We start from the raw sequence: 115,343 nt of genomic DNA, 5'->3' as shown, positions 1-115,343 counted from the left end.
AAGAAACCGCCAGATACTCAAATTCCCGATGATCCGTTAGAAAAAATAAAAGCAAATATCAAGTACGAATTAAGTCAGGAAGAGCTGAAAAAAGTGCAAACCCTGTTGGCGGTATTCAAGAAAAAAAACATCACTGTAAAAAACACTTTTTATAAGCTGCCTGGTCTTGTAGATAGAAAGTCTTTTAATGGTTTCTTCGATAATGCCGCCGCCTTTTTTGGGCACCTTTCTGAAAACGTCAAAAATACAGGCATGCTGACCAGCATGCTGAATAATAGCAAAAAACATATCCGTAGTTTTGCAGAGCGTAGTCAGGATGAACTCGAATATTTAGCGAGTTTAGATGTAGTGACTTCTTTCTCGTCCATGAATAATAGCAAAGGCGTGCCCACACATGAACAAGTGAAAGCAATACTGGGCTGGCCAGAATGGAAAGACCGGGATGGCGAGTTTAATACGAAGTTGTTCCGATCCTTCTCGTCAATGAATAGTGGCAAAGGCATGCTCAAACATGAACAAGTGAAAGAGGTGCTGGGCTGGCCGGAGTGGAAAGACAAGGATGGCGAGTTCAGTATGGAGCTGTTCCGCTCCTTCTCATCCATGAATAGCAGCAAGGGCATGCTCAAACAAGAGGAAGTGAAAGAGGTGCTGGGCTGGCTGGAATGGAAAGACAAGAATGGCGAGTTCAATATGGAGCTGTTCCGCACCTTCTCGTCTATGAATCATGGTAAAGGCATTCTCAAACAAAAGGAAGTGAAAGAGGTGCTGGGCTGGCTGGAATGGAAAGACAAGAAGGGCGAGTTCAATATGGAGCTGTTCCGCGCCTTCTCGTCTGTGAATAGCAGCAAGGGCATGTTTAAACGTGAAGAAGTGAAAGAGGTGCTGGGTTGGTCGGAATGGAAAGACAGGGCTGGCGAGTTCAGTATGGAGCTGTTCCGCGCCTTCTCATCTATGAATCATGGCAAAGGCATCCTCAAACAAGAGGAAGTGAAAGAGGTGCTGGGCTGGCCGGAATGGAAAGACAAGGATGGCGAGTTCAGCATGGAGCTGTTCCGCGCCTTCTCATCCTTGAACAATGGTAAAGGCATGCTCAAACATGGGCAAGTGAAAGAGGTGCTGAGCTGGCCGGAATGGAAAGACAAGGATGGCGAGTTCAGTATGGAGCTGTTCCGCTCCTTTTCATCCATGAACAATGGCAAAGGCATGCTCAAACATGAGCAAGTGAAAGAGGTGCTGGGCTGGCCGGAATGGAAGGACAAGGATGGCGAGTTCAGTATGGAGCTGTTCCGCGCCTTTTCATCTATGAATCATGGCAAAGGCATCCTCAAACAAGAGGAAGTGAAAGAGGTGCTGGGCTGTCCGGAATGGAAGGACAAGGATGGCGAGTTTAGTATGGAGCTGTTCCGCGCCTTCTCATCCATGAGCAATGGTAAAGGCATGCTCAAACATGGGCAAGTGAAAGAGGTGCTGGGCTGGCCGGAATGGAAAGACAAGGATGGCGAGTTCAGTATGGAGCTGTTCCGCTCCTTTTCATCCATGAACAATGGCAAAGGCATGCTCAAACATGAGCAAGTGAAAGAGGTGCTGGGCTGGCCGGAATGGAAGGACAAGGATGGTGAGTTCAGTTTGGAGCTGCTCCGTTCCTTCTCGTCTATGAATCATTGCAAAGGCATGCTCAAACATGAGCAACTGATACAGGTGCTCGACTGGTTGGAATGGAAAGACGAGGATGGCGAGTTCAGTATGGGACTGTTCCGCGCCTTCTCGTCTATGAATCATGGCAAAGGTATGCTCAAACGTGAGCAAGTGAAAGAGGTGCTCAGCTGGCCGGAATGGAGGGACAAGGATGGCGAGTTCAGTATGGAGCTGTTCCGCTCCTTCTCATCCATGCACGGTGGTAAAGGCATGCTCAAACAAGAGGAAGTGAAAGAGGTGTTGGGCTGGCCGGAATGGAAAGACAAGGATGGCGAGTTTAATATCAAGTTGTTCCGATCCTTCTCGTCCATAAATGGTAGCCAGGGAATACTCAAACACAAGCAAGTGAAAGCGGTGCTGGGCTGGCCGGAATGGAAAGACAAGGATGGCGAGTTCAGCATGGAGTTGTTTCGTTCTTTTTCGTCTATGCACGCCACAAGAGGCATGCCCAAACAAAAGGAAGTGAAAGAGGTACTCGGCTGGCCGGAATGGAAAGACAAGAATGGTGAGTTCAATATGAAGTTGTTCCGCACTTTCTCCTCCTTGAATCATTGCCTGGGCTTACCCAAACATGAGGATGTGAAAAAAGTACTGGGCTGGATACGTTACCATGAGGCACCCAGTCATTGGCTACTGCACATTATGACCAGGCTCTGGGCATCAGCAGGGCTACCTGCCATCAAGATGCTGCAACACCGGGAAACACAACTGAAACAGTTACTGCTTACAGAACTTACCGGAGAACACAGCAACCCGGATAATGAAGGAGATGATAAATACAATCGCCAGATAAAAACAGTCGCTCTTTATCTTTCCACCCCTAAGCCAGACTGGTCGCTAAAATGGGCGGTTTTAAAACAGTTCTGCCAATTGCATAAAGAGGCTAAAACGCTTCTGATGCTCGAATCATTGATAGGGCTTTTATCTTCTTCTGGAGGAAAAAGTGTCAAACGTTACCTTCAGGCTAATCAACTGGATCGGCATTTTTTGTGGCGTCATTCAATGAAAGCCGTGCCTTTGCGCGTGTTAAATAGAGCAATGTTTCTATGTTCTTCCGATCAAGACAGGGAGCGTTTTGTCTTTTTTGTCAAGCGGCTGAAATCATTGCCGGATAAAAGACTATGGGAGCAGTACTCAGCCCTGTTGCAATCATTGTCGGCGGTGCTGAAACTCGACTCTATGCAAAGCTTCTATCTGGAAATCCTGCAACCCTTAACAAAGGATCATCAGTTGCGTTTTCTGGATGCCAGCCATGCCCAGGCTGTATTTGATCTGTTTCCCTCGTTGAGCGCCCTGCAAAAACTCAGCAAAGAACATTCTTCCCATTGGTTAAACAAGCTGCTTGAAGCCTGCCTGCAACTAAAAACCCATGACATTACCAAAGAAGGCATCCAGATATTGTTTGAAGCGCTGCTCAAAACCCATAGTCTTCTACCCTGGGATCACGATATCCCCGATCACTTTTTGTCCGGGATGCAGACGACCGACAACAACTATGTTGAGATACCTGTCTCCGGACTCCCATCAGGAGAACAGTTGGCCCTGAGCTATATCGCTGTGCTCATGAAGAAACTCAATGAAATGTCTTTCACCGTCAAAGGGCAGTGGTTTGAGGTTGAGGTGCCGGGTGATGGAGTTCAAAACTACCGCTTTCCAATGCCGCAGCTGGAAATACAGGATGAAAAAATGGCCATCAGCAACTGGTCAGAGGAACAGTTCAAGACTGTTTTGAAAATCACCGGGATATCTGAACACTATTATTTGACCGCAGATCAATGGCAGAAACTGGATAACGTTCAATCCAGGCAAGCTGAAGCATTTCAGGCAGAGAATGAATTGGAACCACAAAAACAGGCATTTGCCAGTTTATGGTTAAAGCTCAACCAGACAGAAATTTTTGGCAGCGAAACACTGAATTTACTGGAGGAGTACGAGAGCGAAATGGAGCTTATGCATACAGTGACCCTCCTTAAAAAAGCCAAAATTGATACCGATAACTGCATACTGGAAGAATGGCGGCAACGGGCATGCAGCAAAATAGAGCGTTTAAAAAAGCAAGACCCTTTATTATCCGATGTTGATCCTGATGTTTATCAGGGTTGTCAGGAACTGGAGTTGCTTGATGGGTGTGGGAGTATTTTTTAAAAAGACTTGTGTCGTCTGATAAGGCTTCTAAAACGTACTGTCTGCCAACTCCGTTCATGGCAACCCTGCCAGTGCGGTGCTATAAAACCTAGCTCAAACGTGAATCATCAGGCCTAAGCCGGATGACGTACGAATTTTTTCCACTAGCGAATGGATTCACAGAAGCTGATTTTATTAGCCTGGATCTATGAGACGCTCACAACAAAAAAAAGCTGCCTGCTCGATGGTCCGATCACTGCTTGTGCTAGTGACGATGTTGTTTGGGGGTTCGTCGCATGCAATGGAATTAGTCGGCTCAAGTCCGCTACCAGCCTATTTCCTGTATTCCCATAAGTTAGCTGAACCTGAACAGCCCGATTTTCTCCGATGGCATCACAAAACTCTGGCTCCCATGTTTTTAGGCCCTGTAAGTCGCGGGCGTGGGTGCCCATATGTTATCTCAAGTGGTAGTATCTGGCTTTCAGGGGAGATATGCATTCCCACGCCGGAGCGTGGGAACGAGTTGACTTCCATCATTCCCGGCTTCATTCTCGTCATTCCCGCGAAGGCGGGAATCCACACTGACTCACCACCAGAACCTTACTGCCCGGTGCCCCAATGGCCTTGTCATCCCCGAGAAGGCAGATATTCACCGTTGGCGCTGGATTCCCGCCTTCGCGGGAATGACGACCTCAGAGCATCCGAACGAGCTGTTGGAGTTTTGCGACACCCTCCGGAGCGTGGGAACGAGTTGTTGGAGTTTTACGTGCCCCCTGAAGTTCTGGAGAACACTTCCAATGCGTTGATCGCCGGGGGCACCGCCGGTGGAGATGATGGCAATAAGCGACCTGACGGAAACAGCGGGAGTCCTGAACCAGAGCGCCAACCTGACCTTACCCTTATTCCTGATCCTGTCCAAACTTGTCTGCAGCAAAAAAAGCAACTGCTTATAATATTACAAATCAAACGACTATGGGCGATTATGACAGGCCAGACCACGCAGGCCCGGATTTTGTCAGACCGGATCATGGTGATTGAAGCCGATCTTCTTGATCTGGAAAGGTCAGACCCTGGTACGATCCAACCTGGGCTGGTTCAGACATGGATGGCAGAGAATAGTCAGGAACTCAGAGTTTACCGTGAGATGGTTTCTGGCAAATACTCTGGCCGACAGACAGGTAACGGGAAAAAGAATTCATCCTCCCGAACGACCAAAGCAGCAACGACCGCAACAACAGGTCAGACCGGCCAGACAAGGGGACCTGCTGCCCGTAAAAGGGGAACCGGTTCGACAGGCGTCAATGGTCGTGGAGACGATGACCCACTAAACCCCTCAGCCGAGCAGAATACCGGAAATTCGCTTGTCGCATGTTCGAAGTGTGACAAGGCACTGAATTCACAGGAATTAGAACGTGTAGCAAATCAGACAGCAGCTTCAGCGTTGTTGTGCAACAAGTGCCTGTCGGGCATTCAAGGTAACAAAAGGGTAAAACGAATCCGGGAAGAAGCAGAACCGGATTCATCAGAACCCGCTCCGAAAAAAAAGAAGGGCCCGGGTAGAAAGAGAAATAGTTCAACAGCTGTTGCTGAACCACCGGCCAAAAAAAAGAAACCGCCAGACACCCAGATCTCCGATGACCCACTGGAAAAAATAAAAGCAAATATCAAGTACGAATTAAGTCAGGAAGAGCTGGAAAAAGCGCAAACCCTGATAGAGGTATTCAAGGAAAAAAACATCACTGTAAAAAACACTTTTTATAAGCTGCTTGGTTTCTTAGAGAGAAATTCTTTTAATGGCTTTTTCGATAATGCCACCGCTTTTTTTCGGCACCTTTCTGAAAACTTCAAGAATACAGGCATGCTGACCGGCATGCTACATAATAGAAAAAAACATATTCGTACTTTTGCCGAAAGTAGCCAGAGTGAACTCGAATATTTAGCAAGTTTGGATCTCTTGACTTCCTTCTCGTCCATGAATAATAACAAAGGCGTGCCCACATACAAGGAAGTGAAAGCAATCCTGGACTGGCCAGAATGGAAAGATGAGAATGCCGAATTCAATATGGAGCTGTTCCGCGCCTTCTCGTCCATGAATCATGGTCAGGGCCTGCCCAGACATGAGAAAGTGAAAGAGGTGCTGGGCTGGCCGGAATGGCAGGACAAGGATGGCGAGTTCAGCATTGAACTGTTCCGCGCCTTCTCGTCCATGAATGCTGGCAGAGGCATGCTCAAGCATGAGCAAGTGGAAGAGGTGCTGGGCTGGCCGGAATGGCAGGACAAGGATGGCGAATTCAGTATGGAGCTGTTCCGTGCCTTCTCGTCTATGAATCATGGCAAAGGCATGCTCAAACATGAGCAAGTGAAAGAGGTGCTGGGTTGGCCTGAATGGAAAGACAAGAATGACAAGTTCAGTGTGGAGCTGTTCCGCGCCTTCTCGTCTATGAATCATGGCAAAGGCATGCTCAAACATGAACAAGTGGAAGAGGTGCTGGGCTGGCCGGAATGGCAGGACAAGGATGGCGAATTCAATATGGAGCTGTTCCGTGCCTTCTCGTCTATGAACAATAGCAAAGGCATGCTTAAACATGAGCAAGTGAAAGAGGGGCTGAACTGGCCGGAATGGAAAGACAGGTATGGCGAGTTCAGTATGGAGCTGTTCCGCTCCTTCTCATCCATGAATAGTGGCAAAGGCATACTCAAACAAAAGGAAGTGAAAGAGGTGCTGGGCTGGCCGGAATGGAAAGACGAGGATGGCGAGTTCAACATTGAGCTGTTCCGTGCCTTCTCGTCCATGAATAGCAGCAAGGGCATGATTAAACATGAGGAAGTGAAAGAGGTGCTGGGCTGGCCGGAATGGAAAGACAAGGATGGCGAGTTCAGTATGGAGCTGTTCCGCGCCTTCTCGTCTATGAATCACGGCAAAGGCGTGCTCAAACAAAAGGAAGTGGGAGAGGTGCTGGATTGGCCGGAATGGAAAGACAAGGATGGCGAGTTTAATACGAAGTTGTTTCGATCCTTCTCGTCCATGAACAGTAGGCAGGGAATGCTCAAACACAAGCAAGTGAAAGCGGTGCTGGGCTGGCCGGAGTGGAAAGACAAGGATGGTGAGTTCAACATGGAGTTGTTCCGTTCTTTTTCGTCTATGCACGCCACAAGAGGCATGCCCAAACAAAAGGAAGTGAAAGAGGTACTCGGCTGGCTGGAATGGAAACACAAGAATGGTGAGTTCAATATGAAGTTGTTCCGCAATTTCTCGTCCATGAATCATTGCCTGGGCTTACCCAAACATGAGGATGTGAAAAAAGTACTGGGCTGGATACGTTACTGTGAGGCATCCGATCATTGGCTACTGCACATTATGACCAGGCTCTGGACATCAGCAGGGCTACCTGCTATTAGGGTGCTGCAACATCAGGAAACAGAACTGAAACAGTTACTGCTTACAGAACTTACTGGAGGGCATAGCAACCCGGATGATGAAGGAGATGACGAATACAATAGCGATTCAGAGAATAAAGATGACAAATACAATCGCCAGATAAAAACACTCGCTCTTTATCTTTCCACCCCTAAGCCAGACTGGTCGCTAAAATGGACGGTTTTAAAACAGTTCTGCCAATTGCATAAAGAGACTGAAACGCTTCTGATGCTGGAATCATTGATAGGATTTTTATCTTCTTCTGGAGGGAAAAGCGTCAAAAGCTACCTTCAGGCTAATCAACTGGATCGGCATTTTTTATGGCGTCATTCAATGAAAGCCGTGCCTTTGCGCGTGTTAAATAGAGCAATGTTTCTGTTTTCTTCCGATGAAGACAGGGAGCGTTTTGTCTTTTTTGCCAAGCGGCTGAAGTCATTGCCGGATAAAGGACTATGGGAGCAGTACTCAGCCCGGTTGCAACCATTGTCGGCGGTGCTGAAACTCGAATATATGCAAGGGCTCTATCTGGAAATTCTGCAACCCTTAACAAAAGATGATCAGCTGCGTTTTCTGGATACCAGCCATGCCCGGGCTGTATTCAATCTGTTTCCCTCGTTGAGCGCCTTGCAAAAACTCAGCAAAGAGCATTCTACCCATTGGTTAAGCAAGCTGCTTGAAGCCTGCCTGCAACTAAAAAACCATGACATCACCAAAGAAGGCATCCAGATACTGTTCGAAGCGCTGCTCAAAACCCACAGTCTTCTACCCTGGGATAACGATATTCCCGATCACTTTTTGTCCGGGATGCGAACAACCGACAATAACCATGTTGAGATACCTGTCTCCGGACTTATCCCATCAGGAGAACAGTTGGCCCTGAGCTATATCGCTGTGTTGATGCAGAACCTCAATGAGATGTCTTTTACCGTCAAAGGGCAGTGGCTTGAGGTTGAAGTGTCGGGTGATGATGTTCAGACCTATCGCTACCCAATGCCACAGCTGAAAATACACAGTGAAAAAATGGCAATCAGCAACTGGTCAGAAGAACAGTTCAGGACTTTTTTGAAAATCACCGGGATATCTGAACACTATTATTTGACTGCAGATCAATGGCAGAAACTGGATAACGTTCAATCCAGGCAAGCCGAAGCATGTCAGCCAGAGAATGAATTGGAACCAAAAAAACAAGCGTTTGGCAGTTTATGGTTAAAGCTCAACCAGGCAAAAATTTTTGGCACCGAAATACTGCATTTACTGGAGGAGTACGAGAGCGAAATGGAGCTTATGCATACAGTGACCCTCCTTAAAAAAGCCAAAATCGATAGCGATATCCGCACACTGGAAGAATGGCGGCAACGGGCGTGCAGTAAAATAGAACAGTTAAAAAAGCAAGACCCTTTATTATCCGACATTGATCCTGATGTTTATGAGGGTTGTCAGGAACTGGAGCTGCTTGATGGGTGTGGGAGTATTTTCTAAAAAGACTTTTGTCGTCTGGTAAAGCTTCTAAAAACAAACTGTCTGCCAACTCCGTTGATGGCAGGCTCGCCAGTGAGCTGCTATAAAGTTTGCCGCAAACGTCGATCAACAGGCCTGAGCCGGACGACGCACAAACTTTTCCCAATGGCGAATGGATTCACAGATGCTGATTTTTTAAGCCCGGATCTATGAAACGCTCACAAAAAAACAAAGCGGCCTTATCGAGGGTTCGATCACTGCTTCTGCTGGTGTCGATAATATTTGCTGGGCTGCTGCATGCACTGGAATTAGTCGGCTCAAGTCCGCTACCAGCTCATTTCCTGTATTCCAATAAGTTGGCTGAACCTGAACAGCCCGATCCTCTTCGAGGGTGTCACGAGTTGACTCCCGTCATTCCCTCGAAGGCGGGAATCCACACTGACTCACCACCAGAACCGTACTGCCCGGTGCCCCCCTGGCCTTGTCATCCCCGAGAAGGCAGGGATCTACCGTTGGAGCTGGATTCCCGCCTACGCGGGAATGACGACCTCGGAGCGTGGGAACGAGTTGTTGGGCTTTTGCGACAGCCTCCGGAGTGTGGGAACGAGTTGTTGGAGTTTTACGAGCCCCCTGAAGTTCTGGAGAACACTTCTAATGGACTGATCGTCAGGGGCACCGACGGAGGGGGTGATGACGATAAGCCACCTGATGGAAACAGCGGGAGTCCTGACCCAGAACCCCAACCTGACCTTACCCTTGTTCCTGATCCTGTCCAAACTTGTCTGCAGCAAAAAAAGCAACTGCTTCTAATATTACGAATCAAACGACATTGGGCAATTATGACAGGCCAGACCACGCTGGCCCGAATTTTGTCAGACCGGATCATGGTGCTTGAAGCCGATCTTCTTGATCTGGAAAGGTCAGACCCTGACACGATTCAACCGGGGCTGGTTCAGACATGGCTGACAGAGAATGATCAGGAACTCAGAGTTTACCGTGAGATTATTTCTGGCAAATATTCTGGCCGACAGACGGGTAACGGGAAAAAGAACTTATCCTCCCGAACGACCAAAGCGTCAGCGAGTGCGACAACAGGTCAGACCGGCCAGACAAGGGGATCTGCTGCCCGCAACAGGGGAACCGGTTCGGCAGGCGTCAATGGTCGTGGAGGCGATGACCCACTGAAACCCTCAGCTGAGCAGAGTGCCGGACATTCAGTTGTCGCTTGTTCGAAGTGTGACAAGGCATTGAATCCACAGGAATTGGGACGTATAGCAAATCAGACAGCAGCTTCAGCGTTGTTGTGCGACAAGTGCCTGTCGGGCATTCAAGGTAACAAAAGGGTAAGACGAATCCGGGAAGAAGCAGAACCGGATTCATCAGAACCTGCTCCGAAAAAAAAGAAGGGCCCAGGTAGAAAGAGAAATAATTCACAAGCAGCTGCTACTGCACCACCGGCCAAAAAAAAGAAACCGGCAGACACTCAAATTCCCGATGATCCGTTAGAAAATATAAAAGCAAATATCAAGTACGAATTAAGTCAGGAAGAGCTGAAAAAAGTGCAAACCCTGATGGCGGTATTCAAGGAAAAAAACATCACTGTAAAAAACACTTTTTATAAGCTGCTTGGTTTCGTAGATAGAGATTATTTTAATGGCTTCTTCGATAATTCCGCCGCCTTTTTTGGGCACCTTTCTGAAAACTTCAAAAATACCGGCATGCTGACTGGCATGCTGGGTAATACAAGAAAACATATCCGTAGTTTCGCAGAACGTAGCTTGAGTGAACTCGAATATTTAGCAAGTTTGGAAGTATTGAATTCCTTCTCGTCTATGAATAATGGCAATGGCGTGCCCACACATGAACAAGTGAAAGCAATACTGGCCTGGCCAGAATGGAAAGACAGTGATGGCGAGTTTAATACGAAGTTGTTCCGATCCTTCTCGTCAATGAATATTGGCAAAGGCATGCCCAAACATGAACAAGTGAAAGAGGTGCTGGGTTGGCCGGAATGGAAGGACGAGGATGGCGAGTTCAATATGGAGCTTTTCCGCGCCTTCTCGTCTATGAATCATGGCAAAGGCATCCTTAAACATGAGGAAATTAGAGAGATGCTGAGTTGGCCGGAATGGAAAGACAATAATGGCGATTTCAGTATGGAGCTGTTCCGCGCCTTCTCATCTATGAATCATGGCAAAGGCATGCTCAAACAAGAGGAAGTGAAAAAGGTGCTGGGTTGGTCGGAATGGAAAGACAAGGATGGCGAGTTCAGTATGGAGCTGCTCCGCTCCTTCTCATCCATGAACAATAGTAAAGGCATGCTCAAAAAAAAGGAAGTGAAAGAGGTGTTGGGCTGGCCAGAATGGAAAGACAGGGATGGCGAGTTTAATACGAAGTTGTTCCGATCCTTCTCGTCAATGAACAATGGCAAAGGCATGCTCAAATATGAGCAAGTGAAAGAGGTGCTGAGCTGGCCGGAATGGAAAGACAAGGATGGCGAGTTCAATATGGAGCTGTTCCGCTCCTTCTCATCCATGAACAATGGTAAAGGTGTGCTCAAAAAAAAGGAAGTGAAAAAGGTGCTGGGCTGGCCGGAATGGAAGGAAAAGGATGGCGAGTTCAGTATGGAGCTGTTCCGCGCCTTCTCATCAATGAATAGTTGCAAAGGCATGCTCAAACAAGAGCAAGTGAAAGAGGTGCAGGGCTGGCCGGAATGGAAAGACAAGGATGGCGAGTTCAACATTGAGCTGTTCCGCTCCTTCTCATCCATGAATCATGGCAAAGGTATGCTCAAACATGAGCAAGCGAAAGAGGTGCTGGGCTGGCCGGAATGGAAAGGCAAGGATGGCGAGTTCAGTATGGAGCTGTTCCGCGCCTTCTCATCTATGAATCATTGCAAAGGCATCCTCAAACATGAGCAGGTGAAAGAGGTGCAGGGCTGGCCGGAATGGAAAGACAAGGATGGCGAGTTCAGTATGGAGCTGTTCCGCGCCTTCTCATCCATGAACAATGGTAAAGGTGTCCTCAAACATGAGCAAGTGAAAGAGGTGCTGGGCTGGCCGGAATGGAAAGACAAGGATGACGACTTCAGTATGGAGCTGTTCCGCGCCTTCTCGTCGATGAATAGCAGCAAGGGCATGATTAAACATGAGGAAGTGAAAGAGGTGCTGGGCTGGCCGGAATGGAAAGACAAGGATGGCGAGTTCAGTATGGAGCTGTTCCGCGCCTTCTCGTCTATGAATCATGGCAAAGGCATCCTTAAACATGAGGAAGTGAAAGAGGTGCTGGGCTGGCCGGAGTGGAAAGACAAGGATGGCGAGTTCAACATTGAGCTCTTCCGCTCCTTCTCATCCATGAACGGTGGTAAAGGCATGATCAAACATGAGGAAGTGAAAGAGGTGCTGGGCTGGCTGGAATGGAAAGGCAAGGATGGAGAGTTCAGCACGGAGCTGTTCCGCGCCTTTTCGTCTATGAATCATGGTAAAGGTATGCTCAAGCGTGAGCAAGTGAAAGAGGTACTGAGCTGGCCGGAATGGAAAGACAAGTATGGTGAGTTCAGTATGGAAATGTTCCGCGCCTTTTCATCCATGAATCATGGCAAAGGCATCCTCAAACATGAGGAAGTTAGGGAGGTGCTGGGTTGGCCGGAATGGAAAGACAAGGATGGCGAGTTCAGTATGGAGCTGTTCCGCTCCTTCTCATCCATGAGCAATGGTAAAGGCGTGCTCAAAAAAAAGGAAGTGAAAGAAGTGTTGGGCTGGCCGGAATGGAAATACAAGGGTGACGAGCTCAATATAAAGCTCTTCCGCGTTTTCTCGTCCATGAATAACGGCCAAGGCTTGCCCAAACATGAGCCTGTGAAAAAAGTGCTGGACTGGATAGATTGCCGTGGGGCGCCCAATCACAGGCTACTGCAAATCATGTCCAGGCTCTGGGTATCAGAAGGGCTACCTGTTATCAAGATGCTGCAACACTGGGAAACACAACTGAAACAGTTACTGCTTACAGAACTTACCGGAGAACACAGCAACCCGGATAATGAAGGAGATGATAAATACAATCGCCAGATAAAAACAGTCGCTCTTTATCTTTCCACCCCTAAGCCAGACTGGTCGCTAAAATGGACGGTTTTAAAACAGTTCTGCCAATTGCATAAAGAGGCTAAAACGCTTCTGATGCTCGAATCATTGATAGGGCTTTTATCTTCTTCTGGAGGAAAAAGTGTCAAACGTTACCTTCAGGCTAATCAACTGGATCGGCATTTTTTGTGGCGTCATTCAATGAAAGCCGTGCCTTTGCGCGTGTTAAACAGAGCAATCTTTCTGTGTTCTTGCGATGAAGACAGGGAGCGTTTTGTCTTTTTTGTCAAGCGGCTGAAGTCATTGCCGGATAAAAGACTATGGGAGCAGTACTCAGCCCTGTTGCAATCATTGTCGGCGGTGCTGAAACTCGACTCTATGCAAAGCTTCTATCTGGAAATCCTGCAACCCTTAACAAAGGATCATCAGTTGCGTTTTCTGGATGCCAGCCATGCCCGGGCTGTATTCGATCTGTTTCCCTCGTTGAGCGCCCTGCAAAAACTCAGCAAAGAACATTCTTCCCATTGGTTAAAAAAGCTGCTTGAAACCTGCCTGCAACTAAAAACCCATGACATCACCAAAGAAGGCATCCAGATACTGTTCGAAGCGCTGCTCAAAACCCATAGTCTTCTACCCTGGGATCACGATATCCCCGATCACTTTTTGTCCGGGATGCAGACGACCGACAACAACTATGTTGAGATACCTGTCTCCGGACTCCCATCAGGAGAACAGTTGGCCCTGAGCTATATCGCTGTGCTCATGAAGAAACTCAATGAAATGTCTTTCACCGTCAAAGGGCAGTGGTTTGAGGTTGAGGTGCCGGGTGATGGAGTTCAAAACTACCGCTTTCCAATGCCGCAGCTGGAAATACAGGATGAAAAAATGGCCATCAGCAACTGGTCAGAGGAACAGTTCAAGACTGTTTTGAAAATCACCGGGATATCTGAACACTATTATTTGACTGCAGATCAATGGCAGAAACTGGATAACGTTCAATCCAGGCAAGCTGAAGCATGTCAGCCAGAAAATGAATTGGAACCACAAAAACAGGCGTTTGGCAGTTTATGGTTAAAGCTCAACCAGACAGAAATTTTTGGCACCGAAATACTGAATTTACTGGAGGAGTATGAGAGCGAAATGGAGCTTATGCATACAGTGACCCTCCTTAAAAAAGCCAAAATCGATACCGCTACCCACATACTGGAAGCATGGCGGCAACGGGCGTGCAACAAAATAGAACAGTTAAAAAAGCAAGACCCTTTATTATCCGATGTTGCTCCTGATGTTTATCAGGGTTGTCTGGAACTGGAGTTGCTTGATGGGTGTGGGAGTATTTTTTAAAAAGACTTATGTCGTCTGATAAAGCTTCTGAAAACAAACTGTCTGCCAAATCCGTTTATGGCAAGCTCGCCAGTGCGGTGCTATAAAATCTAGCGCAAACGTCAATCATCATGCCTAGTTGGATGACGTACGAATTTTTTCCACTAGCGAATGGATTCACAGAAGCTGATTTTATTAGCCTGGATCTATGAGACGCTCACAACAAAAAAAAGCTGCCTGCTCGATGGTCCGATCACTGCTTGTGCTAGTGACGATGTTGTTTGGGGGTTCGTCGCATGCAATGGAATTAGTCGGCTCAAGCCCGCTACCAGTTCATTTCCTGTATTCCAATAAGTTGGCTGAACCTGAACAGCCCGATTTTCTTCGATGGCATCACAAAACTCTGGCTCCCATGTTTTTAGGCCCTGTAAGTCGCGGGCGTGGGTGCCCATATGTTATCTCAAGTGGTAGTATCTGGCTTTCAGGGGAGATATGCATTCCCACGCCGGAGCGTGGGAACGAGTTGACTTCCATCATTCCCGGCTTCATTCTCGTCATTCCCGGCTTCATTCTCGTCATTCCCGCGAAGGCGGGAATCCACACTGACTCACCACCAGAACCTTACTGCCCGGTGCCCCAATGGCCTTGTCATCCCCGAGAAGGCAGATATTCACCGTTGGCGCTGGATTCCCGCCTTCGCGGGAATGACGACCTCAGAGCATCCGAACGAGCTGTTGGAGTTTTGCGACACCCTCCGGAGCGTGGGAACGAGTTGTTGGAGTTTTACGTGCCCCCTGAAGTTCTGGAGAACACTTCCAATGCGTTGATCGCCGGGGGCAACGCCGGTGGAGATGATGGCAATAAGCGACCTGACGGAAACAGCGGGAGTCCTGAACCAGAGCGCCAACCTGTCCTTACCCTTATTCCTGATCCTGTCCAAACTTGTCTGCAGCAAAAAAAGCAACTACTTGTAATATTACAAATCAAACGACTATGGGCGATTATGGCAGGCCAGACCACCCTGTCCCGGATTTTGTCAGACCGGATCATGGTGATTGAAGCCGATCTTCCTGATCTGGAAAGGCCAGGCTCTGGCATGATTGAACCGGGGCTGATTCAGACATGGGTGGCAGAGAATGATCAGGAACTCAGAGTTTACCGTGAGATGGTTTCTGGCAAATATTCTGGCCGACAGACGGGTAACGGGAAAAAGAATTCATCCTCCCGAACGACCAAAGCAGCAACGACCGCAACAACAGGTCAGACCGGCCAGACAAGCGGATCTGCTGCCCGTAACAGGGGAACCGGTTCGACAAGCGCCAATGGTCGTGGAGGCGATGACCCACAGAAACCCTCAGCTGAGCAGAATACCGGAAATTCGCTTGTCGCATGTTCGAAGTGTGACAAGGCACTGAATTCACAGGAATTAGAACGTGTAGCAAATCAGACAGCAGCTTCAGCGTTGTTGTGCAACAAGTGCCTGTCGGGCATTCAAGGTAACAAAAGGGTAAAACGAATCCGGGAAGAAGCAGAACCGGATTCATCAGAACCCGCTCCGAAAAAAAAGAAGGGCCCGGGTAGAAAGAGAAATAGTTCAACAGCTGTTGCTGAACCACCGGCCAAAAAAAAGAAACCGCCAGACACCCAGATCTCCGATGACCCACTGGAAAAAATAAAAGCAAATATCAAGTACGAATTAAGTCAGGAAGGGCTGGAAAAAGCGCAAACCCTGATAGAGGTATTCAAGGAAAAAAACATCACTGTAAAAAACACTTTTTATAAGCTGCTTGGTTTCGTAGATAGAGATTCTTTTAATGGCTTCTTCGATAATGCCATCGCTTTTTTTGGGCATCTTTCTGAAAACGTCAAAAATACAGGCATGCTGACCGGCATGCTGGGTAATAGCAAAAAACATATCCGTAGTTTTGCCGAAAGTAGCCAGAGTGAACTCGAATATTTAGCAAGTTTGGATCTCTTGACTTCCTTCTCGTCCATGAATAATAACAAAGGCGTGCCCACACACAAGGAAGTGAAAGCAATCCTGGGTTGGCCAGAATGGAAAGATGAGAATGCCGAATTCAATACGGAGCTGTTCCGCGCCTTCTCGTCCATTAATCATGGTCAGGGCCTGCCCAGACATGAGAAAGTCAAAGAGGTGCTGAGCTGGCCCGAATGGAAAAACAGGGATGGTGAGCGCAATATGGAGCTGTTCCGCTCGTTCTCATCCATGAATAGCAGCAAGGGCATGATTAGACATGAGGAAGTGAAAGAGGTGCTGAGCTGGCCGGAATGGAAAGACAAGGATGGCGAGTTCAATATAGAGCAGTTCCGCGCCTTCTCATCCATGAACAGTGGTAAAGGCATGCTCAAACAAGAGGAAGTGAAAGAGGTGCTGGGCTGGCCGGAATGGAAAGACAAGTATGGCGAGTTCAGTATGGAACTGTTCCGTACCTTCTCATCTATGAATCATTGCAAAGGCATCCTTAAACATGAGCAAGTGAAAGAGGTGCTGGGTTGGCCGGAATGGAAAGACAAGGATGGCGAATTCAGTATGGAGCTGCTCCGCGCCTTCTCATCCATGAATCATGGCAAAGGCATGCTCAAACAAAAGGAAGTGAAAGATATGTTGGGTTGGCCTGAATGGAAAGACAAGAATGGTGAGTTCAGTATGGAGCTGCTCCGCGCCTTCTCATCGATGAACAGTGGAAAAGGCATGCTCAAACATGAGGAAGTGAGAGAGGTTCTGGCCTGGTCGGAATGGAAGGACAAGCATGGCGAGTTCAACATTGAGCTGTTCCGCTCCTTCTCATCCATGCACAGTGGTAAAGGCATACTCAAACAAGAGGAAGTGAAAGAGGTGCTGGGCTGGCAGGAATGGAAAGACAAGGATGGCGAGTTCAGTATGGAGCTGTTCCGCTCCTTCTCGTCTATGAACAATGGTAAAGGCGTCCTCAAACATGAGGAAGTGAAAGAGGTGCTGGGCTGGCCGGAATGGAAAGACAAGGATGGCGAGTTCAGTATGGAGCTGTTCCGCTCCTTCACATCCATGAACAATGGTAAAGGCATCCTTAAACATGAGCAAGTGAAAGAGGTGCTGGGCTGGCCGGAATGGAAAGACAAGGATGGCGAATTCAGTATGGAGCTGCTCCGCGCCTTCTCATCCATGAATAGTGGCAAAGGCATGCTCAAACAAAAGGAAGTGAAAGAGGTGCTGGGCTGGCTGGAATGGAAAGACAAGGATGGCAAGTTCAACATTGAGCTGTTCCGCGCCTTCTCGTCCATGAATAGCCGCAAGGGCATGATTAAACATGAGGAAGTGAAAGAGGTGCTGGGCTGGCCGGAATGGAACGACAAGGATGGCGATTTCAGTATGGAGCTGTTCCGCTCTTTCTCATCTATGAGTAGTAGCAAAGGCATGCTTAAACATGAGGAAGTGAGAGAGGTGCTGGGCTGGCCGGAATGGAAGGACAAGTATGGTGAGTTCAATATGGAGCTATTCCGCTCCTTCTCATCCATAAACAATGGTAAAGGCATGCTCAAACAAAAGAAAGTGAAAGAGGTGCTAGGCTGGCCGGAATGGAAACACAGGGATGACCAGTTCAATCTGAAGTTGTTCCGTGCTTTTTCGTCCATGAATAATGGCCAGGGCTTGCCCAAACATGAGCCTGTGAAAAAAGTGCTGGGCTGGATAGGTTACCGGCGGGCACCCAATCATAGTCTGCTGCAAATTATGACCAGGCTGTGGGCATCAACAGGACTACCTGTTACTGAGGTGCTGCAACACCGGGAAACACAACTGAAACAGTGGCTGTTTACAGAATTTACCGGAGAACATAACAACTCGAATAATAAAAGAGATGACCAATACGATAGCGATTCAGAGAATGAAGAGGATGACAAATGCAATCGCCAGATAAAAACAGTCGCTCTTTATCTTTACACCCCTAAGCCAGACTGGTCACTGACATGGACGGTTTTAAAACAGTTCTGCCAATTGCATAAAGAGACTAAAACGGCTCTGATGCTGGAATCATTGATAGGGCTTTTATCTTCTTCCGGAGGGAAAAGTGTCAAACGTTACCTTCAGGCTAATCAACTGGATCGGCATTTTTTGTGGCGTCATTCAATGAAAGCCGTGCCTTTGCGCGTGTTAAACAGAGCAATGTTCCTGTGTTCTTCCGATGAAGACAGGGAGCGTTTTGTCTTTTTTGCCAAGCGGCTGAAGTCATTGCCGGATAAAAGACTATGGGAGCAGTACTCGGCCCGGTTGCAACCCTTGTCAGGAGTGCTGAAATTCGAATATATGCAAGGGCTCTATCTGGAAATCCTGCAACCCTTAACAAAAGATGATCAGCTGCGTTTTCTGGATGCCAGCCATGCCCGGGCTGTATTCGACCTGTTTCCCTCGTTGAGTGCTCTGCAAAAACTCAGCAAAGAGTATTCTTCCCACTGGTTAAAGAAGCTGCTTGAAGCCTGCCTGCAACTAAAAACCCATGACATCACCAAAGAAGGCATCCAGATACTGTTTGAAGCGCTGCTCAAAACCCATAGTCTTCTACCCTGGGATAACGATATTCCCGATCACTTTCTGTCCGGGATGCGAACAAACGACAATAACCATGTTGAGATATCTGTCTCCGGTCTTATCCAAACAGGAGAACAGTTGGCCCTGAGCTATATTGTTGTATTGATGCAGAACCTCAATGAGATGTCTTTTTCCGTCAAAGGGCAATGGCTTGAGGTTGAAGTATCAAGTGGCAGAGTTCAAAACTACCGCTTTCCAATGCCACTTCTGGAAATACAGAATGAAAAAATGGCCATCAGCAACTGGTCAGAAGAGCAGTTCAGGACTGTTTTGAAAATCACCGGGATATCTGAACACTATTATTTGACTGCAGATCAATGGCAGAAACAGGATAACGTTCAATTCAGGCAAGCTGAAGCATGTCAGGTAGAGAATGAATTGGAACCACAAAAACAGGCGTTTGGCAGTTTATGGTTAAAGCTCAACCAGACAGAAGTTTTTGGCAGCGAAATACTGAATTTACTGGAGGAGTACGAGAGCGAAATGGAGCTTATGCATACAGTGACCCTCCTTAAAAAAGCCAAAATCGATACCGCTACCCACATACTGGAAGCATGGCGGCAACGGGCGTGCAACAAAATAGAACAGTTAAAAAAGCAAGACCCTTTATTATCCGATGTTGCTCCTGATGTTTATCAGGGTTGTCTGGAACTGGAGTTGCTTTATGAATGTGGGAGTTTTTTTTAAAAAGACTTTCGTCGTTTGATAAGGCTTCTAAAAACAAACTGTCTGCCAACTCCGTTCATGGCAAGCTTGCCAGTGCGGTGCTATAAAATCTAGCGCAAACGTGAATCATCAGGCCTAAGCCGGATGACGTACGAATTTTTTCCACTAGCGAATGGATTCACACAAGCTGATTTTATTAGCCGGGATCTATGAGACGCTCACAACAAAAAAAAGCTGCCTGCTCGATGGTCCGATCACTGCTTGTGCTAGTGACGATGTTGTTTGGGGGGTCGTCGCATGCAATGGAATTAGTCGGCTCAAGCCCGCTACCAGTTCATTTCCTGTATTCCAATAAGTTGGCTGAACCTGAACAGCCCGATTTTCTTCGATGGCATCACAAAACTCTGGCTCCCATGTTTTTAGGCCCTGTAAGTCGCGGGCGTGGGTGCCCATATGTTATCTCAAGTGGTAGTATCTGGCTTTCAGAGGAGATATGCATTCCCACGCCGGAGCGTGGGAACGAGTTGACTTCCATCATTCCCGGCTTCATTCTCGTCATTCCCGCGAAGGCGGGAATCCACACTGACTCACCACCAGAACCTTACTGCCCGGTGCCCCAATGGCCTTGTCATCCCCGAGAAGGCAGATATTCACCGTTGGCGCTGGATTCCCGCCTACGCGGGAATGACGACCTCGGAGCGTGGGAACGAGTTGTTGGGCTTTTGCGACAGCCTCCGGAGTGTGGGAACGAGTTGTTGGAGTTTTACGAGCCCCCTGAAGTTCTGGAGAACACTTCTAATGGACTGATCGTCAGGGGCACCGACGGAGGAGGTGATGACGATAAGCCACCTGACGGAAACAGTGGGAGTCGTGACCCAGAGCATCAACCTGTCCTTACCCTTATTCCTGATCCTGTCCAAACTTGTCTGCAGCAAAAAAAGCAACTGCTTATAATATTACAAATCAAACGACTATGGACGATTATATCAGGCCAGACCACGCAGGCCCGGATTTTGTCAGACCGGATCATGGTGATTGAAGCCGATCTTCTTGATCTGGAAAGGTCAGACCCTGGCATGATTGAACCGGGGCTGATTCAGACATGGGTGGCAGAGAATGATCAGGAACTCAGAGTTTACCGTGAGATGGTTTCTGGCAAATATTCTGGCCGACAGACGGGTAACGGGAAAAAGAATTCATCCTCCCGAACGACCAAAGCATCAACGACCGCGACAACAGGTCAGACCGGCCAGACAAGCGGATCTGCTGCCCGTAACAGGGGAACCGGTTCGACAAGCGCCAATGGTCGTGGAGGCGATGACCCACAGAAACCCTCAGCTGAGCAGAATACCGGAAATTCGCTTGTCGCATGTTCGAAGTGTGACAAGGCACTGAATTCACAGGAATTAGAACGTGTAGCAAATCAGACAGCAGCTTCAGCGTTGTTGTGCAACAAGTGCCTGTCGGGCATTCAAGGTAACAAAAGGGTAAGACGAATCCGGCAAGAAGCAGAACCGGATTCACCAGAACCTGCTCCGAAAAAAAAGAAGGAGCCAGGTAGAAAGAGAAATAATTCAAAAGCAGCTGCTACTGCACCACCGGCCAAAAAAAAGAAACCGCCAGACACTCAAATTCCCGATGATCCGTTAGAAAAAATAAAAGTAAATATCAAGCACGAATTAAGTCAGGAAGAGCTGAAAAAAGTGCAAACCCTGATGGCGATATTTAAGGAAAAAAACATCACTGCCAAGGACACTTTTTATAAGCTGCTTGGTTTCGTAGATAGAGATTCTTTTAATGGCTTCTTCGATAATGCCATCGCTTTTTTTGGGCATCTTTCTGAAAACGTCAAAAATACAGGCATGCTGACCAGCATGCTGGGTAATAGCAAAAAACATATCCGCAGTTTTGCAGAGCGTAGCCAGGATGAACTCGAATATTTAGTGAGTTTAGATGTAGTGACTTCTTTCTCGTCCATGAATAATGGCAAAGGCGTGCCCACAAATAAGGAAGTGAAAGCAATACTGGGCTGGCCAGAATGGAAAGACAGGGATGGCGAGTTTAATACGAAGTTGTTCCGATCCTTCTCGTCAATGAACAGTGGCAAAGGCTTACTCAAACATGAACAAGTGAAAGATGTGCTGGGCTGGCCGGAGTGGAAAGACAAGGATGGCGAGTTCAGTATGGAGCTGTTCCGCTCCTTCTCGTCTATGAATAGCAGCAAGGGCATGATTAAACATGAGGAAGTCAAAGAGGTGCTGGGCTGGCTGGAATGGAAAGACAAGCATCGCGAGTTCAATATGGAGCTGTTCCGCTCCTTCTCATCCGTGAACAATGGTAAAGGCGTGCCCACACATGAGCAAGTGAAAGAGGTGCTGGGCTGGCCGGAATGGAAAGACAAGGATGGCGAGTTCAACATTGAGCTGTTCCGCGCCTTCTCGTCCATGAATAGCAGCAAGGGCATGATTAAACATGAGGAAGTGAAAGAGGTGCTGGGCTGGCTGGAATGGAAAGACAAGAATGGCGAGTTCAATATGGAGCTGTTCCGCTCCTTCTCATCCATGAACAATGGTAAAGGCGTGTTCAAAAAAAAGGAAGTGAAAGAGGTGCTGGGCTGGCTGGAATGGAAAGACAAGAATGGCGAGTTCAGTATGGAGCTGTTCCGCGCCTTCTCATCCATGAATAGCAGCAAGGGCATGATTAAACATGAGGAAGTGAAAGAGGTGCTGGGCTGGCTGGAATGGAAAGACAAGAATGGCGAGTTCAGTATGGAGCTGTTCCGCGCCTTCTCATCTATGAATCATAGCAAAGGCATGCTCAAACAAAAGGAAGTGAAAGAGGTGCTGGGCTGGCCGGAATGGAAAGACAAGGATGGCGAGTTCAGTATGGAGCTGTTCCGCGCTCTCCCATCTATGAATCATGGCAAAGGCATCGTCAAACATGAGCAAGTGAAAGAGGTGCTGGGTTGGCCGGAATGGAAAGACAGGGATGGCGAGTTTAATACGAAGTTGTTCCGATCCTTCTCGTCAATGAATAGTGGCAAAGGCATGCTCAAACATGAGGAAGTGAAAGAGGTGCTGGCTTGGTCGGAATGGAAAGACAAGGATGGCGAGTTCAGTATGGAGCTGTTCCGCGCCTTCTCATCTATGAATCATTGCAAAGGCATCCTCAAACAAGAGGAAGTGAAAGAGGTGCTCGGCTGGCCGGAATGGAAAGACAAGGATGGCGAGTTCAACATTGAGCTGTTCCGCGCCTTCTCATCCATGAATAGCAGCAGGGGCATGATTAAACATGAGGAAGTGAAAGAGCTGCTGGGCTGGCCGGAATGGAAAGACAAGGATGGCGAGTTCAGTATGGAGCTGTTCCGCGCCTTCTCATCTATGAACGGTGGCAAAGGCATGCTCAAACAAGAGGAAGTGAAAGAGGTGCTGAACTGGCCGGAATGGAAAGACAGGGATAGCGAGTTTAATACGAAGTTGTTCCGGTCCTTCTCGTCAATGAGCAATGGCAAAGGCATGCTCAAACATGAGCAAGTAAAAGAGGTGCTGGGCTGGCCGGAATGGAAGGACAAGGATGGCGAGTTCAATATGGAGCTGTTCCGCGCCTTCTCATCTATGAATCATGGCAAAGGCATCCTCAAACAACAGGAAGTGAAAGAGGTGCTGGGCTGGCCGGAATGGAAGGACAAGGATGGCGAGTTCAGTATGGAGCTGTTCCGCGCCTTCTCATCTATGAATCATGGCAAAGACATCCTCAAACAACAGGAAGTGAAAGAGGTGCTGGGCTGGCCGGAATGGAAAGACAAGGATGGCGAGTTCAACATTGTGCTGTTCCGCGCCTTCTCGTCCATGAATAGCAGCAAGGGATTGATTAAACACGAGGAAGTGAAAGAGGTGCTGGGCTGGCTGGAATGGAAAGACAAGGATGGCGAGTTCAGTATGGAGCTGTTCCGCTCTTTCTCATCCGTGAATAGTAGCAAAGGCATGCTCAAACATGAGGAAGTGAAAGAGGTAATGGGCTGGCCGGAATGGAAAGACAGGGGTGGCGAGTTCAATATGGAGCTGTTCCGCTCCTTCTCGTCTATGAATAGTGGCAAAGGCATGCTCAAACGAGAGGAAGTGAAAGAGGTAATGGGCTGGCCGGAATGGAAAGACAAGGATGGCGAGTTCAATATGGAGCTGTTCCGCGCCTTTTCATCCATGAATAATGGCAGAGGTATGCTCAAACATGAGAAAGTCAAAGAGGTGCTCGGCTGGTCTGAATTGAAACACAAGGGTGGCGAGCTCAATATGAAGCGGTTCCGCATTTTCTCGTCCATGAATCACGGCCGAGGCTTGCCCAAACATGAGCCTGTGAAAAAAGTGCTGGACTGGATAGGTTGCCGGGGGGCGCCCAATCACAGGCTACTGCAAATCATGCCCAGGCTCTGGGCATCAGCAGGGCTACCTGCTATCAAGATGCTGCAACACCGGGAAACACAACTGAAACAGTTACTGCTTACAGAACTTACAGGAGAATGCAGCAATCCGGATAATGAAGGAGATGATAAATACAATCGCCAGATAAAAACAGTCGCTCTTTATCTTTCCACCCCTAAGCCAGACTGGTCGCTAAAATGGACGGTTTTAAAACAGTTCTGCCAATTGCATAAAGAGACTAAAACGGCTCTGATGCTGGAATCATTGATAGGGCTTTTATCTTCTTCCGGAGGGAAAAGTGTCAAACGTTACCTTCAGGCTAATCAACTGGATCGGCATTTTTTGTGGCGTCATTCAATGAAAGCCGTGCCTTTGCGCGTGTTAAACAGAGCAATGTTCCTGTGTTCTTCCGATGAAGACAGGGAGCGTTTTGTCTTTTTTGTCAAGCGGCTGAAGTCATTGCCGGATAAAAGACTATGGGAGCAGTACTCGGCCCGGTTGCAACCCTTGTCAGGAGTGCTGAAATTCGAATATATGCAAGGGCTCTATCTGGAAATCCTGCAACCCTTAACAAAAGATGATCAGCTGCGTTTTCTGGATGCCAGCCATGCCCGGGCTGTATTCGACCTGTTTCCCTCGTTGAGTGCTCTGCAAAAACTCAGCAAAGAGCATTCTTCCCACTGGTTAAAGAAGCTGCTTGAAGCCTGCCTGCAACTAAAAACCCATGACATCACCAAAGAAGGCATCCAGATACTGTTTGAAGCGCTGCTCAAAACCCATAGTCTTCTACCCTGGGATAACGATATTCCCGATCACTTTCTGTCCGGGATGCGAACAAACGACAATAACCATGTTGAGATATCTGTCTCCGGTCTTATCCAAACAGGAGAACAGTTGGCCCTGAGCTATATTGTTGTATTGATGCAGAACCTCAATGAGATGTCTTTTTCCGTCAAAGGGCAATGGCTTGAGGTTGAAGTATCAAGTGGCAGAGTTCAAAACTACCGCTTTCCAATGCCACTTCTGGAAATACAGAATGAAAAAATGGCCATCAGCAACTGGTCAGAAGAGCAGTTCAGGACTGTTTTGAAAATCACCGGGATATCTGAACACTATTATTTGACTGCAGATCAATGGCAGAAACAGGATAACGTTCAATTCAGGCAAGCTGAAGCATGTCAGGTAGAGAATGAATTGGAACCACAAAAACAGGCGTTTGGCAGTTTATGGTTAAAGCTCAACCAGACAGAAGTTTTTGGCAGCGAAATACTGAATTTACTGGAGGAGTACGAGAGCGAAATGGAGCTTATGCATACAGTGACCCTCCTTAAAAAAGCCAAAATCGATACCGCTACCCACATACTGGAAGCATGGCGGCAACGGGCGTGCAACAAAATAGAACAGTTAAAAAAGCAAGACCCTTTATTATCCGATGTTGCTCCTGATGTTTATCAGGGTTGTCTGGAACTGGAGTTGCTTGATGGGTGTGGGAGTATTTTTTAAAAAGACTTGTGTCGCCTGATAAAGCTTCTGAAAACAAACTGTCTGCCAAATCCGTTTATGGCAAGCTCGCCAGTGCGGTGCTATAAAATCTAGCGCAAACGTCAATCATCATGCCTAGTTGGATGACGTACGAATTTTTTCCACTAGCGAATGGATTCACACAAGCTGATTTTATTAGCCGGGATCTATGAGACGCTCACAACAAAAAAAAGCTGCCTGCTCGATGGTCCGATCACTGCTTGTGCTAGTGGCAATGTTGTTTGGAGATTCGCTGCAGGCATTGGAATTAGTCGGCTCAAGCCCTCTACCAGCTTATTTCCTGTATTCCAATAAGTTGGCTGAACCTGAACAGCCCGATCCTCTTCGAGGGTGTCACGAGTTGACTCCCGTCATTCCCGGCTTCATTCCCGCGAAGGCGGGAATCCACACTGACTCACCACCAGAACCATACTGCCCGGTGCCCCCCTGGCCTTGTCATCCCCGAGAAGGCAGGGATCTACCGTTGGAGCTGGATTCCCGCCTACGCGGGAATGACGACCTCGGAGCGTGGGAACGAGTTGTTGGGCTTTTGCGACAGCCTCCGGAGTGTGGGAACGAGTTGTTGGAGTTTTACGAGCCCCCTGAAGTTCTGGAGAACACTTCTAATGGACTGATCGTCAGGGGCACCGACGGAGGAGGTGATGACGATAAGCCACCTGACAGAAACAGTGGGAGTCGTGACCCAGAGCGTCAACCTGTCCTTACCCTTATTCCTGATCCTGTCCAAACTTGTCTGCAGCAAAAAAAGCAACTGCTTATAATATTACAAATCAAACGACTATGGGCGATTATATCAGGCCAGACCACGCTGGCGCGGATTTTGACAGACCGGATCATGGTGATTGAAGCCGATCTTCTTGATCTGGAAAGGTCAGACCCAGGCACGATTCAACCGGGGCTGATTCAGACATGGGTGGCAGAGAATGGTCAGGAACTCAGAGTTTACCGTGAGATGGTTTCTGGCAAATATTCTGGCCGACAGGCGGGTAACGGGAAAAAGAATACAACCTCCCGAAAGACCAAAGCATCAACGACCGCAACAACAGGTCAGACCGGCCAGACAAGCGGACCTTCTGCTTGTAACAGGGGAACCGGTTCGACAGGCGCCAATGGTCGTGGAGGCGATGAGCCACTAAAACCCTCAGCTGAGCAGAATACCGGAAATTCAGTTGTTGTTTGTTCGAAGTGTGACAAAGCACTGAATCCACAGGAATTAGGACGTGTAGCAAATCAGACAGCAGCTTCAGCGTTGTTGTGCGACAAGTGCCTGTCGGGCATTCAAGGTAACAAAAGGGTAAGACGAATCCGGGAAGAAACAGAACCGGATTCATCAGAACCCGCTCCGAAAAAAAAGAAGGGGCCGGGTAGAAAGAGAAATAATTCAACCGCTGTTGCTGAACCAGCGGCCAAAAAAAAGAAACCGCCAGACACTCAAATTCCCGATGATCCGTTAGAAAATATAAAAGCAAATATCAAGTACGAATTAAGTCAGGAAGAGCTGGAAAAAGTGCAAACCCTGGTAGCGGTATTCAAGAAAAAAAACATCACGGTAAAAAATACTTTTTATAAGCTGTCTGGTCTTGTAGATAGAAAGTCTTTTAATGGTTTCTTCGATAATGCCATCGTTTTTTTTGGGTATCTTTCTGAAAACGTCAAAAATACAGGCATGCTGACCGGCATGCTGGGTAATAGCAAAAAACATATTCGTAGTTTTGCAGAGCGTAGCCAGGATGAACTCGAATATTTAGCGAGTTTAGATATAGTGACTTCTTTCTCGTCCATGAATAATGGCAAAGGCGTGCCCACACATGAGCAAGTGAAAGCAATACTGGGCTGGTCTGAATGGAAAGACAAAGATGGCGAGTTCAATATCGAACTGTTCCGCTCTTTCTCGTCCATGAATAATGGCCACGGCGTACCCGAGCATGAGGCAGTGAGAGAGGTGCTGGGCTGGCCGGAATGGAAAGACAAGGATGGTGAGTTCAGTATGGAGCTGTTCCGCGCCTTCTCATCCATGAATAATAGCAAAGGCATGCTCAAACATGAGCCAGTGAAAGAGGTGCTGAGCTGGCCGGAATGGAAAGACAAGGATGGTGAGTTCAGTATGGAGCTGCTCCGCCCCTTCTCGTCTATGAATAATGGCAAAGGCATGCTCAAACATGAGCAAGTGAAAGAGGTGCTGGGCTGGCCGGAATGGAAAGACAAGGATGGCGAGTTCAGTATGGAGCTTTTCCGCTCCTTCTCATCCATGAACAATGGTAAAGGCGTGCTCAAAAAAAAGGAAGTGAAAGAGGTGCTGGGCTGGCCCGAATGGAAGGACAAGGATGGCGAGTTCAGTATGGAGTTGTTCCGCGCCTTCTCATCCATGAACAATGGTAAAGGCATGCTCAAACATGAGCAAGTGAAAGAGGTGCTGGGCTGGCCGGAATGGAAAGGCAAGGATGGCGAGTTCAGTATGGAGCTGTTCCGCACCTTCTCATCTATGAATCATGGCAAAGGCATGCTCAAACATGAGCAAGTGAAAGAGGTGCTGGGCTGGCCGGAATGGAAAGACAAGGATGGCGAGTTCAGTATGGAGCTGTTCCGCGCCTTCTCATCTATGAACAATTGCAAAGGCATGCTCAAACATGAGCAAGTGAAAGAGGTGCTGAGCTGGCCGGAATGGAAAGACAAGGATGGTGAGTTCAGTATGGAGCTGCTCCGCGCCTTCTCGTCTATGAATAACGGCAAAGGCATGCTCAAACAAAAGGAAGTGAAAGAGGTGCTGGGCTGGCCGGAATGGAAGGACAAGGATGGCGAATTCAATATGGAGCTGTTCCGCTCCTTCTCATCTATGAATCATGGCAAAGGCATGCTCAAACATGAGCAAGTGAAAGAGGTGCTGGGCTGGCCGGAATGGAAAGACAAGGATGGCGAGTTCAGTATGGAGCTGTTCCAGACCTTCCCGTCTATGAATCATGGCAAAGGCATGCTCAAACATGAGCAAGTGAAAGATGTGCTCGCTTGGCTGGAATGGAAAGACAAGGATGGCGAGTTCAGTATGGAGCTGTTCCGCGGCTTCTCGTTTATGAATAGAGGCAAAGGCATGCTCAAACAAAAGGAAGTGAAAGAGGTGTTGGGTTGGCTGGAATGGAAAGACAAGGATGGCGAGTTCAGTATGGAGCTGTTCCGCGCCTTCTCATCTATGAATTATGGCAAAGGTATGCTCAAACATGAACAAGTGAAAGAGGTGCTGGGCTGGCCAGAATGGAGAGACAAGGATGGCGAGCTCAATATGGCGCTGTTCCGCGCCTTCTCGTCTATGAATCATAGCAAAGGCATGCTCAAACATAAGCAAGTGAAAGAGGTGCTGGGCTGGCCGGAATGGAGAGACAAGGATGGCGAGCTCAATATGGCGCTGTTCCGCGCCTTCTCGTCTATGAATCATAGCAAAGGCATGCTCAAACATAAGCAAGTGAAAGAGGTGCTGGGCTGGCCGGAATGGAAAGACAGAGATGGTGTGTTCAATACGAAGTTATTACGCGCTTTCTCGTCGATGAGTCATGGTCAGGGTGTGCCCGGGCATCAGCAAGTGAAAGAGGTGCTGGGCTGGCCGGAATGGAAAGACAAGGGCGAGTTCAATATGGAGCTGTTCCGCGCCTTCTCGTCCATGAAAAATACCAAAGGCATGCTCAAACATGAAAAAGTGAAAGAGGTGCTGAGCTGGCCGGAATGGAAAGACAAGGGCGGGTTCAATATGAAGTTGTTCCGCGCTTTCTCGTCCATGAATAATGGCCGGAGCTTGCTCAAATATGAGCCTGTGAAAAAAGTGCTGGGCTGGATACGTTACCAGGGGGCACCCAGTCATCTGCTATTGCAAATTATGTCCAGACTCTGGAAATCAGAGGGGCTACCTGCTATTCAAGTGCTTCAACATCGGGAAACACAAATGAAACAGTGGCTGTCTACAGAATTTACTGAAGAACATAACAGCCCGGATAATGAGGAAAATGACGAATACAATAGCGATTCAGAGGATGAAGAAGATGACGAAAAATTCAATCGCCAGATAAAAACAGTCGCTCTTTATCTTTCCACCCCTAAGCCAGACTGGTCACTAACATGGACGGTTTTAAAAGAGTTCTGCCAATTTCATGAACAGACTAAAACGGTTCTGATGTTGGAACCATTGATAGGGCTTTTATCTTCTTCTGGAGGGAAAAGCATCAAACGCTACCTCCAGGCTAATCAACAGGATCGGCATTTTTTGTGGCGTCATTCAATGAAAACCGTGCCCTTGCGCGTATTAAATAGAGCAATGTTCCTTTGTTCTTCCGATGAAGACAGGGAGCGTTTTGTCTTTTTTGCCAAGCGGCTGAAGTCATTGCCGGATAAAAGACTATGGGAGCAGTACTCAGCCCGGTTGCAACCCTTGTCGGCGGTGCTGAAACTCGACTCTATGCAAAGGCTCTATCTGGAAATCCTGCAATCCTTAACAAAGGATCAACAGTTGCGTTTTCTGGATGCCAGCCATGCCCGGGTTGTGTTCGACCTGTTTCCATCGTTGAGCGCCCTGCAAAAACTCAGCAAAGAGCATTCTTCTCATTGGTTAAAGAAGCTGCTTGAAGCCTGCCTGCAACTAAAAAACCATGACATCACCAAAGAAGGCATCCAGATACTGTTCGAAGCACTGCTCAAAACCCATAGTCTTCTACCCTGGGATAACGATATTCCCGATCACTTTCTGTCCGGGATGCGAACAACCGACAATAACCATGTTGAGATACCTGTCTCCGGACTTATCCAATCAGGAGAACAGTTGGCCCTGAGCTATATCGCTGTGTTGATGCAGAACCTTAATGAGATGTCTTTTACCGTCAAAGGTCAGTGGCTTGAGGTTGAAGTATCGGGTGATGATGTTCAGACCTATCGCTACCCAATGCCACAGCTGAAAATACAGAGTGAAAAAATGGCCATCAGCAACTGGTCAGAGGAACAATTCAGGACTTTTTTGAAAATCACCGGGATATCTGAACACTATTATTTGACTGCAGATCAATGGCAGAAACTGGATAACGTTCAATCCAGGCAAGCTGAAGCATGTCAGGCAGAGAATGAATTGGAACCACAAAAACAGGCGTTCGGCAGTTTATGGTTAAAGCTCAACCAGACAGAAATATTTGGCAGCGAAATACTGAATTTACTGGAGGAGTATGAGAGCGAAATGGAGCTTATGCATACAGTGACCCTCCTAAAAAAAGCCAAAATCGATACCGCTATCCACATACTGGAAGTATGGAGGCAACGGACGTGCAACAAAATAGAACAGTTAAAAAAGCAAGACCCTTTATTATCCGATGTTGATCCTGATGTTTATCAGAGTTGTCAGGAACTGGAGTTGCTTGATGAATGCGGGAGTTTTTTTTAAAAAGACTTTCGTCGTTTGATAAGGCTTCTAAAAACAAACTGTCTGCCAACTCCGTTCATGGCAAGCTTGCCAGTGCGGTGCTATAAAATCTAGCGCAAACGTGAATCATCAGGCCTAAGCCGGATGACGTACGAATTTTTTCCACTAGCGAATGGATTCACAGAAGCTGATTTTATTAGCCGGGATCTATGAGACGCTCACAACAAAAAAAAGCTGCCTGCTCGATGCTCCGATCACTGCTTGTGCTAGTGACGATGTTGTTTGGAAATTCGCTGCAGGCATTGGAATTAGTCGGCTCAAGCCCGCTACCAGCTCATTTCCTGTATTCCAATAAGTTGGCTGAACCTGGACAGCCCGATCCTCTTCGAGGGTGTCACGAGTTGACTCCCGTCATTCCCGTCATTCCCGGCTTCATTCTCGTCATTCCCGCGAAGGCGGGAATCCACACTGACTCACCACCAGAACCATACTGCCCGGTGCCCCCCTGGCCTTGTCATCCCCGAGAAGGCAGGGATCCACCGTTGGAGCTGGATTCCCGCCTACGCGGGAATGGCGACCTCGGAGCGTGGGAACGAGTTGTTGGGCTTTTGCGACAGCCTCCGGAGTGTGGGAACGAGTTGTTGGAGTTTTACGAGCCCCCTGAAGTTCTGGAGAACACTTCTAATGGACTGATCGTCAGGGGCACCGACGGAGGAGGTGATGACGATAAGCCACCTGACGGAAACAGTGGGAGTCGTGACCCAGAGCGTCAACCTGTCCTTACCCTTATTCCTGATCCTGTCCAAACTTGTCTGCAGCAAAAAAAGCAACTGCTTATAATATTACAAATCAAACGACTATGGGCGATTATATCAGGCCAGACCACGCTGGCGCGGATTTTGTCAGACCGGATCATGGTGATTGAAGCTGATCTTCTTGATCTGGAAAGGTCAGACCCTGGCACGATTCAACCGGGGCTGGTTCAGACATGGTTGGCAGAGAATGGTCAGGAACTCAGAGTTTACCGTGAGATGGTTTCTGACAAATATTCTGGCCGACAGGCGGGTAACGGGAAAAGGAATACAACCTCCCGAAAGACCAAAGCATCAACGACCGCAACAACAGGTCAGACCGGCCAGACAAGCGGACCTTCTGCCTGTGACAGGGGAGCCGGTTCGACAGGCGCCAATGGTCGTGGAGGCGATGACCCACTAAAACCCTCAGCTGAGCAGAATACCGGAAATTCAGTTGTCGTTTGTTCGAAGTGTGACAAAGCACTGAATCCACAGGAATTAGGACGTGTAGCAAATCAGACAGCAGCTTCAGCGTTGTTGTGCGACAAGTGCCTGTCGGGAATTCAAGGTAACAAAAGGGTAAGACGAATCCGGGAAGAAACAGAACCGTATTCATCAGAGCCCGCTCCGAAAAAAAAGAAGGGGCCGGGTAGAAAGAGAAATAATTCAACCGCTGTTGCTGAACCAGCGGCCAAAAAAAAGAAACCGGCTGACACTCAAATTCCAGATGATCCGTTAGAAAAAATAAAAGCAAATATCAAGTACGAATTAAGTCAGGAAGAGCTGGAAAAAGTGCAAACCCTGGTGGCGGTATTCAAGAAAAAAAACATCACTGTAAAAAACACTTTTTATAAGCTGTCTGGTTTCGTAGATAGAGATTCTTTTAATGGCTTCTTCGATAATGCCGCTGCTTTTTTTGGGCACCTTTCTGAAAACGTCAAAAATACAGGCATGCTGACCAGCATGCTGAATAATAGCAAAAAACATATCCGTAGTTTTGCAGAGCGTAACCAGGATGAACTCGAATATTTAGCGAGTTTAGAGGTAGTGACTTCTTTCTCGTCCATGAATAATAGCAAAGGCGTGCCCACACATGAACAAGTGAAAGCAATACTGGGCTGGTCTGAATGGAAAGACAAAGATGGCGAGTTCAATATCGAACTGTTCCGCTCTTTCTCGTCCATGAATAATGGCCAAGGCTTACCCAAACATGAGGAAGTGAAAGAGATGCTGGGCTGGCCGGAGTGGAAAGACAAGGATGGCGAGTTCAGTATGGAGCTGTTCCGCGTCTTCTCGTCTATGAATAGCAGCAAGGGCATGATTAAACATGAGGAAGTGAAAGAGGTACTGGGCTGGCTGGAATGGAAAGACAAGGATGGCAAGTTCAATATGGAGCTGTTCCGCTCCTTCTCATCCATGAATCATAACAAAGGCATCATCAAACATAAGCAAGTGAAAGAGGTGCTGGCCTGGTCGGAATGGAAAGGCAGGGATGGCGAGTTCAGTATTGAGCTATTCCGCTCCTTCTCATCTATGAATCATGGCAAAGGCATGATTAAACATGAGCAAGTTAAAGAGGTGCTGGGCTGGCTGGAATGGAAAGACAAGGATGGCAAGTTCAATATGGAGCTGTTCCGCTCCATCTCATCCATGAACAATAGTAAAGGCGTGCCCACACATGAGCATGTGAAAGAGGTGCTGGGCTGGCCGGAATGGAAAGACAAGGATGGCGAGTTCAATATGGAACTGTTCCGTTCCTTCTCGTCTATGAGCAATCGTAGAGGCATCCTCAAACATGAGCAATTGAAAGAGCTGCTGGGCTGGCCGGAATGGAAGGACAAGAATGGCGAGTTCAACATTGAGTATTTCCGCTCCTTCTCAACCATGAACAATGGTAAAGGCATGCTCAAACATGAGCAAGTGACAAAGATGCTGGGCTGGCCGGAATGGAAAGACAAGGATGGCGAGTTCAATATAGAGCTGTTCCGCTCCTTCTCATCCATGAGCAGTGGTAAAGGCGTGCCCACACATGAGCAAGTGAAAGAGGTGCTGGGCTGGCCGGAATGGAAAGACAAGGATGGCGAGTTCAATATCGAGCTGTTCCGCTCCTTCTCATCCATGTACAGAGGTAAAGGCATCCTCAAACATGAGCAAGTGAAAGAGGTGCTGTGCTGGCCGGAATGGAAAGACAAGGATGGCGAGTTCAATATGGAGCTGTTCCGCTCCTTCTCATCCATGAACAATGGTAAAGGCATGCTCAAACGAAAGGAAGTGAAAGAGGTGCTGAACTGGCCGGAATGGAAAAACAGGGATGGCGAGTTTAATACGAAGTTGCTCCGATCCTTTTCGTCAATGAATAGTGGCAAAGGTATGCTCAAACATGAGGAAGTGAAAGAGTTACTGGGCTGGCCGGAATGGAAGGACAAAGAAGGCGAGTTCAACATTGAGCTGTTTCGCTCCTTCTCATGCATTAACAATAGTAAAGGCGTGCCCAAAAAAAAGGAAGTGAAAGAGATTTTTGGTTGGCCTGAATGGAAGGACAAGTATGGCGAGTTCAGTATGGAGCTGTTCCGCTCCTTCTCATCCATGAATCATGGCAGAGGCATCCTCAAACATGAGCAAGTGAAAGAGGTGCTGGGCTGGCCGGAATGGAAAGACAAGAATGGCGAGTTCAGTATGGAGCTGTTGCGCTCCTTCTCATCCATGAACAACGGTAAAGGCATCCTCAAACATGAGGAAGTGAAAGAGGTGCTGGCCTGGTCGGAATGGAAAGACAGGGATGGCGAGTTCAGTATGGAGCTGTTCCGCTCCTTCTCATCCATGAACAATGGTAAAGGCATCCTCAAGCATGAGCAAGTGAAAGAGGTGCTGAGCTGGCCGGAATGGAGGGACAAGGATGGCGAGTTCAATATGGAGCTGTTCTGCGCCTTCTCGTCCATGAATAGTGGCAAAGACATGCTCAAACAAAAGGAAGTGAAAGAGATGTTGGGCTGGCCGGAATGGAAAGGCAAGAATGGCGAGTTCAATATGGAGTTGTTCCGCGCCTTTTCATCTATGAATAATAACAGAGGTATGCTCAAACATGAAAAAGTGAAAGAGGTGCTCGGCTGGCCTGAATGGAAACACAAGGGTGGCGAACTCAATATGAAGCTGTTCCGCGTTTTCTCGTCTATGAATCACGGCCAAGGCTTGCCCAAGCATGATCCTGTGAAAAAAGTGCTGGACTGGATAGGTTGCTGCGGAGCGCCCAATCACAGGCTACTGCAAATCATGTCCAGGCTCTGGGTATCAACAGGGCTACCTGCTATCAAGATGCTGCAACACTGGGAAACACAACTGAAACAGTTACTGCTTACAGAACTTACCCGAGAACACAGCAGCCCGGATAATGAAGGAGAGGATAAATACAATCGCCAGATAAAAACAGTTGCTCTTTATCTTTCCACCCCTAAGCCAGACTGGTCGCTAAAATGGAGGGTTTTAAAAGAGTTCTGCCAATTGCATAAAGAGACTAAAACGCTTCTGATGCTGGAATCATTGATAGGATTTTTATCTTCTTCTGGAGGGAAAAGCGTCAAACGCTACCTTCAGGCTAATCAACAGGATCAGCATTTTTTGTGGCGTCATTCAATAAAAGCCGTGCCTTTGCACATGTTAAATAGAGCAATGTTCCTGTGTTCTTCCGATGAAGGCAGGGAGCGTTTTGTCTATTTTGTCAAGCGGCTGAAGTCATTGCCGGATAAAAGACTATGGGAGCAGTACTCTGCCCTATTGCAACCCTTGTCGGCGGTGCTGAAACTCGACTCTATGCAAAGGTTCTATCTGGAAATCCTGCAGCCCTTAACAAAAGATGATCAGCTGCGTTTTCTGGATGCCAGCCATGCCCAGGCTGTATTTGATCTGTTTCCCTCGTTGAGTGCCCTGCAAAAACTCAGCAAAGAGCATTCTTCCCATTGGTTGAAGAAGCTGCTTGAAGCCTGCCTGCAACTAAAAACCCATGACATCACCAAAGGAGGCATCCAGATACTGTTCGAAGCACTGCTCAAAACCCATAGTCTTCTACCCTGGGATAACGATATTCCCGATCACTTTCTGTCCGGGATGCGAACAACCGACAATAACCATGTTGAGATACCTGTCTCCGGACTTATCCAATCAGGAGAACAGTTGGCCCTGAGCTATATCTCTGTGTTGATGCAGAACCTCAATAAGATGTCTTTTACCGTCAAAGGTCAGTGGCTTGAGGTTGAAGTATCGGGTGATGATGTTCAGACCTATCGCTACCCAATGCCACAGCTGAAAATACAGAGTGAAAAAATGGCCATCAGCAACTGGTCAGAGGAGCAGTTCAGGACTTTTTTGAAAATCACCGGGATATCTGAACACTATTATTTGACTGCAGATCAATGGCAGAAACTGGATAACGTTCAATCCAGGCAAGCTGAAGCATGTCAGCCAGAGAATGAATTGGAACCACAAAAACAGGCGTTTGGCAGTTTATGGTTAAAGCTCAACCAGACAGAAATTTTTGGCACCGAAATACTGAATTTACTGGAGGAGTATGAGAGCGAAATGGAGCTTATGCATACAGCGACCCTCCTTAAAAAAGCCAGAATCGATAGCGCTACCCACATACTGGAAGCATGGAGGCAACGGGCGTACAACAAAATAGAACAGTTAAAAAAGCAAGACCCTTTATTATCCGATGTTGATCCTGATGTTTATCAGAGTTGTCAGGAACTGGAGCTGCTTGATGAATGCGGGAGTATTTTTTAAAAAGACTTTCGTCGTTTGATAAGGCTTCTAAATACAAACTGTCTGCCAACTCTGTTCATAGCAAGCTTGCCAGTGCGGTGCTATAAAATCTAGCGCAAACGTGAATCATCAGGCCTAAGCCGGATGACGTACGAATTTTTTCTACTAGCAGGGATTCACAGAAGCTGATTTTATTAGCCGGGATCTATGAGACGCTCACAACAAAAAAAAGCTGCCTGCTCGATGGTTCGATCACTGCTTGTGCTAGTGACGATGTCGTTTGGGGATTCGCTGCATGCATTGGAATTAGTCGGCTCAAGCCCGCTACCAGCTCACTACCTGTATTCCAATAAGTTGACTGAACCTGGACAGCCCGATCCTCTTCGAGGGTGTCACGAGTTGACTCCCGTCATTCCCGTCATTCCCGTCATTCCCGTCATTCCCGTCATTCCCGTCATTCCCGGCTTCATTCTCGTCATTCCCGCGAAGGCGGGAATCCACACTGACTCACCACCAGAACCATACTGCCCGGTGCCCCCCTGGCCTTGTCATCCCCGAGAAGGCAGGGATCCACCGTTGGCGCTGGATTCCCGCCTTCGCGGGAATGACGACCTCAGAGCGTGGGAACGAGTTGTTGGGCTTTTGCGACAGCCTCCGGAGCCTGGAAACGAGTTGTTAGAGTTTTACGCGCCCCCTAAAGTTCTGGAGAACACTTCTAATGGACTGATCGCCAGGGGCGCCGCCGGAGGAGATGATGGCGATAAGCCACCTGACGGAAACAGCCGGAGTCCTGACCCAAAACCTCAACCTGTCCTTACCCTTATTCCTGATCCTGTCCAAGCTTGTCTGCAGCAAAAAAAGCAACTGCTTATAATATTACAAATCAAACGACTATGGGCCATTATAACAGGCCAGACCACCCTGTCCCGAATTTTGTCAGACCGGATCATGGTGATTGAAGCCGATCTTCTTGATCTGGGAAGGTCAGACCCTGGCACGATTCAACCGGGGCTGGTTCAGACATGGCTGGCAGAGAATGATCAGGAACTCAGAGTTTACCGTGAGATGGTTTCTGGCAAATATTCTGGCCGACAGACGGGTAACGGGAAAAAGAATTCATCCTCCCGAACGACCAAAGCATCACCGACCGCGACAATAGTTCAGACCGGCCAGGCAAGCGGATCTGCCGCCCGTATCAGGGGAACCGGTTCGACAGGCGCCAATGGTCGTGGAGGCGATGACCCACTGAAACCCTCAGCTGGGCAGGATGCCGCACATTCGCATGTAGCTTGTTCGAAGTGTGACAAGGCATTGAATCCGCAGGAGTTAGGACGTGTAGCAAATCAGACAGCAGCTTCAGCGTTGTTGTGCGACAAGTGCCTGTCGGGCATTCAAGGTAACAAAAGGGTAAGACGAATCCGGGAAGAAGCAGAATCGAATTCACCAGAGCCCGCTCCGAAAAAAAAGAAAGGCCCGGGTAGAAAAAGAAATAATTCAACAGCTGTTGCTGAACCAGCGGCCAAAAAAAAGAAACTGCCAGACACTCAAATTCCCGATGATCCGTTAGAAAAAATAAAAGCAAATATCAAGTACGAATTAAGTCAGGAAGAGCTGAAAAAAGTGCAAACCCTGATGGTGATATTCAAGAAAAAAAACATCACTGTAAAAAAGACCTTTTATAAGCTGCTTGGTTTCGTAGATAGAGATTCTTTTAATGGTTTCTTCGATAATGCCGCCGCCTTTTTTGGGTACCTTTCTGAAAACTTCAAAAATACAGGCATGTTGACCGGCATGCTGGATAATAGCAAAAAACATATCCGTAGTTTTGCAGAGCGTAGCCAGGATGAACTCGAATATTTAGCGAGTTCAGATGTAGTGACTTCTTTCTCGTCCATGAATAATGGCAAAGGCGTGCCCACACATGAACAAGTGAAAGCAATACTGGGCTGGCCAGAATGGAAAGACAGGGATGGTGAGTTTAATACGAAGTTGTTCCGATCCTTCTCGTCTATGAATCATGCCAAAGGCATCCTCAAACATGAGCAAGTGAAAGAGGTGTTGGGCTGGCCGGAGTGGAAAGACAAGGATGGCGAGTTCAGTATGGAACTGTTCCGCGCCTTCTCATCCATGAACAGTGGTAAAGGCATGATTAAACATGAAGAAGTGAAAGAAGTGCTGGCCTGGTCGGAATGGAAAGACAAGGTTGGCGAGTTCAGTATTGAGCTATTCCGCTCCTTCTCATCCATGAACAGTGGTAAAGGCATGCTCAAACAAGAGGAAGTGAAAGCGATGTTGGGCTGGCCGGAATGGAAAGACAACGATGGCGAGTTCAGTATGGAGCTGTTCCGCGCCTTCTCATCCATGAACAATGGTAAAGGCGTGCTCAAAAAAAAGGAAGTGAAAAAGGTGCTGGGCTGGCCGGAATGGAAGGACAAGTTTGGCGAGTTCAGTATGGAGCTGTTCCGCGCCTTTTCATCCATGAATAGTGGCAAAGGCATGCTCAAACAAAAGGAAGTGAAAGCGGTGTTGGGCTGGTCGGCATGGAAGGACAAGGATGGCGAGTTCAGTATAGAGCTGTTCCGCTCCTTCTCATCTATGAATAGCAGCAAGGGCATGATTAAACATGAGGAAGTCAAGGAGGTGCTGGGCTGGCCAGAATGGAAGGACAAGGATGGCGAGTTCAGTATGGAGCTGTTCCGCGCCTTCTCGTCTATGAATAGCAGCAAGGGCATGATTAAACATGAGGAAGTCAAAGAGGTGCTGGGCTGGCCGGAATGGAAAGACAAGGATGGCGAGTTAAGCATTGAGCTGTTCCGCTCCTTCTCGTCTATGAATCATGGCAAAGGCATGCTCAAACATGAGCAAGTGAAAGAGGTGCTGGGTTGGCCGGAATGGAAAGATGAGGATGGCGAGTTCAGTATGGAGCTGTTCCGCTCCTTCTCATCCATGAACAGTGGCAAAGGCATGCTCAAACAAGAGGAAGTGAAAGAGGTGCTGAACTGGCCGGAATGGAAAGACAGGGATGGCGAGTTTAATACGAAGTTGTTCCGATCCTTCTCGTCAATGAACAATCGCAAAGGCATGCTCAAACATGAGCAAGTGAAAGAGGTGCTGGGCTGGCCTGAATGGAAGGACAAGGATGGCGAGTTCAGTATGGAGCTGTTCCGCGCCTTCTCATCCATGAACAATGGTAAAGGCGTGCTCAAAAAAAAAGAAGTGAAAGAGGTGATGGGCTGGCCGGAATGGAAGGACAAGGATGGCGAGTTCAGTATGGAGCTGTTCCGCGCCTTCTCATCTATGAATCATGGCAAAGGCATCCTAAAACAACAGGAAGTGAAAGAGGTGCTGGGCTGGCCGGAATGGAAAGACAAGTATGGCGAGTTCAACATTGAGCTGTTCCGCGCCCTCTCGTCCATGAATAGCAGCAAGGGATTGATTAAACACGAGGAAGTGAAAGAGGTGCTGGGCTGGCTGGAATGGAAAGACAAGTTTGGCGAGTTCAGTATGGAGCTGTTCCGCGCCTTCTCATCCATGAACAGTGGCAAAGGCATGCTCAAACAAAAGGAAGTGAAAGCGGTGTTGGCCTGGTCTGAATGGAAAGACAAGGGTGGCGAGTTCATTATGGATCTGTTCCGTTCCTTCTCATCCATGAACAGTGGTAAAGGCATGCTCAAACATGAGCAAGTGAAAGAGATGTTGGGTTGGCCTGAATGGAAACACAAGGATGGCGAGTTCAATATGGAACTGTTCCGCGCCTTTTCATCCATGAACAATAGAAGAGGTATGCTCAAACATGAGAGCGTGAAGGAGGTGCTCGGCTGGCCTGAATGGAAACACAAGGGTGGCGAACTCAATATGAAGCTGCTCCGCGTTTTCTCCTCTATGAATCACGGCCAAGGCTTGCCCAAACATGAGTCTGTGAAAAAAGTGCTGGACTGGATAGGTTGCCGAGGGGCGCTCAATCACAGGCTACTGCAAATAATGCTCAGGCTCCTAGTATCAGAAGGGCTGCCTGCTATCAAGATGCTGCAACACTGGGAAACACAACTGAAACAGTTACTGCTTACAGAACTTACCGGAGAACACAGCAACCCGGATAATGAAGGAGATGACGAATACAATAGCGACTCAGATGATGAAGAGGACAAATGCAGTCGCCAGATAAAAACAGTCGCTCTTTATCTTTCCACCCCTAAGCCAGACTGGTCGCTAACATGGACAGTTTTAAAACAGTTCTGCCAATACCATAAAGAGACAAAAACGGTTCTGATGCTGGAATCATTGATAGGGCTTTTATCTTCTTCTGGAGGGAAAAGCGTCAAACGTTACCTTCAGGCTAATCAACTGGATAAGCATTTTTTGTGGCGCCATTCAATGAAAGCCGTGCCTTTGCGCGTGTTAAATAGAGCAATGTTTCTGTTTTCTTCCGATGAAGACAGGGAGCGTTTTGTCTTTTTTGCCAAGCGGCTGAAGTCATTGCCGGATAAAGGACTATGGGAGCAGTACTCAGCCCGGTTGCAACCATTGTCGGCGGTGCTGAAGCTCGAATATATGCAAGGGCTCTATCTGGAAATTCTGCAACCCTTAACAAAAGATGATCAGCTGCGTTTTCTGGATACCAGCCATGCCCGGGCTGTATTCAATCTGTTTCCCTCGTTGAGCGCTTTGCAAAAACTCAGAAAAGAGCATTCTACCCATTGGTTAAGCAAGCTGCTTGAAGCCTGCCTGCAACTAACAACCCATGACATTACCAAAGAAGGCATCCAGATACTGTTCGAAGCGCTGCTCAAAACCCATAGTCTGCTACCCTGGGATAACGATATTCCCGATCACTTTCTGTCCGGGATGCGAACAACCGACAATAACCATGTTGAGATACCTGTCACTGGACTTATCCCATCAGGAGAACAGTTAGCCCTGAGCTATATTGCTGTGTTGATGCAGAACCTCAATGAGATGTCTTTCACCGTCAAAGGGCAATGGCTTGAGGTTGAACTGCCAGGAGACGGAGTTCAAAACTACCGCTTTCCAATGCCACAGCTGGAAATACAGGATGAAAAAATGGTAATCAGCAACTGGTCAGAGGAACAGTTCAGGACTGTTTTGAAAATCACCGGGATATCTGAACACTATTATTTGACTGCAGATCAATGGCAGAAACTGGATAACGTTCAATCCAGGCAAGCTGAAGCATGTCAGTCGGCGAATGAATTGGAACCACAAAAACAGGCGTTTGGCAGTTTATGGTTAAAACTGAACCAGACAGAAATTTTTGGCAGCGAAATACTGAATTTACTGGATGAGTATGAGAGCGAAATGGAGCTTATGCATACAGTGACCCTCCTTAAAAAAGCCAAAATCGATAGCGCTACCCACATACTGGAAGCATGGAGGCAACGGGCGTGCAACAAAATAGAACAGTTAAAAAAGCAAGACCCTTTATTATCCGATGTTGATCCTGATGTTTATCAGGGTTGTCAGGAACTGGAGCTGCTTGATGGGTGTGGGAGTATTTTCTAAAAAGACTTGTGTCGTCTGATAAGGCTTCTGAAAACAAACTGTCTGTCAACTCCGTTCATGGCAACCTTGCCAGTGCGGTGCTATAAAATCTAGCGCAAACGTGAATCATCAGGCCTAAGTCGGATGACGTACGAATTTTTTCCACTAGCGAATGGATTCACAGAAGCTGATTTTGTTAGCCGGGATCTATGAGACGCTCACAACAAAAAAAAACTGCCTGCTTGATGGTCCGATCACTGCTTCTGCCAGTGACGATGTTGTTTGGGAGTTCGATGCATGCATTGGAATTAGTCGGCTCAAGCCCGCTACCAGCTCATTTCCTGTATTCCAATAAGTTGGCTGAACCTGGACAGCCCGATCCTCTTCGAGGGTGTCACAAAACTATGGTTCCCCATTGGCCTTGTCATCCCCGAGAAGGCAGGGATCCACCGTTGGCGCTGGATTCCCGCTTTCGCGGAAATGACGACCTCGGAGCGTGGGAACGAGTTATTGGGCTTTTGCGACAGCCTCCGGAGCCTGGGAACGAGTTGTTAGAGTTTTACGTGCCCCCTGAAGTTCTGGAGAACACTTCTAATGGACTGATCGTCAGGGGCACCGCCGGAGGAGATGATGACGATAAGCCACCTGACAGAAACAGCGGGAGTCTTGACTCAGAGCCCCAACCTGACCTTACCCTTATTCCTGACCCTGTCCAAACTTGTCTGCAGCAAAAAAAGCAACTGCTTCCAATATTACGAATCAAACGACATTGGGCAATTATGACAGGCCAAACCACACTTGCCCGAATTTTGTCAGACCGGATCATGGTAATTGAAGCCGATCTTCTTGATCTGGAAAGCTCAGCCCCCGGCACGATGCAACCGGGGCTGGTTCAAACATGGCTGGCAGAGAATGGTCAGGAACTCAGAGTTTACCGTGAGATGGTTTCTGGCAAATATTCTGGCCGACAGACGGGCAACGGGAAAAAGAACAAATCCTCCCGAACGACCAAAGCATCAACGACCGCGACAACTGGTCAGACCGGCCAGACAAGCGGACCTTCTGCCCGTAACTTGGGAACCGGTTCGACAGGCGCCAATGGTCGTGGAGGCGATGACCCACTGAAACCCTCAGCTGAGCAGAATACCAGACATTCGCTTGTCGCTTGTTCGAGGTGTGACAAGGCATTGAATCCACAGGAATTAGGACGTGTAGCAAATCAGACGGCAGCTTCAGCGTTGTTGTGCAACAAGTGCCTGTCGGGCATTCAGGGTAACAAAAGGGTAGGGCGAATCCGGGAAGAAGCAGAACCGGATTCACCAGAGCCCGCTCCGAAAAAAAAGAAGGGCCCGGGTAGAAAGAGAAAAAATTCAACAGCTGTTGCTGAACCAGCGGCCAAAAAAAAGAAACCGCCAGACACTCAGATCCCCGATGACCCATTGGAAAAAATAAAAGCAAATATCAAGTACAAATTAAGTCAGGAAGAGCTGGAAAAAGCGCAAACCCTGATAGAGGTATTCAAGAAAAAAAACATCACTGTAAAGGACTCTTTTTATAAGCTGCTTGGTTTCGTAGAGAGAAATTCTTTTAATGGCCTCTTCGATAATGCCACCGCATTTTTTGGGCACCTTTCTGAAAACTTCAAAAATACAGGCATGCTGACCGGCATGCTACATAATAGTAAAAAACATATCCGTAGTTTTGCAGAAAGTAGCCAGAGTGAACTCGAATATTTAGCAAGTTTGGATGTTTTGACTTCCTTCTCGTCCATGAATAATACCAAAGGCGTGCCCACACATAAGGAAGTGAAAGCAATCCTGGGCTGGCCAGAATGGAAAAACAAGAATGGTGAGTTCAATATCGAACTGTTCCGCTCTTTCTCGTCCATGAATCATGGCAGAGGCTTGCCCAAACATGAGGAAGTCAAAGAGGTGCTGGGCTGGCCGGAATGGAAAGACAAAGCTGGCGAGTTCAATATGGAACTGTTCCGAGCCTTCTCGTCCATGGATAATAGCAAAGGTTTGCCCACACATAAGAAAGTGAAATTAATACTGGGCTGGCCTGAATGGAAAAACAAGAATGGCGAGTTCAATATCGAACTGTTCCGCTCTTTCTCGTCCATGAATAATGGCCATGGTGTGCCCAAACATGAGGAAGTGAAAGAGGTACTGGGCTGGCCGTTGTGGAAAGACAAGGATGGCGAGTTCAATACGTTGCTGTTCCGCGCCTTCTCGTCTATGAACCATGGCAGAGGCATGCTTGAACATGAGGAAGTGAAAGAGGTGCTGGGCTGGCCGGAGTGGAAAGACAAGGATGGCAAATTCAGTATGGAGCTGTTTCGCGCCTTCTCGTCCATGAACAGTAGCAAAGGCATGCTCAAATATAAGCAGGTGAAAGAGGTGCTGGGCTGGCCGGAATGGAAAAACAAGAATCGCGAGTTCAATACGGAGCTATTCCGCACTTTCTCATCCATGTACAACACTAGAGGCTTACCCAAACATGAGGAAGTGAAAAAGTTGCTGTCTTGGCCGGAATGGAAAGACAAGGATGGCGAGTTTAACATTGAGCTGTTCCGATCCTTCTCGTCCATGAATCATACCAGAGGCATGCTCAAACATAAGGAAGTGAAAGAGGTGCTGGGTTGGCCGGAGTGGAAAGGCAAGGATGGCGTGTTCAATATGGAGCTGTACCGCGCCTTCTCGTCCATGAACCATAGCAGAGGCATGCTCAACCATGAGGAAGTGAAAGAGGTGCTGGCCTGGCCTGAATGGAACGACAAGTATGGCTCATTCAGTATGGAGCGGCTCCGCGCCTTCTCATCCATGAACAGTAATAAAGGCATGCTCAAACATGAGGAAGTAAAAAAAGTGCTGGGTTGGCCGGAATGGAAAGACGGGGATGGAGAGTTCAATATGAAATTGTTCCGCAGCTTCTCATCCATGAATCACACCAGAGGCGTGCTCAAACATGAGGAAGTGAAAGAGGTGCTGGGCTGGCCGGAATGGAAAGACAAGGATGGCGAGTTGAATACGGAGCTGTTCTGTGCCTTCTCATCCATAAATCATGGCAGAGGCATGCTCAAACATGAGGAAGTGAAAGAGGTGCTGTCTTGGCCGGAATGGAAAGACAAGGATGACGAGTTCAGTATGGAACTGTTCCGCTCTTTCTCATCGATGTACGCCGCTGGAGGCATGCTCAAACATGATGAAGTGAGAGAGGTGCTGGGCTGGCCGGAATGGAAAGACAAGGATGGCGAGTTCAATATGAATCTATTCCGTGCCTTCTCGTCCATGAATCATAGCAGAGGCATCCTCAAACATGAGGAAGTGAAAGATGTACTGGGCTGGCCGGAATGGAAAGACAAAGATGGCGAGTTCAATATGGAACTGTTCCGCTCTTTTTCATCGATGTACACCTCTAGAGGCATGCTCAAACATAAGGAAGTGAAAGAGGTTCTGGGCTGGCCGCAATGGAAAGACAGGGATGGTGTGTTCAATATGAAGTTATTCCGCGCTTTCTCGTCCATGAATAATGGTCGGTGCGTGCCCGGGCATCAACAAGTGAAAGAGGTGCTGGGCTGGCCAGAATGGAAAGATATGGATGGTGAGTTCAGTATGGAGCTGTTTCGCGCCTTCTCATCAATGTTCAGCGCAAGAGGTTTGCCCAAACATGAGGAAGTGAAAGAGGTTCTGGGTTGGCCGGAATGGAAAGACAGAGATGGTGTGTTTGATATGAAGTTATTACGCGCTTTCTCGTCGATGAATAATGGTCGGGGTGTGCCCGGGCATCAGCAAGTGAAAGAGGTGCTGGGCTGGCCGGAATGGAAAGACAAGGCTGGCGAGTTCAATATGGAGCTGTTCCGCGCTTTCTCGTCCATGAAAAATACCAGAGGCATGCTCAAACATGAAAAAGTGAAAGAAGTGCTGAACTGGCCGGAATGGAAACACAAAGATGGCGTGTTCAATATGAAGTTGTTCCGCGCTTTCTCGTCCATGAATAATGGCCGAGGCTTGCCCAAATATGAGCCTGTGAAAAAAGTGCTGGGCTGGATACGTTACCAGGGGGCACCCAATTATCTGCTATTGCAAATTATGACCAGACTCTGGAAATCAGAGGGGCTACCTGCTACTGAAGTGCTTCAACATCAGGAAACACAAATGAAACAGTGGCTGTCTACAGAATTTACTGGAGAACATAACAGTCCGGATAATGAGGGAAATGACGAATACAATAGCGATTCAGAGGATGAAGAAGGTGACAAATACAATTGCCAGATAAAAACAGTCGCTCTTTATCTTTCCACCCCTAAGCCAGACTGGTCGCTAAAATGGACGGTTTTAAAACAGTTCTGCCAATTTCATGTACAGACTAAAACGGTTCTGATGCTGGAATCATTGATAGGGCTTTTATCTTCTTCTGGAGGGAAAAGCGTCAAACGTTACCTTCAGGCTAATCAACTGGATAAGCATTTTTTGTGGCGCCATTCAATGAAAGCCGTGCCTTTGCGCGTGTTAAATAGAGCAATGTTTCTGTTTTCTTCCGATGAAGACAGGGAGCGTTTTGTCTTTTTTGCCAAGCGGCTGAAGTCATTGCCGGATAAAGGACTATGGGAGCAGTACTCAGCCCGGTTGCAACCATTGTCGGCGGTGCTGAAACTCGAATATATGCAAGGGCTCTATCTGGAAATTCTGCAACCCTTAACAAAAGATGATCAGCTGCGTTTTCTGGATACCAGCCATGCCCGGGCTGTATTCAATCTGTTTCCCTCGTTGAGCGCTTTGCAAAAACTCAGCAAAGAGCATTCTACCCATTGGTTAAGCAAGCTGCTTGAAGCCTGCCTGCAACTAACAACCCATGACATTACCAAAGAAGGCATCCAGATACTGTTCGAAGCGCTGCTCAAAACCCATAGTCTGCTACCCTGGGATAACGATATTCCCGATCACTTTCTGTCCGGGATGCGAACAACCGACAATAACCATGTTGAGATACCTGTCACTGGACTTATCCCATCAGGAGAACAGTTAGCCCTGAGCTATATTGCTGTGTTGATGCAGAACCTCAATGAGATGTCTTTCACCGTCAAAGGGCAATGGCTTGAGGTTGAACTGCCAGGAGACGGAGTTCAAAACTACCGCTTTCCAATGCCACAGCTGGAAATACAGGATGAAAAAATGGTAATCAGCAACTGGTCAGAGGAACAGTTCAGGACTGTTTTGAAAATCACCGAGACGTCTGAACACTATTATGTGACAGCAGACCAATGGCAAAGGCGTTTAAATTCCGATGACCCGGTATACATCCAAAGACGCAAAGCCAGACTGACCGCAAACGGAGAGCCGGGAGCAAACGGTGCTGTTGAAGCAGCCTCCTTTAATCCGCTACCTGTTCATATTCTGGCTATTCTGGACGACAAACGAGAAAAGCAGGCCTTTGCCAGTTTATGGTTAAAGCTGAACCAGACAGAAATTTTTGGCACCGAAATACTGAATTTACTGGAGGAGTACGAGAATGAAATAGAGCTTATGCATACAGTGACCCTCCTTAAAAAAGCCAAAATCGATAGCGCTACCCACATACTGGAAGTATGGAGGCAACGGGCATGCAGCAAAATAGAGCGTTTAAAAAAGCAAGACCCTTTATTATCCGATGTTGATCCTGATGTTTATCAGAGTTGTCAGGAACTGGAGTTGCTTGATGGGTGTGGGAGTATTTTCTAAAAAAGATTTGTGTCGTTCTGGCAAACTGGGCCAGAAAGCTTTCTTGGAAAGAGGTTGCCAGCACTTTCGACACAGAAATGCGCCACAGATTTTGCTGACGAGGCTGAAATTGAGGAGCTCAGGCGAATACTGAAAGGTTGAATCCGTAGGTCATGCAGTGGTTGGGCAGTCATTATCTGACCGGATTTCGGTATAACCAATGGTGTAAGTCAGGTATTTTCTTTAGAATGCAGAGCCCCAGTTCCAACAGCTTATTTGAAAAGCCGTTGATTCCATTTCGGTGATGAGGTGATTTCATGGATATCATGGATCAAATTAAAGAGCAGATTGAAACACATGACATTCTGCTCTATATGAAAGGTTCTCCCAAGCTGCCTCAGTGCGGATTTTCCTCCAAAGCTGTGCAGGTTCTGATGGCTTGTGGCGAGCAGTTCGCATTCGTAGACATTCTGGCTAACCCGGAAATTCGTGCCAACCTGCCAAAATACGCCAACTGGCCAACCTTCCCGCAGCTCTGGATTAAGGGGGAGCTGGTGGGTGGCAGCGACATTTTGATCGAGATGTACAACAGCGGCGACCTTCAGAAGATGATCAAGGCTGCTGTCGGCAAAGAGGAAGGTGCTGAATAATTTCAGCCTTCTTCAAGGTGGGGAGGACAGAATCCTCCCGCCTAGTCTTCCTCACTCTGAGAGAGCAGATAATTTTCCATTCCCATGGTTTTGATACGGTACAGATGGACTTCCAGACTATCCATATGCTCTTCTTCCGCAGCCAGAATTTTTTCCAGTAACTGGCGTGAGCCGTAATCACCCACCTTTTCACAGACATCGATGGCATCCTTCAGAGGTGGAATCGCTTTCAACTCCTGTTGCAGGTCAGCTTCCAGAATGCCTTTAACGTCTGCGGCAATGATCGGCTTTTGCATGTATTTGAAGTCAGGCATGCCTTCCAGAAAAAGAATTCGCTCAATCAACCAGTCGGCATGCCACATCTCGTCAATGGATTCCTTATATATATACTGGCCGAGTTTGTTGACTCCCCAGTTCTTTAGCATTCGTGCGTGTAGAAAGTACTGATTAATGGCAGTCAGTTCATTCATAAGTACTTGATTCAGATGATCCAGAACACCTTTTTCGCCTTGCATAACAGGGGCTCCATACAGTCATGAATTAAAGGGGGCTTTCATTCCATTAACTATTTCCAGGGACTTTTTCCAGGAACTATTTCCAGGGACTTTTTCCAGGAACTATTTCCAGGAGCTGTAGAATACTTCTCTCCAAAAAACTACAGGCACAGGAAGTATGGAGCCTCATCGGCTTCTGTCAAAGATAACTGTCTGAAAAACAATGAGAATATTTCTTATTAGCGTTATCGGTTGTGGTCGCTATCAAGTCTCAGAGGGGTATATTTTCCATCGCATGGGATGAGCGGATCACCGAAATAAATGGATTAGTCGACTTTGATAGATTTTATCTATCATTTGAAAGAGAAAATTTATAGATATTTGTGCAGGGGTTTATAGGCTAAGGCCGTTATCAGGTGTATCATGATGTCGCTTCAATGATTGCGATGACTGCAACGATTGCATGATCGCAGTGATACATACTTAACCTTGGAGATTAAATTCATGGGCGTACTGGTTGGCAAGAAAGCTCCTGACTTTACTGTTCCTGCCGTCCTGGGCAATGGCGAGATTGTTGAAGAGTTTACCCTGTCCGAGGCGATTCGTGGCAAGTTCGGTATTCTGTTCTTCTACCCACTGGACTTCACTTTCGTTTGTCCATCCGAGCTGATCGCTCTGGATCACCGCATCGATGCGTTCAAAGAGCGCAACGTTGAAGTTATCGGTGTTTCCATTGACTCTCACTTCACTCACAACGCGTGGCGTAATACGCCTGTCAGTGAAGGTGGCATCGGTCCTGTTAAGTACACTCTGGCCGCTGACATGGCTCACGACATTTGTAAAGCCTACGACGTTGAGTCTGAGGGCGGTGTCGCTTTCCGTGGTGCTTTCCTCATTGATAAGGACGGTGTTGTGCGCTCACAGATCGTTAACGATCTGCCCCTGGGTCGTAACATGGATGAGCTGGTCCGTCTGGTTGACGCTCTGCAATTCCACGAAGAGCACGGTGAAGTTTGCCCGGCTGGCTGGAGCAAAGGTGATAAGGGTATGGACGCGTCCCCTGCGGGTGTTGCCAAGTACCTGTCTGAGAGTGCTGAAGGCCTGTAATTACAGACTTCGTCATTTGATGATTGAAAAGAAAGTCGCCTGCGGGCGGCTTTTTTTTCTGTTGGTGCGTATTAGAGAACAGGCCCAGAACTTACGGGCGTTCGGCTCCTGTTTTATAGATCAGCAAGTTATTTCCAGTGCTTTTTTTCAGAAACTTTTTGAACAAAGCTGAGGAGAAGGACTTGACTCAGCCGGAAATCTCATTAATATTCGCTGCCGTTAGGTGATGACGCAAAGCATCGTCGACAACGATTCCCCGATAGCTCAGTTGGTAGAGCAAATGACTGTTAATCATTGGGTCGCTGGTTCGAGTCCAGCTCGGGGAGCCAGCTCTTTCTAATCACTTTTGATTGAAGAGTTGAATGTTTATTGAACTGCGTGTTTAATAGACGGCTTGGGTCGTTAGCTCAGTTGGTAGAGCAGTTGGCTTTTAACCAATTGGTCGTAGGTTCGAATCCTACACGACCCACCAATTTCTTCCCCGATAGCTCAGCTGGTAGAGCAAATGACTGTTAATCATTGGGTCGCTGGTTCGAGTCCAGCTCGGGGAGCCATTTTAAACTCCTTAGCAAGGGTTAGCTTTCTGGATTGCGTATTCAGAAAGTTCAGTGGGTCGTTAGCTCAGTTGGTAGAGCAGTTGGCTTTTAACCAATTGGTCGTAGGTTCGAATCCTACACGACCCACCACTTTTATTCCCCGATAGCTCAGTTGGTAGAGCAAATGACTGTTAATCATTGGGTCGCTGGTTCGAGTCCAGCTCGGGGAGCCATATTCTCACTCTCAAGCAAGAGTTTGTTTCCTGAACTGCGTGTTCATTAAGCATCAAGGGTCGTTAGCTCAGTTGGTAGAGCAGTTGGCTTTTAACCAATTGGTCGTAGGTTCGAATCCTACACGACCCACCAAATCAACAAAAAGCCGGTTCAAAGAACCGGCTTTTTGTTTTTTGCATGCTAAAAATAAATCAATGCAGCTTTAGATGGGGGCGTGTCGTTTTCCCGATAAAGTCTTTGATAATCAGGGCTCCAGTCCTCAATCGTCCAAACAGCGCTACCTGATGCATTCGGTAGAGGCTGATATAAAACATCTTGGCCATCCTGCCTTCCACCATCATATCGCCGCCTGTGATGGTTCCCATCAAATTACCTACGGCACTGAAACGACTCAGAGAGATCAGAGAACCGTAGTCTTTGTAGGTAAAGGTTAAAGGTGCCTCACCCTCCAGAACTTTTCCTGTCAGGCTCTTGGTCAGCAACTCAGCCTGCTGGTGAGCAGCCTGGGCTCTTGGAGGTATAGTGAACGGTTCGCCGTTACTGTTTGTCAGTGTGCAGCTGGCGCAGTCACCCAGTGCGTAAATGTGATCATCCAATGTAGATTGCAGGGTGGGTCTGACCACTAGCTGGTTAATTCGATTGGTTTCAAGGCCGGCGATGTCTTTCAGGAATGCTGGCGCTTTGATGCCTGCGGCCCAGATACTGAGATCGGAGTTGATAAAGTCACCGCTTTTTGTATTCAGGCCTTTGTCAGTAATTTCACTGACCAGCTGATGGGTTTGTATAACAATCCCCATTTTCTGCAGCTGTTTGTGAACACTGCTGCTGATACGAACGGGCAGGGCAGGCAGTATTCGTTCGCTGCCTTCTATGACAGTGATGTTTACTTTGTTTGGCTGAATCGCGTCCAGGCCATATCGGGCCAGTTCTATGGCTGCGTAGTGAAGTTCTGCTGCCAGTTCCACACCTGTCGCTCCGGCACCAATGATGGCGATGTTTAACTCAGGTGATTTCTCATGGGAAGCCTGGGCATGAAGGTAATGATTCAGAAGCGTTGTATGTACTCTTTCTGCTTGTTCCCGGTTGTCCAGAAACAGGCAGTGATCCACTGCACCTGGTGTATTAAAGTCGTTGGCGGTGCTGCCCAAACAGATGACCAGGTCATCGTACTCCAAGCTGCGCTCGGGAACGACCTCTTGTCCGGCTTCGTCGTTAATAGGAGCGAGGGTAATGGTTTTATTATCCCGGTCCAGACCGCACATTCTTCCGGGTAGAAAGTGGAAATGATTCCATTTGGCCTGAGCCAAATAGCTCAGCTCATCTTCAAAAGCATTCAGGGAGCCTGCGGCCACTTCATGCAAAAGGGGTTTCCAGAAATGCGTTTTTCGAACATCCACCAGGGTAATTCGGGCTTTCTTCTTCTTGCCCAGTTTTTTTCCCAGTTTGGTGGCTAATCCGAGCCCTCCGGCACCTCCTCCAACAATTACTATTTTATGCAGCTGGTCAGTCACTTCATTCTCTCTATTTTTATAAAGGAGTGTTTTGAATCAGTCTGAAATCCCCAGCTCTCTTCTTGGCTTTATGGTTAGAAAGAGCGGAAAACTGATTGAGAACACACCCTACAGCTATTCAGGCTGACTCAGCCCAGGATAAAAACGCCTATCAGACGGCTGAGAACACCAAGTATGACAATCAAAAAGCTCAGCCAGAACATCAGCTTTAAGGGTCTGAAGCGGCTGCGCTCTGTCGCATTGGTCCCAGTGCTGATAAAACGGTCAACTTTGGCCTGATCTTCAGGGTATAGACGGGTCTGGATTTTTTCCATTTGCCACTCCGTATCCTCGGTCAGCACATTAGAGTATGCTATTTAAGCAGTCAATCTGCCAATAGATAACCTGAATTTGACTGAGAAAAGCCTAAAATAATTTGAACTTGTGTACTAATTAACCAATCAATCACGGTTGACTGGGCTCAAGCTCTCGATCAATCTAGTTTAAACGGTATGAAAACTGGGCGCAGCGGGTGAAACTGTTTTTATTGGCGTTAAAAGTTCAATATTTCGAGTGGGTCGAACTATACAGGGTATTTCGTCGTTTCTCATCCCATCGCACATTCCTCAAAGCCTATCTTGGGTTGAAGCTTCGATACCTGCTGGACAGCCCTTTTCAGGTCAGTAAGCGTTTCCTGATTAAGAAAAAATCAGATGATTTATATCTTTACGGTGAAACACCTTTAACAGTGCTTGATGATATCTGTGAAAAGTCTGGATTAACGTCCCGGGACCACGTTTTTGAATTGGGTGCAGGCAGCGGTTTTACCTCTCTCTGGATGGCTGCTTTTGCAGGTGTTCGAGTGACATCGATTGAGCAGATTCCCACGTTTTGTCTGAGACTCCGGCGTCTCAGTGGTAGAATGAAGCTGGATAAACTAACCGTTATTGAGGGGGATTATCTGGAGGCGGATCTTTCGGGGGCGACGGTCGTTTATCTTTATGCATCCAATCTGGATGATCTCACTATTCGATGCCTGACGCTGAGAATGCTGGCCCTTAAACCCGGGAGTAAAGTGATTTCTGTCAGCTATCCGCTCCAGGATTATTGCCCCATACCGGGTATTTTTGAACAGAGTGAACGCTTTTCTGCTCGCTTCCCGTGGGGGGAAGCGGATATATTTTTGCAGGTCAGAACATCTTGTGTGCAGAAGTCATGCGTTTGACGACGCTGCTGCCATAGCGAGCGATCATTTCAGGAATCGGTTTATCCGGAAATTGCTCTAATCCCACCTTGATGAAATTCCATGTCACCTGAGCTTGTTTGATCGGTTTGGCCGCATGGGCGTGGTCGCCGTATTCTTGACCCAGCCTGGACAACTTCTGTTCGAAATGTCGAGCCAGTGTTTGCAGCTGAAGCCGACCGGAAGCGCTCTTGTCTTCATTTAACTCGGAAAGAGTCAGGCTGAGATAGTGACGGGACAGGCGTTGCATGAGTAATGCCTGCTCAAGAAAATCGAGCTTTTCATTTTTGTGTGGTTTGCTGGTCAGGATTTCTTGTCTGAGAAGCAATAACTTTCTATCCAGTCTGGCCAAGGCCAGAAGCAGTGTAGTGGCCTCAGGGGGACGGGAGTGAGCGGGCAAATCAGCCATCCAGGCGGCGTGTCGGCTAATGATAGGCCATAGACTCAGGGTCGATGATAGCAACTTCGAAGTTTCCTGATCGTTGGACTTTTCCGGCAAGGCCGGGATGCTCTGGTTCAGCAGAGCCAGATTGTCCTGCATTTTCATTCTGGCGTCCTTGTTGAGAAAGTCGATCTGGAGCAAGTGAATATTTTCGATCAGCTGATTCAGCAATAACTCCTGCTTCAAAAGGTGCTCTGGGGTCAGGTTGTTGTTTTTGGCAGCCGACTCTAAGGACATAGCCTGGTTCATAAAAGTCAGAAGGAAAAGCAGTGTGGTCAGTAATTGAGCTTTAGACATTGCGGGGTCCGGAAACAGTTAAATCATCCCTTATGTATCGGATATCCCGGCTGTCACTTAACCTGACAATCCAGAAGCAGCTTATCGACATTTGCAGCCCTCAAAGACAGTGAACAGCCATACCAGGAGCCTGACCGAGAATAGACTGCCCTACGCGGCAACTGCTCCTGCGTTGCTCTAGCTCCTGCATCCATGCAGTCGTGCGGCGGCAGCAAATTGGTCTGAAAATCCGCTTTTGTTCGTCAAATAGCTCGCTATTCTCCTCACAAAATCGAATTTTCATCCTCAATTTTCTGCCGTCCTCGCTACGGGGTCGCCTAGACGGGCTCTATTCTCGGTCAGGCTCCTAGAAGACCTGTCAATGCTTATGAGAGCATGCAAATACGACTGTGATGTCAGTTATTGCCTTCCAGCTGTTCCTTGAGCTTGTCAGGAACTTCCTTGATCACGAGCTGATTCAGATCTTTGTTGTACACCACCTGGGTACCGAGCAGCTCGGCATCAAAGGCAATGTTAAGACCTTTGCTGCGACCGGTATACTTAACCAGTTTGGTTAGAGTGCGTTTTTCCGGAGCCATAGGTTGACTCATGTCGTAGTCGCGGGTGTTGACGAAGCGGGCAAAATCATCGGAGCCCGCTTCACTCAGATAGCCGGTAAGTTCATCCAGGGTCAGGGCATCGCCATCATCCATTTTGGTTTGGCAGAAGTCGTAGACCTGTCGGCTGACTTCCTTGTGATTTTCCAGAGAAGGCGCTTCCCTGGCGTACTCCTTTACAGCACTGACCAGTGTGTCAGCTTCTTCCTTGCTGTTACTGGTTTCATTGCAGCCCAGAGCTTCCTGAAATACATCGCTCAGACGGCGGCCACCGCGGGGACGCAGGAATGAGAGATAACGACCACTGTTCTCGTTACCCTGCCATTCGGTGATATTAATGCGGCAGGCCAGTGGCATTCTGGCTGTATCCAGATAGGCTACATCCTGAATAGCAAGATCATCTGTCACGGTTATGCTGACATTACTGGTTAGCATGCAGAGCATGAAGTATCGGGTCAGGCCCTGCTGATAATCAGCAAACAGCAGGTAGCCCCCACCCAGTGCTCCGGCCTGATCGAGCTTTTCCAGAAGCTGGTTCAGGGTATTGCGGGTCAGGGCTGTAAAGTCCATCTTTTCTGCCAGGTAATCACCCAGTTCAGTTGGGAAAGGGCTTTCGGCATCGGGGTTGAACTGGCCATACTGTTTGTCCTGTTTCTTGTTGTAAGTTTGCATCAGGTCGTCCAGCATGGCTTCCAGGGCCGGAGTGGGGGGCAGGCTGTGATTTGCCGGAACAGCAGTCAGGGAGTCACTGTCGGGGACCTGTTTCAGCTGGTGGACAATGATTTGTTGTATGGCCATAAGTTAATAGTCTTGAACGCAGTGAGGATCGTCTAACCCAAAAATTTCTTAGAGCAGGTTCGAACAAAAGTAAGCTTCGGAAGAAGCAAACCGGAGCCTGCTATGGCAAAACATACACAAGAAACCCTTCGTTTTCACCCTGTTAATGGTAAAACTGTCAGAGCTGATTTTAAGGAGATGAGTTGTCCCTCGATTTTGGCGTGCTGCAGTTTCGTAAAATAGCTATCCGAAGTGAGCTAATTCCTTGGCTCGTCGGGGTAATTCATAGCAAACGACATCAGTCTTGTATTGACTATTTCATACAAATATTGATTACCGCCATCTCTGTTCATGGCACGCCAGCCAGTGCGGTGCTATATATAGAGCCTTGTACAAACGGCAAAGGCCAGTCAGTGGGCCTGAGCCCTACACAGGATGATATAAGTAATAGGTTATGTTCTATTTTATTCTGTCCGTGTTCACTATCTCCCGGCGATCAGACAACCTTCATCTGAGCGGCATCGATATCAAATTGCCGCTAATATTTCTTGGCATTTCGTTTCTGGTGACACCTGTCAAAACCTTTTCCGGGCAGAGCGGGACACTCGTGTCGACGGGGTATGCCAGTACCGCTCCGGGCATTTATAATCCATCCGGTATTTCACTGCCTATCCTCTTACTCCCTCTTGCATACCATACCTACTTCAATCGTTTTTCTCATTCTGGCACCCATCAGAAAGCCGGGACTGAACCATCCTTTTGCATCGAGCCTGAAGACCCCCTCCTTGCTTACAAGTCGGGCTGCCTGCCGTTGCCAGGGGAGCTGGATATGACATTGGCCCCCGACCGGAGAGACCCGGATCAATGGACCTGGCTTTTACCCGGCAAAAGCAGGCCAGAACCCTACCCTGAACAGACACAGGTGAAGGTCGGTGATGAAGGTGTGCCAGTCCACATATCAGTCCCTGACACGAGTTTACAATGGAAGCCGGGACAACCTGTTCCCGGTCAAAATGGCGATTTCCTGCCCGGGCCTCCTGGCTCAATAGGTGGCATAACACGGGATACTAAAACGACAATCAATCTTATTCCCGGGAATTGCGATGATGAACCCTGTCTGAGCTGGGGCCTGGATGATGGAAGTGGATGGATTCTGGACCTGTCAGAAACTATTGCCCCATTATTCGAAGATACACCCCCCTGGAGTGACCAGAATCCAGCACTGATTCCGGCCAGTGGACAGGTAGCGGCCACCAGAGCGGTTGATCATAATGGTAACGTCTTTTACAGGCTGGATGAGAACAAACAGGTTCATTACATCAGTAAGGAAGAATACCAGCGGCTACTATCAATGCACTTCCAGAGCTGGCTTGAATACCTTTATCCAGAGTATTTTGGCCCCAGACTGGCTGCCGGAGGTGGCTGGCATCAGTGGCACTGGCGAATTCGTAAAGTGCCACGGGGTCCAGGAGCATCTCCTCCCTGCGAACCTCTCGAAAATTTACCTGAGGAGCCAGCAGAAAGATCTCCGGGGCCCGTCAGCCAGTCCCCTCATGGCGGCGGAGACCCTGGCGAGGGAAGCATGTCGGAACAGCAGTTTCCTGCCCCGCCCGCTCCTGCCTCGGCTCCAGCACGTAAGGCAATTTCCAGACGGCTTTTGGTTGATGAGAGTCCCAGTGATGAGTACTCCGTAGTTACAATGTCAGAAGATGAAATGGCTGGGTTACAAATTTATCGTGGAGACTCTGTCCTGCTAACCGGCAAAGTAAGAAAAACCACTATAGCTGTTGCTATATCGGATGCAAATCAGCCATCTGGCTGTATCAGGATGCACAGGGCAGTCCGTAACAACCTTAAGGTGAGGTTAGGCGATATCGTCAAAGTCTCCCACCTCCCTATGCTGCCCTATGGTAAACGAGTGGGTATATTGCCAATAAAAGATAGCCTTGAAGGTATAACCGGCAACTTGTTTGATGTGTTTTTGAAGCCATTTTTTCTAGAGGCGTACCGACCTGTCAGTAAAAACGACGTTATCCCTATAAGTGCTGGCTTGCGAACCGTTCATTTCCGGGTGATGGAAACAGACCCGGAAGGTGGGTGTATAGTTGCCCAGGACACAACTGTTCACTGTGAAGGCGAACCCGTCGAGCGGCAGGATCCGTCTTCAATTGCGGATGTTGGTTATGATGATATTGGTGGGCTCAGACCACAGATTCAAACGATACGGGAAATTATTGAGCTGCCAATGCGATACCCACAACTTTTCAATACCCTGAATGTCAGTCCTCCAAAAGGAATACTACTAAGTGGACCACCGGGGAATGGAAAAACACTGATTGCCCGGGCTGTTGCCAACGAGAGTGGCGCCTTCCTCTTTCTGATTAACGGCCCGGAGATAATGGGCAAAGTGGCAGGTGAGTCAGAATCCAATCTGAGAAGGGCTTTTGAAGAAGCTGAAAAAAACAGCCCTGCCATTATTTTTATCGATGAAATTGATTCGATAGCCCCAAAGCGTGACAAAACCCCGGGTGAAGTAGAGCGGCGCGTTGTCGGTCAGTTGCTTACCCTTATGGACGGTTTGCAGTCCAGGCGGCAGGTTATGATTCTGGCCGCCACTAACAGAGTCAATTCGATTGATCAGGCACTGCGTCGTTTTGGCCGCTTTGATAAAGAGATTCATATCGGCGTTCCTGACGAAACCGGTCGCCTGGAAATCCTTCAGGTTCATACCAGAGACAAAAAACTGTCCGACGACGTGGATTTGGAAAAGATTGCAAAAGTCTGCCATGGGTTCACCGGCGCTGACATCACGCAGCTTATCACCAATGCCGCAATGCTTTGTATAAGGGAAAAAATAGACATTAGCACCCTCGATGATGAACAGAACGTTGATGCCGAGTTGTTAGATAGTCTGGAAATCACCCAGGCTCATTTTGAAAAGGCTCTCAAATCCTCCAACCCGTCAGCTCTCAGAGAAACCTTTGTCGAGATACCCAATGTGACCTGGGAAGACATAGGCGGCATGAAGGATGTCAAAAATGAATTGCTGGAAATGGTACGCTACCCCCTTCAATGGCCCGAGCTGCTGAAGCATTTTGGTCAGAAACTGGCACGGGGTGTACTTCTCTATGGTCCCCCTGGTTGTGGCAAAACACAGTTAGCCAAAGCCTTGGCTAACGATTGCCAGGCTAACTTCATTGCCATAAGAGGGCCAGAGTTGTTGACTATGTGGTTTGGCGAATCAGAGCATAATGTACGTGACCTTTTTGACAAAGCCAGGCAGGCAGCACCCTGCATCCTGTTTTTTGATGAAATTGATTCTCTGGCGTCCTCCAGGGGATCTTCATTAGGTGACGCCAATGGCGCAAGCGATCGCGTCCTGAACCAACTGTTAATCGAGATTGATGGTATAGCTGAACGGAATAACATTTATATCATCGCCGCCACCAACAGACCCGATATTCTTGACAAAGCTCTTATGCGACCAGGCCGTTTCGACAAGCATATCTACATTCCACTGCCAGATCATGAAAGCCGATTGCATATTTTCGAAGCTGTCCTGCGTAACACCCCGATAGAGGGTGATGTTCAGTTAAAGCAGCTGGCTGACGTAACCAAGGGTTTCTCCGGAGCCGATATTAACGAAATCTGCCAGTCTGCAATACAACATGCTGTCAGGGAATACATTAGCAGTCGTAGCTCGCTGAGAGCTCAAAGTGATGCAATGGACGTTGACGAGTCCCTTGAGAGTTGCATGTTAACGCGCAGTCATTTTGAGAAAGCCATGCGCACAGCGAGGCGCAGTGTCGGGGATGGAGAAATTCGCCGTTATGAAGATTTTCACAAGCGGTCAAGTCAGGCCGGAACTGAATTCCGTTTTCGGGATACACCCCCCTCTGCATCAGTGTCATCTGGAGCAGCAGGAGTGCCACAAGGAGCAGCAAACTTATATGAAGACTATGATGACGATGACTTGTATAAATAAGCGTTCATAGTAAAAAAACCTGAAGCCGGGTGCTTCAGGTTTTTTCTGGTTGAACTTTTTGCTGTTCTCGTTGCGCCACTTTGGTTGTTCATTGCCATAATGGTACCTTCTTCCCAATCATGTTTTGGGATTCAGAATATGCTCAAGACTGTGCTTTACCAGCAAATCTAACTGATGCTGATTGGGGCTGATTCTGGCCATTAACTGAAGGCCCAGAAAGAAGCTGGTGAGCTCTCTGGCTGCTTCCGCGCTGCTCAGGCAGGGGGCAATCAGGTTTTTTTCAGTCCCCCTGAGTATCTGGGCCATTAATGCCTGTTGGATCGTGTTCACAGCCTGTCTGACCAGCTCAGCAGCCTGATCTGGCAATAGGTGCAGCTCTGTACTGGTACAGGCCAGAAAGCAGCAGTTCTGGTATTGCACGTTGCGGGGATGACGATAGCCTGCTGTCAAAAATCGGCGTAAACCTTCAAGGGGAGGCCCTGAACCGAGATACTTTTGGATTCTTAACTGCAGGTAGTGTTCAATGTAGTACTTTAAGACGTGCAGGTATAAGCCTTCTTTGTTTTTAAAATGATGATACAGGCTCCCAGGGTGCAGATCGGTAGCTTCTTCCAGCTGTCTGAGCGAAGAAGCCGAGAATCCCCGAGACCAGAAGAGAGCAAGTGCGTTATTCAGCGCCTTGTCTTTATTAAAAGAGGTATGCCTGCCCATAAGTGACATAATTTGATTTTCGAACTTCCAATGTAGCAGCAGTTTTCTGTTCCCGACAACTCCCACAATGGATTAGCACCTGTAGTGGGATATAAGCTGGAGAATACCGGAATGGCACTGACCCCGTCGAATATGGTTGAACTGGGCTCGTCTGCCCCTGATTTTAAATTGCCTGATCCTTCATCAGGACAGTCCGTCTCCCTGCAGGAAGTAAGAAAGGAGAAGGGCGTTCTGGTGATGTTTATCTGTAATCACTGCCCTTATGTGATTCACATTGAAGATGCGCTGGTAGAGTTGGGTAAGGATTATGCTGATCGAGATCTTGGCATAGTGGCTATCAGTGCTAATGATGCCAGGACCTATCCCGAGGATGCTCCTGACAAGATGGCATTAAAATCTTATCCGTTTCCCTATCTGTATGATGAAAGTCAGTCGGTGGCGAAAGCCTACGATGCGGCCTGTACACCTGATTTTTTTCTCTTTGATGCCGAACTGAGGTGTGTCTATCGTGGTCAGTTTGATCACTCTCGTCCTGGTAATGACAAGCCTGTGACCGGGGCTGATTTAAAGTCTGCCATGGACTCAGTGCTGGCGGGAGAGCGAGTAGCAGAGAATCAAAGTCCCAGTATCGGCTGTAGTATTAAATGGAAGTAATACCAATCGTGCTTTCTAACTCCCCATGGGAGTTAGAAAGCACGATTGGTATAATTCAGCACTCTTCACAAGGTATTATTTTTTCTCAACCCAGAGGGTCCAGTTTCTGTATTTGGATACTTTTTCGAAGCGATCTTTCAGCGGGGCAGACAGCTTATTGATGTTGCCGTCGCGAGTGGCCAGAAAGTCCCTGCGATCCCTGTGTAATTGATCGAAGATCTCCTCTTCACTGGAGGCCAGCAGGGCCTGACCCTGGGAATAAAAGCGAGCCGAGAACGGACGCTTCATAAAGTAAATGAGGCGACCAGGCTGTTCATTAGGGTGTGTCATCATGTTGGCGATCAGGTACTTTTGTGATTTTTTACCACCGTCGTTCATCATGACCATGATAGTAGCAATCATCAACAGAGGTGTCAGGGTTGCCAGAGTGATAAGCTTACCAGAGTGGTTGGACCAGCTCTCCCCGAACAGTCGTGCAATAATCATTGCCAGGGCAGGCATCACAGGGAGCGTGTAAGTCCAGATCAGATTGGTAGTGAAAGTGAAAAACAGGGGCAGAAACAACAGCCAGCAGAGCAGGAAATAATCCCATTCAGTTAACTTGAGAGTGGGCTTCTTTTGCCAGAATTTCCAGAGTTGTCTGATGGCAACTCCGAGTAACACGAATGTCCAGGGAAAGCCTCCAGCCAGCAGGTAGCCCCAGATGGCTCCCAGAGCGTGGACATGGGCATTGCCGTATTCATCACCCTGCCAGCCGGAATCCAGATAGCGGGAAAAATGTTCGCCAATAAACATGTATTCCAGAAGACCGGGGTTGCGTATCTCGGCGCTGATATACCAGGGAAGGGCAATGGCTGCTGACAGAATAGTGCCTTTGATCCAGGGAAATTTATGCCACAGCGTTATCAATCTGCCTTTAGGAAGGCACCATAAGAAAATCGGACCACCCGCCAGAACCACTGCAGCGAGCCCTTTTGCCAGCAGTGCCAGGCCGCAACCGGCAAAAAACAAATATTGCCACCGAAGTGCTTCAGATTCGTCGTGACTCTGCCAGCCCATCCAGAAACTGCCGAGTATCAGAGTGGTCGTCAGGGTCATGACCGGGTCGGCCAGCAGGGCACCGGAAAGAACGAGAAACATGGCGGAGGTGACCAGGAACAGTACCGAAATTTTTGCCTTTTGTACCCCCATTTGAAAATGGGCCAGCTTCCAGACCAATGCCAGGGTGCCCAGACTACAAACCAGAGAAGGTAAGCGGGCGGCAAATTCATTGATTCCGAATAACTTGAAGCTTATGGCTGAAAGCCAGATAAACATGGGTGGTTTACCGAGGAACGGGACACCATAATCAAAATATGGAATGATCCAGTCATTGGTCTCGACCATCAGTCTGACGATCTCACCGTATCGGGCTTCTGAAGTATCCATCAGAGGATATAGGCCAAGGGAGAGGAGCCGGATCAGAATGGCGAACAGAATCAGAAGGTACACCCAGAGCCAGCGGGAAGAGGTTTTCAGGGAGGCGTCAGTCATTATTATTTTGCACTCTGTCTCTGGTTGCTGTGGAAATGCACAAGGTTATGAATGTTGCTATTCCATTACTTCGTATTGCTTCGGCCGATTCATTGATAGCAAACATAAAGCAAAAAAGCCTCGGACCCATGTTATTCGCATACTGAAAAAAAGCCCAGTCCCTAATTAATATCACTGGGACGCTAATCGGGACCCAAATCAGCGTAGCGCCTAATCAAAGTAGTTCATTTCGATCGGTTTCTATAATTTTTTTCGTAGACATCTCGCCCCATGGCCAGGATCTGTCGGTCGATCATGGTCTGGAAGCTGTCCAGGCAGTTTTGGTGAACCATTGGGTCTCCTGAAAACTCTCGCATAAGACATACCGTAGCCTCAATAGTAGAAAGGGCTGATTGATGAGGGGATTTGCGAATTCGGTAGCGGGACTCCAGATTTTCTGGCAGGGATATCCGTGGCAGAGACCGAAGTTGAGGGTTGAGATGAAGTATCTTTCTGGCTTTTCTCCAGGTACCGTCCAGCAGAATACAAACATCAGGCAGGCCATGGATTTTCTGATATTCAGAAGGTTGGAAAGCCTCTTCGCCCGGAAAAAGTAAGCAGCTTTTTTTGTTCTCCAGAAGGATCTTGAGGTGTGGGTTTTCGGAGAAGTCCTCTCCTGCGAGAACCTTGCAGTTCTCAATGCCCAGTCTGGCGATCCGGGCGGTATTCAGCGGATGTTTGACCTCATCGGGGTGCTGCAGGATCAGTAGTTCACAGCAGGCCTGCTCGGGTTGTAAATGCTGGCAAATGCAGAATCGAAGAGGACGCTCACAGCGCGGGCATTTGGCTCGGGCCATAAATGACATTCCTGAAAGTGAGATTGATGCGGGGTAAAACGGTTCTGGATGTTTTGGGAAGACAATGCTGCCAGCAGCGCTGGGTTGAGCCTGACATCACCAGCAGTGAGCCAGAAGGTAAATCCAGTGACAAGGGTTGGATACCCCTTGAACTGGCCTCTTTGTGTTTCAGTCGAAAACGTCTTTCCTGGCCCAGACTCAGTGAGGCAATAACAGGCTGTTCTCCAAGTTCTGCCTCATCGTCAGAATGCCAGCCGTTACTGTCATTGCCATCACGATACAGGTTGAGCAGAACCGAGTTGAATGAAGAGTGACAGGTGTGTTCGACCACTTTTTTTATCGCCAGCAACACCGGTGTCCATGGCTCTGGAGTGAGTGTCAGGCCAGAGTAGCTGTAAGTCATTCCCTCATCAGCATACCAGGCTTGTAATCGAGGTAAATCCAATGTTTTTCCGAAAATTGTGATTGTATCCTGACGCCACCGGGTGCCAGACAGAAGTTGCTGGTAATAGGATTCACAATCTTGTTGTGTGATCAGATCTGGCCAGAAAGACAGCTCGGCGTCGGGAGCATGAATGTTGATTGAACGCAAATCCGTAGACTGGGAGCTGTTATCGCAGAGACATTTCAAAGATCAGCTTTTCTGCAGTACAGTCAAAGTCGAGCATCGCCTTGATCACCGTGATACCGTTTTCCTGAATGGTTTCTGACTGAATCTTGCAGTTGCCTGATCCGACTGAAAGAGCTCGCTGCTCTATCTTGTTGAAATTTTCCTGGGCAGAAACTGCCTTGTCACCACGAATTTCCACAGTAACCCAGGTATCATCGTCGCGGATCAGGGTACCGACCTCTACCGTATTGCAGGTGTTGCACTCAAAGGGGTCTTTTTCTTTCATGCTGATACCTCTTGAAAGCAAGTAAATCTACCTCATTCATCATGAGATAAACATATTACAAGATCTATGGGGATACGCCAGAAATAATAGCTGTTTCTGCGATAGCTTTTCCGTGGCCGGGCAGTTTTTTTTCTTCGAAATCCTTCTGAAATCGAGCATGTCCATGTTTTGTGTGTCCTGTACTTGTTTGTGCGTCTTGGTGCGTGTTTGTGAAGGCTTTTTTATTCGGATTTTATGGTATAGGCTCAGTAATTCTCGAAGTTGTACGTCATCAAAATGAGGGATGAAAACGGTACTTTGGTTCAAAAGTTTCCGGTATTCCTGCATCAGAACAAGGTGGTCGTGCTTTTAGCCATGAACAAAGTGCCAGAGTGAAAGCAATTTCACGGTAGAAACCCGGGAAGTTAAATCTATGACAGACAGTAAGGCGAATTTGCGTCGCAACGTGAACCTGCTGGGAACACTGTTGGGTCAGACTATAAAGGAACATCATGGCGAGGTTTTTTTCAATCGTATTGAAAGCATTCGTCAGCTTTCCAAGGCTGCAAGAGCAGGCAGTGAGGATGATCGGGAAGTTTTACTGGATCAACTGAAAAACCTTTCTGATGACGACCTGGTGCCCGTTACACGGGCGTTCAGTCATTTTCTTAATCTGGCTAACCTGGCCGAACAATATGACAGTATTGCTGTTAGCCATGGCGAAACGTTCTGTGTTCCGGATCACTTTGATGAGCTGATGGCGAGGCTCAGAAATCAGGGGTTCAGCCAGGAGCAAATCGCAGACAGTGTTGCCAGCCTTGATATGGAGCTGGTACTGACCGCTCACCCCACCGAAGTTTCCCGCAGAACCCTGATCCAGAAACATGAATCGATTTTTGAGTGTCTCAGCAAGCTGGAAAGCAGCCGTCTGAGCTTCAGGGAGCGAGCCCGTCTTGAAGACCGGCTTCGTCAATTGATAGCTCAGGCCTGGCACACTTATGAATTCAGGATGAAGCGACCATCACCTGTTGATGAAGCCAAGGGTGGATTTGCCACCATCGAGCACTCTCTATGGAATGCGGTGCCTGATTTTGTTCGTGCTATAGATGAGCGGCTCAGGGAACATACCGATATTGGTCTGCCACTGGATGCTGTACCGGTGCGCTTTTCTTCCTGGATGGGAGGAGACCGGGATGGAAATCCATTCGTCACCGCTGAGGTGACCCGGGAAGTGCTTTTATTGAGTCGCTGGATGGCTGCGGATTTGTACCTCAGGGATCTGAACCCCCTGATTGGAGAGCTCTCCATGACGGAATGCAGTGAAGAAATGAAGCAGAAACTGGGGGATTGTCGAGAGCCCTATCGGGTCGTTCTCAGACAGCTCAGAGAGCGTCTCAGAGAGGCCCGAACCTGGTGCGAATATGCACTGGTCGACAAATCCCGTTCTTCTGAAGTGCTTCTGGAGCATAAAGATCTTGTTGAGCCTCTGGAGCTTTGCTACCACTCCTTGCATGAAGTGGGTCTGGGCGTCATTGCCGATGGTCCGCTATTGGATATGATCCGTCGTGCTCACAGCTTTGGTCTCACCCTGATACGTTTGGATATTCGTCAGGAAGCGAGCCGACATACTCAGGCGATTAGTGAGTTAACCAGAGCTCTGGGGATTGGTGATTACCAGAGCTGGGATGAACAGGAAAAGCAGACCTTTTTACTGAAAGAGCTGCAGAATCCCAGGCCCATGATTCCGGTAGAATGGCAGCCTTCCGAAGATGTCGCTGAAGTCCTTGCCACCTGTCGTGCTATTGCCAGAGAAGGTCAGCAGGCATTAGGCGCATATGTCATTTCCATGGCCTACAAACCATCCGATGTCTTGTCTGTAGCGCTGTTGCTGAAAGAGTGTGGCGTTGGCTTTGCAATGCCTATTGCTCCTCTGTTTGAAACACTTGACGCGCTGGATGGTGCCAGTGAGTGTATCAGCTCTCTATTGTCATTGCCCTGGTATCGTGGTTATTGCCATGGCGGTCAGATGGTGATGATCGGTTATTCCGACTCTGCCAAGGATGCTGGCTGGATGGCAGCAGCCTGGGCTCAGTATCGGGCCATGGAAGAGGTGACGGAGGTCTGTCGTAAAAATAATGTCGGGCTGACACTGTTCCACGGTCGTGGTGGTACCATCGGTCGTGGTGGTGGCCCTGCCCATGCGGCGATTCTCTCCCAGCCACCGGGCTCGGTGAACAATAATCTGCGAGTCACTGAACAGGGAGAAATGATCCGTTTCAAGTTTGGTTTCCCTGATGTGGCCATTAACAGTCTGATGCTCTATGCAAGCGCCACGCTGGAAGCAACCCTGCTGCCCCCGCCTGTGCCAGAGCAAAGCTGGCGGGATATGATGGATCAGCTGGCCAGAGATTCCCTGCAAATATACCGGGGTATGGTCCGGGATGAGCCTGATTTTGTTCCCTATTTTCGTGCGGTGACGCCAGAACAGGAATTGGCCAAGTTACCCCTGGGTTCAAGACCTGCAAAGCGCAAGCCCAATGGTGGCGTGGAAAGTCTGCGGGCGATTCCATGGATATTCGCCTGGACCCAGATTCGTCTCATGCTGCCCACCTGGCTTGGGTGTGGTGCCGCCTTAAGAAATGCTTTGGAAAACGGCCAGAAAGAAACTCTGGAAGAGATGATCAGTCAATGGCCCTTCTTTAAGGCGCGGCTGGAAATGCTGGAGATGGTCTTTATGAAGACCGATTCGAATCTGGCTGAATACTATGAAGAGCGGTTGGTACCGACCGAGCTACAGCATCTGGGAGAAAGTCTGCGAGAGCAGCTGAAAACTGCAGTTCAGGCACTGCTGGAGCTTAAAAGCGGGGAAGAGTTGATGTCTAACCATCCTCAGAATAAGCAGGCTATCGCTTTGCGTAATCCATATACTGACCCTCTGAATGTGCTTCAGGCAGAGTTACTCTACCGCGTTCGACATTCAGAAGAAGGGAAGGTTTGTGAAAATCTGGAACAGGCCTTGATGATTACTGTTGTTGGTATTGCTGCAGGTATGCGTAATACCGGCTAACTGGCTTATTGTCAGAGTCAATGTGTTTGTCTCCTGTAACTCGTTCCAATGCTCCAGCAAAGGCAGGAGTCGCAGGAGAGTCTCCACCCGGTCAGTCTTCAATGTGGCTGACGTACAATGATATCCGGGGTGAAATTTTAAGGTTTTATTACCATGGTGCATGATATAGGATCACGGAGCACGTCAAGATAAGGTGATCGGAACAAGCATGGCTGTCGCTGCAATTATCACAGGAACGGGGCTATACACCCCGACCAGTTCTATCAGCAATGATGAGCTGGTCACGAGCTACAATACCTGGGCTCAGAAAGAGAATGACAAACACCAGCAGGCAATCGCTGCCGGTGAAAAAGACCCCCTGCCATTGAGTAACAGTGCCTTTATAGAAAAAGCTTCGGGCATTAAAAGTCGTTATGTCATGGATCGTGAAGGTGTTCTTGATCCTGGTCGTATGGTACCCCGACTTCCCGAGCGGGATAACGAAGAAATCTCCGTTCAGTGTGAAATGGCATTACATGCTGCCAGAGATGCGCTTTCCCAGGCACGAGTGAGGCCGGAAGAGATAGATCTGGTCATTGTGGCTTGCTCCAACCTCCAAAGGGCTTATCCTGCCATTGCCGTTGAGGTGCAGTACTACTTGGGAGCATCTGGCTACGCCTACGATATGAATGTGGCCTGTTCTTCTGCGACTTTTGGTATCAAAGCGGCAACGGATGCCATTCTGTCCGGTAATGCGCAGAGGGTTCTGGTGATCAGTCCCGAGATCACTTCTGCTCATTTGAATTTCCGTGATCGGGACAGCCACTTTATTTTCGGAGATGCTTCGACAGCTGTTGTAGTTGAAGCGGAAAGTGTTGCCAGTAATGAGAAAGGCTTTGAAATTCTGGGTACCAGAGCCTGGACTCAGTTTTCCAATAATATCCGTAATAATTTTGGGTTCCTGAATCGTGCTGATGAGTCCGGTATTGGACAACCCGATAAGCTGTTTGTGCAAAACGGTCGCAAGGTTTTCAAGGAGGTCTGTCCTAAAGTGGCAGAGATCATTTCAAGTCACCTGGATGAGTTGAGACTGACGTCTGAGAAACTCTCTCGTCTTTGGCTACACCAGGCGAACCTGAGCATGAATCAGCTGATTTCACGCAGGGTATTAGGCCGTGAAGCGACTCCGGCAGAAGCGCCGGTTATTTTGGATGAGTACGCTAACACCAGTTCTGCAGGATCAATCATTGCTTTCCATAAGTATTCAGCAGATCTGGAAGCGGGTAGTTGTGGTGTTATCTGTTCTTTCGGAGCGGGTTACTCTATTGGCAGTATTGTCGTCAGAAAACGCTGAGAGCCTTTCGTTGAATAGGCGGCTGGTCGACTCCACTGCGAAATAGTGCGATGAGTGGGCAAATTTACCTATTTGTCATTACCCATTACAATAGCCTGCAATTTTTCCCGAATGCTTGCCAGTAACCGGAAATCGAAAGACGGGGTTCGGATTGTTTTCTGTTGCTGGGGCGGAGATCTGAATGACTGAGAAGGTAAGAGATCAGGACAAGACCCACTTTGGTTACAAAGATGTCAATCCTGATGATAAAGAGAAGCTGGTGGCGGGTGTTTTTCACTCAGTGGCTGATAGCTATGACGTGATGAACGACCTCATGTCAATGGGTGTACACCGGCTCTGGAAGCGTTTTACCGTAGAGCTTTCTGCGGTTCGCAAAGGTCATCAGGTTCTGGATATTGCCGGTGGTACCGGCGACCTCACAAAACAGTTTTCCCGTCTGGTGGGCGATACGGGTCGGGTCGTGCTGGCTGACATCAATGAGTCGATGCTCAGGGTTGGGCGTGATCGTTTGATTGATCAGGGCATTGTCGGGAATGTTGAGTATGTCCAGGCCAACGCCGAGTGCCTGCCATTCCCGGAAAATACGTTCGACTGCATAACTATTGCGTTTGGCCTGAGAAATGTGACCGATAAGGACGAAGCACTGCGCTCTATGTGCCGGGTCCTGAAGCCTGGTGGCCGTCTGCTGGTTCTGGAGTTCTCAAAGACTAACAATCCTTTGTTAACCAAAGTCTATGACGCTTATTCCTTCTCCCTGTTGCCGGCGATGGGTAAGCTGGTGGCAGGTGACTCAGAGAGTTATCGCTACCTGGCCGAGAGTATTCGCAAGCACCCGGATCAGGAAACCCTGAAAGCCATGATGAAAGAAGCCGGTTTTGTGAATACCACCTACCACAACATGACCGGCGGCATTGTTGCCCTGCATAAAGGCATCAAACCCTGATTATCATGAAGACGGCATTTCTGGCGTTTGTGGAGAACCGGATCAATCAGCTGTTTAAGCTCGATCCCGTTACAGCCGGGGCTTTAAAGTCTCTGGACGGCAGCGTTGTTCATCTCATTGGTCTTCAGCCTGATTTTAACTGCTATGTTTTTCTGGACGCCTCAGGAGTCCGCTGTGCTGGCTGGCATGAGGGCTCTGTTGATGTCACTCTGCAGGGGCCATTAAGTAGTTTTATAACGCTTGCCGCTGATCGAGACGCTTCCTGGGATGCCATCAGAGGGCTAAATGTCTCGGGTGATCAGAAAGTTCTGGAAGCGCTGCAATCTACCCATCGAGGGATGCAGCTCGACTGGGAAACCCTGATCTGTGAGCAAGTGGGTCCAGTAGCAGGGCATTCACTGGCTGAAGGGCTGCGCTTCATAACCTCAACGCTGACAGGCTTTGGAGAAACGCTTCCTGGCCAAGGGGCCGCTTATCTTCAGTACGAATTGGAGCTGGTGCCCTCAGAGTCTGAAATCGGTGCTTTCAGTCGTGAGGTTACCGCTCTGAGTGAAGCTGTGGAAAGCTTGAGCAGACGTTTGAACAAAACTTGATGGGAAAGCTGACAAGGCAGCCTCGAGCGCAGAACAGCCCCTTTGTGAGTTAAGCAAGCGAGTTGAGCAAACAAGAGTATCGCGGGAGAAAAGGGTGCTGCAGTTAACCCGTTTAATAAAAATTGTTGGGGCTATTGCCCGCTACAGGCTGGACGATCTGGTCGAGATCGACTGCCTGCCTTTTCCTGCCAGAGTTCTGATGCGACTCCTTCCCTGGCGATACTTTATCAAGAACAGCGACCCTAGAGCCGTCCGACTCAGAAAAGGGCTGGAATCCCTGGGACCTATCTTTATCAAGTTCGGCCAGATTCTGTCTACCCGTCGCGACCTGTTGCCTGAAGATATCAGTGATGAATTGGCCCGACTGCAAGATCAGGTGGCGCCTTTCCCTGCGACAGAGGCCGTAGCCATCATTGAACGAAGCCTGCAAGCCCCGGTTTCAGAACGGTTTGACCGCTTTGATCACGAACCTATGGCTTCTGCGTCCATAGCCCAGGTGCACACTGCTCGACTGCATAGTGGAGAAGAAGTGGTGGTTAAGGTGATACGGCCTGGCATAGAGAAGGTGATCCGCAAGGATATTCGGCTGATGTACGGCTTCAGTCGTTTGCTGGTCGCGCTTGTAAGAGAAGCCAGAAGGCTCAGGCCAATAGAAGTGGTCAGGGATTACGAGAAAACGATTCTTGATGAGCTGGATCTGTTGCGGGAAGCTGCCAACGCCTCTATGTTACGCAGGAACTTTATCGACTCACAGTTGCTGTTTGTTCCCCGAGTCTATTGGGATTACTGCAAACCTTCAGTGATGGTGATGGAGCGAATTTATGGTGTGCCTGTTGCTGATACAGATACCCTGAAGGCGAAGGGTACCGATATGAAAAAACTAGCGGAAAGAGGTGTTGAGATCTTTTTCACCCAGGTTTTCCGCGACCGGTTTTTCCATGCCGATATGCATCCGGGGAATATTTTTGTCGATATCTCTAACCCTTCTGAGCCAAAATATATAGGTATTGACTGTGGTATCGTCGGTACTCTGGAACCTGAAGATCAGTATTATCTGGCCTGTAATCTGCTGGCCTTTTTCAAACGGGATTATCGCAAGGTCGCCCAACTGCATGTGGATTCAGGCTGGGTTCCTTCCCATACCGTAGTAGGTGAGCTTGAAGCCGCTATTCGGACAGTCTGTGAGCCTATATTTGAACGGCCATTGAAAGATATATCGTTCGGGCATCTGTTGGTCAGATTGTTTCAGGTTGCACGAAGGTTTGAAATGGAAGTTCAGCCCCAGCTGGTTCTTTTGGAGAAAACGTTACTGAATGTCGAAGGTCTGGGCCGACAGCTTTACCCGGAACTGGATTTGTGGAATACAGCACAGCCTTATCTTGAGAAATGGATGAAGGATCAGGTCAGCCCCTGCGGAATCGGCCGCTCAGTACATGATAATATTCCCGACTGGCTGCTGAGTGCGCCTAATATGGCCAGAAATGCTCTGCACAGCGTTAAACAGTTTTCGGAGCATCAGCGAAAGCTGATGGCCATACATAATCGGGCAGACCGGCGAACCGACAAAAGCAAGTGGTTGGGTGGGGTATTGGTTGTACTGGCCGCTACTGTTCTGGTGTTCCCTGAATGGTCTGCACAGCTTCCCTGGCAGGGAGTGTTAACGGGAGGAGCCGGGGTCTGGCTCCTGATTCGATAGGATTGGAGATAAGTAGCATGAGTTGGTTGGATGACGTTCGCTGGAACAGTGATGGTTTGGTGGCCGCGACAGCCCAGGATCATCAAACCGGCAGGGTGCTGATGCAGGCCTGGATGAACCGGGAAGCCTTGGCCCTGACCGCTGAAGAACAGCAAGCAATATACTGGTCACGTTCCCGGGGCAAGCTCTGGCGTAAAGGTGAGTCATCCGGTCATGTGCAGAGACTGCATGAGCTGCGGCTGGACTGTGATGGCGATTCTGTTCTGCTGGTGGTAGAACAACTTGGTGGAATAGCCTGTCACACAGGGCGGGAATCCTGCTTCTATCGTAAGTTGACCGAGGACGGTCAATGGTTAACTACGGATGAAGTTCTGAAAAGTCCCGATGCCATCTACGGTGAAGACAAGAGCGGAAGCAGCGATAATGAATAACATCCTGGATAAGTTGGAAGCTGTGCTGGAAGAACGCCGTCAGGCCAGTCCGGGCAGCTCCTATGTTGCCAGTCTGCATGACGCAGGTATGGACAAGATCCTGAAAAAAGTCGGTGAAGAGTCGGCAGAAACGCTGATCGCAGCCAAAGCGGCAGAATTTGGCGGCAGTCTTGATGATGTGGTTTACGAAACGGCGGACCTCTGGTTTCACTCTCTGATCATGCTGTCCCACCTGGGGCTGAGCTACAGAGAAGTTCTTAAAGAGCTGGAGCGACGCTTTGGTCTGTCTGGCATAGAAGAAAAGGCCTCTAGGCAACCCTCCTGAGTGAGGAAAAACCGGATATCCGGTAGAATAGTATTGATCATACGGCTGCACTTGCAAGAGGGCAGTTGTTAATGTTTCCAGGGGATGTTGGCATAGTGGCTGGCATTTCCCGGCCAGTCTGAAAGGAGGGTGCATTATGGGGTTTGGTGGAATCAGTATCTGGCAGTTGCTCATTATCCTGCTGATTGTGGTGATGTTGTTTGGTACCAAGAAATTGAAAGGCCTGGGAAGTGACCTGGGGGGGGCCGTAAAGGGATTCAAAAAAGCGATCTCTTCTGACGAAGAACAGAAGCCCGGGCAGTCTGAGAACAGTCATCAGAAAAAAGAGACTGAAGATACTCAACGTAAATCCTGAGTCAGGTTGCAGGCCAGTTTGCCTCTTCCCTGTATCAGGACAGGATAAACTGCTTTTACGTTCAACACGTTTTTGAGATACCTTTGGAGATAAAGTGTTCGATATCGGTTTCACAGAGCTGCTTCTTATTGCTGTGATCGCTCTGGTCGTTCTGGGACCTGAGAGGCTGCCGGGTGCGATTCGAACCACGGCCTACTGGATCGGCAAGATCAAACGCAGTTTTCAGTCTGCCAGGGAAGAGCTGGAAAAAGAACTGGATGTCGATGGCATCAAAAGACAGATTCATAACGAACAGGTTATGAAAGAGTTGGAAAAGACCCGCTCTCAGGTGGCCGAGTCGATCAAGGAGCCATTGGAGACATTAAACACGCCCATTGAACCTGGTACAGATCGCGATGAAAAGGACTCTGGTGGCATTAAAAACAGAGCTCAAAACGAAACTGAAGAGAAAAAAGACAAGAGCGCATGAGCGAAGATGGAGCCAACAAAGAACAGCCTCTGGTTCAGCATCTTGTTGAGCTAAGGAGTCGTTTGCTGCGCAGTTTTGCAGCTGTGCTGGTGGTATTTTTGGGGCTCTTCTATTTTTCCAACGATATTTATCGATTCGTTTCAGAGCCCCTGACGGTGCATTTACCCGAGGGTAGCACCATGATTGCCACCGAGGTAGCTTCGCCCTTTCTGGCCCCCTTCAAGCTAACCCTGTTTGTGGCTTTTTTTCTGGCGGTTCCGTATATTTTGCATCAGTTATGGGGGTTTATTGCGCCGGGTCTTTATAAGAATGAGAAACGGTTGGCTATTCCCGTACTGGTAGCCAGTGTTCTGCTTTTTTATCTGGGGATGGCTTTTGCCTATTATGTGGTCTTCCCGATTATCTTCTCTTTCTTTACTACCGTCGGACCCGAATCGGTAACGGTGATGACTGATATCAATCGATACCTCGAATTTATACTGAAATTGTTTTTTGCCTTCGGCATGGCTTTTGAAATTCCTGTAGCGACATTAATGCTCGTGTGGAGTGGTATTTCAACGGTAGAAAGCCTTTCGAAAAAACGCCCCTACGTCATCGTAGGCTGCTTTGTTATAGGTATGTTGCTGACTCCCCCTGATGTTGTTTCCCAATCCCTTCTGGCCATTCCGATGTGGTTGTTGTTTGAAACCGGTCTGTTTTTCTCCAGACTTCTCATCCGGAGAACGTCAGATTAAAGTTGGGATTTCTCTCGCTGTTGGGCTATTGTGTGATTCCTGCCACTGAAATGACTCGCCCTGCTTTGACTAAGTTGAATGGAGGGATGACATAACTTTCAGGACGCATATGGATAATCTTCAGAAGACACCGCAGGACGACAGTATTCTGCACCATCTCAGGATGGCTGCGATCAGTATTAGCAAAGCAACTTTTCTGGCAATTGGCAAAGCCCGGGCTTTCTGTCGGAGTGTCGTTGCAGTGCTGATTCCTTCCCGTCTGAAAAAAAACCTGGATCCTTTTAAACCATCTGCGTCACCTATGAAACAGCGCTCCATAACAGCTATGGAACCCCAGAGGCTGTCAGCATTACTAAAAAGCTATTCATTTCCGGAGGTGGATGCATTCAAGGACGATTTCAAACTCCGGGTTAGAGATGTTATGGATGATATCGTTGCTATTGAAGGCGATAAAGAACTGGAATTATACGAGGAAGTAAAGAGCAGCCTTCTTCAGAGAATTGATGATTGTAAATCTCTGGATGAGATGCTGGTGTTATTGAATGATGTAGTACCGAAGCCCTATCTGAAGAGGCTGTGTATGAGCTTCCTACAGATTGGGCGGGAAACCGGGGCCGATTTGGGACTGTCAGAACGGGGCCATTTATGGCTGGAATCCATGATTCAAAATGAATCGTTTGAAGGGTTAAAGGAAAATCTGTTTCAGCTATTGAAATCCGAGCTGGGTCAATCCACTGAATGGCTGGCGGAAGGTTTTAAACAATATACAGCGAAAGAGCGCAGTCTTTTGCATTCGATTCAGACGGTCGAAGATGTGCCAGAAATGGTTTCACGTCTCGATAACCACTTTGAGCATTGTGAACAATATGGTTACCTTCTGAAACTGAAAGCACTGGTGGAGCAGGCTGGATTTAAGCGGGGAGCGTTTAAGGTGCGGGCCCCGCTACTGGCTGCTGGTTATGAACTGGGTGTATTTAAAGAGACGTTTTTCCCTCATCTGGAATTGATTCATAAGAATGAAAGTGAACAAATAGACAGTCGATCCGGCCTGATAAAAAATCAAATCAGTGCCCTGGCCCTGAATGTCATGAAGGCCAGCAATATCAATGACGTATTTGAGTTGATCAAACAGGAGGCACCTTCAAAATACGCGAAAGACTTGCTGACTGCCTTCAAGGAAATCTGTGAGGAAACCGGCGATAACTTACAGCTGGATCCATCCACAAGACAGTTTCTGGAGGATCGTGAGAACTGCGCTGAAGACACCTCTTTAGATTTAAACTGGAGTCATGTGTCTCAAGACTTTGAGATGGTAGCCAAGCTGAAGGCAGGCCTGATCGGTGATATTGACACTATCATCAAGGGAATATCAGACGAATGTTATGCGAAGGCTGTTCAGGATAAGGTAGTTGAAGAGGGCGAGTCTGCCTCGTCAGAAAAAAAATACGTCTTCGTTTCATATGCCGAGGTTAACCCCGAGGATCTGCCCGATGTTAAAGCCCTGAGAGCACTCAAGGCAAAGGTAGAGCTCTGTGATTCTTATGAAGACATGATTAAAGAGTTGATCAACCACGCGCCTGAAAAATACACCAGACCTTTGTTGCATGCACTGAAAGAAATCTATGGAAAACTGAAAGAGTCTAATGAGGAACTCTCTGATTCAGAGGAAGTTTCACAAGCTCCCGATTTTGTGTCTGATAGCATACATGAAATATCTCCCCCGGTTGAGGTTGACGAATTAAAAGACTTTGAGGTGTCTTTAGATGATGCGCAAATACTCAATAAGGCTCGTGATTCCGAAAAAAAATATAATTTGAAAAACGTATCTATTGGGGATCAGTTAAAAATAACAATGTTAAAGGCGCCCAATAATTCTCAAGGGGAAGAGGTGTTAGATGATAAGCAAGATATTTTGTGTGATTTTTTATTTCAACGAGACATAAAAAAAGTTTTTAAAATAAAGATAAAAGGTAAAGAGTTTGCTATTTCCGTGCCGACGAAAAGTTATGAAGCGGGGCATTGGCCTACTGTGTTAAAGGAAACACAGTCAACAGAACGACTCAGGCAGCTAGGTTTTAACACGCTCTCTTTTCATAAAACCGTTCTTGTCGAGATAGACGGTGTGACTGTTCCCGCCACAGTTATGCCTTTATTTGACGATCTTGATGGCCAGATTGCAGATCATAAAAACGCCTATGTTCTCGATTCGTTTATAGACGACATTGCTTTTATAGATCAAAGTACTGGAGAAAAGTTCAAGGCTGAAGAAATTCCTGACGAAGTGGCGTTTTGTGGTGTACTTCAACATGCTATTGAAGACGCAGGCATATTGGTGAAGAATAAAATATGTCTGGACTCTGGCTCAATTAACTATCAGATACTCGAGTCTGGTGATGTTAAGTTGTTTTTGTCCGATTTTCCAAGAGGTATAATCGAAACAAATTACACACATATGGATTTATGCAAAGCTTATGCTTCTCACTTGGTAGATGCTTTTGTTCGGTGTCTTAGAAAGCAGGATTGCATGAAATTTGAGACAGTCCATAAAAACCCAAGATTCAAGCAAAAATTAATTGAGTTGATCGATCTGGCTTCCAAGGGGGAGAGAACCCCTAGACCTCCCAGGGAGTCAAGTTGACTCCCTGCAACGGATCTTCGATAAAATTAGCCTTTCGTTAAGGGCGCTTTATCTGGAAAATGCAGGTTTCTTTTCTGACTATTGATGCTTCCCGATATGAACCTGCTGTTATTGACTCCCACCGATTTTATTTCTGAAAGCCGCGTCAGGCTGACGGGAAGATCTCTTCAGCATGTCCTGAACGTTCATCGCTCTCAAGCGGGTGACAGCATCAGAGTAGGGATGCTGGATGGAGAAATGGGTCAAGGCGTTATTGTTTCTCTGACGGATCAGGCAATGGAGTTGGATGTCTGTCTGGATCAAAAGCCTCCTGAACCTCTGCCTCTGACGATTCTGCTGGCTCTCCCGCGTCCGAAAATGCTGAAAAGAAGTCTGCAACACTTGTCGTCTCTTGGGGTTAAGAAAATCATTCTTATGAACAGTTACCGGGTCGAGAAAAGCTTTTGGCAGTCGCCCTGGCTGACAGGAGAAAAAGTCCGCGAACAGCTTATTCTGGGGCTGGAGCAGGCAAGGGACACGCAGCTCCCGGAAGTTATTCTTGAGAAGCGCTTTAAGCCTTTTGTTGAGGATCGATTGCCCGCCATTATGGACGGCAAGCGTTGTCTTGTCGCCCATCCTTCAGGCGGAGTCCCATGCCCTCATCAGGTCGATGATCAAGTGGTTCTGGCGATTGGGCCTGAGGGTGGATTTATTCCTTACGAAGTGGAAAAGCTGGAAGAGGCAGGGTTTGACCGGATTCATCTGGGCTCAAGAATTCTCCGGGTTGAAACCGCTGTCACAGCGATTACCAGTAAATTGTACGACTGAATGGTATTTTACACTGACCTGCGGTTTAGGTATGTTGTAAGAAAAGCCTTCCCGTTCGCAGAGTGAGTGTATGGATACACAAAGCGACTTTTCATTTCCAGTATTGAGCCATTGTTCAAAATCTCTGGCTTTCTTGCTTTTGTTTTTCCTCAGCGGAAAACTGACAGCCGCTGATAAAGGTGCTTTACTGGATGAGCTCTATGATGACGCTCAGCTGGAACAGCAGCTTGGTTGGGTGCTGTCCAGCATGACCATTAACCAGAAGGAATATTCACTGCCTCCGGAAGTGGTGAGTACGGTTAATCAGGTCGTCAAGGTCCGCTACAGTCCCGATCTTTTCAAATCTTCCATGGAAGCGACTCTCGATGAAGCGTTAAGTATCGGTGAATTACTGAAACTTTTGGACTGGTATAACTCGGCACTGGGTCAAAAAATTCTGCGCTTGGAAATGGAAGCCAATGATCCTCGCAATGCAGAGCGTATGCAGGCTTACATTCAAGAAAAATTATCCACTGAGTTACCTAGAACCAGTCGTGTTCGTCTGATTGAAGAATTGATGGAAACTCTGGATGCGGTTGAACTGGGTACTGAGCTGGCTGCCAGTGCGTCGGTGGGAGCCAAGCGCATACTCCATGAAGTCATGCCGATCAATGACGGACGTCCTTTAAGACCGCCTGAGGTGCTCAAGGCAAGGGAAAAGCCGATCATTCGTAAGGGGATGAACGATCATATGAGGTACGTCTATCTCTATACCTATCGAAGCTTGCCAGATATTGAGATTCGCGACTATCTGAATTTTGCCCGAAGCTCTGCCATGCAGAATTTTCAGCGTGGTCAGATCCTGGCTATAGCCCGAATTCTTTAAGTCATCTCCTGAGGGTCCACGTCCAATGTCCAGCGAAGGTCTTTCGGTAATTTCATGGAATCCAGGTGTTTGACGGCAATATCCAGTAAGCGATGCAGAGAAACACGCTGGTAACTCTGCAATAACAGCTGATAACGATAACGCCCCTGTCTTTTTTCCATAGGCGCCGGGATTGGGCCCAATACTCTGACAGAGCCTTGCTGGTGGTGGTTTAATAAAATATGCCTGAGACTTTTTAATAAATTTTCCCCCGCTGCCGCCATAGATGACTCTGTTCTGAACAGGGCCAGATAACCTTCAGGTGGCAGCTTGAGTTGTTTTCGTTCGATCATCAAGCTGTCTGCAAAGCGACTGTACGGCTGGCTGACCAGCATCTGTAAAGCGGGATGCTGAGGGTTATGAGTTTGGATAATGACATGCCCCGGTTTCTTTTCCCGGCCTGCTCTGCCAGCGACCTGAAGGATCAACTGTCCGGTTTTTTCCAGCCCTCGGAAATCGGAACTGAACAGCCCGGAATCGGCATTGATGATTGCGACCAGAGTAACATCGGGAAAATGATGGCCTTTGGCCAGCATTTGAGTTCCCAGAAGTATGCAGGGTTCGCCAGTTTGGACCCTATCCAGAATCTCTGAAAGCGCATTTTTTCGACGAGTCGAATCTCTGTCCACCCGAATCAAAGGAATAGTCGGGAATATTTGCTCCAGAATTTGTTCGCACCGTTCGGTACCCTGACCTGCAGGCTGAAGGTTTTTACTGTGGCATTTTGGGCATGACCAGGGAATAGCAGTTTGGTAATCACAGTGATGACAATGCATATGAGGTGGCGTGCGATGCAGTGTCAGATGGGCATCGCAGTGCGGGCAATCCATGACTTCACCGCAATCATGGCAGATCAGGGAGGGGGCGTAGCCTCGGCGATTCAGAAAGACCATGACCTGTTCGCCCTTATCCAGAGTTGACTGCATCCTTGTTATCAGGCCCTGGGCAAAACCTTCATGGAGTATTTGCTGACGGATATCGAGTAGTTCCAGAGTCGGTGGGCGGGAATGTCCTGCCCGGCTGCTGATCTCAAGATGGCTGTAACGACCTTTTCTGGCGTTCACGAGGGTTTCCAGAGAAGGGGTGGCGGATCCCAGGACAACCGGGCAGTCTGCTATTTTTGCCCGGTATATGGCCAGATCCCGCGCGTTGTATCTGAGGGTGTCCTGCTGTTTGTATGAGTTGTCGTGCTCTTCATCAACAATAATTAATCCCAGTTTGGGTAGAGGCGTAAAAATTCCTGAGCGGGTAGCAATCAATACCCCGGCTATGGTTCGGCTGGCAGCTAGCCAGCCCTGCAAACGTTCGCCATCACTCAATCCGGAATGAAGGCAGGCCACGGGGACAGAGAACCGGCTGCGAAATCGTCTGACGGTTTGAGGCGTCAGACCGATTTCAGGAATCAGAACAAGCACCTGTTTACCGGCTTTAAGAGTAGCTTCTATGGCCTGGAGGTAGACTTCCGTTTTACCACTCCCGGTGACACCATCCAGTAAAACAGGGTGAAAAGTGAGGCATGCCAGAATGCCTTTCAAGGCGAAAGCCTGTTCAGTATTCAGGTTCAGCGGTTCCTGTCTTAGCGGGTTTGCATACTCAGTGAAATGTTGGTCAACCCGCTCAACTTCGTGTACGACAACTCGTTGTTTCTTTTGCAACTGGGTGAGAATGGTTTTACTGATACCGACTTCCCGAAGTTCTGGCTCTGACAGACCTTCAGGGTATTTTTCCAGCCATTGTAATGCCTTGAGTTGTTTGTGAGCTCTTTTCAGAGACTGGGTGATGGCTTTATCAAGCGGGGCGGTGGGGCGCCAGAGTGCTATTTTTTCCCGGGTTGCAGGTTTTCCCTGTCGGAGGGCTTTGGGCAATGCCTGAAGCAGGGTTTCTCCCAGGCTGTAGTGATAATAACTGGATGCCCATCGGCAAAGTTGCATGATGTCTCTGGGGATTATAGGGCTCTGGTCTGGAACAGCAGAGACTTTTTTGAGCTTTTCTCTGGGATAATCGGATTCAGGTTTAATGGCTTCGATTATGCCAACCAGCTTTCTGGGTCCAAATGGAACCTGAACTCTCATACCCGGTTGCAGGTTTACCTCACTATCCGGAGGAAGATAGTCGAACATCTGCCTCAATGGGGTGGGTATGGCGATGCTGAGATAATTATCGTCACATGAGGTCATGAGGCTACTTTTAATGGCTAATGGCGTCAGGAGCCTTCCGACAGGCTCCCGCTCAGTTTAACCTGAGTTGCGGTTCGGTTGAAATGAACGGTCAGTGAAATACCAGTATTTGCCTGACGGGGATACTTTGGTATGATTCTGCCACAATTTTCCAGGGTCACTGAATGGCAGTCTCTGGGCAGTGCATTCTATTGACTGCCCCGGTAATGACAGTTTGTGACCGTTTCGCGTGCGGTGCCCAGGCCGAGTTGCTATTAGCCAGAGACCGGGTGGCGGCACGCATTGTTTTGAGGTAGATCCCATGAAGCCGGAAATCCATCCGAATTACGAAGAAATCGAAGTTACCTGTTCCTGCGGTAACAAGATCAAGACTCGCTCTACTCTGTGCAAAGATCTGCACATTGAAGTTTGTTCAAAGTGCCACCCATTCTACACCGGCACTCAGAAAGTGATGGACACTGGCGGTCGTATCGAGCGCTTCACCAAGCGTTTTGGCAAGGTAGGTGCTCGCAAGTAAGCATTTACATGCTTGCTTTTAGCCGGACAGCCACGAATCAGAAACAGTCGTAAGCTATAGAACAGTCATGAACCTGGAATAGTGTGAGTTGAAAATACCGCTATGCTTGTTCGGAGAATGATTCTAAAGGTAGTATGATGAGCTTTTCTGACTTTGCTGGCTGTGCAAAAAAGGCGATTCGCATTTTTGCGGGCGCCTTTTTTTGTGTTTGGCAGTTTTGCCTGATCTCCCCCGCATTTGCCATTGAGACCTGCACTCAGAGTGGCCCTTCAGAAACTGTAAAGTGGGATTATATTGTTGACGGCGATTCATTGTGGTTGAAGGATGGTCGTAAAATTCGTTTCCCCTCCATCAATACACCTGAAATAGCCTATGAAAAAAAGCCGTCAGAACCCTTCGGAGATGAAGCCTCTCTGGCCCTCAAAAAGTTGCTGTCAGGAACGCAAAAAATCAGGATTCAGGTCGTTGGAAAAGACCATTATGGTCGAGTACTTGCCCATCCCTTTTTAATGGATGGTCGATCCATTGAGTCACTGCTCATTGAAAAAGGCCTGGGTTACCAACTCTTTTCTGAGGAGCTTGATACTTATCGGCAATGTCTGAAGCGGCAGGAAGCCGAAGCAAGAAAAGAGAAAGCAGGTGTTTGGTCAAAAAATCCTGTTCTGGATATCAAGGACAACGGGTTGAAACCGGGTTTCAGAGTACTCAGGGGCAAAGTCGTTGAGGTTGCGAGTTCCAAAAAGAGTGATTTCTTATGGGTGGAAATGGATGGCCCAGTGGTTATTCGTGTGCCCAAGTTTTCTGTAGATGCAGGGTGGCTAAAAGGTCTGGCAGGTCAGCGTATTGAATTCAGAGGCTGGCTGGTGGATCGCGAGGAAAAAAATAAAGGAGGACGTCGTTACAAGCGTTGGATGGTAGGTATTTACAGTCGAGATGGCGTCCAAAAACTGGAATAATGTTCTGATGAGCATCACTTAATAGTCTGTGCTCTTTCTGTGAAAGGTATTCTGTTCATAGTTAAGGGTGGCACAAAATGTTTTGCCTGCGCTACAGACATTTCGTTACTGAGCATTAATTTGGGTATCCGGTCTGTAGATATACTTTTCTGGTCTACCGAATCCTTGTTCGACAAAGAGTGATCCTATATTCTCCACACTTAAGACCTCATATTTTCATTAGGATTAAAGTACAAGGATATGAAGCAAGCCGCCCTGGATTACCATGCTCAGCCTAAACCCGGAAAGATCTCGATTGAACTGACCAAGCCGGCGGAGACTGCCAAGGATCTGTCTCTGGCCTATAGCCCGGGCGTCGCAGAGCCAGTGCGTGAAATCGCTGCTGACTCTGAAAATGCCTACAAATACACCATGAAAGGTAATCTGGTCGCAGTGATCAGTAACGGTACTGCGATTCTTGGTCTGGGTAATCTTGGCGCGCTGGCCAGTAAGCCTGTGATGGAAGGCAAGGCTCTGCTGTTCAAACGTTTCGCCGGAATAGATTCCATTGATCTGGAAGTGGACTGCCAAAGTCCTCAGGATTTCATTGATACAGTCAGGCGGGTTGCCTGCAGTTTTGGTGGTATTAACCTTGAGGATATCAAGGCACCAGAGTGTTTTGAAATCGAGCGTCGTCTGATTGAAGAGTGCGATATTCCTATCTTCCATGATGATCAGCATGGTACTGCAATCGTTACTGCGGCAGGTATGTTGAATGCTCTTGAGATTGCCGGCAAGAAGATCGAAGAAGCCCGTCTGGTGTGTCTCGGAGCTGGTTCTGCAGCCATCTCTTGCGTCAAGTTGTTGATCAGCTGTGGCATGAATCCAGCCAATATTTTTATGCTGGACAGTAAAGGCGTTATCCACACAGGGCGTGATGACCTTAACCAGTATAAGGCTTTGTTCGCGGTTGAGACCGATTGCCGTAATCTGGACGATGCAATTAGTGGGGCTGATGCTTTTCTGGGTCTGTCTGGGCCAAACCTTTTGTCTAAGGAACAGCTGGCAAAAATGGCTGAGAATCCTATTGTGTTTGCCTGTGCCAATCCTGATCCTGAAATTCGTCCAGAGCTGGCCAAAGAAGTGCGCTCTGATGTCATTATGGCAACAGGCAGGTCTGACTATCCGAACCAGGTTAATAACGTTCTCGGCTTCCCATTCATCTTTCGTGGTGCTCTGGATGTTCGAGCCAGTCGCATCAATGAAGAGATGAAAGTAGCCGCTGTTCAGGCAATTCGTGAATTGGCCAAGGAGGCAGTTGTCCAGGAGGTTGTCGATGCCTACGAGGGGGCTGAGCTAATCTTTGGTCCGGAATATATTATTCCCAAACCGACTGATCCTCGTTTGCTGGGCTCTGTATCTGCCGCAGTGGCAAAAGCTGCTGTGGATTCTGGTGTAGCTCGTCAGCCTTATCCTGCTCATTATCCTTTGAGGTCTCTGGAGGATATTTAGACCAGAGATTCAGTCGTCATAAAAAAAACCCTCCCTGATTTCAGGCGAGGGCTTTTTTTGCTAAGTAAGCTTCTGCACCTGACTGAGTGCTAGAACAAATCCTCTGGTTTGAGTGAGCCGCTTTCTTCCAGTAAGGGAAGGCTTCCCTCGCTAAAACTCTTGGGAGTATTTTCTTTCCTGAACAGTTCGAAAATAGCTTCAGGATCGCCTTGTTTTGCCAGTTGCCCTGTTTTCGAATTAATTCGAACCGTTTCTATGCCTCCTGGCTGGGGCAGGCGTCTTACCGGTTGGTCTGCCAGAGCAGTTTTCATGTAACTGATCCAGATGGGTAGAGCGGCATTAGCTCCAAACTCCCACCGGCCCAGAGTGGAGAAGTTATCCTTGCCGACCCAGACACTGGTAAGCACATCGGGGTTAAATCCGACAAACCAGGCATCCTTGCTTTCATTTGTGGTGCCTGTTTTACCGCCAATATCGTGACGTTCAAGGACTCTTGCTCTTTTACCGGTGCCTTTCCAGATGACATCGCGCATGATGTCATTGAGGATATAGTTGACTCGGCTGTCCATAACAGACTCAGCTTCATTGACAATGTTCAGGGAGCCCGTAGGTTCGTCTCCCGTCAAGGGTGTTGAGGTTTCAGTTACTTGCTCTGAAACAAATCCCTCCTCAGGCGTCCCTACCTTACGACAGTCCCGACAGACAATAACCGGGTTGGCCTCGAATACTGTGTCATCCAGAACATCGACTTTCTGAATCAGGTAGGGCGTGACTTTGTAACCGCCATTGGCAATCGTAGCGTAGCCTGTGGTCAATTCCAGCGGTGTCATGGAAACGTTACCCAATGCCAGAGAGAGGTTTCGGGTCAGGGTCTCTTCAGGCAATCCCAGCTTCATCAGGAAGTTCACAGTTCGCTTAACACCAATTTGCCTGAGGATCCGAATCGAGACCAGGTTCCGTGAGCGATAGAGGCCTTCTCTGAGCCGCGTTGGGCCGTTGAACTTCATATTGTCATTATTCGGGCGCCAGACGCCTTCAAGTCCCTGATCAGCAAAAACAACGGGAGCATCATTGATGATGGTAGCGGCGGTCAGTCCCTTATTAAGAGCGGCCATGTAGATAAAAGGTTTGAAAGCCGACCCCGCTTGACGGATGGCTTGAGTGGCACGGTTATACATACTGTCGTAGAAATTGAAGCCGCCGACCAGAGCGAGAATAGCCCCATTTTCCGGATTCATGGAAATCAGAGAAGATTGAGCCTGGGGTTCCTGGCTCAGACGGAAGCGGCCGTCAGGCATCTTTCTTACCCAGATCAGATCACCTGCCTTCAGAATGTCAGACGCCTGTTTGGGATTATAGCCATAGGCATTAACATTGATATAAGGCTTTGCCCATTTCAGATTGTCCCAGTCAATCTGATTGGTCTTATCCTCTTTCATCAGGATTGTCACCGATTGATCTGCTACGGCGGTGACCACGGCTGGTATAAGGACACCGGCAGAATGGGTTTCTTTCAGGGTCTTTTTCCAGAAAGCCGTTGTATCTTTTTCCTGTTGAACAATAGGCTTACCATTGTCGACCTCATTCAGGTTGCTAACAGGTCCCCGGTATCCATGTCTCTCTGTATACGCAAAAAGACCATTGGCAACGGCTTCGTTAGCTGACCTTTGTAAGATACTGTCAACAGTGGTGTAAACCTTGAAACCTTCCGTGTAGGTTTCCGGGCCAAACTTCTCAATCATTTCCTGACGAACCATCTCGGCGATGTAGGGAGCTTGCAGTTCGATCTTGGGACCGTGGTAACTAGCCGTCACTGGAGCCTTAAAAGCCTCTTCATAATCAGCCTGGTTGATATAACCCAGATCATACATCCTGCCTAGAATCCAGTTTCTGCGAATCCGTGAACGTTCGGGATCATTGATCGGGTTATAACGGGAAGGAGCCTTGGGCAGGCCCGCGATCATGGCCCACTGAGCCAGATTGAGTTCATCGATCGATTTACCGTAATAAACCTGTGCCGCAGCCTCTACTCCGTAAGCGCGGTTACCCAGATAAATTTTATTAAGATAGAGTTCAAAAATTTCGTCTTTGGTCAGTTGCTGTTCAATCTGGATGGCCAGCAGAATCTCGTTGAACTTTCTGGAGAAGACCCGTTCGTGACTCAGGAAAAAGTTTTTGGCCACCTGCATGGTGATCGTGCTGCCTCCTGACTGGATTCGACCGGTTGAAGCCAGCTGCACAGCAGCTCGCATTAGACCCATGATATCGACGCCGGGGTGGTGGTAGAAACGGTCATCTTCAGCTGCCATGAAGGCTTTAATCAGGGGTTCAGGGGCGTCCGCGAAGTGTATAGGTGTGCGACGCATTTCGCCAAACTCTGCGATCAGTTTTTCGTCCTTTGAAAACACACGCAGAGGCGTCTGCAGGTGAGTATCACGCAGGGTGTCAACTGAGGGCAGCGAAGGGCTCAGATAGAGATAGGCGCTGGCTGCTATCAGGGTGATGCCGCTGACGGCTGCCAGGCCGCTCCAGAGCAGAAATTTTAAAATTTTTACCGATCGATTCATGCTTGGCTGATGTCCAGTTCTGGCTTGGGGAGGCTGACCGGGAATAGACAGTCTCCTGGCAGTTACAGGAGGGTCATTATAAAGGGAAATGTTCAATTTCCCTAGAATCCGGATCGTTAGTTAATGTAATGTTCGGTTTTATATTCGTTTATCGCGAGAATGATTCTCTATCCAGAGAGGGTTGAAGGGCGTTTTTAGCTCATGACTGTTTCAGCTCAGGGCTGTGCCGGTTGGACGATGTGTTCTGTCATCGATATCGGATAGTTATCGATACGGTTTGGGCAAAGTGGGTAAATCGACAGGCTTTGTCTTGGGTATATTGATTAAAAAGCAGCCACGGGAAGGTGCATAGCGTGATCTGTTTGAAATAAAGTGGATTCGAAAGGTTCCTTTCGTTGCGCATTTGAACGGACTGTTATTAAATAAAAATATAGGGAATTTTTATAACTAAAGCCGCCATGAGAGACAAACGTCAGGGTGTTGATGTCGATCAAACTGACGTTTCGTGGTGAAAAAAGCAGGAATCGTGTCTGTGTTTGGGCTGTTTAATAATAAAACAAGTGCTGTCCTTGGAGTGGATATCAGTTCGACCTCAGTGAAGGTGCTGGAACTGAGTCGTGGCAGTAAGGGCTACCGAATAGAAGCCTACGGTGAAGAACCTTTGCCACCCGGAACTGTGGTTGAAAATGTCATTCAGGAGCCTGAGGCCGTCGGTGATGCTATCAGGAGAGCTGTTTCCCGCAGTCGCAGTAGTGTGAAAAATGCTGCAGTGGCTGTTTCCGGTTCAGCTGTTATCACCAAGACCATCGAAATGGATTCCTCTCTCAGTGATGAAGAGATGGAAACACAAATCACCGTAGAAGCCGATCAGTATATTCCGTACGCATTAGACGAAGTAGCTATTGATTTTGAAGTCCTTGGGTTGAAGGAAAATAACCCTGAGCGGGCTGAGGTGCTTCTCGCTGCCTGTCGTCGTGATAATGTTGAAATGCGTGAAGAGGCTCTTGGACTTGGTGGTCTCAAAGCCAAAGTGGTGGATGTCGAGGCATTTGCCATGGAAAGAGTCTACGAACTGGTCAGTGATATGCTGGAGCTTCCAGAGGAAGATCCGGTGGTTGCTATTGTTGACATTGGTGCCAGCAGTACTTCGATCAGTGTGTTGAGTAATGGTCAGACTATTTACACCCGCGAACAATTGTTTGGTGGTCGACAGCTTACTGATGAGATTCAGCGACGCTATGGCCTAAGCCCTGAAGAAGCAGAAAAGTCCAAACGTGAAGGGGGGCTTTCAGACGATTTTGAACCTGAAGTTCTGGAGCCTTTCAAAGAGGCGGTTGTGCAGCAGGTTTCACGATCCTTGCAGTTTTTCTATTCCTCCAGTCAATACAATGATGTGGATGCCATTCTTATGGCCGGAGGGACATCTTCTATTCCAGGACTGGCTGCTCTGGTTCAGGACAAACTTGGAACACAGGCATTGCTGGCCAATCCGTTTGCCAGAATGGCGCTCTCTCCAAAAGTGGATGCCAGTAAATTAACCGGCAGCGCTCCGGCTTTGATAATCGCCTGTGGATTAGCCATGAGGAGTTTTGACTAATGGCAAGGATTAACCTTCTCCCCTGGCGTGAACAACTTCGGGAAGAGCGCAAAAAACGCTTTATCGCCGCTTGGCTGATGACCATATTGGCCGGTGGCGCGATGATTTTCATGGCAGATATTTACACCGGAAATGCCATCAGTCACCAGCAAAACAGGAATCAGTACCTTCAGAATAAAATTGTTGAACTCGACAAGAGTATTGCTGAAATCAAAGGCCTCAGGGAGAAGCGAACCCAGCTTCTGGAGCGCATGGAGGTCATACAGAATTTACAGGGTAACCGCCCTATCATTGTTCGGGTGTTTGATCAGCTGGCTCGACTGATTCCTGACGGGGTGCACTTCAAGAGCCTCCAGTTTCAGGGAGACACTCTCAAGCTGGTGGGTGTCGCTGAGTCGAATAATCGTATTTCCAGCTTGATGCGTAATTTTGATTCCTCTGAGTGGTTTTCCGATCCCAATCTGACCGCTGTACGTAAGGTGACCCTTGGCGGAGAACGGATGAATGAATTTGATCTGACTGTGATTCGAACATCGCCTGAGAAAGAAGCCGGAGACGAATCATGAGTTTCGCAGATTCTTTAAAAAAACTGAATGAGCTGGATCTGGCAGAACTGGATCTGGAAAATGTCGGTGGCTGGCCATTGCCGGTCAGGGTTGTTGCCTGCGTACTGACCCTCGGGCTGGTGCTTTTTTTGGGTTATCAATTGCACTTAAGTAATCTTCAGAAAACTTACGACACTGTCATTTCAAAAGAGAAAGAGTTAAAAGATCAATTCAGAATCAAGGCTTTCCAGTCTGCGAATCTCGATGCTTACCGGCTTCAGATGGAACAGATGGAGGCTTCCTTTGGTGCTCTGGTTAAACAGTTACCGAGCGACACTGAAGTGCCCGGATTATTGGAAGATATTACTTTCACCGGTCGTGGTGCTGGTCTGACGTTTGAGACCATCAAGTTGCAGCCTGAAAAAGCCACAGAGTTTTATATTGAGCTTCCAATCAGTATCTCAGTCGGTGGTAACTACCATGATATTGGCAATTTTGTCAGTGGAGTGGCCAGTCTGTCACGAATTGTGACGCTTCATGACTTTTCTATCACGCCGGAAAAAAATGGGCAGATGCTGAAAATGGAGATTCTGGCCAGAACTTATCGCTACAACGACAGGGAGTCTCAGTAATGAAGTATTTACAAAGACTTCTGATTGTCTGTGCCGGAGGTGCGTTGTTGGGTTGTTCCGGAAACAGTGGTTTCAGTGATCTTGACCAGTATATGGCTGAGATGAAATCCAGGCCTTCCGGAAGAATTGAACCGCTGCCGACCTTTACTCCCTACGAGGCATTTACTTACAGTGCTTCTGGTTTAAGAAGTCCCTTTGAGCCGCCGGTCAAGTTGCAAGCCTCTGACCGGGCACTCAGCAGTAATGTCAAACCTGACAATGGTCGTGCCAGACAGTACCTGGAGCAGTTCGATATCGAAACCTTTGCTCTGGTGGGGTCTATCAGCAACGACGATGGGCTTTGGGGTTTGATCCGTGGTGACGACGGCATCCACCGTGTCAGGGTGGGTGATTATCTGGGTAAAAACCACGGTCGAATCACTTACATCGACGACAGTGAACTGCGAATTATCGAAATAGTGCCTGCGGGCTCTGACGTCTGGATTGAAAGACCCAGAAGTATGAGGCTGGATCTTGGCCAACCCTGATCGTTAAACATATGTTTGCAAGGACAGTCCGATCAGTTTCGAAATGGATTTCCCGCTTTGCCGTGCATACCTCACAGATCACGTCTTTTTTTGACGTGGAGACACAAGGTGTGGCTCTCGTTACAGTGCCTGTTGAAATACTTGCTGTAATGAGAGTTCCCATGGCTGATATGACAAGGTAGGCGACATCGCTGCAGGAAACTGGATTTTTCTGATGTCATGCCGATTAGAACAACAATTCTAAAATGCTAAGTGGGTTCACTAGATGAATAATAAGCCCGTGTTGAAAGCCAGCGCAGTACGAATGCTGCTGTATATAGTGTTGGCGTGGTTGCCGCTTTCTGTCTGGGGTGTAACACTCAAGAAAATGGATGCTGGCACCTTGCCGGGTGATATCGTAGAGCTGCGGCTGATGTTCGACGGCCCTGCACCTGAGGCAAAGGGTTACACGATAGAGCAGCCTCCCAGGATTTCTTTGGATCTACCGTTCACCCGCAGTGATCTGCCCAAATATAATGAAGTTGGCTTTCAGAACACAGAGAGTGTCACCGTGCTTGAGGCTGGAGGCAGAACCCGGCTCGTTGTTAATTTGAAAACAGCTGCCGGTTTTACCACTAAAGCGGACGGTAATGTTCTCTACGTTTATGTGGGCGCAGAAGGTTCTGATACCCGTTCAGTTCTTCCAACAGTAGCCAGTTCTGGTGCGCCTCTGGCTGATCCTGCCAGCCAGGGTATTACCCATATTGATTTCCAGAGGGGGGAGGAAGGAGAGGGTAATGTTGTTATTTCGCTCGCAGATCCTAACATTCCAATGGATATGAATGAGTTGGGTGGTCGCATTCGTCTGGAGTTTCAGGGGAATGTTCTGCCAGGCAGGTTACGCAACCGTCTGGACGTCATTGATTTCGCTACTCCCGTAAAATTCATTGATGCCAAGGTCGAAGACGGGAATGCAGTGGTTGTTATCGAGCCCAAGGGTGATTATAGCTACCTTGCTTATCAGGCAGATAACACACTGACAGTCAGTGTTAAGCCGGTATCCGATAAAGATTATGGTCGTGACCGGAAAGGTCTGGCCTATAAGGGAGACAAACTGTCCCTCAATTTTCAGGATATCGAAGTGCGTGCTGTTCTTCAGTTGATTGCTGACTTTACTGATCTGAATCTGGTGGCCTCAGATACGGTCAGCGGTAATGTGACACTGCGTCTGCAGAATGTGCCCTGGGATCAGGCTCTGGATATCGTTCTCAAATCAAAAGGTCTGGACAAGCGACTTGAAGGTAATGTCCTGACTGTGGCTCCAGCCGAAGAGATTGCAGCCAGGGAACGTCAGCAACTGGAGAATGACAAGCAGATTCGTGAGTTGGCGCCTGTTTACACCGATCTGATTCAGATCAATTACGCTGATGCACAAGAGATTGCGACGGTTCTTGCCGGTGAAGGGGAAGAGACCACTCTGCTGACTGAGCGTGGTTCGGTTCAGGTTGTGGCTCGTACTAACAGTCTTCTGGTTAAGGATACTCAGGAGAAGCTGGATGAGCTGCGAGCTCTGATTCAACGTCTGGATATCCCTGTCAGACAGGTGATGATTGAGGCGAGGATTGTCAATATGGACTCCGACTATGTGCGTGATCTGGGGGTAAAGTGGGGAGGCGCGACAGACTTTGATCGTTCAGCCAATCGGGATGTAGCTATCGGTGGTCAGGGGACTCAGGCGACTATCGTCGATGGTGTGCCAACTGTCCAGTTGCCAGACAACGCTCCCTTTGTTGATTTTGGCGTGACTGGAGCAAACGCCGCAACGTTGGCGATTGGTTTTGCAACCAACAGTACTCTGCTGAACCTTGAGCTTTCAGCCATTCTGTCAGATGGTGGTGGTGAAACGGTTTCTCAGCCAAAAGTGATAACCGCTGACAAGACCAAAGCAGTGATCAAGTCAGGTAAGGAAATTCCTTACGAAGAGAAAACATCCAGTGGTGCGACCTCTGTAGCTTTCAAGGATGCCGTGCTGTCTCTCGAAGTGACTCCGCAGATCACGCCTGAGGGCAGTATTATTATGGATGTGACGGTTACCAATGACTCTCAGGGTGCTGATGCGCCTAATGGTGTTCCTACCATTAATAAGAATGAAGTGAATACCCAGGTGCTGGTCAGAGATGGTGAAACAATTGTTCTGGGTGGAGTATTTACCAGGGAGAAAAAGAAAGGGACAGTTAAGGTGCCAATGTTGGGCGATATTCCTTATGTTGGAAGATTGTTTAGAAAAGATACCTATTCAGATGACAAGGCCGAATTGATGATCTTCATTACACCTCGAGTGGTCAGCGATAATATTACCCTGCGTTAATTCCCGCATCCCGGTAGGTTCAGACCTTCCGGGATCTCTTCCAAAAAAATGCCCTATAATGGAATCCGCACTGATAGAGGAATCTTGTTATGGATGGCCGCTCCAATCACCTTTACGAATTTGACTATTACCAGTGGGTGCAGCAGCAGAAAAAACTGCTGGAAAACCGTCAGTTTGATCGGCTTGACCTGGATAATCTCATTGAGGAAGTTGAGGGTATGGGTAAGAGTGAGCCAAGGTCGCTGGAGTCTCATCTGGTGGTTTTGCTGCAGCACCTACTGAAGTACCAGTATCAGACTTATATCCTGAATCCTCAGATGCCCGAACCTAAAGTGTTTAGATCATGGTTTGGGAGTATCCGCAATGCCAGGGATGATGCTGGCAAAGTATTGCTTGCCAACCCGTCGCTGAGGCCAAGGTTGGATGGATTATTTGTCTCGGCATACAAAGAAGGCAAGAAGCGGGCAATACGAGAGATGAATGACTATCTTCCGAAACAAAAGTGGCTGACTGAGGATAGTTATCCGGAGTGTTGCCCCTGGTCGTTTGAAGAGATCATGACAGAAGATTGGCTGCCTTGAGTTGATCTCTGTATTTATCTAACAAAAAACGGGAGTGAAAGCTCCCGTTTTTTGTTGTCAGCATGACTCAGGATGCGCTAGGCTCAGCCTCACATGCAGGCAGGAAGTCAGGCTAACAAAGACAATGCCATTGAGAAATATTTATCTGGTAGGCCCTATGGGGGCCGGTAAAAGTACGATCGGGCGGATGTTGGCCAAAGAACTGGGGCTGCCATTTTTCGATTCAGATCAAGAGGTTGAGGCACGCAGTGGTGCTGAGATTCCCTGGATTTTTGATGTTGAGGGCGAAGAGGGCTTTCGGCAGCGTGAAATACAGGTAATACGGGATCTCTGTTCCAGACAGGGTATTGTTCTTGCCACAGGTGGTGGGGCTGTGACCAGACTGGAAAATCGCCAGCAGCTGGGTACCAGCGGAGTGGTTGTCTTTCTCAAGGCATCAGTAGCAGCGCAATTGATCAGAACCGAGAAAGACAAGAAAAGGCCTCTGTTGCAAAGGCCTGATCGAGAGCAAGTGCTGACTCAACTGTTGAGTGACAGAGCGCCGCTCTATTCCAGTATTGCCGATATCGAGCTGGATACAGAGTTGCTATCACCCAAAGCACTGATCAGTGAAATCATCCGAACCGTTGGCGAGTTGCCATAAGCCAGGAAGAAGCCTTCGGATCATTTAATTGATGGAAGGTTTTTTAGAAAAAGAGAGAGACGTTTGATGGAAGAGTCGAACATCCTTGAACTGAATGTGGATCTGGGTGAGAGAAGTTATCCCATTTTTATCGGTTCAGGCCTTTATGCGGGTGCTGCCAGACCTGAGTTGCTCCAGCCCTATATCAAAGGACAGCAAGTAGCTGTTGTCACTAACGAAACCATTGCTCCCCTCTATCTGGATAGGGTGCGCAATCTGCTTGATGGCTTTGACCTGACAGAAGTCATTCTTCCTGATGGAGAAGCGTTCAAGAACCTTGCTACCCTTGAGAGAGTGTTTGATGGCTTGCTTGAAGCTCGTCATACCCGCAAAACCACATTGATCGCTCTGGGTGGTGGTGTGGTGGGTGATATCACAGGTTTTGCTGCCGCCGCCTACCAGCGCGGTGTTGATTTTATTCAGATTCCAACCACTCTGCTGTCCCAGGTAGATTCTTCTGTTGGCGGGAAAACCGGTGTCAATCATTCTTTGGGCAAAAATATGATTGGCGCTTTCCATCAACCCAATGTTGTCCTGATTGATACTGACTCTTTGAATACACTTCCAGAGCGTGAGTTTTCTGCTGGCGTTGCCGAAGTGATCAAGTACGGTCTGATCTGTGATGACTCCTTCTATCAGTGGCTGCAGGCAAATATTGAACGAATCATGGCAAGGGATCGGGAGGCGCTGACTTACGCGATCCACCGTTCGTGTTCTGACAAAGCACAGGTAGTGGCAGAGGATGAAAAAGAGTCCGGGCTCAGAGCTATTTTAAATCTGGGTCATACCTTTGGTCATGCCATTGAAACACATACTGGCTATGGCGAATGGTTGCATGGGGAGGCCGTTGCTGTCGGTATGGTGATGGCTGCTGAGCTCTCTTGCCGACTGGGTTGGATTGCCAGAGCAGAAGTACAGGAGGTTGTGGCTATTCTCAAGGCAGCAAATCTGCCTGTAGAGCCTCCTGAGGGTATGTCACCCGATCGCTTTGTTGAACTGATGTCCGTCGATAAGAAAGTGCTGAATGGAAAATTGAGGCTGGTGCTTTTAGAGCAGATTGGTAAAGCCATTGTGACAGAACAGTTTGACCGGGGTGTGCTTGATAAGATGCTGAGTGAGGTGTGCAGGATATAGAGCTTATTGCTTATTGTTCTTTTTATGTATTTGTGATTGAGGGGTTGGCTGTGTAAAATGGTTGGCCCCTTGTCTTTTGTGGCGAGGTTAAACGTCTGCAACTTCGACCTATTTTTCATGAAGTAGTAGTTAAGGGTATACTCTTTTTTTTGTACTCTTTTTTGAATTAAAATCCATAAAAATGAATTAATATTCTTTGGGTGTGGTTACCTCCCCGCAGCAAAGCCGTTCTGGCTCGAGCCAGGAATGCAGCCAGCATCACAGTATGAAGACCGCAGGGGGTGGGAGAGCTGCATTTTTATAGAATAAAGCGCCTTGGCAAAACGAGAACAATGATCGTCTGGAAGCCTGGTCGGTAACAGAACATTCCGGCTTCCAGAGTGACAGAAGTTTCAAGGTATATAATAACTTACGATGAGAGAGTGCTTATGAAAGCAGGTCTGTATAATCCCGGGGAGTTCAGGGATAACTGTGGTTTCGGGCTTATAGCACACATGGAAGGAGAGAAAAGTCATAATCTCCTGACAACCGCGATAGAAGCGCTTACCTGCATGACGCACCGGGGTGGTATTGCCGCAGATGGAAAAACAGGCGATGGTTGTGGTTTATTAATTCAGACGCCTGACACCTTTTTCCGCACTGTTGTTAAAGAGCAACTGGGTAAAGATCTTCCAGCCAGCTACGCTGTGGGGATGCTATTCCTGAGCCAGGATGAAGCGGTAGCTGATTATGCCAGAAAAACACTTGAAGCCGAGCTGGAAAAGAAAAAACTGGTAGTGATTGGATGGCGAAAAGTACCCGTCAATAGTGACTGTCTCGGCCCTATTGCCTTAGATCAGCTACCCGTTATTGAACAGGTGTTTGTAGGGTATCAGGGTGAGTTGGAAGAAGAAGAGTTTTCAGCCCGCCTTTATATGGCACGGCGCTTCACCAACATGGCACTTGAGCAGGATCAAGACTTTTATATCTGCTCCCTGTCGACTCAGGTAGTGACCTACAAAGGTCTGATGATGCCCGTAGATCTGGCTAACTTTTATCAGGATCTGGGTGATACCAGGTTCGAAACTGCGATCTGCGTATTCCATCAGCGCTTCTCTACGAATACCATGCCTCGCTGGAAGCTGGCCCAGCCTTTCCGTCTACTGGCTCATAATGGTGAAATTAACACCATCACCGGTAACAGAAACTGGTCACAGGCTCGTCGAAACAAATTCAAATCAGAGTTGCTGCCTGACCTGGATCAGATCTATCCCCTGGTCAACCGAACCGGATCCGATTCGTCAAGCCTCGACAACATGCTTGAAATTCTGGTAACCGGCGGCGTTGACCTTTATCGGGCTATCCGAATGCTGGTTCCACCTGCCTGGCAGAATGTTGATACCATGGATCCTGGCCTCAGGGCTTTTTATGAATACAACTCCATGCACATGGAACCCTGGGATGGTCCTGCAGGTCTGGTTATTACCGACGGCCGTCGTGCGGTTTGTGCACTGGATCGTAATGGTTTGCGTCCTTCTCGCTGGGTCATTACGAAAAACGGGTTTCTGACCGTTGCTTCTGAAGTGGGGGTTTACGATTACCAGCCTGAAGATGTTGTGGCAAAAGGTCGTGTTGGTCCGGGTGAAGTTTTGGCCATTGATGTTGAGTCAGGTGAATTGCATCAGGCCCACGATATCGATGAGCAGCTGAAGACTCGACAGCCCTACAAAAAGTGGTTGAAGCAAAACTCTTATCGTATCCGTTCCCGTTTCAGGGATGAAGATCACAAGATCGAGCACCTGGATTCAGAGCTGCTGAAGGTTCATCAGAAGATGTTCTCGGTCAGCTTTGAAGAGCGTGATCAGGTGATTCGTCCCCTGGCTGAGAGTGGGCAGGAAGCTGTAGGCTCAATGGGTGACGATACACCAATGGCAGTTTTGTCAGGTCGTGTGCGTTCTGTGTATGACTTTTTCAGGCAGCAGTTTGCCCAGGTTACCAACCCACCTATCGATCCTTTGCGTGAAGCAATAGTGATGTCCCTGGAAACCTGCCTGGGACGTGAGAAAAATATATTCGAAGAGACGCCAGAGCATGCGAGCCGTGTGGTACTCAAATCGCCAGTGCTGTCGACAACCAAATTCCTGAATCTGATCAATGCTCATCATCAGCATGATGATCTTGATGTGCTTTACATCGACATCAATTACAAGCCTGAAGAAGGCTTAAGGTCCGCCATTGAGCGTATTTGTGATGAGGCAGAGCAGGCTGTGAGAGACGGCAAGGCTCTGATTCATCTGAGTGATCGTAATATCAGTGATAACAAGCTGCCGGTGCATGCAGCCATGGCTACCGGTGCTGTTCATCACAGACTGATTGATACGGGCCTGCGTTCCGATGCCAATATTCTGGTAGAAACGGCAACAGCCAGAGATTCTCATCAGTTTGCGGTACTGCTGGGCTTTGGTGCTACGGCGATTTATCCCTATTTGTCCTATGAAATTATTCATGACCAGATTCGCACCGGGGAGATTCTCGCAGACCCACTGGATGCCTACAAAGCTTACCGCAAGGGTATCGATAAAGGTCTTTTGAAGATTCTTTCCAAGATGGGAATCTCCACCATTGCTTCCTATCGTGCTGCGCAGCTGTTCGAAGCCATTGGTCTGTCTTCTGAAGTGGTTGACCTCTGTTTCAAAGGGGTTCAGAGCCGTATTGAAGGCGCCGGCTTTGAAGCTATTCAGCAAGATCAACAGTTGCTCTCAGGGACTGCCTGGAAGAAGAGAAAGCCCATTCAGCAAGGTGGTCTGCTTAAATACGTGCATGACAGTGAGTATCACGCATTCAATCCTGATGTCGTTCAGCAACTTCAAAAAGCCGTCTCTACGGGTGATTATGAAGAGTTTCGTCGTTACTCCAAACTGGTCAACGAAAGACCGGTTGCCACCCTGCGTGATCTGATGGGCCTCAAAACTGCCGATCAGGCTCTGGCTATCGATGAAGTTGAACCAGCTGCAGACATTCTCAAGCGATTCGACTCCGCTGCTATGAGTCTTGGTGCTCTGTCTCCGGAAGCCCATGAAGCCCTGGCTGAAGCGATGAACCGTCTGGGTGGTCGTTCCAACTCGGGAGAAGGGGGTGAGGATGAAGCGCGCTTTGGCACTAACCGGGTTTCCAAAATAAAGCAGATTGCTTCTGGTCGTTTTGGTGTAACGCCCCATTATCTGGTTAATGCGGATGTCTTGCAGATTAAAGTGGCGCAGGGAGCCAAGCCGGGTGAAGGGGGGCAGCTGCCGGGTGGCAAGGTGAACAAACTGATTGCCAGACTGCGTTATTCAGTACCCGGTGTGACACTGATTTCACCTCCACCGCACCATGATATTTATTCGATTGAAGATCTGGCTCAGCTGATCTTTGACTTGAAGCAGGTGAACCCGGATGCGCTGGTCTCCGTAAAACTTGTATCAGAGCCAGGTGTTGGTACCATCGCTGCCGGTGTTGCCAAGGCTTATGCTGACCTGATTACCATCTCGGGCTACGACGGTGGTACTGCTGCTAGTCCGCTGACGTCTATCAGGTATGCCGGTTCTCCCTGGGAACTGGGTCTGACAGAGGCTCATCAGGCACTTAGAGCAAACGATTTGCGTGGAAAGGTCCGTCTTCAGACAGATGGTGGTATCAAAACAGGTCTGGATGTGGTTAAAGCGGCCATTCTGGGTGCTGAAAGTTATGGTTTTGGTACAACGCCCATGGTTGCAATGGGTTGTAAGTACCTGAGAATCTGCCATCTGAATAACTGTGCAACCGGTGTTGCAACCCAGGACCAGCATCTCAGGGAAAATCATTTCATCGGTACAGTTGAGATGATCATGAACTTCTTCACTTTTGTGGCTGAAGAAGTGCGTGAATGGCTGTCAGTGCTGGGTGCTAAAAGCCTTGAAGATGTTATTGGTCGTACAGAGTTGCTGGAGCTGCTTCCCGGTGACACTGACAAGCAAAAAGGCCTCGATCTGACGCCGATTGTCCGCAACGATCTGATTCCTGAAGATAAGCCCCATACCTGTCAGGTTGAACGTAACCCTTCTTTCGACAAGGGTGAGCTGGCAGAGGTTATGGTTGAAGCCTGTCTGCCAGCCATCGAAAGTGGTGAAGGAGGTGAGTTTGAGTTCACGGTGAGCAACTGTGACCGCTCAATCGGTGCAAGATTGTCGGGTGAGATTGCCAAACGTCATGGTAATCAGGGTATGGCAGACAGTCCGGTCAAGCTGAATCTGAAAGGTACCGCTGGACAGAGCTTTGGAGTCTGGAATGCCGGTGGCCTGGATATGCGTCTGGAAGGAGATGCCAACGACTATGTGGGTAAAGGGATGACAGGCGGTAACCTGATTATCCGTCCGCCCCGGGGAAGTGCTTTCAATTCTAATGAAACCTCTATCATTGGTAACACTTCTCTTTATGGTGCCACCGGTGGTCGCCTGCTGGCCGCCGGCCGTGCCGGTGAACGTCTTGCTGTGCGGAACTCTGGTGCTACCGCTATTGTCGAAGGTGCCGGGGATCACTGTTGTGAGTACATGACAGGTGGTCTGGTCGTTGTATTGGGCGAAACAGGTCATAACTTTGGCGCCGGTATGACTGGTGGCTTTGCCTACGTATTGGATCTGAAGCGCAACTTTGTTGATCGCTACAATCACGAGCTGGTGGATATTCACCGAATTGATACCGAATCCATGGAAGATTATCAGTCTCATCTGATGGGTCTTCTGGATGAATATGTAAAAGAGACAGGCAGTGAATGGGGGCGTGAACTTCAGGAGGAGTTTTACGACTATCGGGGTCGTTTCTGGCTGGTGAAGCCAAAGGCGGCCAGTTTGGACTCATTGCTGGCGAGTACACGCGGGCGTCCTGAGTAGGGCACCTGCAACCGCTTGCAAGGAAAGTCTTTAGAACAGCCGTGTGCGTTGCAGCCCTGAGCCAGCAGCCCTGAGCTAATAATAGGCTGCAGCAGTGGCAGCGCCACGAGCGTTATAAAAACAATCAGCGAATGAGGTCAAATCCATGTCACAATTTAACAATCGACTTAACAATCATTTTCAATTTGTCGAAGTAGGCAGAGAAGATCCGGAAAAAAAGGCTCTTCAGGTTCGCAAGAATGACTTTGTAGAGATCTATGAGTCCTACAGTGAAAAACAGGCCAAGCAGCAATCTCACCGCTGCCTTTCCTGTGGTAACCCTTATTGTGAATGGAAGTGCCCTGTACACAACTATATTCCGGATTGGCTGAAGCTGATTTCAGAAGGTAACTTGTTTGAAGCCGCTGAGCTTTCCCATCAGACCAACAGTTTGCCGGAAGTCTGTGGTCGTGTATGTCCCCAGGATCGACTCTGTGAGGGCGCCTGTACCCTGAATGACGGATTCGGTGCTGTAACTATTGGCGCAACTGAAAAATATATTACCGATACAGCGCTGGCTCTGGGCTGGCGCCCGGATATGTCCAAGGTGGTGTGGACCGATAAAAAAGTGGCCGTGATCGGTGCCGGTCCTGCGGGTCTGGGTTGTGCAGACGTGCTGGTCAGAAATGGTGTAAAACCTGTTGTATTTGATAAGAACCCGGAAATTGGTGGCTTGCTGACGTTTGGTATTCCTGAATTCAAGCTTGAGAAATCAGTGATGTCACGTCGTCGTGAAGTGTTTACCGAAATGGGCGTCGAATTCAGACTGAATACTGAAATCGGTAAAGATGTCCTGATGGACGATCTGATGGCAGAGTACGATGCCGTATTTATGGGTATGGGTACCTACACTTACATGAAGGGTGGGTTTCCGGGCGAAGATCTTCCCGGTGTTCATGATGCTCTGCCTTTCCTCATTTCCAGCGTGAATCGTAATCTGGGCTTTGAAAAGAAGGCATCTGATTTCATAGGCATGAAAGGAAAACGTGTTGTGGTTCTCGGTGGTGGTGACACTGCGATGGACTGTAACCGTAGTTCCATCCGTCAGGGCGCTGAGTCAGTCACATGTGCTTACCGTCGTGACGAGGAGAATATGCCCGGCTCCCGTCGTGAAGTGGCCAATGCCAGGCAGGAAGGTGTCAAGTTCCTGTTTAATCGTCAGCCCGTTGAAATTGTCGGCAATGGAAAGGTAGAAGGTGTCAAGGTCATCACCACCAAACTGGGTGAGCCTGACGAGCAGGGACGTCGTCGGCCTGAGCCGGTTCCGGGCAGTGAGGAAATACTGGCAGCCGATGCGGTACTGATTGCTTTTGGATTCCGTCCAAGTCCTGCTGACTGGTTTGAGTCCCACTCTATCAAGTTGAACGAGTGGGGAGGTGTTGTAGCGCCAGAGCAGTCCAGCTACAAGTTCCAGACTTCCAATCCTAAAATTTTTGCAGGTGGAGATATGGTCCGCGGCTCTGACCTGGTGGTTACCGCGATCTGGGAAGGCCGTCAGGCGGCTGAAGGGATCATGGACTATCTCGATGTCTGAGCTTGAAGAAAGCTTATCGGGATAGATGCTCCTGAGCGGCGGAAGATTGTCAATAAGGGGGGGAATGAGTATTCTCCCCCTTTTATTTTGTAACATCGCAGTTTCTTTTGGCCGGGCGAGGTTTTTAAATGTCTGTCCCGGCCTTCTTTAAAATTTACTGCACTGTCCCTGAATTCTGGAAACCCCATGACCGAGCTGAAAAATGACCGCTTTCTAAGGGCTCTGCTGAGAGAGCCTGTTGATGTCACCCCTGTATGGATGATGCGTCAGGCTGGACGTTATTTGCCCGAATATCGGGAGCTTAGAAGCAGGGCGGGTGATTTTATGTCGCTTTGTATGAATCCTGAAATGGCTTGCGAGGTGACCCTTCAGCCATTGGAGCGTTTTGACCTGGATGCAGCTATCCTGTTTTCGGATATCCTCACCATCCCGGATGCAATGGGTCTGGGATTGTATTTTGAGAAGGGCGAAGGCCCAAGATTTAAAAAAACCGTCCGTAAAGCGGCTGATGTTGAAGCTCTGTCTGTTACTGATCCTGAAAAGGATCTGGGTTATGTCATGGATGCAGTACGAACCATCCGCTCGGAGCTGAATGGACGTGTACCTCTGATTGGTTTTTCCGGCAGCCCATGGACACTGGCTACCTACATGGTTGAAGGGGGAACCAGTAAAGACTTTCGTCGTATCAAAGCGATGATGTTTGATCAGCCTCAGCTATTGTCTCAATTGTTAGGTGTCCTGGCTGATTCTGTGACAAGCTATCTGAACGCTCAGATTAAGGCGGGAGCTCAGGCTGTTCAAATCTTTGATACCTGGGGAGGAGCACTCTCACCAGAGTGCTACAAGGTATTTTCTCTAAAGTACATGGAAAAGATTGTTTCAGGTTTGATCAGAGAACATGAGGGTAGGAAGGTGCCCGTCATTCTGTTTACCAAAAATGGTGGTCAGTGGCTTGAATCTATGGCTGCAACGGGCACTGATGCTCTGGGTCTGGATTGGACGACAGATATTTCTGGTGCACGTCGTCGTGTAGGGGATAAAGTCGCGCTACAGGGCAATATGGATCCATCGGTTCTCTATGCATCACCAGAGCGTATAAGAGAAGAGGTGGCTAAAATTCTTGGAGATTTCGGTCCGGGTGAAGGTCATGTATTCAATCTGGGTCACGGCATTCATCAGTTTGTCGAGCCTGATAGAGCCAAAGTCTTTGTCGATGCGGTTCACGAATTATCAGCTCGATACCACCTACAATAACTGGTTGCATTCTAGCAGCCTGTCGGACTTAAGCGTCCGTAGCGAGGATTGCAAGAAATTGAGGATAAAAATCTCTGTTTCTGAGGAGAATAGCGAGCTATTTGACGAAGAAACAGAGATTTTTAGACCAATTTATTGCAACCGCAGTAGGACAGTCTTAAGTCCGACAGGCTGCTAGGTCTGATGTTATCTGACATCAGGCTGTTTTATTCTCATCTTGACGGAGTTCTTTCTCCCAATACTTGTGATAGTGTCTTCTGGAGTGTTTTGTATTCAGCCGGTTTGGTCAGGAATCTACTGATTCCCAGTCGCTCTGCACGCTGTTTTCCGGGTGGGTTTGTGGCGCCCGTGAGCATGATGATTCCCGGGATTTCTATCTGACTTTCTTCCTGAAGCCTCTCTAACATCTGGATGCCATTCATACCAGGCATATGGTGATCAAGGATGATCACGTCGAAGTCTCTTCCCAAATAGGCTTCGTTGCGTATCATTGCCAGTGCTTCCCGACCGTCTTCAGCATCCAGAGTATTGATACCCATCAGGGCACATTGTTGGGCCAGAACCTGTCTACAGGTTTTATTGTCATCAACAATGAGTGCTTTGACATTTTTGTCATAGAAAAGTGGTTGTTCATCCCGATGAATGACATCTGTTGTTTGTTCCTTATGTGGAATAGCAAACCAGATGTGCGTGCTGCCTTGGTTCATGATGCCGAAGTGTCCCGACAAGGCCTCAATTAATTGGATGGTAATGTAAAGTTGCATGCTAATGTCGGCCTGTCGTTTCGCTTCAGAGTAGCTCAGTTCATTGGTGTTCTCTGGCAGGTTCAGGACTTGTTGTCCCTGACTGTACCTGATCTGATAAAGAATGTAGCCGTCTTTACTCTGTTGTTGGCTTTTCGGCTCTGAGCCAGGTAGCTGAGAGGTCTGATTGACAGAAATCATGACTTCACTGTTTTTAATATGGCGGAAGATATGAATCAGGGTACTTTCCAAAATGAGTGATAACTGACGTGTATCTGTTTCACTGATATCCGGGACATCAGGGTGTACAAAGCTGATCAGCTCAGTATTTAGTTGTTCTGCCCGTAAACGGAATTTAAAGAGGCAGTCGTTCAGAAATTCATTGATATCGTAGGGTTTAATATCAGGGCTGGCTTCGTTTTGCTCAAGTTTCCATGCTTCAGAAAGCAGGTTAATCAGGTTGCTGAGCTCATTGCCTGCATATCTCAGGGTTTCAACATAGTTTTCCTGTTTGGGGGTCAGCTGTGTACTCTGGAGTAGTTCAGACATTCCCAGTACGCCATTCAGAGGTGTTCTCAGTTCATGACCCATTGCGTTGAAAAGATCATTATCTTTTGCCATCTGGGATTTGGGTGCCGGGCTGAGAGATGGATTCTTTGAAAGTCCTGATTCAGTTCGCAAATGCCTCTGGCTGGCAAAATAAAAGCTGAAGGCAAGAATGTTTATCGAGGTCGCTTGAAGCAGTATCCAGGTGGCAGCTATGGGGTTGTGATTGGTAACGCCCAGGATAGCCAGAGAGGTCACCAGGTGGATAATCGCATAAGGGGTGGAAAGCCAGGCAGGAATCTTCAGTGCACCGGGTACTCTGATGAACAGACTGCAATACCAGAAGACCTGAGTCGTCAGCAGGTTGATCATCAGGCTGTGTTCCAGAGATGCAAAGGTACCCGTTAAAGCAAGAATCAGTAATGATGCCGAGATGATAGAAAGTATGTTAAAGCAGTAGATAAGGTTGACATTGTTTCCCGTCAAGCTGATGCGAGCTATCTGACTGATCAGAATGGTTCCAACGATCAGTGAGGCGTTCATCATCAGGTTCTGCAGCCAACCTGCTCCGAGCTCGCTGATATTGAACAATCCCTGCCAGCTTATCAAAAACATTGAGCCCATTAAGCCGAAGCCAGCCAAGAAGATATAGGCTTTCTTGTGATAATTAAACCAGTTAATGGCATTCATAATCATTGTTGCGATAAATAGGGCTAGCAGCCAGCCAGTTTGCCAGTGTACAAATGCCTGATCACTGAGAAATGCTCTGGGAGACTTTAGATAGGCAAGTAAGCTGCCTGCGGCGGCTGCGGGTATCTCAATAAACACATCCAGTTTCTTATCTGCATAGGGCGTCAGATTATAGAGATAAATATTACTGTTTGGCTGTCGTTTATTTGGAAGTTGCTTGTAATACTTTGGGCCTGAAATATAGACATTAAGTGATACGCCGGGTGGTGGTTGAAGCCAGAGGATGGGCACAGGCTTAACGTTGACGTCCTCAGGCAGTGATATCTTGATCCAGGCCGTGCCTTTTTGGCTGGTGAAGTAGAGACTTTCTTTCTGCCAGGGAGCAAAACGAAACAGGTAATTCAGATCATTGATTTGATTCAGCTCAAGGGAGCTTTCCGGATCAATGAAAATGCTTGAGAATGGCTCGAGATTGATAGAAACCTTACCAGGCTGCTGATCAGTGACCTTTTCAGCACTGAATGCTTGTGCACCAAAGGCAGCCAGAAACAGCAGTAAGACTACATTAATCCAGAATCCAACCCTGATGGAGAGTCGTGACACTGACTCTTCACCTGAGGGTGGATGGGGGGCAATGGATAACAGGCGGTTGAATACAACTCTCATAATATTTATTGAAAATTCCATTTTTCCATTGTTGCTGAGTATACCCTAAGCTGCCCTGCGAAAAAGTGAAATTGTTGCAATTTTATATAACTTTACTTTGAAAGTTATTTTGCTTTCGGGATAACTGCTTTATGAATTTTTATTCTATTAGTCGGTGGACGTTTATTTGAGTGGGCTAAGCTGAGATCAGCTGAGGGAGCGGTCATCCTGTCCGCTCCATCTGAAAAGTATCAAGTGCTCAATGCTCTCTGGCTATGGCGCGATAGCCAATGTCAGTCCTGAAATAAGCATTATTCCACTGAATCTTTGAGCAAGCCTGGTAGGCTTTGTTCTGTGCCTCTTTAACGCTGCTGCCCAGGGCGGTGACACACAGTACGCGACCGCCATGGGTCACTATTTGTTCTCCACTGAGCTGTGTGCCGGCATGAAACACTTTGCAGTCTGTTGAGTTGGCTTCGTCAATGCCAGTGATGATGTCGCCTTTGTGGTATTTCTCAGGGTAGCCACCTGCGGCCATAACAACCCCCAGTGCTGTTCGTTCATCCCAGCGGGCTTCCACCTGATCCAGCTTAGCTGTTGCACCGGCGAGACAAAGTTCAGTGAGACTGGATTGAAGGCGCATCATAATGGGTTGTGTTTCAGGGTCACCAAAACGACAGTTGAATTCCAGTACTTTGGGCGTGCCTTTGTCGTCAATCATCAGGCCTGCGTACAAAAAACCCTTGTAGGTGTTGCCTTCGGCGGCCATGCCTTCCACGGTAGGAATGATCACTTCCTGCATGGCGCGTTCGTGAATAAGCTGAGTCACTACCGGCGCAGGAGAGTAAGCACCCATACCACCCGTGTTAGGGCCTTTGTCACCGTTATCTCTGGCCTTATGGTCCTGGCTGGTAACCAGTGGCAAAATGTTTTTACCATCAACCATAACAATAAAGCTGGCTTCTTCGCCTTGAAGGAATTCTTCAATAACCACCCGGTGCCCCGCTTCACCGAAGGCGTTGCCAGCCAGCATGTCATCAATGGCAGCAAATGCCTGCTCTTCTGTGTCAGCAAGAATGACGCCTTTGCCAGCGGCCAGTCCGTCCGCCTTTACGACAATGGGGGCACCTTTCTCGCGGACGTAGGCTTTGGCCTGATCAATGTCAGTGAAGTTTTGATAGTCAGCAGTAGGAATGTTGTGACGAGCCAGGAAGTCTTTGCTGAAAGCCTTTGAACCTTCGAGCTGAGCGGCGCCTTGTGAGGGGCCGAAGATGATGAGATTGGCTTCTTCAAAGCGGTCAACGACACCGGCCACTAAAGGGGCTTCGGGGCCAACAATGGTCAGGTCGATGTTTTCTTTAACGGTGAATTCAACCAGTTTATCGAGTTCAAGTACATCAATGCTGATGTTGGTGATTCCTGGCTCAAGAGCCGTCCCTGCGTTTCCAGGCGCTACAAAAACCTGCTCTACGTTGTTGTCCTGAGCTACTTTCCAGGCGAGCGCATGTTCGCGTCCGCCACTGCCGATGATGAGTACTTTCATAGGTTGCCTGTCCCCGGGAAGTCTGGTGGTGAATAACCAGTGTTTGTCATTGGTCGTAAAGCGAGTGAAAAAAGAGACACATTAAATGCCTCTTACCAGCGATCAGTGGCGGAAATGCCTGACGCCAGTGAATACCATGGCAATGCCAGCCTCGTTGGCAGCATCAATCACTTCCTGATCTCTCATGGAGCCGCCTGGCTGGATGACAGCGGTAACTCCGGCACTGGCGGCCGCATCAATGCCATCTCTGAATGGGAAGAAGGCGTCTGATGCCATCACAGACCCACGGACTTCCAGGTTTTCATCAGCGGCTTTGATGCCAGCAATGCGGGCACTGTATACCCGGCTCATCTGACCTGCACCAATACCAATGGTTTGATGATCTCTGGCGTAAACAATCGCGTTTGACTTAACAAATTTACCCACTTTCCAGGCGAACTGCAGGTCGCTCAGTTCTGCTTCAGTGGGAGCTCTCTCTGTCACTGATTTCAGTTCCTGAACGCTGGTTACCCTGATGTCACCGTCTTGAATCAGCAGTCCGCCATTGACTCGTTTGAAATCCAGAAAATGCCCGGCAGTTTCTGGCAGGGTGCCGCAGCACAGCAGGCGGATATTCTTTTTGTTCTGAAGAATGGTTTCTGCTTTGCCGTCGATTTCCGGCGCTATGATGACTTCTACAAACTGACGATCAATGATGGCTTTGGCAGTGACTGCATCGAGTTTTCTGTTAAAGGCTATGATGCCACCAAAGGCGGATGTAGGGTCGGTTGTGTAGGCTCTGTTATAGGCCTCCAGGATGTCGGTGCCGATGGCTACGCCACATGGATTGGCGTGTTTGACGATGACGCAGGCTGGAGCTTCAAAGGCCTTGACACACTCCAGAGCCGCATCGGTGTCAGCAATGTTATTGAAAGAGAGTGCCTTGCCCTGAATCTTTCGAGCACTGGAAACGGTACCTGCAGGAGCAGGTTCTTCTACATAGAAGGCGGCTTTCTGATGAGGGTTCTCGCCATAACGCATGTCCTGGACTTTCTTGTACTGACGGTTAAAGGTGCGAGGAAAGGCTTCTGGTTCGTCCTTGTTGCCTGTTAATGTTCCGAGGTAGTTGGCAATTGCGCCATCGTAATGAGCAGTATGTTCAAAGGCCTTTACAGCAAGGTCAAAGCGAGTCGCTGCAGAGACAGAACCATTGTTTTCATCCAGCTCAGAGAGTACCTGGGTGTAGTCTTCTGCGTTGACAACAATAGTGGTGTCCCTGTGGTTCTTGGCAGCAGCACGAACCATGGTAGGACCACCAATATCAATGTTCTCAATAGCCATCTCCAGGGTGCAATCTTCGCGGCTCACTGTCTGTTCGAAAGGGTAGAGGTTGACAACAACCAGATCGATTGGATCGATACCGTGTTCGCTCATGACGGCTTCATCCTGACCGGAGCGACCGAGAATGCCTCCGTGAACTTTGGGGTGCAGGGTTTTGACTCTGCCGTCCATCATTTCCGGAAAGCCTGTGTAACTGGAGATTTCCACAGCGGGAATATCGTGCTCAACCAGCAGTTTGTAGGTGCCGCCCGTGGATAGGATTTCTACTGAGCGCTGGTGCAGTGCCCGGGCAAATTCAACTATGCCGGTTTTGTTTGAGACACTGATCAGGGCTCTTCGAAGAGGTGGCTGTTCGAAATCGTTTGCCATCGTTCCTTTACTCACTGAAAAATCGTTGCCTGAAAAGCTGACTGATTCTAGCTGGATTTGTCCTGCTTCGCAGCATCCGATTCTCGGGAATAGAGGGAAATACAGAAATAATGCTACCACCCCAGGCTGATATGAGGGTTATTACTGACCTGTTATTCTTCGAAAAGATACGGGATTTGTCTTTGCGCAGGTTGTAAAGGCAAGGGGGGCGCATAAAGTCGTATTCACGTCAGATGGCATAATACGACTTTAAGGCGGGGATTAGAGCAGGTCGTATTGCTTGAGTTTCTTTCTCAGTGTGCCACGGTTCAGCCCAAGCAGGACAGAGGCCCTGGTCTGGTTACCCTTGACGTAAGCCATAACCGTTTCCAGAAGGGGGGCTTCTACTTCAGAAAGGACCATCTGGTAAACATCAGTCACTTCCTGACCATCCAGATGGCTAAAGTAGTTGTTCATTGCTTTTTCAACGCTGTCGCGGAGTGTCTGTGTTTCACTCTCGATAGGGCTGGTCAATGCCTGTCCATTAACAGAGGGTTCGTCAGTAATAATATGGGATGCCGTCATGCTGCAATATCCTTGTGATGACTTAAGGTTTGAAAATACTCCAGTATGCAGTTTTCTTGTTCTTCTGCAGACTCCAGTCTGTTGAATCGTTTGCGAAGACTGGCGCCTGATGGACTGGCCTGCAAATACCAGCCAACGTGTTTTCTGGCGATGCGCACACCCTGGACTTCACCGTAAAACTCGTGAAGCGCAGCAAGGTGACCTGTTAAAATGGACTGAATCTCTTTGTTTTCGGGCGCTGGCAGGTGTTCACCCTGTTCAAGAAAGTGGTTAATCTCTCTGAATATCCAGGGTTTCCCCTGGGCTGCACGGCCCACCATAATCGCGTCTGCGCCTGTGACATCCAGTACCGTTTTTGCTTTCTCGGGAGAGGTAATATCGCCATTGGCAATCACTGGAATTTCCAGGGATTCACAAATCCGGGCAATGGTCTCGTATTCGGCCTCACCTTTGTACATACACTGACGGGTTCTGCCATGAATGGCCAGAGCGGTTATACCGCAGTCCTGTGCCATTAAGGCAATGTCGAGGCCGTTTCTGTTTTCGGGGCACCAGCCGGTACGTGTCTTGAGGGTGACCGGGATATCAACCGCCTGAACCACCGACTTCAGTATTTGCTCTACCAGTTCAGGTTCTCTCATCAGAGCAGAGCCAGCCGCTTTGTTACAGACTTTTTTGGCAGGGCAGCCCATGTTGATATCAATGATCTGGGCGCCTCGTTCCTGGTTCAGGCGAGCCGCGATGGCCATTTGCTCCGGGTCACTGCCTGCAATCTGAACAGAACGAGGTTCGAATTCTTCAGCGTGATGGTCCATTCTCAGTCGAGACTTCCGGGTGTTCCAGAGTTTTGGGTTGCTGGTCACCATTTCTGAGACGGCCATACCCGCCCCCATTCTCAAGCACAGCTGCCTGAATGGGCGGTCTGTTACTCCGGCCATAGGGGCCAGGATAACCGGGCTTTGAATAGCGTATGGACCAATCTTCAACAAGGTGATTTGCCTCAATCCAGCGTTAGTAGTGCCCAGAGTGCGATAAAACCGTCTCAAGTGATTTAAATCGCTGCTCGGAATTATGAAAAAAGCAAGAGGCTGATCTTGCGGAGTTTTCAACTATTTATTTGTACGACTTTCAGCGTCTCTGTTCAGGAGATCAGGCAGGCGTAGCCGGGTATAATACTCTGTACAATTTTTAGACGAAAGAGGGTTCTGTTGTTGGCTCTCACTGGAATAGCACTTATCTTCAGGAGCAGTTATTACCACGTAGCAGTGTCCTGTTGCGAAATATATCCTTGCCAAGGGCGTTGTATAGTGACTTTTTCGGGAAAAACCGCAAGTAATAACTTAAGTGATCTGATTGCTTTTTTGATCTGGGTCAAGCACTTATTGCAATTTCTTGAGTTGGTTTTCGAGATGCCTTCGTCGGTAAAACACCAGATAAGCAAGGTTTACAGGTTTTTTTAACTTTAATCAGCGCTGTTTGACAGGTAAAAAGCGCAATTGATAGTTGGTGGCTCCATTGCCGGGGTCAACGATTTCCATGCTGAGCCTTACGGGTTGTCCGCTGGGTATCTCTCTGGAACCGGCCAGGGCTCCGCCCAGATATTCTTTGGGGCGAAAACGTCTGCTGGCTACGGGCTGTCCGTTAATGTCACTAAATGTTAATTCAAGCCGAGGCCAGGGTTGTGGGAATGTGGCTTCATTGATAATCACTGAGTCTACAACCAGTCCTTCGCTTTGCAGAGGGTGGCTGCGGATATGCAGTTGCAGGCTCTTAATGGCGTTGATGTTTACCAATGCAGGAAGAGAGCACTTCAGGTATCGGCAACTAAAAGTATATGCTGGTCTCAATCGCGGGTCGAGTGAAAGCTGATCTCTGTTGAACCAGGCGTATTGCCCTGCAAGAGTGATAGAGAAAATCAGGATTAGAGTGAGCCAGCCAGCAATTTTCAGGGAACTTCGTCCCGGTTCTTCATCAACTTCAACGTGCTCATTGTCCAGAGTGTCGAGAAAAGAGTGGAAGGGGGCCTCTTCTTCAGAAGGTGGTTCGATAGCTTTTATTGAACTGGCTTCAGGCTTGCTGTTTTGGGCAGCGTTTTGTTCTGCTGTTTTGTCGGGCTGGCTCGATTGTTTTTTATAAGGTTTGATCTGCGGCTTCATCTGGAGTGGCTTTTCTGGAGCAGCGTCTGCGGACATGTTTGATTGGGCATCAAACACCTCGAGACAGGAACCGCAACGAACGGAGCCACCGGCAGCTCGTAATTGTGCCTGGGTCACTTTAAAGGAGGTCTGGCATTTTGGGCAGCGGGTGATTCGAGAGCTGGTCATGAAGCCTGCATGGGATACTGTCTTGATTGAGTGGGGATTATTAGATCAAAGAGCTGCAAAGGATGTCTACTGTCCAAAAGATAAAATCTCTCGGACAGCAGCCTGAAATGAGCCTGGCAGCCTGTCGGACTTAAGCGTCCGTAGCGAGGATTGCAAGAAATTGAGGATAAAAATCTCTGTTTCTGAGGAGAATAGCGAGCTATTTGACGAAGAAACAGGGATTTTTAGACCAATTTATTGCAACCGCAGTAGGACAGTCTTAAGTCCGACAGGCTGCTAGGAGCCTGACCGAGAATAGACTGCCCTACTGCGGCGGCAGCAAATTGGTCTGAAAATCCGCTTTTGTTCGTCAAATAGCTCGCTATTCTCCTCACAAAACCGAATTTTCATCCTCAATTTTCTGCCGTCCTCGCTACGGGCGCTATTCTCGGTCAGGCTCCTAGTATCGAAAAATGCCGCGTTTTTTTAGTTGTCACTTTCGGGTTCCGGTGACCAGAATCCAGTCTTCATGGTGCATAGCAGGCTCCAGTTCGAACCATTGAGAGTAGGTGCTGACGATAATGTCTTGCTGTTCAGAAAGGATACCCGACAGAGCGATCTTCCCGCCGTTGTCGAGATAGCTCGCCAGTGTCGGTGCCAATTCTACCAGTGGGCCAGCGAGTATGTTGGCGATGACAACGTCTGCTGTATCCTTTGGAGCCTGATCCGGCAAATAAACTTTCAGTTTTTCCGGGGCGATCTTGTTCCTTTCGGCGTTATCTATAGTTGCTTCCAGTGCCTGAGGGTCAAGATCGACCCCGGTTACGGTTTTAGCACCCAGTAATAATGCTGCAATCGCCAGTATTCCAGATCCACACCCGTAATCGATAACCGACTGATTTTCTAAGCTTTCCTGTTTTTCCAGCCACTCCAGACACAGAGCTGTGGTTGGATGAGTGCCTGTTCCAAAAGCAAGACCCGGGTCAAGCATCAGGTTAATGGCATCAGGTTCCGGAATCTCTTTCCAGCTGGGGCAGACCCAGAGTTTTGTACCAAATTGCATGGGCACAAAGTGGGTCATCCATTCTCTTTCCCAATCCTTGTCTTCGACAATTTCAACCTTGTGGTCAGGAAATGGGCTTTGCTGGTATTGAGTCTGTATGTGCTCTACTACGGCGTCCATATCTTTATGGGCATCGAAGAGTCCAATGACCACGGTATGTTGCCACAGCGGGGTGCTGCCTGGCTCGGGCTCGAACAGGGGCTGATCTTTACCGTCCTGAAGGGTTACGGCACTGGCTCCGGCTTCCAGAAGCAGGTCTTCCAGTTCTTCAGCATGATCGGAAGAGGTGTCTAGTTTGATTTGTATCCAGGGCATGGGTATGGGCTTACAGATTGGGGTGAATGGCAGAATAAGTTTCCTGTCGGGTCCGTCTCATTCTAGCTGATTGAGGAAGTGGGACAAGAGTTAATAAAGTAGAAGAGGGAGGAAGCTCTCTGAAAGCAGTTTTCAGAGAGCTTTGGAAGCAGGATCAGGCATCTTCAAGCTTCTTCTCCAGATAATGGATGCTAACGCCTCCTTTCTGGAAGTTTTTGTCCTTCACCAGCTCCTGGTGCAGTGGGATATTTGTACGAATGCCATCTACAACCGCTTCATCCAATGCATTTCTCATTCTTAACAGAGCGGTTTCACGATCTGGACCATAGGTGATGATCTTGGCTATCAGTGAATCATAGTAGGGAGGAATGCTGTAGCCACTGTAAAGATGAGAATCTACCCGAACACCATTACCGCCAGGAGAGTGGAACTGGTTGACCAGACCCGGAGAAGGCATAAAGGTTTTTGGGTCTTCGGCATTGATACGACATTCAAAAGCATGGCCCTGAAGTTCAACTTCTTCCTGGGAGATGCTCAAAGGCAGACCACTGGCAATGCGAATCTGTTCTCTGACAATATCCACGCCGGAAATCATTTCTGTTACAGGGTGTTCAACCTGCACACGAGTGTTCATCTCAATGAAGTAGAACTTGCCATCTTCATACAGAAATTCGAAAGTACCTGCACCGGTATAACCAATTTCTATACAGGCCTTGGTACAGGCTGCTGCTACCGTGGCTCTGGCATCCTGATCAATGTCAGGTGCAGGCGCTTCTTCAATGACTTTCTGGTGGCGTCGCTGCAAAGAGCAGTCACGATCCCCCAGATGAATAGCATTGCCGTGGCTGTCTGACAGTACCTGGAATTCAACGTGACGAGGATTTTCCAGGAATTTCTCCAGATAGACCACGTCGTTATTGAAGGCTGCTTTGGCTTCAGACTGGGTTAAGTTGATGGCATTGAGAAGATCGGATTCGCTGTGAACGACTCGCATCCCTCGACCACCGCCACCACCTGATGCTTTGATAATGACCGGGTAACCAATGCGGCGGGCAATGTCCAGTGTGCGTTCATCATCTTCTGTGATGGGGCCGTCAGAGCCTGGAACGGTTGGAACACCGGCTTTTTTCATGGCGGCAATGGCTGATACCTTATCACCCATCAGGCGAATAACGTCTGGTTTTGGACCAATAAAGGTGAACCCGCTGCGTTCTACCTGTTCGGCAAAATCGGCATTTTCTGAGAGAAAGCCGTAGCCAGGGTGGATACCATTGGCATCAGTCACTTCTGCAGCACTGATAATAGCCGGGATATTCAGGTAGCTTTCAGTAGGGCTGTTGGGACCAATGCAGACAGACTCGTCAGCCAGACGCACGTGCATGAGGCTTTCATCAGCCTTGGAGTGCACGGCTACGGTTTTGATGCCGAGTTCTTTACAGGCCCGCAATACCCTAAGGGCTATTTCGCCCCGGTTGGCGATTACGATTTTATCCAGCATGGCATCTGTCTCAGGCAATAATGAACAGGGGCTGGTCGTATTCAACGGGTTGACCGTTTTCAACCAGAATGGCTTCGATGGTGCCTGACTTGTCGGCCTTGATCTGGTTCATCATTTTCATGGCTTCGACAATGCAGAGAACATCTCCTTCTTTAACTTGCTGACCCAGCTCAACAAAAACCGGTGAGCTGGGTGAAGATGCTGTGTAGAAAGTACCGACCATTGGCGATTTTACATGGTGACCTGACAGCTGAGGTCTGGTTTCAGCCGCCGGGGCTGCTGCCGGAGCTTCAGGTTCAGCTGCCACAGGCGCTGAGGCTGGAACTGCAGCAGGAATAACCTGAGGAGCAGCGAGTGAGGCTACCGGAGCATTCCGGGAATAACGGCTGATACGAACAGATTCTTCACCCTCGTGAATTTCCAACTCGTCAATTCCAGACTCTTCCAGCAGCTCAATGAGCTTTTTTACTTTTCGGATGTCCATCGTTAATCTCAAATGCTGTTGGACAGGGAGAAACTGCCCCGTGGTTAATAGGATGTTTATGGGTGCACTCAATCATGCAGCCCTGATTGTTTTAATGTGAAAATCATTTTATTCCCGAAAAGAGAAGAAGTGATTTTCTGCACTCGGCTTCTTAGCTTTATGAGAAGTTGGCTTTTCAGAAGAACATTCTGAATATGCAGTCAGTCACGAGTAGCCTCTATGACTTCTGACTGAGCAGGTCAATGGCATAGGCCAGACCAAACTCATAGCCTTTGGGTCCGAGTCCAGCGATTACGCCTTCTGCGACATCACTGAAATAGGAATGATGTCGGAAAGCCTCCCGTCGATGGATATTGGACAAGTGAACTTCAACAAAGGGAATGGCAACACCCAGCAGGGCATCTCTGATAGCAACACTGGTATGAGTGTAAGCCCCAGGATTAATAATGATGAAATTAACCCGTTCTTCAGAAGCTTTATGAATCCGTTCTATGAGTTCATGCTCAGCGTTGCTTTGGAAGCAACTGAGCTGGTGACCAGCCATTTGAGCCTGTTGGGTCAGAATATAATCGATTTGTTCCAGTGTGGTGGCACCATACACGCCGGGCTCTCTGGTTCCCAGCAGGTTCAGATTGGGGCCATTAAGAACAAGTATTGTTGCCATCTGTATCCTCTTATGTTGGCTTTTATTGTGCCGCAATGCATTCAAAGGGTCTAGTTCGTGCGTGTTACTGAACGTTAAAGACAGTTACCAAGCATTTCAAAGCCATATAAGCCCAGAACGATGATGTTAGATCCAGATTTATGGAGAAAGCGTCTGATTCAGTTTTTTCTGGAGTTCAGAGGAGGTAATCTCTCCCAGAGAGCGAAGTTCACTCCGCTCTCGACCATAGGTGTTGAAAAATAGCAGAGAGGGTGGGCCAAACAATTGATAATTGTTTAGCCAGATGAGTTGTTCGGGGGTGTTGGCGGTTATATCAAATTTGATGAAATGCCAGTTGCCTGGGCTGACTTTGGCAATAGCTTCAGGAAAAACGTTTCTTTCCATAACCTTGCAGGAAATGCACCAGTCTGCATAAACATCAATCATCGCGGCTTTGCCACTCTTCCTGGCCATTTCCAGCTGGGCCAAAAGCGCTTTAACCGTTGTCACTGTTTGAAAGGAATACCCTGCTGAAAGGTTTTCAGCGGGCTGGCTGTTTCTGCAAAGAGGTTGTAATGGGTCGTTCTGACCTTGAGCTGCTCCGATGATCAGCAGAGTGCCATAGATCAGGAGAACGAGGCCGAGCGCCTGAAAAAATAAAGCGGCTCCGGCTTTCTTGCTGAAGTCCATAGCGCCAAGACAGACAGCACCACCAAGTGCCAGTGTTCCCCAGAGAAAGAGCGTGAGTGGTGCTGGAATAACCCTCTCCAGCATCCAGATGGCAACGCCAAGCAGCAGGAAGCCAAAGCAGCGTTTGACATTTTCCATCCAACCGCCTGCTTTTGGTAGCAGGCTCTTGCCACCCAGACCAATCAATAGGAGTGGCAGCCCCATTCCCAGGCCAAGAGCCAGCAGGGAGAGTCCGCCAATGAGTGCGTCACCTGTTGAGCTGATG

The 115,343-nt window shown here is 48.3% G+C and carries 64 protein-coding genes and 6 tRNA genes (2 of these 70 only partly in view); 47 read left to right on the top strand and 23 right to left on the bottom strand.

Annotation, left to right across the window (positions count from 1 at the left end; genetic code table 11):
- From ACO6VG_RS25810 to grxD, 10 genes are all read left to right on the top strand, one after another.
- A protein-coding gene (locus tag ACO6VG_RS25810; RefSeq protein WP_422476243.1) for a hypothetical protein crosses the window boundary here: on the top strand, positions 1 to 3,840 show its 3' portion. Its footprint begins 1,053 nt before the window's first position; 3,840 of the gene's 4,893 nt are visible here — the last part of the coding sequence; its start codon lies beyond the left edge, outside the window; it ends in the stop codon at positions 3,838 to 3,840.
- 502 nt (positions 3,841 to 4,342) lie between these two features.
- Positions 4,343 to 8,716, top strand: coding sequence for a hypothetical protein (locus ACO6VG_RS25805; protein ID WP_422476241.1), 4,374 nt, complete (start codon positions 4,343 to 4,345; stop codon positions 8,714 to 8,716).
- Positions 8,717 to 9,096: 380 nt separating this feature from the next.
- Positions 9,097 to 14,118: a hypothetical protein gene (locus ACO6VG_RS25800; protein ID WP_422476239.1), complete on the top strand. Its 5,022-nt coding sequence runs from the start codon at positions 9,097 to 9,099 to the stop codon at positions 14,116 to 14,118.
- A 502-nt stretch (positions 14,119 to 14,620) separates the two neighbouring features.
- The gene (locus ACO6VG_RS25795) at positions 14,621 to 19,369 is read left to right on the top strand and encodes a hypothetical protein (protein ID WP_422476237.1); all 4,749 of its coding nucleotides are present in this window, start codon (positions 14,621 to 14,623) and stop codon (positions 19,367 to 19,369) included.
- Positions 19,370 to 19,872: 503 nt separating this feature from the next.
- A complete protein-coding gene (locus ACO6VG_RS25790; RefSeq protein WP_422476235.1) occupies positions 19,873 to 25,269 on the top strand; it encodes a hypothetical protein in 5,397 nt (1,798 codons plus the stop codon).
- 379 nt (positions 25,270 to 25,648) lie between these two features.
- Positions 25,649 to 30,715, top strand: a complete 5,067-nt coding sequence (locus ACO6VG_RS25785; protein WP_422476233.1) for a hypothetical protein — start codon at positions 25,649 to 25,651, stop codon at positions 30,713 to 30,715.
- A 380-nt stretch (positions 30,716 to 31,095) separates the two neighbouring features.
- Positions 31,096 to 36,264 carry a hypothetical protein gene (locus ACO6VG_RS25780; RefSeq protein ID WP_422476231.1) on the top strand — a complete coding sequence of 1,723 codons (5,169 nt, stop codon included), beginning with the start codon at positions 31,096 to 31,098 and terminating at the stop codon, positions 36,262 to 36,264.
- Between the two features lie 378 nt (positions 36,265 to 36,642).
- Positions 36,643 to 41,763 carry a hypothetical protein gene (locus ACO6VG_RS25775; RefSeq protein ID WP_422476229.1) on the top strand — a complete coding sequence of 1,707 codons (5,121 nt, stop codon included), beginning with the start codon at positions 36,643 to 36,645 and terminating at the stop codon, positions 41,761 to 41,763.
- Between the two features lie 383 nt (positions 41,764 to 42,146).
- The gene (locus tag ACO6VG_RS25770; protein WP_422134995.1) at positions 42,147 to 47,462 is read left to right on the top strand and encodes a hypothetical protein; all 5,316 of its coding nucleotides are present in this window, start codon (positions 42,147 to 42,149) and stop codon (positions 47,460 to 47,462) included.
- A gap of 296 nt (positions 47,463 to 47,758) precedes the next feature.
- Positions 47,759 to 48,091 (top strand): Grx4 family monothiol glutaredoxin, encoded by a 333-nt coding sequence (gene grxD / locus ACO6VG_RS25765; protein WP_422134994.1) that lies wholly within the window; start codon positions 47,759 to 47,761, stop codon positions 48,089 to 48,091.
- A gap of 41 nt (positions 48,092 to 48,132) precedes the next feature.
- Here grxD and bfr read toward each other — a convergent pair whose 3' ends face one another.
- Entirely contained in the window at positions 48,133 to 48,606 is a 474-nt protein-coding gene (gene bfr / locus ACO6VG_RS25760; protein WP_422134993.1) for a bacterioferritin, read from the bottom strand.
- A gap of 483 nt (positions 48,607 to 49,089) precedes the next feature.
- On the opposite strand from bfr, the gene ACO6VG_RS25755 reads away from it, so the two are divergent.
- From ACO6VG_RS25755 to ACO6VG_RS25725, 7 genes are all read left to right on the top strand, one after another.
- Positions 49,090 to 49,692 carry a peroxiredoxin gene (locus ACO6VG_RS25755; protein WP_422134992.1) on the top strand — a complete coding sequence of 201 codons (603 nt, stop codon included), beginning with the start codon at positions 49,090 to 49,092 and terminating at the stop codon, positions 49,690 to 49,692.
- Positions 49,693 to 49,945: 253 nt separating this feature from the next.
- A tRNA-Asn gene (locus tag ACO6VG_RS25750) sits at positions 49,946 to 50,021 on the top strand.
- 67 nt (positions 50,022 to 50,088) lie between these two features.
- A tRNA-Lys gene (locus tag ACO6VG_RS25745) sits at positions 50,089 to 50,164 on the top strand.
- A 6-nt stretch (positions 50,165 to 50,170) separates the two neighbouring features.
- Positions 50,171 to 50,246: transfer RNA gene (locus tag ACO6VG_RS25740), tRNA-Asn, on the top strand.
- A gap of 56 nt (positions 50,247 to 50,302) precedes the next feature.
- Positions 50,303 to 50,378 (top strand) — tRNA-Lys (locus tag ACO6VG_RS25735).
- Positions 50,379 to 50,385: 7 nt separating this feature from the next.
- A tRNA-Asn gene (locus ACO6VG_RS25730) sits at positions 50,386 to 50,461 on the top strand.
- Between the two features lie 57 nt (positions 50,462 to 50,518).
- Positions 50,519 to 50,594 (top strand) — tRNA-Lys (locus ACO6VG_RS25725).
- Positions 50,595 to 50,653: 59 nt separating this feature from the next.
- Here ACO6VG_RS25725 and ACO6VG_RS25720 read toward each other — a convergent pair.
- Both ACO6VG_RS25720 and ACO6VG_RS25715 read right to left on the bottom strand, forming a co-directional pair.
- Complete coding sequence (locus tag ACO6VG_RS25720) at positions 50,654 to 51,973, bottom strand: NAD(P)/FAD-dependent oxidoreductase (protein WP_422134934.1); 1,320 nt, start codon at positions 51,971 to 51,973, stop codon at positions 50,654 to 50,656.
- A gap of 128 nt (positions 51,974 to 52,101) precedes the next feature.
- Positions 52,102 to 52,287, bottom strand: coding sequence for a DUF3094 family protein (locus tag ACO6VG_RS25715; protein WP_422134933.1), 186 nt, complete (start codon positions 52,285 to 52,287; stop codon positions 52,102 to 52,104).
- A 197-nt stretch (positions 52,288 to 52,484) separates the two neighbouring features.
- Between ACO6VG_RS25715 and ACO6VG_RS25710 the strand changes: the two genes are divergently transcribed.
- Positions 52,485 to 53,177 carry an SAM-dependent methyltransferase gene (locus ACO6VG_RS25710; RefSeq protein WP_422134932.1) on the top strand — a complete coding sequence of 231 codons (693 nt, stop codon included), beginning with the start codon at positions 52,485 to 52,487 and terminating at the stop codon, positions 53,175 to 53,177.
- Here ACO6VG_RS25710 and ACO6VG_RS25705 read toward each other — a convergent pair.
- Complete coding sequence (locus ACO6VG_RS25705) at positions 53,143 to 53,934, bottom strand: hypothetical protein (RefSeq protein WP_422476226.1); 792 nt, start codon at positions 53,932 to 53,934, stop codon at positions 53,143 to 53,145. The genes ACO6VG_RS25710 and ACO6VG_RS25705 overlap by 35 nt on opposite strands.
- Positions 53,935 to 54,329: 395 nt before the next feature.
- On the bottom strand, positions 54,330 to 55,328 hold the full coding sequence (locus ACO6VG_RS25700) for a nucleoid-associated protein (RefSeq protein ID WP_422138719.1): 999 nt from the start codon (positions 55,326 to 55,328) through the stop codon (positions 54,330 to 54,332).
- A 433-nt stretch (positions 55,329 to 55,761) separates the two neighbouring features.
- Between ACO6VG_RS25700 and ACO6VG_RS25695 the strand changes: the two genes are divergently transcribed.
- Entirely contained in the window at positions 55,762 to 59,292 is a 3,531-nt protein-coding gene (locus ACO6VG_RS25695) for an AAA family ATPase (protein WP_422409760.1), read from the top strand.
- Positions 59,293 to 59,409: 117 nt separating this feature from the next.
- Here ACO6VG_RS25695 and ACO6VG_RS25690 read toward each other — a convergent pair whose 3' ends face one another.
- Positions 59,410 to 60,012, bottom strand: a complete 603-nt coding sequence (locus ACO6VG_RS25690; protein WP_422476224.1) for a TetR/AcrR family transcriptional regulator — start codon at positions 60,010 to 60,012, stop codon at positions 59,410 to 59,412.
- Between the two features lie 102 nt (positions 60,013 to 60,114).
- On the opposite strand from ACO6VG_RS25690, the gene ACO6VG_RS25685 reads away from it, so the two are divergent.
- Positions 60,115 to 60,657: a thioredoxin family protein gene (locus tag ACO6VG_RS25685; RefSeq protein ID WP_422476222.1), complete on the top strand. Its 543-nt coding sequence runs from the start codon at positions 60,115 to 60,117 to the stop codon at positions 60,655 to 60,657.
- 75 nt (positions 60,658 to 60,732) lie between these two features.
- Here ACO6VG_RS25685 and ACO6VG_RS25680 read toward each other — a convergent pair whose 3' ends face one another.
- From ACO6VG_RS25680 to ACO6VG_RS25665, 4 genes are all read right to left on the bottom strand, one after another.
- Positions 60,733 to 62,190 carry an ArnT family glycosyltransferase gene (locus ACO6VG_RS25680; RefSeq protein WP_422476220.1) on the bottom strand — a complete coding sequence of 486 codons (1,458 nt, stop codon included), beginning with the start codon at positions 62,188 to 62,190 and terminating at the stop codon, positions 60,733 to 60,735.
- Positions 62,191 to 62,414: 224 nt separating this feature from the next.
- Positions 62,415 to 63,026, bottom strand: coding sequence for a tRNA-uridine aminocarboxypropyltransferase (locus tag ACO6VG_RS25675; protein WP_422134925.1), 612 nt, complete (start codon positions 63,024 to 63,026; stop codon positions 62,415 to 62,417).
- The gene (locus ACO6VG_RS25670) at positions 62,998 to 63,618 is read right to left on the bottom strand and encodes an alpha-ketoglutarate-dependent dioxygenase AlkB family protein (RefSeq protein ID WP_422134924.1); all 621 of its coding nucleotides are present in this window, start codon (positions 63,616 to 63,618) and stop codon (positions 62,998 to 63,000) included. Before ACO6VG_RS25670 ends, ACO6VG_RS25675 begins: the two co-directional genes overlap by 29 nt.
- Before the next feature lie 19 nt (positions 63,619 to 63,637).
- Positions 63,638 to 63,922 carry a DUF406 family protein gene (locus ACO6VG_RS25665; RefSeq protein ID WP_422476218.1) on the bottom strand — a complete coding sequence of 95 codons (285 nt, stop codon included), beginning with the start codon at positions 63,920 to 63,922 and terminating at the stop codon, positions 63,638 to 63,640.
- Positions 63,923 to 64,334: 412 nt separating this feature from the next.
- Here ACO6VG_RS25665 and ppc point away from each other — a divergent pair, with 412 nt between their 5' ends.
- The 13 genes from ppc (at position 64,335) to ACO6VG_RS25600 (ending at position 78,157) form a co-directional block, all read left to right on the top strand.
- Positions 64,335 to 66,968: a phosphoenolpyruvate carboxylase gene (gene ppc, locus ACO6VG_RS25660; RefSeq protein WP_422134922.1), complete on the top strand. Its 2,634-nt coding sequence runs from the start codon at positions 64,335 to 64,337 to the stop codon at positions 66,966 to 66,968.
- A gap of 208 nt (positions 66,969 to 67,176) precedes the next feature.
- Positions 67,177 to 68,301, top strand: a complete 1,125-nt coding sequence (locus ACO6VG_RS25655; RefSeq protein ID WP_422134921.1) for a beta-ketoacyl-ACP synthase III — start codon at positions 67,177 to 67,179, stop codon at positions 68,299 to 68,301.
- A 181-nt stretch (positions 68,302 to 68,482) separates the two neighbouring features.
- Positions 68,483 to 69,244, top strand: a complete 762-nt coding sequence (gene ubiE, locus ACO6VG_RS25650; protein WP_422134920.1) for a bifunctional demethylmenaquinone methyltransferase/2-methoxy-6-polyprenyl-1,4-benzoquinol methylase UbiE — start codon at positions 68,483 to 68,485, stop codon at positions 69,242 to 69,244.
- Positions 69,245 to 69,249: 5 nt separating this feature from the next.
- Complete coding sequence (locus ACO6VG_RS25645; protein ID WP_422134919.1) at positions 69,250 to 69,837, top strand: ubiquinone biosynthesis accessory factor UbiJ; 588 nt, start codon at positions 69,250 to 69,252, stop codon at positions 69,835 to 69,837.
- A 94-nt stretch (positions 69,838 to 69,931) separates the two neighbouring features.
- Positions 69,932 to 71,533, top strand: coding sequence for a ubiquinone biosynthesis regulatory protein kinase UbiB (gene ubiB / locus ACO6VG_RS25640; RefSeq protein WP_422134918.1), 1,602 nt, complete (start codon positions 69,932 to 69,934; stop codon positions 71,531 to 71,533).
- Between the two features lie 17 nt (positions 71,534 to 71,550).
- Positions 71,551 to 71,964: a phosphoribosyl-AMP cyclohydrolase gene (gene hisI, locus ACO6VG_RS25635; protein WP_422134917.1), complete on the top strand. Its 414-nt coding sequence runs from the start codon at positions 71,551 to 71,553 to the stop codon at positions 71,962 to 71,964.
- Positions 71,957 to 72,289, top strand: a complete 333-nt coding sequence (locus ACO6VG_RS25630) for a phosphoribosyl-ATP diphosphatase (RefSeq protein WP_422134916.1) — start codon at positions 71,957 to 71,959, stop codon at positions 72,287 to 72,289. Before hisI ends, ACO6VG_RS25630 begins: the two co-directional genes overlap by 8 nt.
- A gap of 136 nt (positions 72,290 to 72,425) precedes the next feature.
- Positions 72,426 to 72,644, top strand: a complete 219-nt coding sequence (tatA, locus tag ACO6VG_RS25625; protein WP_422134915.1) for a Sec-independent protein translocase subunit TatA — start codon at positions 72,426 to 72,428, stop codon at positions 72,642 to 72,644.
- A 94-nt stretch (positions 72,645 to 72,738) separates the two neighbouring features.
- Positions 72,739 to 73,113 (top strand): Sec-independent protein translocase protein TatB, encoded by a 375-nt coding sequence (tatB, locus tag ACO6VG_RS25620; RefSeq protein WP_422476216.1) that lies wholly within the window; start codon positions 72,739 to 72,741, stop codon positions 73,111 to 73,113.
- Positions 73,110 to 73,847: a twin-arginine translocase subunit TatC gene (gene tatC, locus ACO6VG_RS25615; protein ID WP_422134913.1), complete on the top strand. Its 738-nt coding sequence runs from the start codon at positions 73,110 to 73,112 to the stop codon at positions 73,845 to 73,847. The genes tatB and tatC overlap by 4 nt, the downstream gene beginning before the upstream one ends.
- Positions 73,848 to 73,956: 109 nt before the next feature.
- The gene (locus ACO6VG_RS25610; RefSeq protein ID WP_422476214.1) at positions 73,957 to 76,485 is read left to right on the top strand and encodes a hypothetical protein; all 2,529 of its coding nucleotides are present in this window, start codon (positions 73,957 to 73,959) and stop codon (positions 76,483 to 76,485) included.
- Between the two features lie 96 nt (positions 76,486 to 76,581).
- On the top strand, positions 76,582 to 77,292 hold the full coding sequence (locus ACO6VG_RS25605; RefSeq protein ID WP_422134911.1) for a 16S rRNA (uracil(1498)-N(3))-methyltransferase: 711 nt from the start codon (positions 76,582 to 76,584) through the stop codon (positions 77,290 to 77,292).
- A gap of 70 nt (positions 77,293 to 77,362) precedes the next feature.
- Positions 77,363 to 78,157 (top strand): DUF2059 domain-containing protein, encoded by a 795-nt coding sequence (locus ACO6VG_RS25600; protein ID WP_422138713.1) that lies wholly within the window; start codon positions 77,363 to 77,365, stop codon positions 78,155 to 78,157.
- Here the strand turns inward: ACO6VG_RS25600 and ACO6VG_RS25595 are convergent.
- Positions 78,154 to 80,373: a primosomal protein N' gene (locus ACO6VG_RS25595; protein ID WP_422476212.1), complete on the bottom strand. Its 2,220-nt coding sequence runs from the start codon at positions 80,371 to 80,373 to the stop codon at positions 78,154 to 78,156. The genes ACO6VG_RS25600 and ACO6VG_RS25595 overlap by 4 nt on opposite strands.
- Positions 80,374 to 80,674: 301 nt before the next feature.
- On the opposite strand from ACO6VG_RS25595, the gene rpmE reads away from it, so the two are divergent.
- The 3 genes from rpmE to ACO6VG_RS25580 all read left to right on the top strand — a co-directional run bounded on the left by rpmE (position 80,675) and on the right by ACO6VG_RS25580 (position 83,337).
- Positions 80,675 to 80,890: a 50S ribosomal protein L31 gene (gene rpmE / locus ACO6VG_RS25590; protein WP_257279891.1), complete on the top strand. Its 216-nt coding sequence runs from the start codon at positions 80,675 to 80,677 to the stop codon at positions 80,888 to 80,890.
- A gap of 137 nt (positions 80,891 to 81,027) precedes the next feature.
- A complete protein-coding gene (locus tag ACO6VG_RS25585) occupies positions 81,028 to 81,846 on the top strand; it encodes a thermonuclease family protein (protein WP_422441952.1) in 819 nt (272 codons plus the stop codon).
- Between the two features lie 240 nt (positions 81,847 to 82,086).
- A complete protein-coding gene (locus tag ACO6VG_RS25580) occupies positions 82,087 to 83,337 on the top strand; it encodes a malic enzyme-like NAD(P)-binding protein (protein ID WP_422134907.1) in 1,251 nt (416 codons plus the stop codon).
- Positions 83,338 to 83,426: 89 nt separating this feature from the next.
- On the opposite strand, the gene ACO6VG_RS25575 is transcribed toward ACO6VG_RS25580, so the two are convergent.
- Entirely contained in the window at positions 83,427 to 85,904 is a 2,478-nt protein-coding gene (locus ACO6VG_RS25575) for a penicillin-binding protein 1A (protein ID WP_422476210.1), read from the bottom strand.
- 532 nt (positions 85,905 to 86,436) lie between these two features.
- Here ACO6VG_RS25575 and ACO6VG_RS25570 point away from each other — a divergent pair.
- From ACO6VG_RS25570 to hemE, 11 genes are all read left to right on the top strand, one after another.
- The gene (locus ACO6VG_RS25570) at positions 86,437 to 87,501 is read left to right on the top strand and encodes a pilus assembly protein PilM (protein WP_422134905.1); all 1,065 of its coding nucleotides are present in this window, start codon (positions 86,437 to 86,439) and stop codon (positions 87,499 to 87,501) included.
- On the top strand, positions 87,501 to 88,067 hold the full coding sequence (locus ACO6VG_RS25565) for a PilN domain-containing protein (RefSeq protein WP_422134904.1): 567 nt from the start codon (positions 87,501 to 87,503) through the stop codon (positions 88,065 to 88,067). The genes ACO6VG_RS25570 and ACO6VG_RS25565 overlap by 1 nt, the downstream gene beginning before the upstream one ends.
- Entirely contained in the window at positions 88,064 to 88,678 is a 615-nt protein-coding gene (locus ACO6VG_RS25560) for a type 4a pilus biogenesis protein PilO (RefSeq protein ID WP_422134903.1), read from the top strand. The genes ACO6VG_RS25565 and ACO6VG_RS25560 overlap by 4 nt, the downstream gene beginning before the upstream one ends.
- On the top strand, positions 88,678 to 89,205 hold the full coding sequence (locus ACO6VG_RS25555; RefSeq protein ID WP_422134902.1) for a pilus assembly protein PilP: 528 nt from the start codon (positions 88,678 to 88,680) through the stop codon (positions 89,203 to 89,205). The genes ACO6VG_RS25560 and ACO6VG_RS25555 overlap by 1 nt, the downstream gene beginning before the upstream one ends.
- Positions 89,206 to 89,470: 265 nt before the next feature.
- Complete coding sequence (locus tag ACO6VG_RS25550) at positions 89,471 to 91,552, top strand: type IV pilus secretin PilQ (protein ID WP_422134901.1); 2,082 nt, start codon at positions 89,471 to 89,473, stop codon at positions 91,550 to 91,552.
- Positions 91,553 to 91,641: 89 nt separating this feature from the next.
- Complete coding sequence (locus ACO6VG_RS25545; protein WP_422409790.1) at positions 91,642 to 92,133, top strand: DUF29 domain-containing protein; 492 nt, start codon at positions 91,642 to 91,644, stop codon at positions 92,131 to 92,133.
- A 124-nt stretch (positions 92,134 to 92,257) separates the two neighbouring features.
- The gene (aroK, locus tag ACO6VG_RS25540; protein ID WP_422476208.1) at positions 92,258 to 92,776 is read left to right on the top strand and encodes a shikimate kinase AroK; all 519 of its coding nucleotides are present in this window, start codon (positions 92,258 to 92,260) and stop codon (positions 92,774 to 92,776) included.
- Between the two features lie 66 nt (positions 92,777 to 92,842).
- A complete protein-coding gene (gene aroB, locus ACO6VG_RS25535; RefSeq protein WP_422476206.1) occupies positions 92,843 to 93,949 on the top strand; it encodes a 3-dehydroquinate synthase in 1,107 nt (368 codons plus the stop codon).
- 428 nt (positions 93,950 to 94,377) lie between these two features.
- On the top strand, positions 94,378 to 98,835 hold the full coding sequence (gene gltB / locus ACO6VG_RS25530) for a glutamate synthase large subunit (RefSeq protein WP_422476204.1): 4,458 nt from the start codon (positions 94,378 to 94,380) through the stop codon (positions 98,833 to 98,835).
- A gap of 145 nt (positions 98,836 to 98,980) precedes the next feature.
- On the top strand, positions 98,981 to 100,408 hold the full coding sequence (locus ACO6VG_RS25525) for an FAD-dependent oxidoreductase (protein WP_422476202.1): 1,428 nt from the start codon (positions 98,981 to 98,983) through the stop codon (positions 100,406 to 100,408).
- A 186-nt stretch (positions 100,409 to 100,594) separates the two neighbouring features.
- On the top strand, positions 100,595 to 101,662 hold the full coding sequence (gene hemE, locus ACO6VG_RS25520; protein WP_422134895.1) for a uroporphyrinogen decarboxylase: 1,068 nt from the start codon (positions 100,595 to 100,597) through the stop codon (positions 101,660 to 101,662).
- A gap of 212 nt (positions 101,663 to 101,874) precedes the next feature.
- Here hemE and ACO6VG_RS25515 read toward each other — a convergent pair whose 3' ends face one another.
- From ACO6VG_RS25515 to dsbD, 11 genes are all read right to left on the bottom strand, one after another.
- On the bottom strand, positions 101,875 to 104,307 hold the full coding sequence (locus ACO6VG_RS25515) for a response regulator (protein WP_422476200.1): 2,433 nt from the start codon (positions 104,305 to 104,307) through the stop codon (positions 101,875 to 101,877).
- 238 nt (positions 104,308 to 104,545) lie between these two features.
- Positions 104,546 to 105,829: a phosphoribosylamine--glycine ligase gene (gene purD, locus ACO6VG_RS25510; protein WP_422476198.1), complete on the bottom strand. Its 1,284-nt coding sequence runs from the start codon at positions 105,827 to 105,829 to the stop codon at positions 104,546 to 104,548.
- A 102-nt stretch (positions 105,830 to 105,931) separates the two neighbouring features.
- The gene (purH, locus tag ACO6VG_RS25505; RefSeq protein ID WP_422476196.1) at positions 105,932 to 107,518 is read right to left on the bottom strand and encodes a bifunctional phosphoribosylaminoimidazolecarboxamide formyltransferase/IMP cyclohydrolase; all 1,587 of its coding nucleotides are present in this window, start codon (positions 107,516 to 107,518) and stop codon (positions 105,932 to 105,934) included.
- Between the two features lie 261 nt (positions 107,519 to 107,779).
- Positions 107,780 to 108,082 carry a DNA-binding transcriptional regulator Fis gene (fis, locus tag ACO6VG_RS25500; protein ID WP_422134891.1) on the bottom strand — a complete coding sequence of 101 codons (303 nt, stop codon included), beginning with the start codon at positions 108,080 to 108,082 and terminating at the stop codon, positions 107,780 to 107,782.
- Positions 108,079 to 109,077, bottom strand: coding sequence for a tRNA dihydrouridine synthase DusB (dusB, locus tag ACO6VG_RS25495; RefSeq protein ID WP_422137135.1), 999 nt, complete (start codon positions 109,075 to 109,077; stop codon positions 108,079 to 108,081). The genes fis and dusB overlap by 4 nt, the downstream gene beginning before the upstream one ends.
- Before the next feature lie 471 nt (positions 109,078 to 109,548).
- Positions 109,549 to 110,406 (bottom strand): DUF3426 domain-containing protein, encoded by an 858-nt coding sequence (locus tag ACO6VG_RS25490; protein ID WP_422134890.1) that lies wholly within the window; start codon positions 110,404 to 110,406, stop codon positions 109,549 to 109,551.
- Positions 110,407 to 110,878: 472 nt separating this feature from the next.
- On the bottom strand, positions 110,879 to 111,763 hold the full coding sequence (prmA, locus tag ACO6VG_RS25485) for a 50S ribosomal protein L11 methyltransferase (RefSeq protein ID WP_422134889.1): 885 nt from the start codon (positions 111,761 to 111,763) through the stop codon (positions 110,879 to 110,881).
- Between the two features lie 154 nt (positions 111,764 to 111,917).
- Positions 111,918 to 113,261 carry an acetyl-CoA carboxylase biotin carboxylase subunit gene (accC, locus tag ACO6VG_RS25480; RefSeq protein ID WP_422476328.1) on the bottom strand — a complete coding sequence of 448 codons (1,344 nt, stop codon included), beginning with the start codon at positions 113,259 to 113,261 and terminating at the stop codon, positions 111,918 to 111,920.
- A gap of 10 nt (positions 113,262 to 113,271) precedes the next feature.
- Complete coding sequence (gene accB / locus ACO6VG_RS25475) at positions 113,272 to 113,745, bottom strand: acetyl-CoA carboxylase biotin carboxyl carrier protein (protein WP_422476194.1); 474 nt, start codon at positions 113,743 to 113,745, stop codon at positions 113,272 to 113,274.
- 217 nt (positions 113,746 to 113,962) lie between these two features.
- Positions 113,963 to 114,409, bottom strand: a complete 447-nt coding sequence (gene aroQ / locus ACO6VG_RS25470) for a type II 3-dehydroquinate dehydratase (RefSeq protein WP_422134887.1) — start codon at positions 114,407 to 114,409, stop codon at positions 113,963 to 113,965.
- A 138-nt stretch (positions 114,410 to 114,547) separates the two neighbouring features.
- Positions 114,548 to 115,343: the 3' portion of a protein-disulfide reductase DsbD gene (gene dsbD, locus ACO6VG_RS25465; RefSeq protein ID WP_422134886.1), read on the bottom strand. 1,028 nt of this gene lie beyond the right edge of the window; 796 of the gene's 1,824 nt are visible here — the last part of the coding sequence; the start codon falls outside the window, past its right edge; the stop codon is at positions 114,548 to 114,550.

Source organism: Endozoicomonas sp. ALB032 (assembly GCF_049310125.1).
GTDB lineage: Bacteria > Pseudomonadota > Gammaproteobacteria > Pseudomonadales > Endozoicomonadaceae > Endozoicomonas_A.
Note: the sequence above shows the minus strand (reverse complement) of the source record. Positions and strands in the feature narration are given on the sequence as shown.

Coding starts and splice junctions, on each gene's coding strand:
- ACO6VG_RS25715 (WP_422134933.1), bottom strand. CDS start 52,287: ATGGAAAAAATCCAGACCCGTCTATACCCTGAAGATCAGGCCAAAGTT.
- tatC (WP_422134913.1), top strand. CDS start 73,110: ATGAGCGAAGATGGAGCCAACAAAGAACAGCCTCTGGTTCAGCATCTT.
- ACO6VG_RS25705 (WP_422476226.1), bottom strand. CDS start 53,934: ATGTCTAAAGCTCAATTACTGACCACACTGCTTTTCCTTCTGACTTTT.
- ACO6VG_RS25545 (WP_422409790.1), top strand. CDS start 91,642: ATGGATGGCCGCTCCAATCACCTTTACGAATTTGACTATTACCAGTGG.
- ACO6VG_RS25695 (WP_422409760.1), top strand. CDS start 55,762: ATGTTCTATTTTATTCTGTCCGTGTTCACTATCTCCCGGCGATCAGAC.
- ACO6VG_RS25575 (WP_422476210.1), bottom strand. CDS start 85,904: ATGAATCGATCGGTAAAAATTTTAAAATTTCTGCTCTGGAGCGGCCTG.
- ACO6VG_RS25755 (WP_422134992.1), top strand. CDS start 49,090: ATGGGCGTACTGGTTGGCAAGAAAGCTCCTGACTTTACTGTTCCTGCC.
- ACO6VG_RS25680 (WP_422476220.1), bottom strand. CDS start 62,190: ATGACTGACGCCTCCCTGAAAACCTCTTCCCGCTGGCTCTGGGTGTAC.
- prmA (WP_422134889.1), bottom strand. CDS start 111,763: ATGCCCTGGATACAAATCAAACTAGACACCTCTTCCGATCATGCTGAA.
- ACO6VG_RS25550 (WP_422134901.1), top strand. CDS start 89,471: ATGAATAATAAGCCCGTGTTGAAAGCCAGCGCAGTACGAATGCTGCTG.
- ACO6VG_RS25605 (WP_422134911.1), top strand. CDS start 76,582: ATGAACCTGCTGTTATTGACTCCCACCGATTTTATTTCTGAAAGCCGC.
- ACO6VG_RS25525 (WP_422476202.1), top strand. CDS start 98,981: ATGTCACAATTTAACAATCGACTTAACAATCATTTTCAATTTGTCGAA.
- aroQ (WP_422134887.1), bottom strand. CDS start 114,409: ATGGCAACAATACTTGTTCTTAATGGCCCCAATCTGAACCTGCTGGGA.
- purD (WP_422476198.1), bottom strand. CDS start 105,829: ATGAAAGTACTCATCATCGGCAGTGGCGGACGCGAACATGCGCTCGCC.
- ACO6VG_RS25555 (WP_422134902.1), top strand. CDS start 88,678: ATGAAGTATTTACAAAGACTTCTGATTGTCTGTGCCGGAGGTGCGTTG.
- ACO6VG_RS25675 (WP_422134925.1), bottom strand. CDS start 63,026: ATGGCCCGAGCCAAATGCCCGCGCTGTGAGCGTCCTCTTCGATTCTGC.
- ACO6VG_RS25560 (WP_422134903.1), top strand. CDS start 88,064: ATGAGTTTCGCAGATTCTTTAAAAAAACTGAATGAGCTGGATCTGGCA.
- grxD (WP_422134994.1), top strand. CDS start 47,759: ATGGATATCATGGATCAAATTAAAGAGCAGATTGAAACACATGACATT.
- ACO6VG_RS25515 (WP_422476200.1), bottom strand. CDS start 104,307: ATGAGAGTTGTATTCAACCGCCTGTTATCCATTGCCCCCCATCCACCC.
- accB (WP_422476194.1), bottom strand. CDS start 113,745: ATGGACATCCGAAAAGTAAAAAAGCTCATTGAGCTGCTGGAAGAGTCT.
- fis (WP_422134891.1), bottom strand. CDS start 108,082: ATGACGGCATCCCATATTATTACTGACGAACCCTCTGTTAATGGACAG.
- ACO6VG_RS25655 (WP_422134921.1), top strand. CDS start 67,177: ATGGCTGTCGCTGCAATTATCACAGGAACGGGGCTATACACCCCGACC.
- accC (WP_422476328.1), bottom strand. CDS start 113,261: ATGCTGGATAAAATCGTAATCGCCAACCGGGGCGAAATAGCCCTTAGG.
- ACO6VG_RS25630 (WP_422134916.1), top strand. CDS start 71,957: ATGAATAACATCCTGGATAAGTTGGAAGCTGTGCTGGAAGAACGCCGT.
- hemE (WP_422134895.1), top strand. CDS start 100,595: ATGACCGAGCTGAAAAATGACCGCTTTCTAAGGGCTCTGCTGAGAGAG.
- ppc (WP_422134922.1), top strand. CDS start 64,335: ATGACAGACAGTAAGGCGAATTTGCGTCGCAACGTGAACCTGCTGGGA.
- ACO6VG_RS25645 (WP_422134919.1), top strand. CDS start 69,250: ATGAAGACGGCATTTCTGGCGTTTGTGGAGAACCGGATCAATCAGCTG.
- ACO6VG_RS25585 (WP_422441952.1), top strand. CDS start 81,028: ATGAGCTTTTCTGACTTTGCTGGCTGTGCAAAAAAGGCGATTCGCATT.
- ACO6VG_RS25770 (WP_422134995.1), top strand. CDS start 42,147: ATGGTTCCCCATTGGCCTTGTCATCCCCGAGAAGGCAGGGATCCACCG.
- ACO6VG_RS25610 (WP_422476214.1), top strand. CDS start 73,957: ATGGATAATCTTCAGAAGACACCGCAGGACGACAGTATTCTGCACCAT.
- ACO6VG_RS25665 (WP_422476218.1), bottom strand. CDS start 63,922: ATGAAAGAAAAAGACCCCTTTGAGTGCAACACCTGCAATACGGTAGAG.
- ACO6VG_RS25600 (WP_422138713.1), top strand. CDS start 77,363: ATGGATACACAAAGCGACTTTTCATTTCCAGTATTGAGCCATTGTTCA.
- ubiE (WP_422134920.1), top strand. CDS start 68,483: ATGACTGAGAAGGTAAGAGATCAGGACAAGACCCACTTTGGTTACAAA.
- ACO6VG_RS25685 (WP_422476222.1), top strand. CDS start 60,115: ATGGCACTGACCCCGTCGAATATGGTTGAACTGGGCTCGTCTGCCCCT.
- ACO6VG_RS25700 (WP_422138719.1), bottom strand. CDS start 55,328: ATGGCCATACAACAAATCATTGTCCACCAGCTGAAACAGGTCCCCGAC.
- bfr (WP_422134993.1), bottom strand. CDS start 48,606: ATGCAAGGCGAAAAAGGTGTTCTGGATCATCTGAATCAAGTACTTATG.
- ACO6VG_RS25580 (WP_422134907.1), top strand. CDS start 82,087: ATGAAGCAAGCCGCCCTGGATTACCATGCTCAGCCTAAACCCGGAAAG.
- ACO6VG_RS25690 (WP_422476224.1), bottom strand. CDS start 60,012: ATGTCACTTATGGGCAGGCATACCTCTTTTAATAAAGACAAGGCGCTG.
- aroB (WP_422476206.1), top strand. CDS start 92,843: ATGGAAGAGTCGAACATCCTTGAACTGAATGTGGATCTGGGTGAGAGA.
- gltB (WP_422476204.1), top strand. CDS start 94,378: ATGAAAGCAGGTCTGTATAATCCCGGGGAGTTCAGGGATAACTGTGGT.
- ACO6VG_RS25490 (WP_422134890.1), bottom strand. CDS start 110,406: ATGACCAGCTCTCGAATCACCCGCTGCCCAAAATGCCAGACCTCCTTT.
- tatA (WP_422134915.1), top strand. CDS start 72,426: ATGGGGTTTGGTGGAATCAGTATCTGGCAGTTGCTCATTATCCTGCTG.
- purH (WP_422476196.1), bottom strand. CDS start 107,518: ATGGCAAACGATTTCGAACAGCCACCTCTTCGAAGAGCCCTGATCAGT.
- ACO6VG_RS25565 (WP_422134904.1), top strand. CDS start 87,501: ATGGCAAGGATTAACCTTCTCCCCTGGCGTGAACAACTTCGGGAAGAG.
- rpmE (WP_257279891.1), top strand. CDS start 80,675: ATGAAGCCGGAAATCCATCCGAATTACGAAGAAATCGAAGTTACCTGT.
- ACO6VG_RS25595 (WP_422476212.1), bottom strand. CDS start 80,373: ATGACCTCATGTGACGATAATTATCTCAGCATCGCCATACCCACCCCA.
- hisI (WP_422134917.1), top strand. CDS start 71,551: ATGAGTTGGTTGGATGACGTTCGCTGGAACAGTGATGGTTTGGTGGCC.
- aroK (WP_422476208.1), top strand. CDS start 92,258: ATGCCATTGAGAAATATTTATCTGGTAGGCCCTATGGGGGCCGGTAAA.